This window comes from Psychrobacillus sp. NPDC096389 (assembly GCF_044762855.1).
GTDB lineage: Bacteria > Bacillota > Bacilli > Bacillales_A > Planococcaceae > Psychrobacillus.
In genome coordinates, this window is the sequence record NZ_JBIWFB010000006.1 from 115,343 (window position 1) to 230,685 (window position 115,343).

General features: G+C 37.4%; 112 protein-coding genes, 3 pseudogenes and 3 riboswitches (2 of these 118 running past the window's edge). Of the genes and pseudogenes, 75 read left to right on the forward strand and 40 right to left on the reverse strand.

Annotated features, from left to right (window positions below; genetic code table 11):
- Together ACIQ38_RS15480 and ACIQ38_RS15485 are read left to right on the forward strand one after the other, a co-directional pair.
- Nucleotides 1-160, forward strand: partial view of an FAD-dependent oxidoreductase gene (locus ACIQ38_RS15480; protein ID WP_402824815.1) — the 3' portion only. 938 nt of this gene lie to the left of the window's left edge; the window shows 160 of its 1,098 coding nt (coding positions 939-1,098); its start codon lies beyond the left edge, outside the window; its stop codon occupies nucleotides 158-160.
- A gap of 101 nt (nucleotides 161-261) precedes the next feature.
- Nucleotides 262-1,191 carry an alpha/beta hydrolase gene (locus ACIQ38_RS15485; RefSeq protein WP_402824818.1) on the forward strand — a complete coding sequence of 310 codons (930 nt, stop codon included), beginning with the start codon at nucleotides 262-264 and terminating at the stop codon, nucleotides 1,189-1,191.
- A gap of 148 nt (nucleotides 1,192-1,339) precedes the next feature.
- Here ACIQ38_RS15485 and ACIQ38_RS15490 read toward each other — a convergent pair whose 3' ends face one another.
- The 4 genes from ACIQ38_RS15490 to ACIQ38_RS15505 form a co-directional block, all read right to left on the reverse strand.
- Entirely contained in the window at nucleotides 1,340-2,335 is a 996-nt protein-coding gene (locus ACIQ38_RS15490) for an MBL fold metallo-hydrolase (RefSeq protein WP_402824821.1), read from the reverse strand.
- 95 nt (nucleotides 2,336-2,430) lie between these two features.
- A complete protein-coding gene (locus ACIQ38_RS15495) occupies nucleotides 2,431-3,690 on the reverse strand; it encodes an MFS transporter (RefSeq protein ID WP_402824823.1) in 1,260 nt (419 codons plus the stop codon).
- A 210-nt stretch (nucleotides 3,691-3,900) separates the two neighbouring features.
- Nucleotides 3,901-5,025: a cupin domain-containing protein gene (locus ACIQ38_RS15500; RefSeq protein WP_402824826.1), complete on the reverse strand. Its 1,125-nt coding sequence runs from the start codon at nucleotides 5,023-5,025 to the stop codon at nucleotides 3,901-3,903.
- A gap of 36 nt (nucleotides 5,026-5,061) precedes the next feature.
- Complete coding sequence (locus ACIQ38_RS15505) at nucleotides 5,062-6,015, reverse strand: fumarylacetoacetate hydrolase family protein (protein ID WP_402824829.1); 954 nt, start codon at nucleotides 6,013-6,015, stop codon at nucleotides 5,062-5,064.
- A 226-nt stretch (nucleotides 6,016-6,241) separates the two neighbouring features.
- Between ACIQ38_RS15505 and ACIQ38_RS15510 the strand changes: the two genes are divergently transcribed.
- Nucleotides 6,242-7,441 (forward strand): FAD-dependent monooxygenase, encoded by a 1,200-nt coding sequence (locus ACIQ38_RS15510; RefSeq protein ID WP_402824832.1) that lies wholly within the window; start codon nucleotides 6,242-6,244, stop codon nucleotides 7,439-7,441.
- 20 nt (nucleotides 7,442-7,461) lie between these two features.
- Here ACIQ38_RS15510 and ACIQ38_RS15515 read toward each other — a convergent pair whose 3' ends face one another.
- Nucleotides 7,462-8,223 carry an IclR family transcriptional regulator gene (locus tag ACIQ38_RS15515; protein ID WP_402824834.1) on the reverse strand — a complete coding sequence of 254 codons (762 nt, stop codon included), beginning with the start codon at nucleotides 8,221-8,223 and terminating at the stop codon, nucleotides 7,462-7,464.
- Nucleotides 8,224-8,305: 82 nt separating this feature from the next.
- Here ACIQ38_RS15515 and ACIQ38_RS15520 point away from each other — a divergent pair, with 82 nt between their 5' ends.
- Complete coding sequence (locus ACIQ38_RS15520) at nucleotides 8,306-8,812, forward strand: DinB family protein (RefSeq protein ID WP_402824837.1); 507 nt, start codon at nucleotides 8,306-8,308, stop codon at nucleotides 8,810-8,812.
- 120 nt (nucleotides 8,813-8,932) lie between these two features.
- Nucleotides 8,933-9,325 carry a PaaI family thioesterase gene (locus tag ACIQ38_RS15525; protein WP_402824840.1) on the forward strand — a complete coding sequence of 131 codons (393 nt, stop codon included), beginning with the start codon at nucleotides 8,933-8,935 and terminating at the stop codon, nucleotides 9,323-9,325.
- Between the two features lie 100 nt (nucleotides 9,326-9,425).
- Here the strand turns inward: ACIQ38_RS15525 and ACIQ38_RS15530 are convergent, their stop codons facing one another.
- From ACIQ38_RS15530 to ACIQ38_RS15540, 3 genes are all read right to left on the reverse strand, one after another.
- Complete coding sequence (locus tag ACIQ38_RS15530) at nucleotides 9,426-10,424, reverse strand: zinc-dependent alcohol dehydrogenase family protein (protein ID WP_402824843.1); 999 nt, start codon at nucleotides 10,422-10,424, stop codon at nucleotides 9,426-9,428.
- A gap of 172 nt (nucleotides 10,425-10,596) precedes the next feature.
- Entirely contained in the window at nucleotides 10,597-11,190 is a 594-nt protein-coding gene (locus ACIQ38_RS15535; protein ID WP_402824846.1) for a YdcF family protein, read from the reverse strand.
- Nucleotides 11,187-11,828, reverse strand: a complete 642-nt coding sequence (locus ACIQ38_RS15540) for a glycerol-3-phosphate acyltransferase (RefSeq protein ID WP_402824849.1) — start codon at nucleotides 11,826-11,828, stop codon at nucleotides 11,187-11,189. The genes ACIQ38_RS15535 and ACIQ38_RS15540 overlap by 4 nt, the downstream gene beginning before the upstream one ends.
- 140 nt (nucleotides 11,829-11,968) lie before the next feature.
- Nucleotides 11,969-12,085: riboswitch (SAM riboswitch) on the forward strand.
- A gap of 118 nt (nucleotides 12,086-12,203) precedes the next feature.
- Between ACIQ38_RS15540 and ACIQ38_RS15545 the strand changes: the two genes are divergently transcribed.
- Both ACIQ38_RS15545 and ACIQ38_RS15550 read left to right on the forward strand, forming a co-directional pair.
- Nucleotides 12,204-13,496: an O-acetylhomoserine aminocarboxypropyltransferase/cysteine synthase family protein gene (locus ACIQ38_RS15545; protein ID WP_402824852.1), complete on the forward strand. Its 1,293-nt coding sequence runs from the start codon at nucleotides 12,204-12,206 to the stop codon at nucleotides 13,494-13,496.
- Between the two features lie 101 nt (nucleotides 13,497-13,597).
- The gene (locus ACIQ38_RS15550) at nucleotides 13,598-14,584 is read left to right on the forward strand and encodes a homoserine dehydrogenase (RefSeq protein ID WP_402824855.1); all 987 of its coding nucleotides are present in this window, start codon (nucleotides 13,598-13,600) and stop codon (nucleotides 14,582-14,584) included.
- Between the two features lie 61 nt (nucleotides 14,585-14,645).
- Here the strand turns inward: ACIQ38_RS15550 and ACIQ38_RS15555 are convergent, their stop codons facing one another.
- Nucleotides 14,646-14,876 (reverse strand): excisionase family DNA-binding protein, encoded by a 231-nt coding sequence (locus ACIQ38_RS15555; RefSeq protein ID WP_402824858.1) that lies wholly within the window; start codon nucleotides 14,874-14,876, stop codon nucleotides 14,646-14,648.
- A 97-nt stretch (nucleotides 14,877-14,973) separates the two neighbouring features.
- Between ACIQ38_RS15555 and ACIQ38_RS15560 the strand changes: the two genes are divergently transcribed.
- The gene (locus tag ACIQ38_RS15560; RefSeq protein WP_402824861.1) at nucleotides 14,974-15,861 is read left to right on the forward strand and encodes a DMT family transporter; all 888 of its coding nucleotides are present in this window, start codon (nucleotides 14,974-14,976) and stop codon (nucleotides 15,859-15,861) included.
- A gap of 43 nt (nucleotides 15,862-15,904) precedes the next feature.
- On the opposite strand, the gene ACIQ38_RS15565 is transcribed toward ACIQ38_RS15560, so the two are convergent.
- Nucleotides 15,905-16,561: a LytR/AlgR family response regulator transcription factor gene (locus tag ACIQ38_RS15565; RefSeq protein WP_402824864.1), complete on the reverse strand. Its 657-nt coding sequence runs from the start codon at nucleotides 16,559-16,561 to the stop codon at nucleotides 15,905-15,907.
- Nucleotides 16,562-16,763: 202 nt separating this feature from the next.
- On the opposite strand from ACIQ38_RS15565, the gene aceA reads away from it, so the two are divergent.
- The 4 genes from aceA to ACIQ38_RS15585 all read left to right on the forward strand — a co-directional run bounded on the left by aceA (nucleotide 16,764) and on the right by ACIQ38_RS15585 (nucleotide 20,503).
- Nucleotides 16,764-18,047, forward strand: a complete 1,284-nt coding sequence (gene aceA / locus ACIQ38_RS15570; protein WP_402824867.1) for an isocitrate lyase — start codon at nucleotides 16,764-16,766, stop codon at nucleotides 18,045-18,047.
- 30 nt (nucleotides 18,048-18,077) lie between these two features.
- Nucleotides 18,078-19,670 (forward strand): malate synthase A, encoded by a 1,593-nt coding sequence (gene aceB, locus ACIQ38_RS15575; protein WP_402824870.1) that lies wholly within the window; start codon nucleotides 18,078-18,080, stop codon nucleotides 19,668-19,670.
- A 12-nt stretch (nucleotides 19,671-19,682) separates the two neighbouring features.
- On the forward strand, nucleotides 19,683-19,805 hold the full coding sequence (locus tag ACIQ38_RS15580) for a YhfH family protein (RefSeq protein ID WP_402824872.1): 123 nt from the start codon (nucleotides 19,683-19,685) through the stop codon (nucleotides 19,803-19,805).
- A gap of 347 nt (nucleotides 19,806-20,152) precedes the next feature.
- The gene (locus tag ACIQ38_RS15585; protein WP_402824875.1) at nucleotides 20,153-20,503 is read left to right on the forward strand and encodes a YolD-like family protein; all 351 of its coding nucleotides are present in this window, start codon (nucleotides 20,153-20,155) and stop codon (nucleotides 20,501-20,503) included.
- 59 nt (nucleotides 20,504-20,562) lie between these two features.
- Here ACIQ38_RS15585 and ACIQ38_RS15590 read toward each other — a convergent pair whose 3' ends face one another.
- Nucleotides 20,563-20,910, reverse strand: coding sequence for an ASCH domain-containing protein (locus ACIQ38_RS15590; RefSeq protein WP_402824878.1), 348 nt, complete (start codon nucleotides 20,908-20,910; stop codon nucleotides 20,563-20,565).
- Nucleotides 20,911-21,007: 97 nt separating this feature from the next.
- Entirely contained in the window at nucleotides 21,008-21,874 is an 867-nt protein-coding gene (locus ACIQ38_RS15595; RefSeq protein ID WP_402824880.1) for a BsuPI-related putative proteinase inhibitor, read from the reverse strand.
- A gap of 150 nt (nucleotides 21,875-22,024) precedes the next feature.
- On the opposite strand from ACIQ38_RS15595, the gene ACIQ38_RS15600 reads away from it, so the two are divergent.
- The 3 genes from ACIQ38_RS15600 to ACIQ38_RS15610 all read left to right on the forward strand — a co-directional run bounded on the left by ACIQ38_RS15600 (nucleotide 22,025) and on the right by ACIQ38_RS15610 (nucleotide 25,698).
- The gene (locus tag ACIQ38_RS15600) at nucleotides 22,025-22,717 is read left to right on the forward strand and encodes a response regulator transcription factor (RefSeq protein WP_402824884.1); all 693 of its coding nucleotides are present in this window, start codon (nucleotides 22,025-22,027) and stop codon (nucleotides 22,715-22,717) included.
- Nucleotides 22,718-22,858: 141 nt separating this feature from the next.
- On the forward strand, nucleotides 22,859-25,033 hold the full coding sequence (locus ACIQ38_RS15605; protein WP_402824887.1) for a histidine kinase dimerization/phospho-acceptor domain-containing protein: 2,175 nt from the start codon (nucleotides 22,859-22,861) through the stop codon (nucleotides 25,031-25,033).
- A 134-nt stretch (nucleotides 25,034-25,167) separates the two neighbouring features.
- Complete coding sequence (locus tag ACIQ38_RS15610) at nucleotides 25,168-25,698, forward strand: AAA family ATPase (RefSeq protein WP_402824890.1); 531 nt, start codon at nucleotides 25,168-25,170, stop codon at nucleotides 25,696-25,698.
- 1 nt (nucleotide 25,699) lies between these two features.
- Here ACIQ38_RS15610 and ACIQ38_RS15615 read toward each other — a convergent pair whose 3' ends face one another.
- The 6 genes from ACIQ38_RS15615 to ACIQ38_RS15640 all read right to left on the reverse strand — a co-directional run bounded on the left by ACIQ38_RS15615 (nucleotide 25,700) and on the right by ACIQ38_RS15640 (nucleotide 29,578).
- Entirely contained in the window at nucleotides 25,700-25,999 is a 300-nt protein-coding gene (locus ACIQ38_RS15615; protein WP_402824893.1) for a hypothetical protein, read from the reverse strand.
- Between the two features lie 47 nt (nucleotides 26,000-26,046).
- Nucleotides 26,047-26,688, reverse strand: a complete 642-nt coding sequence (locus ACIQ38_RS15620) for a response regulator (RefSeq protein WP_402824896.1) — start codon at nucleotides 26,686-26,688, stop codon at nucleotides 26,047-26,049.
- Nucleotides 26,663-27,751: a sensor histidine kinase gene (locus ACIQ38_RS15625; RefSeq protein WP_402824899.1), complete on the reverse strand. Its 1,089-nt coding sequence runs from the start codon at nucleotides 27,749-27,751 to the stop codon at nucleotides 26,663-26,665. The genes ACIQ38_RS15620 and ACIQ38_RS15625 overlap by 26 nt, the downstream gene beginning before the upstream one ends.
- On the reverse strand, nucleotides 27,748-28,449 hold the full coding sequence (liaF, locus tag ACIQ38_RS15630; protein ID WP_402824902.1) for a cell wall-active antibiotics response protein LiaF: 702 nt from the start codon (nucleotides 28,447-28,449) through the stop codon (nucleotides 27,748-27,750). Before liaF ends, ACIQ38_RS15625 begins: the two co-directional genes overlap by 4 nt.
- A 124-nt stretch (nucleotides 28,450-28,573) precedes the next feature.
- A complete protein-coding gene (locus tag ACIQ38_RS15635; protein ID WP_402824905.1) occupies nucleotides 28,574-29,212 on the reverse strand; it encodes a PspA/IM30 family protein in 639 nt (212 codons plus the stop codon).
- Nucleotides 29,213-29,224: 12 nt separating this feature from the next.
- Nucleotides 29,225-29,578 (reverse strand): lmo0954 family membrane protein, encoded by a 354-nt coding sequence (locus tag ACIQ38_RS15640; RefSeq protein WP_402824908.1) that lies wholly within the window; start codon nucleotides 29,576-29,578, stop codon nucleotides 29,225-29,227.
- Between the two features lie 157 nt (nucleotides 29,579-29,735).
- Here ACIQ38_RS15640 and ACIQ38_RS15645 point away from each other — a divergent pair, with 157 nt between their 5' ends.
- The 6 genes from ACIQ38_RS15645 to ACIQ38_RS15670 all read left to right on the forward strand — a co-directional run bounded on the left by ACIQ38_RS15645 (nucleotide 29,736) and on the right by ACIQ38_RS15670 (nucleotide 36,460).
- Nucleotides 29,736-30,824 (forward strand): metallophosphoesterase, encoded by a 1,089-nt coding sequence (locus tag ACIQ38_RS15645; RefSeq protein ID WP_402824911.1) that lies wholly within the window; start codon nucleotides 29,736-29,738, stop codon nucleotides 30,822-30,824.
- Entirely contained in the window at nucleotides 30,824-31,426 is a 603-nt protein-coding gene (locus tag ACIQ38_RS15650) for a DedA family protein (protein WP_402824914.1), read from the forward strand. Before ACIQ38_RS15645 ends, ACIQ38_RS15650 begins: the two co-directional genes overlap by 1 nt.
- A gap of 9 nt (nucleotides 31,427-31,435) precedes the next feature.
- Nucleotides 31,436-32,263, forward strand: coding sequence for an undecaprenyl-diphosphate phosphatase (locus ACIQ38_RS15655; RefSeq protein WP_402824917.1), 828 nt, complete (start codon nucleotides 31,436-31,438; stop codon nucleotides 32,261-32,263).
- Nucleotides 32,264-32,413: 150 nt separating this feature from the next.
- A riboswitch (cobalamin riboswitch) is annotated at nucleotides 32,414-32,591 on the forward strand.
- A 197-nt stretch (nucleotides 32,592-32,788) separates the two neighbouring features.
- Nucleotides 32,789-35,014, forward strand: a complete 2,226-nt coding sequence (locus tag ACIQ38_RS15660) for a ribonucleoside-diphosphate reductase subunit alpha (RefSeq protein ID WP_402824920.1) — start codon at nucleotides 32,789-32,791, stop codon at nucleotides 35,012-35,014.
- Nucleotides 35,014-35,457 carry a flavodoxin gene (locus tag ACIQ38_RS15665; RefSeq protein WP_402824923.1) on the forward strand — a complete coding sequence of 148 codons (444 nt, stop codon included), beginning with the start codon at nucleotides 35,014-35,016 and terminating at the stop codon, nucleotides 35,455-35,457. The genes ACIQ38_RS15660 and ACIQ38_RS15665 overlap by 1 nt, the downstream gene beginning before the upstream one ends.
- Nucleotides 35,429-36,460, forward strand: coding sequence for a ribonucleotide-diphosphate reductase subunit beta (locus ACIQ38_RS15670; RefSeq protein ID WP_402824926.1), 1,032 nt, complete (start codon nucleotides 35,429-35,431; stop codon nucleotides 36,458-36,460). Before ACIQ38_RS15665 ends, ACIQ38_RS15670 begins: the two co-directional genes overlap by 29 nt.
- A 281-nt stretch (nucleotides 36,461-36,741) precedes the next feature.
- Here ACIQ38_RS15670 and ACIQ38_RS15675 read toward each other — a convergent pair whose 3' ends face one another.
- Together ACIQ38_RS15675 and ACIQ38_RS15680 are read right to left on the reverse strand one after the other, a co-directional pair.
- Complete coding sequence (locus ACIQ38_RS15675; RefSeq protein WP_402824929.1) at nucleotides 36,742-37,647, reverse strand: ABC transporter ATP-binding protein; 906 nt, start codon at nucleotides 37,645-37,647, stop codon at nucleotides 36,742-36,744.
- Nucleotides 37,647-38,336, reverse strand: coding sequence for a hypothetical protein (locus ACIQ38_RS15680; protein ID WP_402824932.1), 690 nt, complete (start codon nucleotides 38,334-38,336; stop codon nucleotides 37,647-37,649). The genes ACIQ38_RS15675 and ACIQ38_RS15680 overlap by 1 nt, the downstream gene beginning before the upstream one ends.
- Before the next feature lie 92 nt (nucleotides 38,337-38,428).
- On the opposite strand from ACIQ38_RS15680, the gene ACIQ38_RS15685 reads away from it, so the two are divergent.
- Complete coding sequence (locus tag ACIQ38_RS15685) at nucleotides 38,429-38,569, forward strand: hypothetical protein (RefSeq protein ID WP_402824935.1); 141 nt, start codon at nucleotides 38,429-38,431, stop codon at nucleotides 38,567-38,569.
- A 153-nt stretch (nucleotides 38,570-38,722) separates the two neighbouring features.
- Entirely contained in the window at nucleotides 38,723-38,932 is a 210-nt protein-coding gene (locus tag ACIQ38_RS15690; protein ID WP_402824938.1) for a hypothetical protein, read from the forward strand.
- Nucleotides 38,933-39,170: 238 nt separating this feature from the next.
- Here the strand turns inward: ACIQ38_RS15690 and ACIQ38_RS15695 are convergent, their stop codons facing one another.
- Nucleotides 39,171-40,856, reverse strand: coding sequence for a sensor histidine kinase (locus ACIQ38_RS15695; protein WP_402824941.1), 1,686 nt, complete (start codon nucleotides 40,854-40,856; stop codon nucleotides 39,171-39,173).
- 1 nt (nucleotide 40,857) lies between these two features.
- Complete coding sequence (locus tag ACIQ38_RS15700; protein ID WP_402824944.1) at nucleotides 40,858-41,562, reverse strand: response regulator transcription factor; 705 nt, start codon at nucleotides 41,560-41,562, stop codon at nucleotides 40,858-40,860.
- A 114-nt stretch (nucleotides 41,563-41,676) separates the two neighbouring features.
- On the opposite strand from ACIQ38_RS15700, the gene ACIQ38_RS15705 reads away from it, so the two are divergent.
- A complete protein-coding gene (locus ACIQ38_RS15705) occupies nucleotides 41,677-42,879 on the forward strand; it encodes a DUF418 domain-containing protein (RefSeq protein ID WP_402824947.1) in 1,203 nt (400 codons plus the stop codon).
- 37 nt (nucleotides 42,880-42,916) lie between these two features.
- On the opposite strand, the gene ACIQ38_RS15710 is transcribed toward ACIQ38_RS15705, so the two are convergent.
- The 6 genes from ACIQ38_RS15710 to ACIQ38_RS15735 all read right to left on the reverse strand — a co-directional run bounded on the left by ACIQ38_RS15710 (nucleotide 42,917) and on the right by ACIQ38_RS15735 (nucleotide 47,386).
- Nucleotides 42,917-43,285 carry a VOC family protein gene (locus ACIQ38_RS15710; protein ID WP_402824950.1) on the reverse strand — a complete coding sequence of 123 codons (369 nt, stop codon included), beginning with the start codon at nucleotides 43,283-43,285 and terminating at the stop codon, nucleotides 42,917-42,919.
- A gap of 300 nt (nucleotides 43,286-43,585) precedes the next feature.
- Nucleotides 43,586-44,086, reverse strand: a complete 501-nt coding sequence (locus ACIQ38_RS15715; protein ID WP_402824953.1) for a DUF1697 domain-containing protein — start codon at nucleotides 44,084-44,086, stop codon at nucleotides 43,586-43,588.
- 36 nt (nucleotides 44,087-44,122) lie between these two features.
- Nucleotides 44,123-44,878: an energy-coupling factor transporter transmembrane component T family protein gene (locus tag ACIQ38_RS15720; protein ID WP_402824956.1), complete on the reverse strand. Its 756-nt coding sequence runs from the start codon at nucleotides 44,876-44,878 to the stop codon at nucleotides 44,123-44,125.
- Nucleotides 44,859-46,229 (reverse strand): ABC transporter ATP-binding protein, encoded by a 1,371-nt coding sequence (locus tag ACIQ38_RS15725; RefSeq protein WP_402824959.1) that lies wholly within the window; start codon nucleotides 46,227-46,229, stop codon nucleotides 44,859-44,861. Before ACIQ38_RS15725 ends, ACIQ38_RS15720 begins: the two co-directional genes overlap by 20 nt.
- Entirely contained in the window at nucleotides 46,222-46,800 is a 579-nt protein-coding gene (locus ACIQ38_RS15730; RefSeq protein WP_402825221.1) for an ECF transporter S component, read from the reverse strand. The genes ACIQ38_RS15725 and ACIQ38_RS15730 overlap by 8 nt, the downstream gene beginning before the upstream one ends.
- A 4-nt stretch (nucleotides 46,801-46,804) precedes the next feature.
- Nucleotides 46,805-47,386, reverse strand: coding sequence for a YkoF family thiamine/hydroxymethylpyrimidine-binding protein (locus ACIQ38_RS15735; protein WP_402824962.1), 582 nt, complete (start codon nucleotides 47,384-47,386; stop codon nucleotides 46,805-46,807).
- 81 nt (nucleotides 47,387-47,467) lie between these two features.
- Nucleotides 47,468-47,573, reverse strand: a riboswitch (TPP riboswitch).
- Nucleotides 47,574-47,660: 87 nt separating this feature from the next.
- On the opposite strand from ACIQ38_RS15735, the gene ACIQ38_RS15740 reads away from it, so the two are divergent.
- From ACIQ38_RS15740 to ACIQ38_RS15755, 4 genes are all read left to right on the forward strand, one after another.
- Entirely contained in the window at nucleotides 47,661-48,656 is a 996-nt protein-coding gene (locus ACIQ38_RS15740) for a 2-hydroxyacid dehydrogenase (RefSeq protein WP_402825224.1), read from the forward strand.
- 401 nt (nucleotides 48,657-49,057) lie between these two features.
- Entirely contained in the window at nucleotides 49,058-50,053 is a 996-nt protein-coding gene (locus tag ACIQ38_RS15745) for an ABC transporter substrate-binding protein (RefSeq protein ID WP_402824965.1), read from the forward strand.
- 75 nt (nucleotides 50,054-50,128) lie between these two features.
- Nucleotides 50,129-50,989 carry an ABC transporter permease gene (locus ACIQ38_RS15750; RefSeq protein WP_402824968.1) on the forward strand — a complete coding sequence of 287 codons (861 nt, stop codon included), beginning with the start codon at nucleotides 50,129-50,131 and terminating at the stop codon, nucleotides 50,987-50,989.
- On the forward strand, nucleotides 50,986-52,176 hold the full coding sequence (locus ACIQ38_RS15755; RefSeq protein ID WP_402824971.1) for a quaternary amine ABC transporter ATP-binding protein: 1,191 nt from the start codon (nucleotides 50,986-50,988) through the stop codon (nucleotides 52,174-52,176). The genes ACIQ38_RS15750 and ACIQ38_RS15755 overlap by 4 nt, the downstream gene beginning before the upstream one ends.
- A gap of 830 nt (nucleotides 52,177-53,006) precedes the next feature.
- Here the strand turns inward: ACIQ38_RS15755 and ACIQ38_RS15760 are convergent.
- Complete coding sequence (locus tag ACIQ38_RS15760; RefSeq protein ID WP_402824974.1) at nucleotides 53,007-53,609, reverse strand: TetR/AcrR family transcriptional regulator; 603 nt, start codon at nucleotides 53,607-53,609, stop codon at nucleotides 53,007-53,009.
- Between the two features lie 160 nt (nucleotides 53,610-53,769).
- On the opposite strand from ACIQ38_RS15760, the gene ACIQ38_RS15765 reads away from it, so the two are divergent.
- The 3 genes from ACIQ38_RS15765 (at nucleotide 53,770) to ACIQ38_RS15775 (ending at nucleotide 57,719) form a co-directional block, all read left to right on the forward strand.
- Complete coding sequence (locus ACIQ38_RS15765) at nucleotides 53,770-54,528, forward strand: SDR family oxidoreductase (protein ID WP_402824977.1); 759 nt, start codon at nucleotides 53,770-53,772, stop codon at nucleotides 54,526-54,528.
- Between the two features lie 238 nt (nucleotides 54,529-54,766).
- The gene (locus tag ACIQ38_RS15770; protein WP_402824980.1) at nucleotides 54,767-56,812 is read left to right on the forward strand and encodes a bifunctional diguanylate cyclase/phosphodiesterase; all 2,046 of its coding nucleotides are present in this window, start codon (nucleotides 54,767-54,769) and stop codon (nucleotides 56,810-56,812) included.
- Complete coding sequence (locus ACIQ38_RS15775; protein ID WP_402824983.1) at nucleotides 56,793-57,719, forward strand: DUF2971 domain-containing protein; 927 nt, start codon at nucleotides 56,793-56,795, stop codon at nucleotides 57,717-57,719. The genes ACIQ38_RS15770 and ACIQ38_RS15775 overlap by 20 nt, the downstream gene beginning before the upstream one ends.
- A 43-nt stretch (nucleotides 57,720-57,762) precedes the next feature.
- Here ACIQ38_RS15775 and ACIQ38_RS15780 read toward each other — a convergent pair whose 3' ends face one another.
- From ACIQ38_RS15780 to ACIQ38_RS15790, 3 genes are read right to left on the reverse strand one after another with little or no spacing between them, the layout of a single operon-like run.
- A complete protein-coding gene (locus ACIQ38_RS15780; RefSeq protein WP_402824986.1) occupies nucleotides 57,763-58,251 on the reverse strand; it encodes a methylated-DNA--[protein]-cysteine S-methyltransferase in 489 nt (162 codons plus the stop codon).
- The gene (locus ACIQ38_RS15785; RefSeq protein ID WP_402824989.1) at nucleotides 58,248-58,847 is read right to left on the reverse strand and encodes a bifunctional transcriptional activator/DNA repair enzyme AdaA; all 600 of its coding nucleotides are present in this window, start codon (nucleotides 58,845-58,847) and stop codon (nucleotides 58,248-58,250) included. The genes ACIQ38_RS15780 and ACIQ38_RS15785 overlap by 4 nt, the downstream gene beginning before the upstream one ends.
- The gene (locus ACIQ38_RS15790; protein WP_402824992.1) at nucleotides 58,837-59,607 is read right to left on the reverse strand and encodes an isocitrate lyase/PEP mutase family protein; all 771 of its coding nucleotides are present in this window, start codon (nucleotides 59,605-59,607) and stop codon (nucleotides 58,837-58,839) included. Before ACIQ38_RS15790 ends, ACIQ38_RS15785 begins: the two co-directional genes overlap by 11 nt.
- 191 nt (nucleotides 59,608-59,798) lie before the next feature.
- Here ACIQ38_RS15790 and ACIQ38_RS15795 point away from each other — a divergent pair, with 191 nt between their 5' ends.
- The 25 genes from ACIQ38_RS15795 to ACIQ38_RS15915 all read left to right on the forward strand — a co-directional run bounded on the left by ACIQ38_RS15795 (nucleotide 59,799) and on the right by ACIQ38_RS15915 (nucleotide 83,748).
- Complete coding sequence (locus tag ACIQ38_RS15795) at nucleotides 59,799-60,503, forward strand: hypothetical protein (RefSeq protein WP_402824995.1); 705 nt, start codon at nucleotides 59,799-59,801, stop codon at nucleotides 60,501-60,503.
- Nucleotide 60,504: 1 nt separating this feature from the next.
- Nucleotides 60,505-61,242: a hypothetical protein gene (locus tag ACIQ38_RS15800; protein ID WP_402824998.1), complete on the forward strand. Its 738-nt coding sequence runs from the start codon at nucleotides 60,505-60,507 to the stop codon at nucleotides 61,240-61,242.
- Nucleotides 61,243-61,437: 195 nt separating this feature from the next.
- Nucleotides 61,438-62,058, forward strand: a complete 621-nt coding sequence (locus ACIQ38_RS15805; protein WP_402825001.1) for a TetR/AcrR family transcriptional regulator — start codon at nucleotides 61,438-61,440, stop codon at nucleotides 62,056-62,058.
- Nucleotides 62,059-62,067: 9 nt separating this feature from the next.
- Nucleotides 62,068-62,745, forward strand: coding sequence for an MBL fold metallo-hydrolase (locus tag ACIQ38_RS15810; protein ID WP_402825004.1), 678 nt, complete (start codon nucleotides 62,068-62,070; stop codon nucleotides 62,743-62,745).
- A 2-nt stretch (nucleotides 62,746-62,747) separates the two neighbouring features.
- Nucleotides 62,748-63,086, forward strand: a complete 339-nt coding sequence (locus ACIQ38_RS15815; protein WP_402825007.1) for a YrdB family protein — start codon at nucleotides 62,748-62,750, stop codon at nucleotides 63,084-63,086.
- A 69-nt stretch (nucleotides 63,087-63,155) separates the two neighbouring features.
- Nucleotides 63,156-63,860: a GntR family transcriptional regulator gene (locus ACIQ38_RS15820; protein ID WP_402825009.1), complete on the forward strand. Its 705-nt coding sequence runs from the start codon at nucleotides 63,156-63,158 to the stop codon at nucleotides 63,858-63,860.
- Nucleotides 63,861-64,720: 860 nt separating this feature from the next.
- Nucleotides 64,721-65,143: a phosphonate C-P lyase system protein PhnG gene (gene phnG, locus ACIQ38_RS15825; protein ID WP_402825012.1), complete on the forward strand. Its 423-nt coding sequence runs from the start codon at nucleotides 64,721-64,723 to the stop codon at nucleotides 65,141-65,143.
- Nucleotides 65,144-65,162: 19 nt separating this feature from the next.
- Nucleotides 65,163-65,759 (forward strand): phosphonate C-P lyase system protein PhnH, encoded by a 597-nt coding sequence (phnH, locus tag ACIQ38_RS15830; RefSeq protein ID WP_402825015.1) that lies wholly within the window; start codon nucleotides 65,163-65,165, stop codon nucleotides 65,757-65,759.
- The gene (locus ACIQ38_RS15835; RefSeq protein ID WP_402825018.1) at nucleotides 65,759-66,862 is read left to right on the forward strand and encodes a carbon-phosphorus lyase complex subunit PhnI; all 1,104 of its coding nucleotides are present in this window, start codon (nucleotides 65,759-65,761) and stop codon (nucleotides 66,860-66,862) included. The genes phnH and ACIQ38_RS15835 overlap by 1 nt, the downstream gene beginning before the upstream one ends.
- Complete coding sequence (locus ACIQ38_RS15840; RefSeq protein ID WP_402825021.1) at nucleotides 66,852-67,718, forward strand: alpha-D-ribose 1-methylphosphonate 5-phosphate C-P-lyase PhnJ; 867 nt, start codon at nucleotides 66,852-66,854, stop codon at nucleotides 67,716-67,718. The genes ACIQ38_RS15835 and ACIQ38_RS15840 overlap by 11 nt, the downstream gene beginning before the upstream one ends.
- Nucleotides 67,711-68,550, forward strand: a complete 840-nt coding sequence (locus ACIQ38_RS15845) for an ATP-binding cassette domain-containing protein (protein WP_402825024.1) — start codon at nucleotides 67,711-67,713, stop codon at nucleotides 68,548-68,550. Before ACIQ38_RS15840 ends, ACIQ38_RS15845 begins: the two co-directional genes overlap by 8 nt.
- 14 nt (nucleotides 68,551-68,564) lie before the next feature.
- The gene (gene phnM, locus ACIQ38_RS15850; protein ID WP_402825027.1) at nucleotides 68,565-69,746 is read left to right on the forward strand and encodes a phosphonate metabolism protein PhnM; all 1,182 of its coding nucleotides are present in this window, start codon (nucleotides 68,565-68,567) and stop codon (nucleotides 69,744-69,746) included.
- 20 nt (nucleotides 69,747-69,766) lie between these two features.
- A complete protein-coding gene (phnL, locus tag ACIQ38_RS15855) occupies nucleotides 69,767-70,489 on the forward strand; it encodes a phosphonate C-P lyase system protein PhnL (RefSeq protein WP_402825030.1) in 723 nt (240 codons plus the stop codon).
- Complete coding sequence (locus tag ACIQ38_RS15860; RefSeq protein WP_402825033.1) at nucleotides 70,479-71,294, forward strand: PHP domain-containing protein; 816 nt, start codon at nucleotides 70,479-70,481, stop codon at nucleotides 71,292-71,294. The genes phnL and ACIQ38_RS15860 overlap by 11 nt, the downstream gene beginning before the upstream one ends.
- Before the next feature lie 134 nt (nucleotides 71,295-71,428).
- The gene (locus ACIQ38_RS15865; protein WP_402825036.1) at nucleotides 71,429-72,469 is read left to right on the forward strand and encodes a PhnD/SsuA/transferrin family substrate-binding protein; all 1,041 of its coding nucleotides are present in this window, start codon (nucleotides 71,429-71,431) and stop codon (nucleotides 72,467-72,469) included.
- Nucleotides 72,470-72,543: 74 nt separating this feature from the next.
- Nucleotides 72,544-73,317 carry a phosphonate ABC transporter ATP-binding protein gene (phnC, locus tag ACIQ38_RS15870; protein ID WP_402825039.1) on the forward strand — a complete coding sequence of 258 codons (774 nt, stop codon included), beginning with the start codon at nucleotides 72,544-72,546 and terminating at the stop codon, nucleotides 73,315-73,317.
- Between the two features lie 13 nt (nucleotides 73,318-73,330).
- A complete protein-coding gene (gene phnE, locus ACIQ38_RS15875) occupies nucleotides 73,331-74,119 on the forward strand; it encodes a phosphonate ABC transporter, permease protein PhnE (RefSeq protein WP_402825042.1) in 789 nt (262 codons plus the stop codon).
- Nucleotides 74,119-74,970 carry an ABC transporter permease subunit gene (locus ACIQ38_RS15880; RefSeq protein ID WP_402825045.1) on the forward strand — a complete coding sequence of 284 codons (852 nt, stop codon included), beginning with the start codon at nucleotides 74,119-74,121 and terminating at the stop codon, nucleotides 74,968-74,970. The genes phnE and ACIQ38_RS15880 overlap by 1 nt, the downstream gene beginning before the upstream one ends.
- Nucleotides 74,971-76,036: 1,066 nt before the next feature.
- Nucleotides 76,037-77,263 (forward strand): M20 family metallopeptidase, encoded by a 1,227-nt coding sequence (locus ACIQ38_RS15885; protein ID WP_402825048.1) that lies wholly within the window; start codon nucleotides 76,037-76,039, stop codon nucleotides 77,261-77,263.
- Nucleotides 77,264-77,325: 62 nt separating this feature from the next.
- The gene (locus tag ACIQ38_RS15890; protein ID WP_402825051.1) at nucleotides 77,326-78,354 is read left to right on the forward strand and encodes an ABC transporter ATP-binding protein; all 1,029 of its coding nucleotides are present in this window, start codon (nucleotides 77,326-77,328) and stop codon (nucleotides 78,352-78,354) included.
- 1 nt (nucleotide 78,355) lies between these two features.
- Nucleotides 78,356-79,390 carry an ABC transporter ATP-binding protein gene (locus ACIQ38_RS15895; RefSeq protein WP_402825054.1) on the forward strand — a complete coding sequence of 345 codons (1,035 nt, stop codon included), beginning with the start codon at nucleotides 78,356-78,358 and terminating at the stop codon, nucleotides 79,388-79,390.
- Nucleotides 79,391-79,424: 34 nt separating this feature from the next.
- Nucleotides 79,425-80,405 (forward strand): P1 family peptidase, encoded by a 981-nt coding sequence (locus ACIQ38_RS15900; RefSeq protein WP_402825057.1) that lies wholly within the window; start codon nucleotides 79,425-79,427, stop codon nucleotides 80,403-80,405.
- Between the two features lie 21 nt (nucleotides 80,406-80,426).
- The gene (locus ACIQ38_RS15905; protein ID WP_402825060.1) at nucleotides 80,427-81,956 is read left to right on the forward strand and encodes an ABC transporter substrate-binding protein; all 1,530 of its coding nucleotides are present in this window, start codon (nucleotides 80,427-80,429) and stop codon (nucleotides 81,954-81,956) included.
- A gap of 14 nt (nucleotides 81,957-81,970) precedes the next feature.
- Nucleotides 81,971-82,912 carry an ABC transporter permease gene (locus tag ACIQ38_RS15910; protein ID WP_402825063.1) on the forward strand — a complete coding sequence of 314 codons (942 nt, stop codon included), beginning with the start codon at nucleotides 81,971-81,973 and terminating at the stop codon, nucleotides 82,910-82,912.
- An 11-nt stretch (nucleotides 82,913-82,923) separates the two neighbouring features.
- Entirely contained in the window at nucleotides 82,924-83,748 is an 825-nt protein-coding gene (locus ACIQ38_RS15915; RefSeq protein WP_402825065.1) for an ABC transporter permease, read from the forward strand.
- Nucleotides 83,749-83,818: 70 nt separating this feature from the next.
- On the opposite strand, the gene ACIQ38_RS15920 is transcribed toward ACIQ38_RS15915, so the two are convergent.
- Nucleotides 83,819-84,478, reverse strand: a complete 660-nt coding sequence (locus ACIQ38_RS15920; RefSeq protein WP_402825067.1) for a Dph6-related ATP pyrophosphatase — start codon at nucleotides 84,476-84,478, stop codon at nucleotides 83,819-83,821.
- 238 nt (nucleotides 84,479-84,716) lie between these two features.
- On the opposite strand from ACIQ38_RS15920, the gene hpaB reads away from it, so the two are divergent.
- The gene (gene hpaB, locus ACIQ38_RS15925) at nucleotides 84,717-86,150 is read left to right on the forward strand and encodes a 4-hydroxyphenylacetate 3-monooxygenase, oxygenase component (protein ID WP_402825070.1); all 1,434 of its coding nucleotides are present in this window, start codon (nucleotides 84,717-84,719) and stop codon (nucleotides 86,148-86,150) included.
- Nucleotides 86,151-86,224: 74 nt separating this feature from the next.
- Here hpaB and ACIQ38_RS15930 read toward each other — a convergent pair whose 3' ends face one another.
- Complete coding sequence (locus ACIQ38_RS15930) at nucleotides 86,225-87,112, reverse strand: YsnF/AvaK domain-containing protein (protein ID WP_402825073.1); 888 nt, start codon at nucleotides 87,110-87,112, stop codon at nucleotides 86,225-86,227.
- A gap of 537 nt (nucleotides 87,113-87,649) precedes the next feature.
- Nucleotides 87,650-88,882: a mechanosensitive ion channel family protein gene (locus ACIQ38_RS15935; protein ID WP_402825076.1), complete on the reverse strand. Its 1,233-nt coding sequence runs from the start codon at nucleotides 88,880-88,882 to the stop codon at nucleotides 87,650-87,652.
- A gap of 161 nt (nucleotides 88,883-89,043) precedes the next feature.
- Between ACIQ38_RS15935 and ACIQ38_RS15940 the strand changes: the two genes are divergently transcribed.
- From ACIQ38_RS15940 to ACIQ38_RS15955, 4 genes are all read left to right on the forward strand, one after another.
- The gene (locus ACIQ38_RS15940) at nucleotides 89,044-92,193 is read left to right on the forward strand and encodes a DEAD/DEAH box helicase (protein WP_483880210.1); all 3,150 of its coding nucleotides are present in this window, start codon (nucleotides 89,044-89,046) and stop codon (nucleotides 92,191-92,193) included.
- Nucleotides 92,194-92,822: 629 nt separating this feature from the next.
- Nucleotides 92,823-94,001: an Alp7A family actin-like protein gene (locus tag ACIQ38_RS15945; RefSeq protein WP_402825079.1), complete on the forward strand. Its 1,179-nt coding sequence runs from the start codon at nucleotides 92,823-92,825 to the stop codon at nucleotides 93,999-94,001.
- Nucleotides 94,002-94,016: 15 nt separating this feature from the next.
- On the forward strand, nucleotides 94,017-94,634 hold the full coding sequence (locus ACIQ38_RS15950) for a hypothetical protein (protein ID WP_402825081.1): 618 nt from the start codon (nucleotides 94,017-94,019) through the stop codon (nucleotides 94,632-94,634).
- Nucleotides 94,635-94,760: 126 nt separating this feature from the next.
- Nucleotides 94,761-95,045 carry a hypothetical protein gene (locus ACIQ38_RS15955; RefSeq protein WP_402825084.1) on the forward strand — a complete coding sequence of 95 codons (285 nt, stop codon included), beginning with the start codon at nucleotides 94,761-94,763 and terminating at the stop codon, nucleotides 95,043-95,045.
- A gap of 18 nt (nucleotides 95,046-95,063) precedes the next feature.
- On the opposite strand, the gene ACIQ38_RS15960 is transcribed toward ACIQ38_RS15955, so the two are convergent.
- The gene (locus ACIQ38_RS15960) at nucleotides 95,064-96,365 is read right to left on the reverse strand and encodes an ATP-binding protein (RefSeq protein ID WP_402825087.1); all 1,302 of its coding nucleotides are present in this window, start codon (nucleotides 96,363-96,365) and stop codon (nucleotides 95,064-95,066) included.
- A 37-nt stretch (nucleotides 96,366-96,402) separates the two neighbouring features.
- Nucleotides 96,403-97,665, reverse strand: a complete 1,263-nt coding sequence (locus tag ACIQ38_RS15965) for an ATP-binding protein (RefSeq protein ID WP_402825090.1) — start codon at nucleotides 97,663-97,665, stop codon at nucleotides 96,403-96,405.
- A gap of 501 nt (nucleotides 97,666-98,166) precedes the next feature.
- Here ACIQ38_RS15965 and ACIQ38_RS15970 point away from each other — a divergent pair.
- From ACIQ38_RS15970 to ACIQ38_RS16015, 10 genes and pseudogenes are all read left to right on the forward strand, one after another.
- Nucleotides 98,167-98,509: pseudogene (locus ACIQ38_RS15970) on the forward strand (ankyrin repeat domain-containing protein).
- Between the two features lie 91 nt (nucleotides 98,510-98,600).
- A pseudogene (locus ACIQ38_RS15975) lies at nucleotides 98,601-98,765 on the forward strand (ankyrin repeat domain-containing protein); the annotation flags it as partial.
- 223 nt (nucleotides 98,766-98,988) lie between these two features.
- Nucleotides 98,989-99,393 carry a (deoxy)nucleoside triphosphate pyrophosphohydrolase gene (locus ACIQ38_RS15980; RefSeq protein ID WP_402825093.1) on the forward strand — a complete coding sequence of 135 codons (405 nt, stop codon included), beginning with the start codon at nucleotides 98,989-98,991 and terminating at the stop codon, nucleotides 99,391-99,393.
- A 118-nt stretch (nucleotides 99,394-99,511) separates the two neighbouring features.
- Complete coding sequence (locus tag ACIQ38_RS15985; protein WP_402825096.1) at nucleotides 99,512-102,658, forward strand: DEAD/DEAH box helicase; 3,147 nt, start codon at nucleotides 99,512-99,514, stop codon at nucleotides 102,656-102,658.
- 273 nt (nucleotides 102,659-102,931) lie between these two features.
- Nucleotides 102,932-103,552, forward strand: coding sequence for a restriction endonuclease (locus ACIQ38_RS15990; protein ID WP_402825098.1), 621 nt, complete (start codon nucleotides 102,932-102,934; stop codon nucleotides 103,550-103,552).
- A 42-nt stretch (nucleotides 103,553-103,594) separates the two neighbouring features.
- Nucleotides 103,595-103,795 (forward strand): hypothetical protein, encoded by a 201-nt coding sequence (locus ACIQ38_RS15995; protein WP_402825101.1) that lies wholly within the window; start codon nucleotides 103,595-103,597, stop codon nucleotides 103,793-103,795.
- Between the two features lie 22 nt (nucleotides 103,796-103,817).
- Nucleotides 103,818-104,540 (forward strand): alpha/beta fold hydrolase, encoded by a 723-nt coding sequence (locus ACIQ38_RS16000; RefSeq protein WP_402825104.1) that lies wholly within the window; start codon nucleotides 103,818-103,820, stop codon nucleotides 104,538-104,540.
- A 299-nt stretch (nucleotides 104,541-104,839) separates the two neighbouring features.
- Complete coding sequence (locus ACIQ38_RS16005) at nucleotides 104,840-106,579, forward strand: LytS/YhcK type 5TM receptor domain-containing protein (protein ID WP_402825106.1); 1,740 nt, start codon at nucleotides 104,840-104,842, stop codon at nucleotides 106,577-106,579.
- Complete coding sequence (locus ACIQ38_RS16010; protein ID WP_402825109.1) at nucleotides 106,579-107,307, forward strand: LytR/AlgR family response regulator transcription factor; 729 nt, start codon at nucleotides 106,579-106,581, stop codon at nucleotides 107,305-107,307. Before ACIQ38_RS16005 ends, ACIQ38_RS16010 begins: the two co-directional genes overlap by 1 nt.
- 147 nt (nucleotides 107,308-107,454) lie before the next feature.
- Nucleotides 107,455-108,915, forward strand: coding sequence for a carbon starvation CstA family protein (locus ACIQ38_RS16015; protein ID WP_402825112.1), 1,461 nt, complete (start codon nucleotides 107,455-107,457; stop codon nucleotides 108,913-108,915).
- A 58-nt stretch (nucleotides 108,916-108,973) separates the two neighbouring features.
- On the opposite strand, the pseudogene ACIQ38_RS16020 reads toward ACIQ38_RS16015, so the two are convergent.
- Nucleotides 108,974-109,072: pseudogene (locus tag ACIQ38_RS16020) on the reverse strand (hypothetical protein); the annotation flags it as partial.
- A gap of 227 nt (nucleotides 109,073-109,299) precedes the next feature.
- Here ACIQ38_RS16020 and ACIQ38_RS16025 point away from each other — a divergent pair.
- The 3 genes from ACIQ38_RS16025 to ACIQ38_RS16035 all read left to right on the forward strand — a co-directional run bounded on the left by ACIQ38_RS16025 (nucleotide 109,300) and on the right by ACIQ38_RS16035 (nucleotide 112,868).
- A complete protein-coding gene (locus ACIQ38_RS16025) occupies nucleotides 109,300-109,896 on the forward strand; it encodes a histidine phosphatase family protein (RefSeq protein ID WP_402825115.1) in 597 nt (198 codons plus the stop codon).
- A 240-nt stretch (nucleotides 109,897-110,136) separates the two neighbouring features.
- Nucleotides 110,137-111,321 (forward strand): M20 metallopeptidase family protein, encoded by a 1,185-nt coding sequence (locus ACIQ38_RS16030; RefSeq protein ID WP_402825118.1) that lies wholly within the window; start codon nucleotides 110,137-110,139, stop codon nucleotides 111,319-111,321.
- A gap of 20 nt (nucleotides 111,322-111,341) precedes the next feature.
- Nucleotides 111,342-112,868 (forward strand): AbgT family transporter, encoded by a 1,527-nt coding sequence (locus ACIQ38_RS16035; RefSeq protein ID WP_402825121.1) that lies wholly within the window; start codon nucleotides 111,342-111,344, stop codon nucleotides 112,866-112,868.
- Between the two features lie 86 nt (nucleotides 112,869-112,954).
- Here ACIQ38_RS16035 and ACIQ38_RS16040 read toward each other — a convergent pair whose 3' ends face one another.
- Both ACIQ38_RS16040 and ACIQ38_RS16045 read right to left on the reverse strand, forming a co-directional pair.
- A complete protein-coding gene (locus tag ACIQ38_RS16040) occupies nucleotides 112,955-113,902 on the reverse strand; it encodes an ATP-grasp domain-containing protein (protein ID WP_402825124.1) in 948 nt (315 codons plus the stop codon).
- 1 nt (nucleotide 113,903) lies between these two features.
- The gene (locus tag ACIQ38_RS16045) at nucleotides 113,904-114,962 is read right to left on the reverse strand and encodes an LLM class flavin-dependent oxidoreductase (protein WP_402825127.1); all 1,059 of its coding nucleotides are present in this window, start codon (nucleotides 114,960-114,962) and stop codon (nucleotides 113,904-113,906) included.
- A gap of 338 nt (nucleotides 114,963-115,300) precedes the next feature.
- Between ACIQ38_RS16045 and ACIQ38_RS16050 the strand changes: the two genes are divergently transcribed.
- Nucleotides 115,301-115,343: the 5' portion of a threonine aldolase family protein gene (locus ACIQ38_RS16050; protein WP_402825130.1), read on the forward strand. Its footprint extends 980 nt past the window's final position; the window shows 43 of its 1,023 coding nt (coding positions 1-43); it begins with the start codon at nucleotides 115,301-115,303; its stop codon lies off the right edge, out of view.

Genomic DNA, 115,343 nt, shown 5'->3' on the forward strand with positions numbered 1-115,343 from the left:
AGTATTAGCAAAAGCAATACTGGAAGCGGATACAATTGCTGAAGCACTACAAAACTATGAAGAGAAACGCAAACCAATTACGAAGCTTTACCAAGAACTATCTCGTCTATTTCCATCGGATCAAGCTGAAACTGCTTTCCCAGAAAAAGCGCACTTCTAAAAATTTACTTAAAATAACAAGTTCCTTACCTATTGAATAGGTAAGGAATTCCGTTCGTTTATAAATGAATCAGAAAGATAAAAAATAAGGAGGTTCTCATAGTGCCTGTACATCCAGAGATAAAAAAGATTCTAGAATTTATTCCAAAACCAGATACAAAACAAAAGGTGATACCAGAAGAACATCGTAAAATATTCGATGCACCATCTTTACCAGTTGAACAACGGGAACAAGTATATCATGTCGAAGACAAAACAGTGTCAACGCCTGATGCAGAGCTGACTGTTCGTATTTACACACCAAAAGAAGCAGACGCTTACCCAGTTTTAATGTATTTCCATGGCGGTGCCTTCTTCTCTGGAAACTTAGAAAGTCATGATGATGTAGCACGTTCCTTATGTGCAGCATCTGGCTATAAAGTCATTGCTGTTGATTTTCGTCTTGCTCCTGAACATCCTTTTCCTGCTGCGCTAGATGATAGCTATAATGTAACAAAATGGGTAACAGAACAGAAGGATGCATTAAAATGGGACGGTAATAACCTGGCCCTTGCGGGTGATAGCTCTGGTGGAAACTTAGTTGCTGCTGTTTCTTTAATGGCCCGTGACAAAAAGGAATTTACAATTACAAAGCAAGTGTTATTTTATCCATCATTAGACCTTGATTTTAGTGAATTCCGTTACCTATCATTAGTGGAAAATGGTACAGGGTATTTCGTGGAAAGTGATCAATTAGCGGAACTTAATAGTTTCTATTTGTTAGGTGACGTTAATACAGATAATCCGCTCGTTTCACCAATTCGTGAAGAAAATTTAGAAGATATTCCTGAATCTCTTATTATTACAGCAGAATATGACCCATTTAGAGATGAAGGGGAGCTATTTGGTGAGAATTTAAAGAAAGCTGGCGTACATGTAGAAGTGAAGCGATACGAAGGCGTTACGCATGGCTTTTTAGGGAAATGGACGCATCTTGATGAATATAAAGACGTTTACAAGTTTACAGGTGATTTTTTAAACTCGATGAAGTAAATTTTTAAGTTACTCCTAATGTGAACAACAAAAAAACTTAGCCTATTTCTTTCTAAAAGAGGTGGGCTAAGTTTTTATTTGCAAACTGAAACTATAGGAAACCGATACATAAAAATTAATGAAAAGTGATGCTGAGGTAATTATAGACTTATGGATTAATCACAAGGCCATCTTCAGCAGCTATAATTTCTCCTTTAAAACCTGCATCTGCAAATACTGCTGAAATATTTTTATTATCCACCTTACCAAGACCGATATGAGTTAGAACAACTTTTTTAACATCTGAATCTGCAGCCATTTTGGCAAGTTCTTCTGTAGTGGCATGAGATTTCTTTAAACCATTTTTTAAATTTTCCCGTGCTTGTTCAGGTACGTCTGTATAATCACTAGTTAGCATTCCATCAATAACTAGAATATCTGCATTCTTTGCAAATGAGGAGAAGTTTTCAGAATAAGTTAAATCACCTGAAATAACTATACTTTGTCCATTTGCATCAAAACGGTATGCATAGGTTGGAACAGTGTGTGGGACAGGAATAGATGTAATTTTCACACCATCAAGTTCAAAATTATATTTATCCTCTGTGAAATCTTTAATGTTCACATTTGTTAAAAGGCCATCTTTTGGCCAGCCTAAACTAGCGCGGTATTCTAAATCTTCCTTGAAAAAATTAACAGTAATATCATAAAGTTCTTGGACTTGAGGTCCTATAAGATTAAGAGAACGCCTTCCTGTAGGTCCTTGCCATCCATCAATAAAAAAGTTCCAAAAGTCACCATTATGGTCGACATGTTGATGTGTAAACAACATATTTGTAATTTTTTCCGCAGGTAGACCAATCTTTAATAGCGTGCTAGTTGTATTTGCGCCACTGTCGACTAAGAAAAATTTATCTTGAAATTGGACTAATGTACTTGGAGCTCCACGGTTAATCTCAGTTTTTGGATTGCCTGATCCAACTGTCACTACTCGAAAGCCATTAGGAACTGTTTCAAATACAGATTTCTTTTCTTCGCTAGAATTATTTTGGTGGCTGTTCATTTGATTTTGTTGAGTCTTCACACTACCGGCAGCTACTTGGTTACTACAGCCACTTATTACTACAAATATGCATAAAACAACAAATAGAAACTTTCTATTCATATATTCAACTCTCCTTCTATTATTAAAGTTTTTAAAATATAAGGTTAGCAAGAAGCCCACCTCATCAGGAAGAAGTGGGCTAAGTGTTTTGTGAATTAAGGTTGTACTGAAACACTAGTGTTCACTACTGATTCCTGTGTTTGATTGACTTTAGACGGTGCTGTTTCTTTAAAGAATAATGTAAATATAAATGCGACAAGACCAGCAGCAGCGGCAACATATAATGGTGTTTGAATACCGTACATATCTGCTAAAGCACCATTTATCATTGGATTTAAGAATCCACCGACTAACTCACCAATACCGATTGTTAAACCAATTGCAAGACCAGAGTATTGTAGTGGAACAGACTCCACTGGAATAACCGACATTGACATTCCGATAACACCAGAACCAGCAGAACCGATGAATAACAGAATCATCATTAATGGAATGGAATCTACAAATACGATACTTAGTGGTACGAGAATTAACAACAAACCAGAAACTGCAGAAGCAGGTTTACGACCCGTTCTTTCTGAAAGAGTTGGGATTAAGAAACCGAAGATTGCATAACCAACCCCGAAAGAAGCCATTACTAAACTCATTGTTGTACTAGATAAACCTTTTGCTTGTACTAAGTATGTTGGTGCGAAAATTTGGAATGCCATTAGTGTAGTCATAACTAAACTGAAAACAACAATGGATAACCAAATATTGCGATGTTTAAGAACATCTTTTACTTTCACTTTTTCAGTAGATTTTGTTGTATGCATAGAGTGAAATTTTGTTGGATCTGGATTTTTAACTCCTTTTAAAATTGCAAAGCTTAATAGAATCCCTGGAATAATCGTTAAATAGAATGCAGTATGCCAGTCGAACTTAGTTGCTAATGCAACGATTAATATAGGTGCTAAAATACTTCCGAATAATGCGTTGCTTGTATTCATCGTAAAACCTAAGTTAAACCCTTTACGACGCTCTGAAGATTCTATTGCTAAAATCGATTGTGTTTGCGGAATCAGCGGACCTTCTACAATACCCATTAATAGACGGAGTACAAATAACATAGCGAATGTTTGTGCTAAACCATGTAATAATGAAATTATAGAGAATGCCAGTACTAAAATTGCTAGCATCACTTTCTTGCTTTTCACTTTATCTGATATGAATCCACCTAATGGACCCGAAATCGACCAAGTTAATGCAAGTGCTGCTCCTAGTAAACCTAGTTGCGTGTAGTTTAGCCCTAAATCTACAGAAATCATTGGGAATAAGTAGTTAATCGATAAACGGTCAAAGAATACAAACCCTATTACAAAGAAGAAGATTAACGTTAATTTATTTTCATAGTTCCAAAATCTCTTTTTTTCCATTAAAAACACTCCTTTTATTAAAGATAGAATATTTTGAATATTTTAGGCGTTTTTCTCCCATTAAAAATAACAATACCTTCAAAGATATGTTAAATATCACCACCTTCGAATATCCATTTCCAACGGATAAAGCGCTTACATATATTTATAAAAATATCCCGTAAATGATAAGCTGTGGTCTTCATTTACGGGATTACTTCTATTCAGCCTTTAACGAAATGCTGCTTTAAATTCACTTATAATTTCTTGATGACCGTTATTTGAGTCATGTGCCTGCTCTTGTTCTAATTCAAAACGATCCATGATTGGGATATCGTTCACAGAGAATAGATAGGAATCTGTTGTCGCTTTATGCTCATACCAAGCCCAGTTAGGTACAACAAAGTAGTCACCAGCTTTCCAGTCAAAACGTACGCCGTTAATAACCGTGTAGCCCTCTCCTTTATGAGCGTGATAAACCGTTGAATGTGTATGGCGCAGTGCTTTTGTATGCATCCCTGCTGGCAAATGTTGCATGCGTGTTCCTAATGTTGGATTCGCAGATTTCCCTGTTGATGGGTTGATGTACTCGACAGCAAATCCATGATGTGGATCTGGGTCAAATGCCATTAAACCTTTAATACCATCAACCGTACGATCCCATTTATAGTTTGCTAAAGGTGCAACTGTAAATTTATCGTCTCCAACTGGACGAATCATACCACCACGGTAGCGTTGTTCGGAAAAGTTATCTGGTACTCCAGGTTGTTGTAGTCCATCTTCGTATGGTTCAAAGAATGTACCACCGATTGAATATAGAGTTGGAATATCTAAAGCATCCATCCATAGCATCGGCTCGGTACCTAAATGTTCATGACCATGCCAAAGATTTTTAGGTGTAGTTAAGAAATCTCCCTCTTCCATGAAAATACGTTCACCTTGGACGATCGTATAGGCACCAGTCCCTTTTGAGATGAAGCGTAAAGCTGACTGCGAGTGACGGTGAGATGGTGCTTTTTCTCCTGGGAGAAGCATTTGAACAGCTGCATAAATTGTTTGAGATGTAGATGCCCATCCCCAAGGTTTACGATAAGTTAAACCAGGATTTTGAAAATAAATAGCACGGCGTTCTCCGCCACGGTCTGGTGTGAAAATTTCTGCTGCTTCAGCCATCTTTTTATCGATTAATTCCTTTGACCATAAATAGGCTTCCGCGTGTGGTTTTGGTGTCTTATTCATAATTTCAGGTATTGCTTCCCAAAGTGGTCCAAGGTTATATTGAGCAATTTCTTTCGTAAAGTCTGTTACAATTTGACTCTTCATAAATTCTGCAACTTCTGGAGTTACTCCAGCCATAATTCCTCGACTCCCTTTCAAATAAGATGATAAGTATTAAGCATTCACTAAAGTACCTGCTACAGTAGCTACTTTATTTTCCAAAACACCTACTTGATCGATTTCAATACGAACTATATCGCCATCTTTTAAGAATGTAGGCGGTTCCATTGCTACCCCAACTCCACCTGGTGTACCTGTTAAGACAACATCTCCAGGTTCAAGCGTCATCAAATTAGATAAGAATGACACTAGTTTCTGAACTGAGAATACTAGATTAGCTGTATTTGTTTTTTGACGAACTTCCCCATTTACTGTTAACACAACATCTAAACCAGATGGGTTTGTCAATTCATCAGCTGTGACTAAATAAGGACCCATTGGTGCAGAACCGTCTACAGTTTTACCTTGGAGCCATTGTAATGTGCGACGTTGGATATCGCGATAAGTCACATCATTAGCAATCGTGTAACCAGCAACGTAATCTAGTGCGTCTTCTTCTGAAATATTGCGGGCTTGTTTTCCGACTACAAAAGTAAATTCTGCTTCATAATCTAATTGCTCCGAAATTGGATAAAATGGGATATCATCTTCAGGACCTAATATTGTGTTTGCAAATTTAGCGAAGACAACAGGATGTGAAGGTAATTCACGACCCATTTCTAAAATATGTTCACGGTAATTATGTCCCACACAAATAATTTTCCCGGGGTTAATAACGGGAGCTTCTACTTTTACCTCATCTAGTGAAAAAATAGCTTTTTGCGCAGAAGCAGTTGGATTAGCCAACAGGAAGTTTACGGCTTGTTGTGCTAGATCAATTGATTTTTTCCCCCCTTGATATAGTTCATCTGTTGTAGAAGGTACATATGCATGGGCAATTTCCTTGTAACGATATTCTCCAGCTGTTTTCAATTGTGTTTCGTAAGCATAATTTAGATCAATTACTTGTTCATCTACAATAGCTCCGGCACGTGTGGTTCCGTTGAAAGAATAGTTAATTAATTTCATTATAATCCTCCTTTTATCTAAATAGAATACAATGTTCTCTATTTATAGAAAATATAATATAAAATCTATTGGTATGTCAATGCATTTTATAGAATTTTTATTTTGTTTAGAAAATGCTAAACATTTAGATTAATCATTGACAAATACATGAAAATTAGGTTAGATTTCATTATAAGGGAACTTAGTTCACTATTTATATAATATTTATATTGGGGGGTTAATATTTATGACGAAAATCAGTGACATTATTGTGGTTGGTGGAGGAATTGGCGGTTTAGCGACAGCGCTTTCAATTGTACAAAGAACGGGCAAGTCTGTAGCGGTATTAGAGCAAGCGCCAGAATTTGGTGAAGTTGGTGCCGGAATTCAACTAGGAGCAAATGCGTTATTTGTTTTAGATCAACTAGGTGTAAAAGAACAGATTGCAAAAGTTTCTGTATTTCCAAAACGTCTTGTTTTAAAAGATGTTTATACAGCGAAAGAATTAGCTGTTTTAGATTTAACAGAAGGTTTCCAAGAACATTTCAAACAACCATATGTAGTACTTCATCGTTCAGATTTGCATCGTGTACTATTTGAAGCATGTCAAAAAAATGGTCGTATTAAATTTATGAATGACGAAATTATTCAAACCGTTGAACAAGCTAATGGGCAAGCTACCGTTACAAACCAAAAAGGGGAAACATATAGTGCCGAAGCAATTATTGGTGCAGATGGTTTAAAATCAAAGGTTCGTAAATTATTTTCAAATGATGAACCTATTTGTTCTGAATATGTTGCCTATCGCGGTACAATTCCGATTGAGGAAATCACTGCTAAAGGTGATGTAGCAATGGATGATGTAATTATGTGGATTGGTCCAAACTTACATTTAGTCCAATATCCTGTACGTCGTGGGGAACTGTATAACCAAGTGGTTGTATTTAAAACGTATGACTACAAACCAGAAGGAGACTGGGGTACACCAGAAGAAATGACGCAACGCTTTAAGGGAGCTCATCCATTAGTAGAGCGCGCATTAGAATTTATCTCTACGCAATTCCGTTCGCCAATGTTTGACCGTTTGCCTCTTGAAAACTGGACAGAAGGTAATGTGACATTGTTAGGGGATGCAGCCCATCCAATGCTACAATATTTAGCGCAAGGTGGTGCACAGGCACTAGAAGATGCCTATGTTATAGGTGAAGCATTGGAAACCGAAGCTACTTATAATGAAGCCTTTAAAAAATATCAAGCGGAAAGACAACCTCGTAGTGCAATGGTTCAAACGTCTGCACGTAAATGGGGAGAAATTATTCATGCGGAAGATGACATAACGGTTTTACTACGTAATACGATTTTTGGTAATCATAAAGCTACAAATTATGAAGTGGCGGATCATTTATACAATTACTTCAATGTTCGAAAAAACGAGGTAAAAGCTTAATAGAAAAAGAGAAAGAGGAGTTATTCCTCTTTCTCTTTATATCCATATATAGCAGACATTTCTTTACTCAATGAAATAATACGTTGAATAATTTCTGAATCGAAAGCATTAGGAACATCTTCAGAAAAACCGACGACAGAAAAAGAACCGACGAGCTCATGTTTGTAGTTAAGAATTGGAAAGCCGATCGACGATACATGACGTACAAGCGGCTCAAAGGAATAAGTAAAATGTTCCATCCTTATTTGCTTTAGCTCACGTTGAAATTTAGCAATGTTAAATTGATCAATGGATTGTTGTTCTTGTTCAATCCAATTGGTTATTTCCAATGAATTGGCATAAGCCGCAAATATTTTACCCGAAGCCGAGGATAATGGTAGTTTTGTGCCAATCTGTGCACCAATATTTAACCCGTAGTTGGTATTCCAAATATTCGTAATAACGGGTCCATCATTGATCCAAGTTGCTAGTAGAGTGGTCATATTGGTCAGTTTACTAACTTCTTTAAAATATGGGGTTAATCTTCCTATAAAATCAGCATTTTGCGATGCAGCTGTTCCGTATTCTAAAAATTTATAGCCTAATGAAAAATATCCACGTTTCTGATCACGATATAATAAGTCCATTTGCGTTAATGTATTTAAATACTTGTATAAATTACTTTTGGAAATACCTGTAATTTCTTGGATATCTGAAAATTTTAAAGGAATATCACTTTGCGCAACGGCGTCGATAATTTGGATTCCTAAAGTTAAAGAGCCGATGGTTGTATTGCTAGACATTACACTCATTCCCTTCTTCTTTTGCTTATTTGTAATGCGTCACAAATAACGGTATAAAACCGACACTAAGGAGTATTTTACTATGACATTAGAAAATTTGAAAGAAAGTTCAAAGATTATCAAATCAATTATTGAACAAATGGTTCGCCTAATAGAAACAACAGATACATCCCTATTATACAAAAAGCCATCTGAAGAAGAATGGTCCCTTATGCAAATTGCTTGTCATGTCAACGAAGCAGTAGAATTCTGGGTAGCCGATTTGGAAGCATTACTAATCGTTCCAGGGGCAAAATGGGGACGTAACCACGAGCATGTTCGACGCTTGGCTGCTGTGGAAGATAATTATGTTACTTCTGTTTCGAAAGAACAAGCTATTACACGCCTTGAATCGCTAATTTCTCTTACAGAGCAAGCTTTAGGTAAAGTCAAAGCGGAAGACTTAAGTAAAACTGCACCAAGCTATAACCCAAACTTTGATGGCAAACCACTGTCTTTTTTAATCGATCATTTAATTATAAAACATATAGAAGGTCATTTAGGTCAAATGGAGCGTCATTTAGAAAAAGTACAATATCAAAATAGTTAATAGTATGATAGAAAGCACAAGAGACGCATATGCGCGCTTTTGTGCTTTTATAGCGAATATGCGATAAAATCGATCAAACAATGATAAAATGGCAGTAATAGTGCTCAGGAGGTTTGTATGATGAACTTTTCTTCTTTGATACATGAGTTTGAACAATCTAACTTTTTTAAGTACATAGGATTTGAATGTGTAAGCGTGGAGTATGGGAAAGTGATCATTCAAATTCAAAAAAGGCCCGATATTTCTAATTTGAAGGACATGCTGCACGGGGGAGTTATCATGTCTGGTCTAGATATAGTAATGGGCATAACATCTAGAACATTAGGGGTGAAGGCGGCATCGACCATTCAAATGGAAGTGAAGTTTGTAAATAGTGTCTTCGAAGGAACAACTGAAATAATTGGTGAGCTTATACATCGCTCGGACCATACAGCAATTTTAAATGGCAAAGTAATCGACGAACAAGGAAATTTAATAGCCTATAGTACAGCTACCTTTAGGTTATATTCTTAACTGAAAATAACTCTGAAATAACGGGGGCTATTTCTAAAAAGGGGTACCATACGAAAAAAGCTTCCGAATAGGGGAAGCTTTTTTCAAGTTTACAATAATATTACCAACTATTTTTCAAAACAATTTTTCCAATTGCCTTACCTGACTCCAAATATTCGTGTGCTTTTGCGACTTCATCAAAGGTAAAAACTTTGGAATCTAAAAGCGGTCGCAGCTTCCCTTCCTCCACAACCTTAGCTACTTTCTTCAAAATTTCACCATTATGTTTATGCATATCTTTGTTTAATATTTTCAATAACATAAAAGTAATATGGAGAGAAAGCCCCTTCGAATGCATAGGAGAGAGGTCATGAGTCGAACGAGCAGCAATGGCCGCTACTGTTCCATGGAGTGCTGCTGCCTCGAAAGAGCGATCAAGGTTTTCACCTCCTACTGTGTCAAAGACGAGGTCAAATCCTATCCCGTTTGTATATTTTTGTACATAGTCACTAACGCTTTCTTCTCGATAATTAATCGTTACATCCGCGCCAAGGTCAGTACCGATTTCTAACTTCTCCTGCGAAGAGGCAGTTGTATAGACTGTCGCTCCCGCCCATTTAGCTAGTTGAATGGCGATGTGCCCTACTCCTCCGGTAGCTCCGTGAATTAAGATATCTTGTCCGGGTACAAGCTTTGCCCGATTAAATAGTGCTTCCCAAGCGGTAATAGAGACTAGTGGTAAAGCTGCAGCTTCTTCCATCGTCAAATTTTTTGGCTTATGAGCAAGTAAGTCAACATCTGCCAGCATAAACTCTGCAAGAGCACCGCCAGACGTCCCTTTAAATCCACCCGCGCATCCAAATACTTCGTCACCAATTTTAAACTCGGTCACACCTTCACCTACTGCACATACCAAACCTGCCACATCTCCATGTAAGACTGCTGGAAATTCAGGTGCAACGGCTGGAACTGCACCAGATCGGACTTTCGTATCAATGGGATTTACACTTGTAGCCTTAACTTGGATAAGTACATGTCCAGGTTGTAGCTCAGGTTTTGAAATCTCCTTATACTGAAATACAGATGGTTCACCGAAAGATTGGATAATTTGTGATTTCACACTTATCACTCCTTATTATTTGTTTTACCTGATAAGAGAGAGGTCAACTTCAAATTGTAAAAAAAGAAAAGTAAAAATTTTTAGTCTTTACCTTCAAAATCAATGATACTTTATATAATTTAAAATTAATAGTTTCGGAGATGACCAAAAAACTCCGTCTAGAAGCCCGGAGTCATTTTCCAAAAATATAAGTCTTCAAAAGCGCAGCCCTCTCACGCAATCGTACTTTTGTTTCTATCACTTTCGGCGTTTCCGCAGCCACGACATCCGTATTCCAACCGAGCTTACTAGCAAGCATTTTTGCACGATGTAGATGGTAATCGCTTGTAATGATCGTCACCGATTTCACATTTTCAGGCAATAATTCTTGCGAAAATAACAAGTTTTCGTAAGTGGAAGTTGACTGGTTTTCCACGATAATTCTATCCTCCGTGATTCCGTTTTCTATAAGAAAGTTTCTCATTACTATAGCTTCTTCAATATCTTCATCAAGTCCTTGTCCACCAGATACGACAAGCTTCACATGAGGGTTCTCTACCGCATAAGCAAGTGCAGCTTCCAACCGATATTGCAAAGAAAGTGAAGGGATATTCCCTTTTTTCACTTTAGCTCCGAGCACGATTGCGTATTCATTGGAACCATCTGCTTTCGGCTCCAGTCCGTCATCTAGCCATTTACTCGTGACCATCCACATACCAACTCCGCCTGAAATAACTACTAGTAAAGGAATAAGCACGATCCACCTCATTTTCTTCATTTTCATCATACGGACGGTTTCTTTTTCTTCAAGAACGCGGATATTCTTGGTTCTTCTTTACGGACTAGGCGACGAAAATTTTCGATATGTAAAACAACTGCCATCGCGAATAAAAAACCTGCGACTGCAATAGGGGCAACCCCTTCGGCAAACCAAATCGAAGCGACTATAAATACTGCATAAAATACAAACACACCAATCAATAAAAAATCTGTTAAAAAAGTCGTACCGATTAACAATAAAAGTCCAATAAGTCCAATTGGCCAATAAATAGCAAATAAAATACCAATAATCGAAGCTGTTCCTTTTCCACCTTTAAATCCAGTGTAGATCGGAAAATTATGTCCTAAAATAACAGCGGCTCCAGCTAAATAAAGTAATAAATCTTGTTCCATGGAAGTAAAAGAGCCATATTGTTGCACAAAGAAACGAACACCTATAATAACGAAAACACCTTTTAAAATATCAATTACAGCAACCAAAATTCCATACTTCATTCCAAGAACTATTGCAGCGTTTGAAGCACCCGAATTTTTAAGCCCTTCTTTTTTAATATTGACCCCACTTAAAGCCTGGGCAACTTTTGAGCCGTGCATTGCTCCAACAAAATAGCCAATTCCTAAAATTATCAAAATCCAAATGCTCATCATCTCACCTCTCTATCAATAACTACAATACATTTAACGTTCCACTAACAAAGAAGTTTCAGAATTTTTCACAAAAATGCTTGACGGATAGATTCATAAAATCATATACTGTGTATCAAGATGGAAAACTAAATCTAATACTCTTATCAAGAGTGGCGGAGGGACTAGGCCCTGCGATGCCCGGCAACCACTGAGTTTTAAACTCGGAAAGGTGCTAATTCCTACAAATTCGTTGACCCGAATTTGGAAGATAAGAGGAGGAACATGCGAAACTGCACCCCTCTTCTTAATCGAAGAGGGGTTTTTGTTTGTCCTAGAGATCCTCTCCCGTTTCCCGATATGTCCATCTAAATTATTTTCTAGGAGGAATTCAAAATGACAAATCTTCAAAAAGAAACAGTTCTTTTGCACGGTGGTCAGCAACCAGATCCAGTAACAGGTTCACGAGCAGTACCTATTCACAAAACAACTTCTTACGTATTTCGTGATACAGAGCATGCACAAAATCTTTTTGCATTAAAAGAAACAGGCAATATTTATTCTCGTATTATGAATCCGACTGTTGATGTTTTCGAGCAACGAGTGGCGCTTCTTGAAGGTGGAACAGCAGCGGTTGCGGTATCTTCTGGTATGGCGGCAATTGCGTTCTCCATTTTGAATATTGCGGGAGCGGGGGACGAAATAATTGCAGCAGAAAATTTATACGGAGGTACATTTAATTTATTCGCACATACATTGCCTCGTTACGGCATTACGGTAAAATTCGTTGACGCTACAAATCCGGAAAACTTCCGAGCTGCAGTGACAAACAAAACAAAAGGATTCTTCGCAGAAACAATTGGTAACCCAAGTTTAAATATATTGGATATAGAAAAAGTAGCAGCGGTTGCAAATGACGTAGGTGTACCGCTATTAATAGATAACACCTTCGCTACTCCGTACGGAACGAACCCAATTAAGTACGGAGCTCATGTGGTAATCCATTCCGCAACGAAGTGGATTGGTGGACATGGAACAACAATCGGTGGAATTGTGGTCGATGGAGGAAACTTTGACTGGAACTCAGATAAATTCCCAGGATTTACAGATCCAGATGTAACTTACCATGGTTTACGATATGGAATTGATGTACCAAGTGTTGCATTCGCGATTAAATTACGTGTACAGCTTTTACGTGATTTTGGTCCATCCTTAAGTCCAGAAGCTGCCTTTTCGTTTTTACAAGGATTAGAAACACTACATCTTCGAGTTCCTAAGCACAATGAAAACGCACAAAAAATTGCCGAATTCTTAGTAAACCATGAAGGCGTAGAATGGGTGAACTACTTAGGATTGGAAGACCATCCTTCCCATGAACTAGCGAAAAAGTATTTACAAAATGGATTTGGTTCGATCTTAAACTTCGGCGTAAAAGGTGGAAAAGAAGCTGGTCGCCACATTATTGATAATATTGAAATTTGGTCACATGTAGCAAACGTAGGGGATGCTAAATCACTAATCATTCACCCAGCGTCTACAACGCATCAACAGTTAACACCAGAAGACTTGGTGAAAACAGGTGTTACAGAGGATCTAATCCGCTTGTCTGTTGGGTTAGAAGCAGTAGAGGACTTACAAAATGCTCTAGATAAAGTACTTGTGGAAAAAACAAATGTCCTCTCTAGATAGAATTTTGTTGTTAATTGGGCGCAAATAGTCTACAATATATAAAATAATCAATCTTAAATACAAAAACGCTCAATTGTGCAGATTTAGTTGGAGGAGAAAGTATGGCGAAAATAAAAGCAGCAATCTTAGGTTTCGGAACAGTCGGCCAAGGGATTTATCATATTGTCAACGAAAAGAGAGAAGACTTGAAAAAGTCGTTAGGGTTGGACATCGAAATTAGCGCTATTCTTGTCAATAACCTGTCAAAAGAAAGAATAGCAACGCCTGGTGTACTAGTAACAGATGATTTTGAGGACATTATTAATATTCAAGGGCTTCAAGTAGTCTTTGAAGCAATTGTCAACGAAGAACCAGCGTATAGCTATTTATGTCGAGCAATCGATAAAGGATGTCACGTCATTACGGCAAATAAAGTGATGTTCTCCAAATATAGTATCCCATTACAAGAGCGTGCAAAATCACGCGGCGTATTTGTCGGGTATGAAGCAACTACAGCTGGTGGAGTTCCTGTCATTAAAACATTGAAAAATTTACTCCAAGTCAATTCAGTGAAGAAAATTCAAGGGATTTTAAACGGAACGTCCAATTATATTTTAACGCAAATGCGTGTAGATGAATGCCAGTTTGAAGATGCTTTAAAAGAAGCACAGCTTCTAGGATATGCGGAAGCAGATCCATATAATGACGTCTCTGGTCAAGATGCCTTCCGTAAATTAATGATTTTAAGTGCGCTCGCTTTTGGTAAACAGCCAAACTGGAACGATGTAAAAGTAGTAGGAATCGATGAAATTTCACTTGAGGATGTGAAAAAGGCGAAGCAAGAAGGTCTTCGTTACCGCCATGTTGCAGAAATTGAGCAAGATGAAAACGGGGAACTATTTGCATCAGTTGGACCACAACTTGTAGGTCCAGATCATCCTTTATACGCGATAGAAGGAGTAAATAACGCTGTTTCACTAGATACAAACTACATTGGCACATTAACATTAGTAGGACCGGGAGCCGGAATGTATCCAACTGCAAGTGTCATGGTAGAAGACTATGCAGAAATTATTGGAAAACGTGCAGGATTTTTTATTACGATTTAATACAAAAAATGACTTCGACAATTTGCGTCGAAGTCATTTATTTTTAATATGCATTTAAATATTAATCCTCATCTTTCACATCAATATCATCCGGAATGGGTGTGTTTCGCCATTCGTCAATTTGGCGTTTTAACTCTTCTACTTGCTCCAAATGTGTTTGGAATTGGGCACTATTAATGTAATAATCTTCTCCATCGAAGATTGCACGAATCTTTTTTTCAGCAATATAGCGTTTCACTTGTTCAATAGGCATCGATAAATAATTCGCAGTTTCTTCTACTGTCATATACACGGGGCATGCCTCCTATCTATATAAGTATAAGATACGATGGGCACTATCTCAATATGTGCTATATTGAAAGTAAAAAGAGAATTCTAAAGAAGGGGCGATGGGATTGTCTGTTATACCATACATATTTGTACTATTGGGCGCTATTTTATGGGGGACTACAGGGACAGCGCAAACGTTTTTACCGGAAAATGCGCATCCATTTGTGATTAGTGCAGGGCGTTCTGCGGTCGGTGGTTTTTCTTTATTAATTGCGATGATTCTGTTGAAGAAAATTAAGTTTAATAGTTGGCCATGGAAAGAGACGATTTATGCCGCGATTTGTATATCGCTTTTCCAACTATTGTTTTTTTCGTCTGTAAAATTAACAGGAGTGGCAATTGCCAGTGTAGTTGCAATCGGAAGTGCCCCTGTATTTTCAGGACTAATCGAGTGGATATTTCTAAAATTGAGGCCGTCAAAAATTTGGGTTATTTCTACAGCTTTCGCCTTATTAGGATGCGTTTTTTTGTTTATGAATAAAGGGGGAATTACGGTTAATCCGGTGGGGGTTATGTATTCGCTTATTGCAGGAATTGGATTTGCAATATATACGATGTCTAGTAAATCAATTTTACAAAAGGAAGAAGCGATTCCTGCTGTTGCTATGACTTTTTCGGCTAGCGCTGTTTTGTTATTACCGTTTTGGTTTTTGTATGATGTTAGCTGGTTACAGAACGGTGGAAATGTAGGGATTATCTTTTATTTAGGGCTTGCAACGACGAGTGTGGCATATGTGTTATATGGAAGAGGATTGAATAAGATTCCTTCTTCATCTGCTTTAACACTGTCGCTTGCTGAACCGACGACTGCAGCATTGTTGGGGGTCTTTATCGTAAGAGAAATACTAAGTGCGACTTCCTGGATTGGTATTTTGTTATTGCTTGGCAGTATCGTTGTACTGACAGTTGGTAGTAGATCGACGAAGCAAGTATCTGTTAATAGTTAAATACAATAAAGAGCTTTCTCCGCTTGAGGTAGCTCTTTCGCGTTTAAAACCCTAAAGCATTCCGAACATCTGTTGTATACGTTTGACTTATAGGAAGTTCCGTACCATCTTGGAGTAGCACTAATAAATTAGAAGAAAAGTCTCGGATGATTCGATCGATAAAAGCTACATTGACAATATAAGATCGGTGTATGCGTAAAAATGATTCTGGTAGGCGTTGTTGTAATTCTTTCAGCGGAATGCTCGTTTTATAAGGTTCTTTATTTGCATAAAACCATGTTTTTTTCTGAAGACTCTCCATGTATGCAATTTTCTCGATTGGTATTGGTCGCCATTCTTCTTCTAATTTCCCTGTTAGGAATCGATAAGGGGGGGGATTTATAATAGGGTGTTTTGGCGGCAGTATAACAATAAGAGCTCCAGTTTCCCCTAAAATGTTGATTGGATAGGCTATTCCGTAATAAGGTTCACTTACAAGGAAATCCTCTATGATACCCTCTGTTCTACAACAGGTCTGTATAGCTATTTCAGCGATACTTTCTTCTTTCACTTTTTGCCCAATCTTTAACTGTAGATTTTGCTTCTTTGCGTCGAAATAAACGTACTCATCCCTTGATGCAATAGCGATAGAAGCCTCTTTTGGGATCCAATCTTCCAACAAAGCGATATATTGTAGAAATTGTTCTTTCGATATTTCCATCCATTTCCCTCCAGTATGAAAATTCGTCGTTCATCCACCTTATTTGTATTTCATCCTCTTAAAACAGTCATTCGTCTAAAAGTCTATGCAAAATTCTGAATATTGTTATATAGTAGATTACAAGAAAACTAACTGTTATGGAACAGTATAAAAGTAATGTTTTTAACTGTTTCATACATTAAATGAAAAGAGGCGGATAAAAATGTTAACTAGACAACAACAAGTCGAACAATTACGTGCAGAGTGGGATCAAGAGAATCGCTGGAAGGGGATTGAACGTCCATATTCACCGGAAGAAGTGATTAAGCTTCGCGGCTCCTTACAAATCGAACATACGCTAGCTCGCAAAGGTGCGGAGCGTTTATGGAATTCTTTACACAAGGAAGATTTTATTAATGCGCTTGGAGCCCTCACAGGAAATCAGGCAGTGCAACAAGTAAAAGCGGGACTTCAAGCGATTTACTTAAGTGGTTGGCAAGTAGCGGCAGACGCTAATCTTTCAGGACAAATGTATCCAGACCAAAGCCTTTACCCCGCAAACAGTGTGCCAGCAGTTGTAAAACGTATTAATCAAGCATTACAACGTGCCGATCAAATTGATCAAGCAGAAGGCAGAGAAGATCATTTCGATTGGTTTGCACCAATCATCGCTGATGCAGAAGCTGGATTTGGTGGACCATTAAATGTGTTTGAGTTAATGAAAGGCATGATCGAAGCTGGGGCTGCAGGTGTTCACTTAGAAGATCAGTTAGCGTCTGAAAAGAAATGTGGTCATCTTGGAGGAAAAGTACTTCTTCCTACACAAAACGCAATTCGTAACTTAATTGCGGCTCGTTTAGCAGCGGATGTGTCTGGTGTACCAACTGTATTAATCGCACGCACAGATGCGGACGCAGCAGATATGGTAACCAGTGATATTGATCCAAGAGATGCAGAGTTTATTACTGGAGAAAGAACGCCAGAAGGATTTTTCCGCACGAAACCAGGTATTGAGCAAGCAATTACACGTGGCTTAGCATATGCGCCTTACGCAGATCTTATTTGGTGTGAAACGTCGCACCCGAGTTTAGAGGAAGCAAAACAGTTTGCTGATGCCATTCATGCACAATTTCCTGGGAAATTACTTGCATATAACTGTTCACCTTCCTTCAATTGGAAAGCAAACTTAGACGATGAGACGATTGCAAAATACCAAGTGGAGTTAGGAAAAATGGGTTACAAATTCCAGTTCGTAACACTTGCTGGATTCCATGCATTAAACAATAGCATGTTCGAACTAGCACATGACTATAAAACAAACGGAATGGCGGCATACTCGAAACTTCAACAAGCAGAATTTGCAAACGAGGTGAAAGGGTACACGGCTACGAAACATCAGCGTGAAGTAGGAACAGGCTATTTTGATGAAATTACGCAAGTCATTTCTGGAGGAACTTCTTCTACGACGGCAATGAGCGGTTCTACAGAAGTTGCACAATTTATATAATCAATCATGGGGATGGGAGGTTATTGATAAATGGAACAGACTACTGCTAAAAACATTCAAATAGTTGGAAAAGAAACGGAAGCAAGTAGAGAAATTCTAACATCAGAAGCACTTGACTTCATAGCATCGATTCACCACTTGTTTAATGAGAGAAGAAAAGAACTGCTAGAAACTAGACAAGAACGTCAAAAGCAGCTTGATAATGGAGGAACATTAGATTTTTTACAAGAAACAAAAGCCATTCGAGAAGGGGACTGGACAATTGCTCCACTTCCTAAAGACCTTCAGGACCGTCGAGTTGAAATTACAGGTCCTGTCAATCGCAAAATGGTCATCAATGCATTAAACTCTGGCGCTAAAGCATTTATGGCCTGCTTTGAAGATGCAACTTCCCCGACTTGGGAAAATATGATCGAAGGCCAAGTGAATATGCGAGATGCTATTCGAAAAACGATTTCTTTTAAACAAGACAATGGAAAAGAGTACAACTTAAAGGAAGATACGGCTGTTTTAATGGTTCGCCCTAGAGGTCTTCATTTGCTAGAAAAAAATGTGCTCATTGATGGAGAACAAATTGCCGGCAGTTTCTTCGATTTCGGATTATATTTTTTCCATAATGCAAAGGAATTATTAGCTCGTGGAACTGGTCCTTACTTTTATCTACCGAAGCTTGAGAGTCATTTAGAAGCAAGATTATGGAATGACATTTTCATCTTTGCCCAAAAGCAGCTAGGTGTTTCAAATGGCACGATAAAAGCAACTGTATTAATCGAAACGATTATGGCAGCTTTTGAAATGGATGAAATATTATATGAACTAAAAAGTCATTCGGCTGGATTGAACTGTGGACGTTGGGATTATATTTTTAGTTATATTAAACGACTTCGCAATCAACCAAATGTGATTTTACCAGATCGTAGTCAAGTGACGATGACCTCACCGTTTATGCGTGCGTATACGCAACTTTGCGTTCAAACTTGCCATCGTAGAAATGCCCCAGCAATTGGTGGGATGGCAGCGCAAATTCCGATTAAAGGCGATGAAGCGGCAAATGAAGCGGCATTTAACAAAGTGCGGGAAGATAAACGGAGAGAAGCGACTGATGGGCATGATGGAACATGGGTAGCACATCCTGGTCTAGTCCCTGTAGTATTAGGAGAATTTAATGAGCATATGCCTACGTCTAATCAGATTCATCGTAAACGAGAAGATGTGCAAGTGGTAGCTAAGGATTTATTGGAAGTTCCGCAAGGTTCTATTACAGAAGAAGGCTTGCGTTTAAATTGTAGTGTAGGAGTTCAATATATTGCATCATGGTTACGCGGAAACGGAGCAGCACCGATCAATCACTTAATGGAAGACGCCGCTACCGCAGAAATATCACGCACACAAGTATGGCAGTGGATTCGCCATCCAGAAGGGAAATTAGAAGACGGTCGTAAAGTTACGGAAATTTTAGTACGACAAACATTGCAAGAAGAACTAGGGAAGTTGGAAAAAGCATTTGGCAGCGAGAACTATGCAAATGGTCGTTATAACGAAGCAGCTGAGCTCTTCCTCTCTTTAATAAGTGAACAAGAATTTGTTGAATTTCTCACATTGCCAGGCTATGAAAAATTATAGGAGGTGATTTGCATGAAAACAACTACTCAAGAAGTAAGCACAAAACATTGTCGTGAATGCGGATGTGAGATTCATGAGAAAGTAGAATCATCCCTTTATGAATGTGAACGTTGCATCGGCATGAACGAGGAATAACTCTATGTACGAAAGTCCTATCCTTCTTTTACAAGAAAGGGTGGGGCTTTTTTAAATTTAGCAGGATTTTCTTGTTGTAAAAAGAACATACGTTTCATATACTAAATAAAAAGGAGGGAACGTTTGTGCGTGTTTTATTAGAGAAATATTTTAGTCGAGGACAGTATGTGGAATTAATATACCTGTCTAAATCGAATGAAATCAGTAGGAGAAGAGTCAAAATATTGAAGGTGCAGGACAACTCTTTTCAAGGATATTGCTTTAAAAGGAAGGCAAAACGCACATTTCTAATAACGAACGTATTAGCAATCGCTCCCGTTAGTCAAAAAGAAAGCAAGGTGATCTAGGTGGATAGACCAGATTTATCGAAATTACAGGATCGAGGAAGTAAAAAATGGGTCGCAATGATGCTGCCGGAACACGTCAAACTTCTGAGAGAATACATGGAAGAACAAAAGAAGACTCCTCGTCCCCAACTAGATGAATGGGATCTGGATATTATTCAAGAAAATATTCAACTAGCAATGAAACGAAATGTAGAAGTGGAAATAAAAACATGGAGAAACGGAGCATTTCATATTCACTTAGGAAAGGTAACTTGGGTGGATATAAATAAAAGAACAATAGAAATGGAAGACATTCTTACATCATTCATGTTGCAATTGGATGAAATTGTGGATGTAACAATATTAATATGAGCGAACAGATGTAAAACAAACCACCGACCGATATAATGGCAGGTGGTTTGTTTCCAAAACTAAGCCTTAACAGGGCTAAACTCGTGAACCCATACAGTCATGTGAGGTAGCCATGGCATACGAGGGTGGTAAGACAAAATAGATTGTTTGTAGTCTTCCACTGATTCAAAGCCTTCTTGTTTTGCATGTGCATCCGTCAACTCACCAAGCGTTTGAATATATACATTGTCAACAACAAAAGACTGCCCATTCAGTTCCATCATTTCCCCTACGTCTGCATAACGTCCATTGCGCCGAGTGGCCGTTTTCTTACCTTGCAATACTAGTTCAATATCAGATTCCTTTGTGATTAATCGTTCCACTGAACATGTTTTTGGAGGTAAATTTGTTTTTTCATCGTTTGTCATGTAAAGCCCACCTTGTTCAAATAATTTTACTTTGCTATTTCTACGTAAGTGTATACGTTAGAAGCATTTCGGGCTATGGTTATAAAAGAGTATTTTTTTAGTTAGACGAATTTGTATAGACTTGGTCTCGTGTAAATGGCTCCGACACTACTAGATGAGCGAGTGTTACAGGAGAATTACCTTCTTTTTCAAAATATATTTCCTCTAACTCGGGAAAGTTATCAAAATAGGAATGTACAATTGTCCCGATAAACATGTGCTCCCCGGCGCTTCCTTGGACATTACTTAATCCACTGTCCATATTTAATATGAGTTTCGTGTTATTATTCTCGAAACGGTAATCAATTAAACCCACTTCCAAAACCATTATTTCATCAAAAATTTGACGGACTTCATCACCTGAAGGATCAATAGTTATGTCATATGGTTCTACATATTCCGCATTCGCATCAGCCTGATAGACGGTAATCGTTTCCGTAGATACAGTGCTTTCAGGTTCATCCTTTCCATCCCACTTATAAGCTGTCTGTTCTTTTTGTTCACTTAATTCATTAGAAGTAGACCACGCAATGAGTGTATAAGAACCAGCCGGTACTTCTGCTAATTCTGTTTGAAGCTCAAGCGGAATGACTATTTCTTCACTTGGCTTTAATGTTTTTTCTTGAAGCATTAAGGTAAATGTTTTATTGGCTGAATACGTATAAACGACATTATTTTCATTGTCTAAAAGTTGATATTCAATTTCCTGTCCACTTGGATATGTTATGCTCTTTTCGACTTCTGTTTCATTTTTAATCGTAAAGGAAGCATTGCCATCCTCATTTACTACCAATTTAGTCAAAATAGTTTTGTCTTCCTGCGGTTGTGGGTCTCCACCTGTAGTAGGATCGGCATTACTTGTTCCACAGCTCGCTAGGAGCAAAATGATGAAAATCGAAAATGCGCCCCAAATAAGCTTTTTCATAGAATCACTCCTTTATAGGATTAGACTGTTTACCTCTTAGAAAGTTACATATAAATTTCTTAAGAAATTCTTCATAATTATCCTTCTGAAATGTTAAGAAATGAACGGTACAATAAGAACCATAAGAAAGAAAAGATTGGAGGTAAGCAAATGACACAGTTTACAGTGTTAGTGACGGATGATGATCAAGATATTCGAGACGGCATCGAAATTTACTTGAAAAATGAAGGATATAACGTATTGAAAGCTGCGGACGGACTAGAAGCATTGCAACTAATAGAAGAAAATGAAGTACATGTCATTGTACTAGACATTATGATGCCCAAAATGGACGGCATTGCAGCAACATTTAAAATACGAGAACAAAGAAATATCCCAATCATTATGCTTAGCGCGAAGGCAGAGGATTCGGATAAAATTCATGGATTGTCTGTTGGAGCAGATGATTACGTGACAAAGCCTTTTCATCCAATGGAGCTAGTGGCACGCGTGAAGTCGCAACTTCGGCGCTATACAAAGCTTGGTACGTATCAAGGACAGCAAGCAATCATTGAAGTCGATGGACTCGTGTTAAACAAAGAAGCAAAAGAACTGACGGTAGAAGGCGCACCAGTGAAACTAACACCGATTGAATTTAAAATCACCGAACTTTTAATGATGAACGCAGGGCGAGTGTTCTCTATCAATGAAATATACGAGCGTGTCTGGCATGAACCCGCCTACAACGCGGAGAACATCGTAGCAGTGCATATCCGAAAAATACGTGAAAAAATAGAAGCAGATCCGAAAAACCCAAGATATGTGAAGGTGGTGTGGGGAGTTGGCTATAAAATCGACAAGTAAATGGAGTTTACTACTGTCAATTTTAGCAATTGCGTGCGGCATCATTTGTCTAACCTACTGTCTAGCTAACTGGATGCCACTAATCGAAATTAAAGAGAGTTTTGTTCAAATTATTCAAAATATGAAAGGGGGCGTTGCGGGATGAAGCATGCAATCGGAAGAAACATATTACTTAGCGCTTTGGCGGTAATCACCGTATTAGGTCTGTTTACACTAATTGAGCAAGGACCAAACTTTATCGGTACAAGTTATTTCGATAGTGGTGACTTTGAGTGGCAGTTAGATGAATTTGAGGAATCCATTATTCCATTAGTGTTAGCACCGCCAGATAAAGAAGAAGTAAAGAAAAAAATTACAGTGACTCCAGAAGAAATAGAGGAATATCGCTATCGATATGGAGACCTAGAAAGTCAATTGAATTCCATCCGAAATCAATATCAAAGTGAGACAGGGGAAATCACAACAGAAACAGCGACAGACGGAGCATCAGAAGAAACAACTACCGTGGAAACACCGAACGATGCTTTACTTGCGGAGCGTGATAAAAAGCTAGCAGATATCACGAAAAACTTCACAGATGACAGCTATGTAGAAAAAAAGATTCGAGCAGAAAAAGAAGCGAAAGTAGATAGCTATTACAAAGCAGTCGAACATGCAAAAAATGATTTATTAAATCAAAAAGAAGATTTTATATACGACTTAAAAAATGTGGAAACGGGAGAACGTTTTACAAACGGAGAAATAAGTTCGAAAAATGCATTTAAAAAAGAATACTCCAGTAAATACGGTTATTTAAGAAAGCGCACTGTTTATCAACAAGTGGATGAAAGTTGGCTAGTCACTGACATAATGGGAAATCCATTTGCCCGTTTTGAAGGAACCATTGCTATTCCGGAAGGTAGTATTTTGAGCGGACATAGAGCTATTGAGTATAAATCCTTTTTAACAAACCAACGCACGTTTTATGGGGTAGTAGTAGCAGGAATTTTAGCGGCAGTTGCCTTTACTTTATTATGGAGAAAAAATAGCGAAACGTTTCGAGATAAGAGCAGGGAAGAAAAATATCGACAGTTGCCGATTGATGTAAAACTAGTATTGTTTCTCATTAGTATTTTGACGGACATAATTGCTATTGGGTTTTTGAAGGATTTCATCTTGTATAGAGACTATGACATGCAAATAATTACTTTTATTTTTGCAGTTATTTTTACAGCAATTACACTGTATCAATGGAAGTGGATGCGTGCAGGGTTTGGTCCAGTAGAGTGGAAAAATACCTTTACTTATAGCTGGGGAAAATCATTACAAGGGTTTTTCTTGAAGCAATCTATAGGGCTTCAAACATTAATCATGTTAATCGTCGTGTTTTTCTGGGGAGTAGGAACATTGCTTGTAATGATGGTACCGGTGGCATTAATCATTTGGATACCAGCAACGTTATTAATAGGAATACCAGTACTCATTGTTTTACTGTCTAGAATGGCATACTTAAATCGAATTTTCGTGAAAACAGAAGAAATGGCAAAAGGCATTATCGGAAATGAAATTGAAGTAAAAGGTAAATCTGAATTTGCAGGGCATGCCAAACATTTAAATGAAATACGCAGCCTAATCAAATCTTCTCATTCCGAGCAAGCAAAAAGTGAGCGATTAAAAACAGAGCTAATCACAAATGTGAGTCATGACCTTCGCACACCATTAACATCTATCATTACGTATACAGATTTGTTAAAAAATCCAGGCATTACAGATGAAGAGCGAGCATCTTATATTGCCATTTTGGATAAGAAATCGATGCGTTTAAAAACACTGATTGAGGACTTATTCGAAGTGTCGAAAATGGCATCCGGGAATATCGAGCTAGACAAACGGAAAGTCGATTTAACTCAATTGTTGCAACAAGCCATAGCCGAACACCAAGAAGACATTGATAAATCCGGTCTAGAATATCGGGTAGCTATCGGCACAAAACCAATCATGGCCTATGTCGATGGACAAAAATGGTGGCGAGTGCTGGATAATCTAATCATCAACACATTAAAATATGCTCTTCCGAATACTAGAGTATATATTAACTTGGACCAAGTGAACTTCGATGCTGTTTTCGTCATCAAAAATATTGCGAAATATGAACTAGGCAATGATGTGAATGAATTAACCGAACGGTTCAAACGAGCAGATACATCGCGACACACAGATGGTTCTGGTCTAGGGCTTGCAATCGCACAATCCATTGTAGATCTGCACGGCGGCAGCTTACGAATGGAAGTAGATGGAGATTTATTTAAAGTGACGGTGAAAATTGAAGTAATTTGATAAAAAGCGGGAAATCCTATGGTGGATTTCTCGCTTTTTGGTGTGAGTATGAAGATTAGTTGGAAAAAATGAGCGTTTAGTTGGAATCCCGGTACTGCCTATTTTGAGATACTTAGTAAAAAGGGGAGATGGAAATGAAAATCTATATTATCGGCTCGGTTGGTAGTGGCAAAACAACGTTGGCTCGTGAAGTGTCAAAAAAACTTCAGATTCCGCATTTTGAAACAGATAATTTTGTATGGACTAGACGTCCAGCGGGTGATATTCGCAATGAAATCGAAGTTCGTGACCAGTTGCTACGGGAAGCAATTGCCACAAATAATTGGGTTATAGAAGGCGTTCATATAGATTGGACAGACGTGGGGTTACAAGAGGCAGATCAAATTATCTTTTTAGATTTTCCTACAACAAAACGCGGAAGTCGAATTATAAAAAGATATATTCGGCAGTTGCTACAACTAGAGAAGGCGAATTATAAACCGACATTCTCTATATTTCGTCAAATGTTCAAGTGGAATAAATACTTCGAAGAACAGATGAAGCCAGAATTTCTAATAAAGTTTAGTGCCTATGAGTATAAAGTTCGTCGTTTTCAAACAGATAAAGAGGTAAAAGGGTGGTTTCACCAATTAAAAAACCAAAAAAGAGAACTCCCTATTCCTTAGGTCATCCTCTTTTATGTCGCGAACGATTTCTAGATTGATCTTGTTCTTTCTTCAACTCTTCCATTTGACCTAACAATTGATCGAGCTTATTTTGTATATCGGAAATTTGTTGTTGTTGATCTTGTGCGGCACGCGTTGCTTCTTTATAATCACGATTTGCTTCGTACAACGCAATGCCTGTTCCGATTGTATCCACAACATATCCAATCGAAAGAATGACAGACGCTATAAACCCGACAGTCAAGCCTAAGTTAGGTGGTAATTCGTCATTTGGATCGTCAGGTATCATATTTGCTAACATCCTTTACTTCTTCTTTTCATTAGCATATGATAAATATCCTTTATAGGTTATTTTTTCGGTTTAACAAGCTGATGTTCAAAAGCATAAATAACAGCTTGCGTTCGGTCGCTTACTTCCAGTTTCGATAAAATATTGCTGACATGTGTTTTGGCTGTTTTGAGGGCGATAAAGAGAGTGTCCGCAATATCTTGATTTGTTTTACCTTCCGCCATTAGCAGCAATACTTCGATTTCGCGGTCTGTTAAATCTTCATGTAATGCATGTTCAGAACCTTGGCGCATGCGTTTCATCATTTTGTTCGTTACTTCTGGTTCTAAAACGGCATCACCACTTAGTGTTTTTCGGATTGAATCCGCAATATGGGATGCTTTAGATGTCTTCAACAAATAGCTGATTGCGCCGGCTTCAAGAGCGGGATACACTTTGTCGTCATCGATAAAGCTTGTGACAATCATTACTTTTGCTTCTGGCCACTTTTGTACAATTTCACGTGTTGCTTCTGCACCATTCATGATGGGCATGACCATATCCATTAAAATAATATCCGGTTTATGCTGGAGTGCCATGTCGACCGCTTCTTGCCCATTTACAGCTTCTGCGACAACATCCATATCTGGTTGTGCTTGTAAATAAGCAGATACACCAATTCGAACCATTTCATGATCATCCGCTAATAATATTCGAATCATTTCCGATCTCCTTTTCTTGTTTTATTTCCATCCGTATTTCTTGCTTTTCAATCGGTAATTTAACTTCCACAATCGTCCCTTGAGAAGGAACGGATACTACTTTACATATGGCACCAATTTCTACCGCTCGCTCTTTTACATTTTCCAAGCCGTACGAGCCTGTTTTTGCGTCTGATATTTCAAAACCAACACCATTATCTTGAACTCGGAAAATAGCAAGACCGTCCCGTTCGACAAACAATATATCGACCTCTGTCGCTTTGGCATGGCGTAATGTGTTCGACAAAGTTTCTTGCGCAATGCGGAATAAATGATCTTCCGCCCCTTTTGGAAGCACCACTTCTTCTAAGCGGTAACGTATAGTGAAAAATACTTTTTGTTGGAGCTCGACTAATAGCTCTTCCATACCTTGTTTCAAAGATTTATCATGTAAAGCCGCTGGGCGAAGATGGAGAAGTAATGCTCGCATTTCAAGTTGGGCTTGCTGCACGATTTTTTCGGTTTGTGTTAACGTTTTGGAAGCTTTACCGTGCTGTGATTCCTCTATTTCTACCATTGTGGAAAGGAGCATCGATGCTGCAAACAATTGCTGAGAAACGGAATCATGCAATTCTCTAGCTAGTCTTTGTCTTTCTTGGACGATTCGTTCTTGAATAAGCTTATCTTGTGCCTCTGCTTTTTCATTTGTAATTCGTTGTAATGTTTTTCGTTGCGTTAAAATGAGTTGTTCCAATTGGGCAGTTGTAACGTTCAAACGCTTGGAATACACATACTTTTTCTTGCTCGGTACATAGTTTTCTGCCTCTAATAATGGTCGTAAGCCTGTTTCAATCTTCTTTTCTTGATCTCGTACCTTTTGGAGTGTGTTCAATGAAAAACTAAAACTCATAAATGCTAAAACAATAACTATCCACACACCAAAAGGAACTTCCGCATACGTATTCTCCAGTAAAGACCACCACATTAAATCATTTGGCCAACCCCAAACGGCATATAAAAGAAGGGTTGCAAGTACTAATAAAATAATAAAAATAGAAAATCCTTGCCCTAAAAATATCTTCATTTGCGAATCACCTCGATATCCCCGATCCAGGTAGATACAGTGATTACTAACTCTGAAGCGTATGTCACATCATCCAAATAACCATCCTTTAATACAATTGATTGGTTCCATAATCGCTGAGCACCGCGTCCGAAAATATTTGCTTCTCCAATAATCGTTGCATAATGGAGTCGTACAGGGATTTCATATGGAACATAAATGACTACTTTTCCGAGCGTTTGGCGAATAGATATAAAAGAAGTGCCTTTCGGTAAAACGGTTTCCGTCACATCAATTACATGCTCTCCGTAGAAACCTTGTACGTGGACATCTTGCCACTCATATGCTTGAAAAGGAGTCGTTTGGGAGGAAAATAACTTATTTTGAATAATACTATTTGGCGTCTCATCGTATACGTTACCGAATGGACGGACTACATTACGTATCGGTTCATTTTTCCAAAGCTTATAAAGGATATACAGCATAACAGCCATCAATAAAAGTCGTAAACTCCACATAGAAAAAACAGCCATCAGCAAAAAGACAACACCAGTCCAAAATAAAAAGCGACGTTGTTTGCGAAGGCTAAAGTAGATCATCCCAATACCGAGAAGGGCCAATACAATACTACCGTTTCCAAAAACTGTAGCTTCAATGAACATAAGAAAAACAAAACAGATGAGAATAAAGGCAAGCTTGTTTGTTTGGTTTTCCTTCATACCGTTTCCCTCCTTTTATACGAACAGTAAGATATAGACTTAACACGTTTTAAATACATAGCTTATTGTTCGTAAAGATGTGAATAGAGGAGAAATTGCTTCCCCTCTATTCATTATCTATAGTTTACACAATTTCCTGCTTTGTTTGTGCGTTTTTTTCTAACATTACTAAACGTTGCTCCATAGAAGTCACTTCATGTTCTTTTTCAATCTTTTGTCCTAGGCGTTCAATATAATGTTCCATCTCTTGAAATGTACCGAAGTTTTTCTCTTTTTGTTCCGGTTGTAGTACACGATCCATTTGGTGATGTGCACGTGTAACATTTTCTTTGCCCATTAATTGTAATTGGCGAACTTTCATATCTTTTATTTTGTGCTTCATCTCTTCGTACTTGCGTTCCAAACCGAAAAGTTCTTCCGTTGTTTGTAAAATACTATTTTTTAGTACAGCGGTTCTTTCGCTATAAGCATCTACTTCTGCTTGTGCAAATGCAACTAAATCTTCTTCCCCGCTAGCAGTAGCAAGTTCTACTTGACGCGTGCGTTTTTCTACCATTTCCGTAGTTTCTTCCAGTTCTTTTTCCAGTTGTTGTTTTAATTGGCCTTGGCGTTCTAACCATTTACCAGTTTGCTCTGTTTGTTTTTCTGCCTCACGAATGTATTGGTTTAACATTGCGATCGGGTTTTTTTCTTCCTTTTTGTCGAATAGCTTGTGTAAATCTGCCTCTACTGAATACTTGAATCGATTCCATAATGATGTCATGTTTTTTCCTCCTTATTTTGAAAGTTCGTTCCATTGTTTTTCGAAATTGACAAATGGATCATCTGATTTTACTGATGGTTTGGAAAAGCTTACAGATTCGTTATTCCATTTTTTAACTACATACCAGACACCTACGATTGCCAAAATTCCGAAGAAACCAGGTACGTTCACTACTGCTGAGATTAATCCTAGAATACCAACGCTTGCCCAAAAGATTTTCAAAAAGGTAGATTCACTTTTTAAGTAGAAGTGCATCCCCGCAAATACGATTAACGCCGACACTCCTAATCCTAATAGGGAACCTAAGTTAGCAAGAGCTACGATTCCTGCAGTAATACCAAGTACTAATAAACCAAATTTTTTCATGTGAGTGTTCCTCCTCTCGTTTGTAGTTATAGCTTACCAATTTCACGAACTTCTCCAAACGGGCTTTGAATTGATTTTCGTATCGGTCTAGAGGCTTAGTGATCGTAAGACGGAATCTGCTATACTAATGAAAAATACATAAAATGGAGAGCAGAAAATGAAGAAAATAGGCGCTATTGTACTAGCTATTGTTGTGTATACGGCTATTGTGTTTTATTTTGGTTGGTGTGTTTTCACATGGTTGGATGTATTTCTACCAGTGAATAAGGTATTTTTCTCGATTGTATGGACACTTGTTGGATATGCCTTATTTATCGCAAGAATCGACCATCGATTACGGTTATTTCATATAGTAGGCTCTTACTGGATGATTATTATGCAATATGGGATAATTCTTTTTCCAATAGCAACTATTTGTACGTGGATTTTCCCGTCACAACTAGCAGTTATTGGTGCAATCGTTTGTTTATTGTTTATCATCAGTATTACGGTCGGTTCTTACAATGCCTATACGCCAGTTATTCGGGAGTTAACGATTAGATTGCCAAAAAAGGATGCTAAACTAGATGAGTTAAAAGTAGTAGTTGCTTCTGATTTCCATCTTGGTTTATTATCCAATAAGGCGCATTTACAACGTTTTGTGAAAAAATCGAATGAACAACAACCAGATGTCGTATTATTAGTAGGGGACTTGGTGGATGACGATCCGATTTGGTTTGTAAAAAAAGGGATGTCCCAAGTGATGAAACAACTTACTTCTACGTATGGTAATTACGGAGTACTTGGAAATCACGAATACTATGGAAAGAAAATTCCCTTACTAGTAGAGGAGATGGAAGCGTCTAATGTGCAAATGCTATTAGATGAAACTATTTTAGTGGCGGATTCGTTCTATTTAACTGGTAGGGAAGACTTGACGAATAAAGGAAGAAAGCAGCTTTCAGAGCTAGTTCCACTTAAACGAGATCTTCCTTGGTTTGTGATGGATCATACGCCTTCGAATTTATTCATACCAGAAAAAGAAGGGGTGGATTTTCATGTGTCTGGACATACACATCGTGGACAAATGTGGCCAAACCATCTTTTTACACGGAAATTATTTGAACTCGATTATGGATATATGCAAAAAGGGAGTTTGCATGCACTTGTATCATCCGGTTTTGGTTTTTGGGGACCACCAATTCGATTAGGAAGTCAATCAGAATTTTGGATAGTAAACATTAAGTTAGAGGACGTGGGAGTATAATGGAAGCGTGGATTGCAGACTGGATGAACCAGTTTGGATACCTGGGTGTATTTTTACTAATATTAGTAGAAAATATTTTCCCACCAATTCCTTCAGAAGTAATTTTAACGCTTGGAGGATTTATGACGACAACAACATTGATGACCAAGTTTGGCATAATTGTTGCGTCGACTGCTGGTTCGGTTATTGGAGCAGCTATTTTATATTGGATCGGTACACTGTTAGATGTAGAGCGCTTAGAGAAAATAGTGCAGAAGTATGGGAAGATTTTACGACTAACGATTAAAGATATTCATAAGGCAGATGCTTGGTTCGACAAATACGGAGTGTGGGCGGTATTTTTCGGAAGATTAGTTCCGCTTGTTAGAAGTTTGATATCAATTCCCGCTGGTATGTCGAATATGAAGTTTAGCCTGTTTCTATTGTTCACGACGCTAGGAACACTTATATGGAATACGGTTTTAGTTTCAGTTGGAGCAGCTGTCGGGGAGAATTGGGATGAAATTGTTGGGTATATGGATATTTACTCTAATATTGTGTATGCAATTTTAGCAGTTGTAGGTATCGCATTTATTGTTTGGTATTTTAAAAAACGTGACTAAGGAGATCTTATGGAATTTCTAGAATTATTAAGAGCATTAATATTAGGGTTTGTTGAAGGTATGACAGAGTTTGCACCTGTTTCATCTACAGGTCATATGATTATTGTGGATGACATGTGGCTAAAAACAGAAGAGTTTTTAGGTATGTATTCAGCAAATACATTTAAGATCGTTGTACAATTGGGATCGATTTTAGCGGTAGTCGTAGTTATGTGGAAACGATTATTTAGTTTAGTAGGATTGTATAAAATAGATAGCGAGCAATCGAGTAAACAGTTCAATTTATTACATGTAATTGTTGGAATGCTCCCTGCTGTTATTTTAGGATTCGCACTTAAAGATTTTATTGATGATAATTTGTTTGGTGTAAAGACAGTTATTTTTAGCCTTATAGCTGGGTCTATTTTAATGATTGTTGCGGATAAGTTTGGACCGAAAAAACCGAAAATCGTTAGTTTGGACCAAATTACATATGCCCAAGCATTTAAAGTGGGATTGGTTCAATGTCTATCATTATGGCCAGGATTCTCTCGTTCAGGTGCAACGATTTCTGGTGGTGTATTGTTCGGAATGAGCCATAAAACCGCAGCAGATTTTACTTTCATCATGGCTGTGCCAATTATGGCCGGGGCAAGTTTAGTGTCTGTTATGAAGAATTGGGAACATATTAATATGAATGATATGGGCTTTTATGCAGTAGGTTTTATTAGTGCATTTGTATTTGCTTTAATTTCGATCAAATTTTTCTTAAAATTAATTTCGCGAATTAAATTAATGCCATTTGCTATATACCGTTTGGTGTTAGCGGCAGTGTTAGCAATTATCGTTTTTATGTAATGAAAAGAGGTGGACATTTTACGGATGTCCATCTTTTTATTTGGTCAAATAACTGTTAAAATGATTCTTTGGATGCAATTGATTCTTTCCACTGTACAAGTCTAAACACAATATGTTAGGCTATATTAGAAAATAAAACACAACATATAGTATTTTGACGATAATTAGGTACCTTTATGGTTTAAAAGGGAATTCGGTGCAATACCGAAGCTGTCCCCGCAACTGTAAGTGTCGACAACTGTTGAATTAACCACTGCGAGCGATCGTGGGAAGGACAGCAGAAGGATGAAACACGAGCCAGTAGACCTGCCTTTTTTATCGTATGAAGCAACACTTTCTTCGGGGGTTGAGAGGTGGAGGCGAAGGACCTTTTTAATCATTTTAAAGAATTGGTTCTATTGTTTCCTACTTTTAAATTTTGAGCGATGACTCAGCCGAAGAGGCTTGAGACATCGCTTTTTTGTGTCTCCAAAATTTGACGACTACATATCTACTCATTGACCAAATAACTAAGGAGGAATTTATATGACAACGATATCAAACACTACAAAACAAGAACTATTACACCAACTAATAAATGAATTTGGAGAAACGAACATTGCTCCATTAGTGAAAGTACATGAGAAATGGATAGCAAAACATCCAGAAGGAACGACATCTGCATGGGCGAAATCGATGTCGCTAGAAGCACTAAGCTTTCTAGACGAACAAGAGCCATACTGGACATTTGTTGCAGCCCGCATTCATTTAGCAGACGTATATGAAAAGGTAGCTCAAATAAGAGGCACTTCAGCAGATAGAGTTTACAGTAAGTTTGCAAGCAATGTACAATTGCTAGTTTCTAAGGGACTTTATGACAAACGCATTACAGAAGCTTATTCACCCGAAGAACTACAACAATTAGCCGAAATAATTGTTCCAAACCGCGATAATTTATTCACTTATATTGGCTTAAAAACATTGCTAGATCGCTATGTCGCAAAAGACTTCGATAATTCCATCGTGGAACTTCCGCAAGAGCGTTGGATGATGATTGCAATGACATTAATGAAAGATGAGCAAGAATCTCGTCTTGCGAAAATACAAGAATCATATTGGGCAATGAGCAATTTGTATATGACTGTAGCAACCCCAACACTTTCAAATGCAGGAAAGCCGCACGGACAACTTTCTAGTTGCTTCATCGACACAGTAGACGACAGTTTGCAAGGAATATATGACAGCAACACAGATGTGGCAACACTGTCCAAATTCGGTGGTGGGATTGGTGTGTATATGGGGAAAGTACGTAGCCGTGGTTCTTCGATTCGAGGATTTGTAGGGGCATCCAGTGGTGTACTTCCTTGGATTAAACAATTAAATAACACAGCAGTGAGTGTAGATCAGCTTGGTCAGCGTCAAGGAGCGGTTGCTGTTTACTTAGATGTTTGGCATAAAGATATTTTCACATTTTTAGATTTACGTTTAAACAATGGAGATGACCGTCTTCGTGCGCACGATATTTTCACAGGTGTTTGCTTACCGGATTTATTTATGGAAAAGGTAGATGCACGGGAAGAATGGCATTTATTTGACCCACATGAAGTACGTCAGTTAAAAGGTTATTCATTGGAAGACTTCTATGATGAAAAACGCGGGGAAGGTTCATTCCGCCAAAAGTACGAGGAATGCGTGAATGACAGTCGTCTATCTCGTGAAACGGTTCCTGCAATCGACTTGATGAAACGTATTATGCGCTCTCAACTAGAAACCGGTGTACCGTTCATGTTTTATCGTGATGAAGTGAATCGAAGCAATCCGAACAAGCATGCAGGTATGGTGTATAGCAGTAATTTATGTACGGAGATTTTCCAAAACCAAAGTGCTACTACATTTGAATCCATTCAATTAGAAGATGATATCATCGTAACTCGCCGGAAATCAGGAGATTTTGTCGTATGTAATTTATCTTCTATTAATCTAGGACGAGCTGTTCCTGCCAATGTTTTGGAACGCTTAATCAACATCCAAGTACGCATGCTCGATAATGTAATTGATTTGAATATGATTCCTGTTCCGCAAGCGGAGCGCACGAATGCTAGATATCGTGGAATTGGGCTTGGAACATTTGGTTGGCATCATTTATTAGCATTAAATAGCATTCGCTGGGAATCAGATGAAGCAGTGGAGTTTGCAGATAAATTATATGAAAGAATTGCCTTCTTAACGATTCAAGCTTCAGGTGAGCTGGCCAAAGAAAAAGGGGCTTATCCTTTGTTTGAAGGATCGGATTGGCAAACGGGAACTTATTTTGAAAAACGTGCTTACGAAAGTGAAGAGTGGAATGAACTACGCGAAGATATAGCTACTAATGGAATCCGTAACGGCTATTTAATGGCAGTTGCACCGAACTCATCGACATCTATTCTAGCTGGAAGCACAGCAAGTATTGATCCGATTTTCCAAAAATTCTATTCGGAAGAGAAAAAGGATTATAAAATTCCAGTAACAGTGCCAGATTTGAATTCAGAGACAACATGGTTTTATAAATCAGCTTATTTCATCGATCAACATTGGACATTAAAACAAAATGCTGCGCGTCAACGCCATATCGACCAAGGTGTTTCGCTAAACTTATACGTGCAAAATACGATTAAAGCAAAAGAACTACTAGATTTACACTTAGATGCTTGGAAAAGCGGCCTTAAAACAACCTATTATGTACGCTCGACTTCTGTTGAATTAGTCGATTGTGACTCTTGCTCAAGCTGATGAACGCAATTATATGCTATTTAAGCTATAGCGGAAACACGGAGGAAGTAGCGGAGTTAATAAAGGATCAGCTTGTGGCAAGTGGATATGTTGTGGATTTGTATATGATAGGTTTCGGCGTAGTGCCGGACCTATCCACATACGATCAGCTATTTTTTGGCACATTCACTTGGGATAAAGGTAGCACACCAGAAGAAATGAAAGATTTTGTCCGCGAAATTGGCTATAAACCGGAAAATGTATATGTATTTGGTTCTGGGGATACCCAATTTGGTGGAGATGAATTATTTTGCGGAGCTGTTGATAAGTTAAGAAAATTTTATAACAGTACATATGAAGGATTAAAAATAGAGCAATCTCCAAGAGGAAGCCAAGAGAAAATAGTAACTAACTGGATAGAAGGAGTTTTAGAACATGGAAAAAGCAAAAACATTAGACCCTAGAAATCCTAATAAATCTACAGGAATTTTTAACGGTAAATCGAGTGGGATATTAAATTGGAACGATATTGCTTATCCACATTGGTATAAAATATATAAGCGATTACTCGGAAATTACTGGCAAGCAGACGAAGTAAATATGTCGAGTGATGTAAAACAATTTCCAAATTTAACGAAGTCAGAGCAAGATGCATATTTAAAAGTTATCGGTTTACTTGCAACGCTTGACGCACCACAAACAAGGACGGCATTATTACTCTCGTTATATGCAACGGATCCTTCCGTTCAGTCTATTATGGCTGTAATCGCACAGCAAGAAGCGGTTCATAATGAAAGTTACTCATACGTTTTATCATCCGTTGTTTCACTAGACCAGCAAAATAAATCATTTGAATTTGGAAGAACAGATGAAATATTGTTGAAACGAAATGAAAATATTATTAAATACTATAATGAATTTGTGGAAAACCCTACAACTGAAAATATAGTCAAAACATTAACGTACACGACATTATTAGAAGGTTTGTTTTTCTATTCTGGTTTCGCATATTTCTATAACTTAGCTCGTTACAATAAGATGGTTGGTACATCAACCATGATTAGCTATATTAACCGCGATGAACTGGAGCATGGCCGCTTTATCTCCGAATTGTTCAGAGCTACACTATCGGAAAATCCAGAGCTTAATAACGAAGAACTAATTGGATGGGTTTATGACCAATTCAAAGAATCGGTCGAGCACGAAATCGAATGGTCTAATTATGTGTTAAAAGATATCGAAGGAATCGATTTAGATGATATGGAAGGTTACATCAAATATCGAGCAAATAAAATGCTGCGTCTACTAGGACTGAACGAAATTTACCCGGAATACGTAGAAAATCCAATGAAATGGATTCGTGCATACGCCGACAATATAGATGGCACGAAAACAGATTTCTTTGAACAAAAATCACGTCAATATGTTAAAGTAAATGCGATTGATAATGGTTTTGATGATTTGTAATACAAATAAGCGCTCGATCAGTTATGGAAATCTGATTGAGCGCTTATTTCAGTGTGTATTAATATTTCAATTAATGTCTCCATTATTGGTATTCGTTGAAGTTAAGAGCTTTATTATATTTACACTGAAGGTAACCACGACAATTATTCGAATGACAAACCAAAAATATTCTATCAACTCGACTGATGGTTGAAATAGTTTTGGTGTTTGAGTGTATAGTAAATAACACATGAAAATAATCATTATAAGGTAAATGAAAAAGCTTAGAATTTTTTTCACTTTTATAGTTCTCCTTTATGGGTTTTCAAAAATATATCTTCAAGTGATGGTTGGTTAATTGCAATGTGGTAAACTGTTAATCCATTATGGACTAAGAATCGAACGACATCTCCAATTCGTTGTTCATTATCCGTCCTAAATGTTAACTTTTGACCTTCGAGAACAATGGAACCTATAAGTTGTTCGATTGCATGTATTAAGATTGTTGCATCATCTGATACTTTCATTGTTACTTCCATTTGCGATGAATGTTTCTTTTGTAAAGAATGGAGTGTTCCTTCATCCTCGATGACTCCATTTTGCATAATGGCAATGGTCGAACAAATCTTTTCTACTTCTGTCAAGTTGTGTGACGTCATGAAAATTGTCACACCTTTGTTATTTAAGTTTTGTAGTAGTCGTTGAATTTGAATGGATGATTCAGCATCTATGCCGGAAGTTGGTTCGTCAAGAAATAATAGCTTTGGCTTATGAACAATAGCTTGTGCGATTCCAAGCTTCTTTTTCATACCAAATGAAAATTTGCCTACTTTGCCGTTCGCATGTTCAAGGAGTCCGACTTGTTCAAGAGCTAAATCAACATCGTCTTTTGCCAGCTTATATCCTATGATAGAAGAAAAATAAGATAGATGCTGACGTGCTGTCAAATAATCATAGAATGATGAGTAATCTGGAAGCACTCCAATTTGAGACAAAACTTCATCCTGATTGGAGGATCCGAGTAGCTCGACCTGACCTTCAGTAGGATGGATGATACCTGTCATCATATTAATGAAAGTTGACTTCCCCGCTCCGTTTCTCCCTAAAAATCCATAAAGCTCTCCCTCACCAACTGTTAAATCGATCCGTTTGACAACTTGTCGATTCCCATACTGTTTTGTTAAATTGATGGTTTTTATGGCATTCATCACAAATCCCTCCTTTTAAAGAGAAAAACTGAAACAATAAAAAGTAAAGCGGCCATTCCAAAGTTCACAAGGAAAAGATATGATTCTACGGAAATGTAATAATAAGGAGAAAAGAATTTAAACCATTTAATCGCCCAAAAAGAACTGAAGATTGACCAAACGCTAATGGCTGGATAAACAATCCCGATTAATACTCCTAAAAACATGGAAAGCATTGGTCTACTGATAAGTAGGGAAAGTACGAGTGCCATTCCAATGAAAACCGATACGACAGATAATGTTTCAAAAAACACTTTAGCGTCAAAAGACTGAGTAAATACAAAGATTAAACCAAACGAAGCTATAACAATGCTCAACCAAAACATTGAAACTCCAATGAATTTCCCAAGAACAATGTATGATCTTTTCGTTTTCGTCACAATGAAACGCATCATCCGTCCTGAAATCTCCCGATTAAAGACATCGTGAGATAGCGAAAATACAAATAATGGACCGAACGATAGGAGGGCAAAGGAAATTCCTACTGAATACATGGCATCTGTATCAGTAGGGACGTCGATAAGCAAACCTTGAAATTTTTCAGTTAGCTGGATTCCTCCATAAGTTACGCCAAGTAAAAAAAGAATAACTAAGATTGATTTGATACTTTTCAGCAGCTGTAAGTATTCGTGTTTACTAATTGATAGCATGTGATTCCACCTCTCTATTTAGTAGTATAGTAGAGAGAACTTATATCCAACTTAACCAAATCTTAAATGTATCTTAAATCTTGGAGATACATATGAAACAAGCACGTATTCCCGTTGTAGGCGATGAACAATCAATAGCAGACAAGGTTGAAATCATATTTAACAAAGAAGGATTTATGCATGTTGATGTTTGCTATTGTGCAACAGAAGCGAAAAATTATATTTCGCAGTGACTTTAAGTAAAGAGGAAACTTACTAAATATCTTCTTAACTATGGGTGCTTTAGTTAAAGTTCATTAGTTGCTTAGACAGCTCTCTTTTCTTCCTGGAATAACGGACCAGTATAGTATGACAATCAGAAAACAGTTTTTTATGGGGTGGAAATAGTGAATAAAAGACATTTTAAATCTTGGTTCTTATTTATGATCGTTATAATAATAACGGTACTTGCAAAAAGTGTATGGAAAAACAAAGTGGTTTATTGGGAAGAAATTGTTATTGTAATTATAGCTGGTTTATTAGGTGGAATTATAGGGCTAGCCGGGATAGCAATAATAAGGATTTCTAAGAAGTTATTGAAAAAACGGAGATTTTAGCAGAACAGAACTATTGGGAGTTAGTCTTAAGTTTTCTTTAACTAATGGAGTGCTAAACAGATATCAAAATACAATGAGCTTGGAGATACATTACCAAGCTCATTTTTATGGGCATTTTTTCACAAAAAATAAGTAATCTTGATAGTCATTTGAATTAACCCTTTTGTAATTTATACAGTCATCATATTACAAAAATGGTGAGTTATTTAAAACAACCATTAAATTTTACATAGCCTTATTAATTTGTATTTGCGTTATTGGACGGTAAAGTAATCGTCACATTCGTTCCATTTCCATCGGATTCTACAAAGATATTTCCATCATGCGCTTCCACAAGTTGTTTTGCTATAGCAAGTCCAAGCCCGGTACCCGAAGTTTCCGTAGTTGTATTGGTCCCACGATAGTAGCGATTAAACAGATTTTCCAGTTCCTCTTTTGGAATACCCTTTCCCTCATCCTGAATAGTTAACTGAACGATACCTTCTTTTTGTTGTACTTTTAAAATTACTTTTGTTCCTTCAGGTGTATGTTTAATTGCATTACCCACTAGATTATCAAGCACTCGTTCAAATAATTTCGGATCAATAGAGACTTGTGAACTTATACTTCCTTGAGGTTTTTGTAAATCCTTCCAAACGACAACGTTACTCACATACATTTCTACAAACTCTAATAGGTTCACATCTACTTTATTTAGGGTAATGGCATTGTTTTTTAATTGATAAGTATAAGTCAAATCTTCTATTAATGCATTCATATAGGTTGATTTTTCTTGCATTGTTTTTGCGAAGCCTTTTATTTCTGTATCCGACCAATCATATTCATCAGAAGCAATCATAGTTGAGTAGCCAAAAATCGAACTAAGTGGCGTTTTTAAATCATGGGATAAACCAGTGATCCAGTCCTCCCGTAACTTTTCGGTCTGTTTAATTTTTCGCTCGTTAGCTTCTAAAGTATGGGCTAATTCGGAGAGAGACTGATCGATATTTTCATATACACGGTATTTACGCTTAAGACGACCTGTTTTAAGATTTCGTAATTTCCGATCATCTAAAGGTTTATAGTCTTGCTTTGCTAACTTTTCAATTCGTTTAAGGAAGTATAATACGGGACGACCAAAGCGTGTTCCAATCCAAAAAGAAAATAATATAGTGAAGAAAAAAAGAATAAGATGAAATAAAAGAAGACCTATACCAAACTTTTTTAAGCCATCTATTAGTGCAGGTTCGAAAGGGTTGTAGTTTGAATTATTGACTCTGACAACAGCAACCGTTCCATTTTCTAATAACCCAGCAGCAACAACTTCTTTTCTTTCAGAGTAATTATGAGTACTAGCTAGTATTTCAATTCCACTAAGTGCTTTTTTGGATGGTCCAAAAACAATTTGTTCTCGCCTTCCTTCAGGCGAATAGATTTCAAAAGTAGCATCAGCTTCGTTTAGTTTCTTTTTTATGTCATCCGACAAATATTCGTAATTCCCTTGAACAATGAGAGAAAGTAACTGTGTTGCAGGATGTTTTTCAATAAACACAATAAACAAGCCCTTACCCTGGTCCCAAACGAATGCCTCTTTCGTTTTTGTCATGTTTACAAACTCAGCAATGGTGTAGCTTTGGCAACAATCACTGTTATTTTCTGAACTAGCAAGAACTTTGCCGTTTTTATTGACTAATTGAATAAGTCCGTTGTTTTCACGCGCCGAATCTATTAAATCTTGAGATAAATGATAAGTGCCATTCGAATCCTTTTTAAAATCTGACTCAAGCTCAAATGCATCTAATTTACGAATATCTGTATAGCTATTACTATCCATTGCATCATAAACAAAATACGCAATCAACCCAATCGAAACAACTAGTAATACAGTATAAAAGACAAAAAAATAAGCCAAAAAACGAGTGGTCATTTTTGTGGACAAGCCCATTTTATTGCTCCTCACTTATGAGTTTATAACCAATACCACGGATAGTTAACAGAAGTTGAGGATTCCCGGGGTGCACTTCTATTTTTTCACGAAGTTTTCGAATATGAACCATTATCGTGTTATCATCTATAAAATGCTCTTCGCCCCAAACATGAGCATAAATTTGTTCCTTTGATAGAACTTGTCCTGGATGTTCGCAAAAAAGTTGAAGTAAATGAAAAAGTTTTCCTGTTAAAATTGTTGTATTTCCAGCAACAGTTAGTTCGGCTGCAGAGATATCCAATTGGAAACGACCGAAGTCAAACACTTGCCTTAATATAGGGGGGCGAGAGGAAGATTTATATCGTTTCATCTGTACTTTCACTCGAGCAGCAAGTTCCATTGGATTAAAAGGTTTTGTAATATAATCATCTGCCCCATACATAAAACCACGAAGTTTATCGGCATCGTTAGCCTTAGCGGTTAAGAAGAAAATTGGAGCATCGGAATTGGTGCGTACATTTTTTGCCAAATCAAGACCAGTACCATCAGGTAGCATAATATCGAAAATAAAAAGATCATAGTTACTTTGCGCTATAAGTGTTTCAGCAGATTGATAATTGGTGCACACATCTATCTGGTTAAAGCCTTCTTTTCTTAAAATAATATCTACCATGTCTCCGATTGCTTGTTCGTCATCCACAACTAAAATTTTCGTATCTAACAACAATATCCACTCCAAAATTTAAGATTTATTTAAGGTATGTTTCATGCTGGTATAAGCTTCCTATTTTATACTAACAAATGAGCGATACGAAATTCTAGGAGGGTTTTAGTAAAAATGGAAAGAGTGAGATTAATAGATGGCTTAAGAGGCTTCAGTCTGTTCGGTATACTACTTGCGAACATGCTTATTTTTCAATATGGAATGTTTGGAAAAGATGAAATCTCTTACTTCTCTTTGTCCGATTTGGATACGGGTGCGAACAAATTTATAAAAGTAGTGGTAGAAGGTAGTTTTATGCCGATTTTTACATTTTTATTTGGATATTCACTTATCAAATTAGTGGAATCTTTAAGGAAAAAAGAAGTTAGGGTGAGATGGCATTTAGTTAGACGGTTTATCTTCCTTATAATCATTGGTATTTTACATGGAACGTTTTTGTGGGAAGGAGACATTTTAGCTTTTTATGGATTTATGGGATTCTTTTTATTAATGTTTATAAACAGAAAGAAAAAGACCTTGGTTATTTGGGGAATTGTTCTATTTGTATTAACAAGTGCAATGGGCTATGGCGTATTGGAAGAAACAAAGGAAGAAGTAGAGAATTTATCTTCTTATATCTTTAAGACAAATGACGTGTATACAAATGGCACGTATACAGAAATAATGGATCATCGTAATAATGAGATGCCTCCTATATATAGTGATGAACTCGTTCTATTTTTCATTTTAATTTTTTCTCCAATTCTAACTGCTCCACTATTTTTATTTGGAATGGCAGCGGCAAAAGCTAATTTGTTTACTAGACCTAGTTTGGAACAAAAAAGGTATAAAATAGGAACTATACTATTACCTATGGGACTTGTGTTAAAAGGTGTTAGTATTCTACTACAAGAAAATGCTTGGTCTGGGATTTTATTAAATGTTGGAGCCCAGTTCCTATCGATTGGATATATATCGCTATTTGCGCTTCTATTTGTTTCATTCGCCCATTCAAAGGTATTTCTTGCGTTCGAAAGTGTTGGAAAGCTTTCTCTTACGAACTATATCATGCAAAGTGTTGTATGTACGACCATTTTTTATGGCTATGGTTTAGGATTGTTCGGGAACCTTGGAATGTTAAACGGTATCATTTTAGGCCTTCTAATTTTTTTATTACAATGTATTTGTAGTTCACTATATTTGAAAAAAATACGACGAGGTCCACTGGAGTTATTATTGAGGATTGGTACAAATTTTTCTTGGAACGGTACAGTGAGAAAGAGAAAAACAAAATATAAAAAACTAAAGAAAATAGATTTTGAAAACACCTTGGGTTAATTTGGACCAAGGTGTTTTTCCAGCTGGATATTCCGATTTAAGTCCACTCTAATATCTCAATTCGATTACCAAATGGATCATTTAAATATATTCGATTTGCCCCCGGTAAATCGGTATCAACGATGTAACTAACTTCGTTTTCAGTTAAATGTGTTTTCAGCGCTTCTAAGTTTTCTATTTGAAAAGCTGGATGTGCTTTTTTAGCGGGTGCAAATGGTTCTTCAATGCCGATATGAATTTGATAATTTGCAAATGTGAACCAAACGCCGCCTTTTTTTCTTAATGTTTCTGGCTTTTCGATTTCTTGAAAACCTAGTATTTCACCAAAAAACTGTCTTGCAAGTGCCTCGGAACCTTTAGGAGCTGCTAATTGAACATGATCGATTGATTTAAAAATAAATGACATGATAAATCCCCCTTGTTTTGTTCTAGCTTAAGCGTAACCTAAAATGGGTCATTTGGAAATTTTATTATAATTATAGATTGGCATAAATAAAACTGATGGGCAGGTGCATTTCTAGTTTTATAATGCTTTTAATTTCCAGTACCTGTAGCTTTCTTTTACATTAAAAGGTAAAGGGCAACTAATGGTGCTGCAAGAGCAACCAATTAAGAAGCGTAAGCAACTAAATCTAGACTGAAAGCAACCAATTCAACATTGAAAGCAACTAAAAAAATCTCCACCTCTAAACAAGGTGGAAACCATCTACATTTTCAACACTATTTTATTCACCGTATTCCGATTCCGTGCAGTAGACGCCATACCAAGCTTTCTTTCAAAAAAAGCATTCGTAAACTTCGTCTGATGATAGTTTTTCGACAAGCTAATGATGACATTTCGACCATTCCAAACAACAAATTCATCATCTACTAAACTATCTAATAATGCTTGCTGCTCATCTGAAATGTCCTGTGCTAAAAACATGACATACACTTGATCCTTTAAAAAAATCGGATGCTGTTGAATCTCTTCTAATTCTTCTTTCGAACGAACGGTAACTGGAATGTCAAAGCCATATGTTTCGCGAAGCGTATGCTCAAGATGCAGAACATCATAAACAGCATTGTCAAAAACGACATTTCCAGTTTGTATATACGTTCGTACATTTTCATAACCTATCTCTTCAAACAGAGCCTTCAAAGATTTCATATCAACCTTATTTTTAGCACCCAGATTGATCCCACGAAGTAACGCAACAAAAGACATACTTCTCACCCCTTAGTTAATATATCTACTTCTATATTAACTAAGCCATAGTCTATTCGTACAGCTTAAAACTAACACGAACAAAAACAAAATTACCAACACGACATCTACTTTCCCGATGGAGATTATTCGAAAATAACTACTTCTCCGTTCGCCAGTAAAGCCCCTTGCTTCCATTGCAAAAGCAGCACGTTCGGCTTTCCTTACAGCACCTGCAAGCATAGGAATCAACACAAGCCTGACACCAAACAATCGCTGCAACACATTTTTTTCTTCGCCAGCTCCTCTTAGTCGATGGGCTTGCCCGATTTGTATGAATTCATCTTTCAATACGGGCAAAAACTGATAACCGACCATCACACCATATGCAATTTTAGGAGACAGCTTTAATTGCTGCATTAAACTTAAAATGAATGTTACAGGATTCGTTGTCAAAGCAAATAATAAAGATAAGCTAGAAAATGCTAAAACACGAAAACTCAACGAAAGCGCATATTCCAACTGTACTTCTGTAATATGCAAATTCCAGAGAGACCACACAATAGGTCCTGACCTGTCTTCCGCAAAAACAAGCGTCGTCCAAAAGTAACCGAAAGCCGTCACAAAAAATGGCAGCATAAACAATAACCATTTTTTCCAGCTAATTCGACTAAAGAAAACTTGCAACACTAACACACTAATCCAAAATACAAATGGCGTCCAAGGATCAAAGAAGAAAGCCATCGTAAACATACAAACGGTAATCGCCAAAAACTTCACAGAAGGATTCATTCTATGCAAAGCATTTTTCACGAAGCATCACCTCTTTAGGAGGGAGCAAATGATGGTCCGACAACAATTGTGCATCACTCCACACAATTTCCGCTTCAAATTTCCCAGTCAAATGTCCATCATTCATTAATAAAAGCGAATCCGCCAAACAGTAAGCAAATTCCATATCATGTGTAACAATTAAAAACGTTGTACCTTCCCGTGCTCGCTCATCAATCAATTGAAATAGCTCCGATAAAGCTTTTGCATCCTGCCCAGAAGTCGGCTCATCCATTAAAATAACTTCTCGACCGTCCGAAAGCATGGCAGCAATCGCCACTCGCCGCTTTTGTCCATGACTTACCGCAAAAGGATGGGAATCTGCAATAGGGAGTAGCTGCAATCTAGCAATCATTTCTTCTGTATTGTTTCCACCGCCAAATCCGACTTCATCGCGGACATTTTTAGTGAGGAATAAAAACTCAGGGGACTGAGGAACATATCCTAACAACTTAGGTTCTACAGTCCCACTAAAAGGAACTAGCTGGCATAATGCTTTCAACAAAGTCGATTTCCCACTACCATTTGGACCGGCAAGTATAGCAATCTCTCCCTGATTTATCGAAAAAGTAGTTTCTTGCAAAAAAGATTTAGTTTGCACTTTACTAGCAACTAACGATGTGTTTGAAAGTTTACTGCTTTTCCTTTTTTTAAAAGCAGGAGTTACTTCCTTTTTATTCAATGAAATACTTCTTTCAAAAAAATCTCCCCATAAATCGAGGCGATGCTCAATAGCAACTATTGTTATCACGCGTTTTTGTTGTAATTCATCTAACCACTCCACATATTTTTTAGCAGTAAATGGGTCTAAATGAGAGAGTGGTTCATCTAATAACAAAACTTCCGGTTCCATAATAAGTGCACATGCAGTAGCAATTTGCTGTTTTTGGCCGCCGGAAAGTTTTTGGATAACAGCATATCGAAACTCTGATAAATTAGTGAGGTCTAGCACTTCACGAATCCTTTTTTCCATTTCCTCTCGCTTCACATGTAAGTTTTCCAATGTAAAGGCAAGCTCTTCTTCGACAGTTTGCATACAAAACTGAGCATCGGGATCTTGAAAAACGGTTGCAACTCGATGATTTATTTCCCCGGGAATAAAAGATAGGCTATCTTTCCCAAAAAGTTTTATCGAGCCACTCATCACACCATCGCAATTATCTGGATACAATCGATTGCATAAATAGAGTAAAGTAGTTTTTCCGCACCCACTTGGACCAGTAATAACTACTCGTTCGCCGCGCTTCACGGTAAACGAAAGATCTTCCAATATCCAGTTTTCCTCATCTGGATAACGAAAACTCACTTTGTCAAAACGAATAACGTCATGCACGTGCCTCACCTTTTCTCGAACGGGCTATCGCATATCCACGGAGGGAACCAGTTGCTAATAATCCATCTGCCACTGCTTTTCCTCCTATACCAGCAATCATCGCACCACTTGCTATACGAATTCCTAGCATTAACGCTACATAGCCCGTGCTATATACAGCAAATCCACCTAAAAAGTATCCATACACAAAACTAAATACAGAAGATCCAACACCCGCTAACATCAATACCCATAGATCAAATCGTTTATAGCGAGTCGCTGCAAATACTGCTTCTGCTCCTAAACCCTGAATAACTCCTGAAAGTATAAGGCGTGGTCCAACTGCATTTCCTAGTAAAACTTCAATGGCAGCAGCAATTGTTTCTGAAACTACTGCAGCACCTGGCTTACGAATAATGTACATACAAATAATTGAAACGATAAACCAAATCCCAAAAATCCATTCATAGGCAATCGGACCGATAAATCCTGACCAAATATTGCCGACATGTACAAACAATAAATACACAATTCCAAACACGACTGCAAATAAAGACATCAATACAATCTCTTTTAACTTCCAAGATTTCAACATATTATTGACCTCCATGCGAAGGACTATTAATACTCATCGAAACTGTCATGACTAAATGTTTATGTTCTTCAGAACGAGCATGTGTAAATGTCTCCTCATAAAAAGCAAAGACATCATGAATATCTCCGTGAATCCCGCTTGCATAATGCATGGATTCATTGAAAACTCCACGCTCTTTAGCGCGATCAACTTCTCGGTAAATGACATCCATATAATTCGGATTATTCATCGGGTATAAAGCAAATTGAGAAGAGACGTATTGCTTGGTCGTATCCGTATTGGCAACGTCATCTCTTTTATCTAAATATGCATCTCCTGCAGTATCCCCAGGACAACCAGCAGAAAAAGTTCCTGATAAAGCAACATGTACACCAGTTTTAGCAGCGTGAAGCGTTAATGCTTTTGCAACATTAAATACATGCACTTGTTTCCCACGAATGACCGTCGACACATCATCTGTATGCATCCACACATTCGACGTGTCTGTTTCCTGAAGTGCTCCTTTAATCACTGAAATAAAATCGTTGGTCATCGGATGTAGCGAAAAACGAAATCCGACGATAGGGCTTAAACCGCATTGCATAATAAAAAAACCTCCCGATAAATTTTCATAAAAAAAGACCACATCCGTGAAGATGCAGCCACTTATCCAATATGAAAAATTCGGAAAGTCACCGCACTTCCCCACGCAGGTATTATCCTGATCGAGTTATAAGGGATCGGAGCAAATGCTCGCATCTCAGCCATAATGGGCACCCCTAGTGCGAAAAACGGTATGTAGTTTTTTAAATGTGCCCCCAGTATACCTTATGAAAATAGTAAAGTAAATATAGTTGAAAAATTTAACTAACTCGTCCATGCTTAAATTATTAAGATCTTTGGAGGTAAAAGGTTTGAAAAAATTATTTATAACTCGAAAATTACCAGATGAAATAGTAAATCCATTAAAAGAAAAATTCGACGTACAAATGTGGCATAGCGAAGAAATTCAAATGACATATGAGGAACTAAAAGCAGAAGCAAAAGATGCACACGCACTTTGGACAATGCTTTCAGATAAAGTAGACAGAGAACTGATGGAAAGTCTGCCAAATTTAAAAGTAGTTAGTAACTTAGCGGTTGGCTACAATAATATTGATGTGGAAGCGGCAAAAGAGCGTGGGATCGTCGTTACAAATACACCAGGAGTTCTAACCGAAACGACTGCGGATCTGACATTTGCATTACTTTTGGCAACTGCTCGACGCGTTACAGAAGCAGAGCGTGATCTTCGTGATGGAAAGTGGAAATCATGGACGCCAATGGGGCTCACGGGGATGGATGTTTTTGGTGCAACGATTGGAATTGTTGGCATGGGACGCATTGGTGAAGCAGTAGCAAGACGTGCTAATGGGTTTGACATGAAAGTTCTATACCATAATCGCACTCGCAAAATTGAGGCGGAAGAAGAATTTGGTTTTTCGTATGTAGAACTAGACACACTTCTACAAGAATCGGATTTTGTCGTTCTACTAACTCCATTAACACCTGAAACGAGAGGGTTGATTGGGGAACGCGAGCTAGGGCTGATGAAAGAAACTGCAGCAATTATTAACGTAGCTCGTGGTGGAATTATTGACGAGAAAGCACTTTACGAAGCGCTAACAACGGATAAAATCTGGGCTGCTGGACTTGATGTGTTCGAAGTAGAACCTGTGCCAATGGATCATCCATTACTTACCTTACCAAATGTAACAGTACTACCTCATATAGGAAGTGCAAGTATTCGTACGCGAATGGCTATGATGCAGTTGAATGCCCAAGCTATTGAAGCCGTATTAGAAGGACAAGAACCGGAAAATCGAGTAGTTTAATGAGTAGGCAGTTTGGAATCAACAAGAATTTGATTCCAGGCTGTCTATTTTATCGTTTATAGAAGCATTCTATATAATTTCTACTAAAGCATCTAAAGGCCTAAAGAAAATGAATGATATAGCATAATAAATCCCACTAAAAACGTTCTATATAACTAAAAAACTAATTCTAATTATTCATAATAATTAAATTTAATTTCACTTTTCAGGCTATTCAATTTGCAATGAGTCTTCAAGTCTAGTAACATAAACAGTTATAAATTAGACGTTCCAGTAAATTGGTAATATTGGAGGGTAATAATTTATAAGTTTTGTGTGTTTAAACTTATGTATTTAGGGTAATGAAAGGAGGATAGAGCAATGCGTCTAATTTAAAATAGAGAGAATAGGGGTAAAATTTTATGAGAAAATTGATGTTGTTCATTTCACTCTGCGCAATTTTAGTTCTAGCCGCGTGTAGTGAAGAAGTAAGTACAGATAGTATTAAGACGATTAAGTTTGCCGATGCAGGGTGGGATAGTATTCGTGTCCATAATAGCATTGCGCAGTTAATCGTAGAAGAAGGTTATGGCTATGAGACAGAGGTTACAAGTGGAACAACTGCTACTACAATGCAGGCACTTGAACAAGGAGACATTAATGTCTACATGGAAATCTGGTCAGATAATATTAAAGAAGTTTATGAAAAAGCAATAGATAGCGGGAATATCATTAAAGTAGCGACAAATTATAATGATAACTCACAAGGATTATATGTTCCAACTTACGTGATAGAAGGAGATGCAGAACGAGGTATTGAGCCTGTTGCACCAGATTTAAAAACGGTTCAAGACTTAGAGAAGTATCCAGAGATTTTCCAAGATCCCGAAGATAAAAGCAAAGGACGTATTGTCGGAGCACCATCTAGTTGGGTAGTAAGTGAACACTTGGAGACGAAACTTGAAACATATGGCCTTGACGAGCAATATAACTATTTAGCCCCCGGTTCTGACTCAGCGATCGTTGCAGATTTAGCTGGAGCCTACAAAAAAGGAGAACCATGGGTAGGATATTATTGGTCACCAACATGGGTTACAGCAAGCTATGATTTAACTTTACTTGAAGATAATCCTTATGACGAAGCAGTTTGGAAAGAGTCAAAAGGAACTGAATTCCCTCCGAACGACGTAGTCATTGCCGTTCATAAAAACTTACCAACACAAGCAAAAGATGTAGTTGATTTTTTAAGTAAATATTCCACAAGTAATGCATTAACAGAAGAAGCACTGGATTATATGAATGAAAATGAAGCAAATCCGGAAGAAGCCGCACAGTGGTGGATGAAAGAACATGAAGATATTTGGACAACTTGGGTGTCTGAAGAAGTTGCCGAAAAAGTAAAAGCAGCTTTGAAATAAAAATTCATGATCAAAGTAGTTTAACCAAGAAAAGTGAGGTGAATGCGGCTGTTCTATTGATACAGTTCGCTATTTATGACGGAATTTCCTAATGTTCGAATACCAATTGGAGATGGTGTAGAAAAGTTTATTGACTTTTTAGCATTACATTTAGATGCATTTTTTGATTTCATTTTTGTTATTTCCTCTACGTTAATCAAGGGGCTAGAGACAGGACTTCTAGCTATTCCTTGGTGGTTATTTATCCTTATCATCTTTTTATTAGGATGGTATTTTACTAACTTGTATGGGGGACTTCTTTTTTCCCTTTTCATTTTCCTAATCGGTACATTTGATCTGTGGCCGGAAACGATGACCACTATTTCGATTGTATTAATCTCCGTAGTATTATCTCTAGTAATCGGAATTCCTCTAGGTATTGGGATGGCATTTAGTAAAATAATGTCGACTATTATGCGACCGATACTCGATGCAATGCAGACGATGCCAAGTTTTGTTTATTTAATTCCTGTTATATTCTTCTTCCCATTAGGGAATGTGCCCGCAGTTATTGCGACAATTATTTACGCATTGCCTCCGGTTATCCGATTGACCGAACTAGGAATTCGTAATGTAGATGAGGAAGTAGTCGAATCTGCACAATCTTTCGGTTCATCAACGAGCCAAATGCTTATGAAAGTACAATTACCACAAGCATTGCCTACCATTATGGCCGGTATTAACCAAACAACAATGATGGCACTGGCTATGGCAGTTGTCGGGTCGATGGTTGGTGCGCAAGGTCTCGGAGAAAGAGTACTGTATGCGATAAATCGGATTGATATTTCCCTTGGTTTTGAAGCAGGCATAAGTATCGTTTTCTTAGCGATTATTATTGACCGAATTAGCGGAGGAATTGCAAAGCGCCTTCAGAAACATAGGAGGGAAGCAGCATGACGGTAAAGTTGAAACTAGAAAACGTATCAAAAATCTTCGGTCCGAGACCTAAAAAAATTATACCAATGGTTGAAAATGGCGTGGCTAAAGAAGAAATTCTCGCCAAAACGGGACATACAGTAGGTGTTTATAATGCTTCTATGGAAATTATGGAAGGCGAAACATTCGTTATTATGGGGCTTTCGGGAAGCGGAAAATCTACCTTAATACGCTGTTTAAATTTATTGAATCGTCCCACATCAGGTGCCATTTATGTCGATGGGGAAAATGTTGTAGATTACAATAAAAACCAACTGAAATATTATCGACAGAAAAAAATTGCGATGGTATTCCAACACTTCGGGCTGTTTAGCCATCGAACCGTTCTTGAAAATATCGAATATGGGCTTGAAGTACGAGGCATGTCTAAAGCAGAACGCCAAGCAATTGCACAAAAACATTTAGAAACGGTAGGTCTAAAAGGGTATGAAAACCAATATCCAGATGAGCTTTCAGGAGGGATGCGCCAGCGTGTAGGTATTGCCAGGGCGTTAGCAAATGATCCCGACATTTTGCTTATGGATGAACCTTTCAGTGCACTCGACCCGCTCATCCGACGAGAAATGCAGCTTGAGCTATTAGATATACAAAACCGATTGCAAAAAACAATTATTTTCATCACCCATGATGTCAACGAAGCATTTAAAATAGGAGATCGTGTAGCAGTGATGAAAAACGGGAAAGTAGAGCAAATCGGTACGCCCGAAGAAATTTTAGATAAACCAGCAAGTAACTATATTTCGGAGTTTATCCGGGATATTGATCGTTCTAAAATATTGCAAGCGGAACATATTATGACAAAACCTTATGGCCTAGTATCATTGAAAGATGGTTTAAATGTGGCTACTCAAGTAATGCGTGAGAACGGAATATCCAGTGCATTTGTAACCGATCGTAAACGCCAAATACAAGGAATTGTTACAATTGACCAAGCGATTGATGGGCTGAAACAAAAAAAGACGTTACAAGAAGTAATGTCAACAGAAGTAAAAACTGTTCGACCGGATGAATATGTGCAAGATATTATTCCTTATGTACTCGATTCCAAATATCCAATTGTCGTTACCGATGAAGAGTTAACGATTAAAGGAATAATATTACGAGTGCATGTATTAGCTAGTTTGATAAGCGATAATCTAGAAGAATAAAAAGAAACTCCCGAATCTCTCTTTTGAGCTATCAATTCGGGAGTTTTTCTATGCTTATGAAATTATCAAATTCTATACATGTGAATAACTTTTTTACTTGTAACACAATTATGTAATGTCGTTTTTTCGACAGAACGTAGTATAGGGCATAATGCGTAGTAGAGAGTTCTATTAGGTGACCGCTGTGATTTTCGCTGCAGGACGGACGCTTTCCGTGGGGTGAGTGATGAGCCTTCACCGCCGCGCCTAGGCGCGTACGTTGTGAAGTCTCATCTTACTCACTTAATCCCTTCGGAGTCGCCGCCCTGCAACGCAAATCAATGGAAAATACTCACTTAGCAGTGTCCGATATTAACAAAAAGTAGTTGAACGAGACAATATACACTGCGAACGCGACAATAAGACAGCTGAACACGACAAACTAGTATAGCAGATGCCGGCTAGGCGAGTTCAGGGGGCTTTTAGGCACATTATTCCTATAATTGCCTAAATCAACGTCGTCTCAATCCAAGTAAAGAGCTATTGTAAGAAATTAGTTGCTTTCAATGGCTTTTTAGTTGCTCTCATGCTGATTTTAATTGCTTTCATACTAAAATTAGTTGCTTTCAACAGCTATTTGATTGCCCTTAGCCATTCTTTGGAATTTTACTCAAAGGTGTGAGACCCTGCAAGCGTGTTAACGACGTAGCGGCTCGTCACTTGCCCAGCGGAAATATAGTGGCTTCCTTAATGAACTTGCTACGACGCATTTTCCCTATTATGTGTGACATCGCATTAATATTATTATCTTCATTTATTATATCTAGGGATGTGTAGGTGCTTTAGCGATTTTATTTGGTAATCCTATAGGTGTTGAGAGAAACATTTGAATGGAGAATAGCTAATAATTGCTCAGCCATATAAGTAGAAGAATAGATAAACTCACTTTGAATCCATTCACTAATCATTCCCCAAATCGCATGTGCTTGGTAACTAGCAATAAGATTGGCATTAATATTATTATGCAATGGATGATTGGTGATATCTTGTAGTACAAGTTTTTTTAATTCATCACAAATTCTTTTTTGTAATTCAAATAATACGTTTGATTTAACTAACAATGAATAAAAATTAGAATGCTTCTCCACATGATCAAATATTTTAATAGTAGAAGAGGACAATTTACTTACAATCAAAACCTCTACACCTTGATAAGGTTCTCTATAAGAATCAATTAAATCCTTAATTACATCATCGATAGCTTCTTCCAATAGCTCTTCTTTGTATTGATAATGCTTATAAAATGTACCCCGATTTAAATCAGCAGTTTGCACAATATCGGTTATGGAAATTTCTTTGAAGTCTTTTTCTTTCATTAAAGAAATAAGCGATTCTTTTAAAGCCGCCTTCGATTTTCTAATTCTTCTATCTTGATAAAAAGATTTAGTAGACATTTTTGACCTCCATTGTATGTTAAGGGACATTAACGGATCCCTTTGCTGATTGAATGGCTTAGTATACATTGATTATACTATACATTGAAAGAACTTATTGTACATCTGTTCAATAGAACTGATAAGTAAATAAGTACAAATAGAAAGGGTGTAGATGAATATGAAACTTCAAGACAAAGTAGCGGTCGTAACAGGAGCAGGGTCAGGGATGGGCAAAGAAATTGCTACCTTATACGGAAAAGAAGGGGCAAAAGTAGTCGTTTCCGATATAAATGAAGCATCTGCAAACTCAACAGTAGAAGAAATTAAAGCAAATGGCGGCGAAGCAATCGCAGTGGTAGCGAATGTTGCTAAAGAAGAGGATATTCAAAATCTTATTGATACGACAGTTAGCAAATATGGAACTGTTGATATTTTAGTAAATAACGCTGGTATAATGGATAATTTTGAAGCAGCTGGTGATATTGAAGACGATAAATGGGAACGAATTTTTGCTGTAAATACAACGAGTGTTATGCGTGCAACACGTAAAGTAATGCCGATTTTCCTAGAAAAACAACAAGGGGTTATTGTGAATGTTGCATCAGCTGGTGGCTTATATGGTGCACGTGCTGGGGCAACATATACAGCTTCTAAACATGCAGTAGTTGGCTTTACGAAAAACACTGGATTTATGTATGCCCCACAAGGAATCAGATGTAACGCGATTGCACCTGGTGGAGTTGAAACAAATATTGGTTCGTCGATGACAAATATTAATACATTTGGTATTGGACGCACACAAGCTGGGCTTGCACTTAATCCACGCACAGGAAAAGCAGAAGAGATTGCAAAAGTTGCATTATTCCTTGCCTCAGATGAGTCTAGTTTTGTAAATGGAACGGTCATAACAGCAGACGCTGGCTGGACAGCATATTAATAAATTGTCACGACCTTTCTGGAGAAAGGTCGTTTTTTTAGAAGGTATATAAAATCAGTGGTCTATAAACTTGTAGCCTTTTCTAGCTATTCTCTCTAATTGCTATAGCTATTTTATTCCCCATTCAAAAGTCCTCAATTAATTTGAGAATTTTGCCATATAAAGAAAATAATCGCCTTGCCGATACAAAGAGGGTAATTATTTAACAATATTGTTTATGAAGAAAAGAGTGACGAACATGTTCACGACTCCTCCAGGAGACAGCTTTATTGAATTATATGGACATTATTCCATTCCACTTGTCTTATTGTCGATTATTATAGCGGTAGTTTCATCTTACACAGCAATCTCTATGAATGATCGAGCACAAAGAAATGGTTTTATTCATCGAAATATTTGGTTACTATTAGCCTCTTTAGCGATGGGTTTTGGCATATGGTCAATGCACTTTATAGGAATGAGTGCTTATTCCTTGCCAGTTGAAATGCATTTTCAAAAATTATTAACAGTTGTATCCCTAATACCAGCAATGTTGGCATCTTTTTTTGCATTTTATATTGCCAGTCGTCCGAACAGAACTTATTGGACATATATATTAGCTGGAATTGTAATGGGAGTAGGTATATCTTCCATGCATTACATCGGAATGTATGCGATGGAGATGGATATTCTTTATGCATATGATAAAGGCCTTTTTATAGCATCTATCGCAATTGCAGTAATTGTTTCCGTTATTGCGGTGTATATATTTTCTGGTTTTCACCGTTTTATGGTAAATCGATTTATCCAGCTCGTAACTGCTATTGTTATGGGGCTAGCTGTTTCCAGTATGCATTACACTGGGATGGCAGCTATTACCTTTTACGTTCCGAGTGATTTTGCTTCGGATCATATGCAAATGCATATGATGGACATGAGTGGAGTCGCAGTAAGTGTAACTAGTGGAATGATTATTTTACTTGGAACTTTACTTTTTTCAAGTATGGTAGATCGATATGTAGAATATCGAGCTAATTATTTTGATGTATTAACGAAATTACCAAATCGACGTTTATTTGAGCAAAAGTTAGAAAAACCAGTGTTTCCGGAGCATTTAGCTATTTGGCATATTCATGATTTAGAACGAGTGAATAGAGAGTATGATTATCAGTTTGGAGACGAGCTTATCCAACAGGTGGCTACTTTATTAGAGTTATTTACTTCGAAGACGGTCGTTTTATATCGAATAGAAGGCAATCGTTTTGCTTTTTTGACAAGCAATATGTATGAGGAAAAACAAATGCAGGAAGAAATGGAGAAAGTAGCGGAATTACTTCGCCAACCATTTTTCATACACAACCAGCAAGTAACAATCGAATCGACATGTGCTATTTCAAAAGCATATTCTTATGATGAAGCATCGAGTATATATACAAATGCACTAAGTGTTTTAAATCATCCGTCCGTCCAGTACAAACATGAGGTAGTAATGTATGATCCAGCTATTCATACATACACATTTGAAAGAGAAATTGCAGACGATGTACTTAGCGCAATGCTCAAAGGAGAGCTATATTTAGTATTTCAGCCAAAAGTCAGTATGCCAACAAACGAAATAATGGGAGTCGAAACATTATTAAGGTGGAATCACCCCGTGTATGGAATGCTTTCCCCGGGTGTATTTATTCCTATTCTAGAAAACCATGATCGAATGATGGATGTGACGAATTGGATTATTAAGCTTGTCTGTCGGCAAATTTCCATTTGGAATACGGAAAAACTCCCTTTTGGTCAAGTGGCGATTAATATTCCTGGTCAATATGTTACCTCCCCCAGATTATTAGAAGTATTAAAGCATACATTAAAAGATTATGATATAAAACCAGCACAATTAGAGCTAGAAATTACAGAAACAACCTTTGTGAAAAATATTGCGGAAGCGATGCGTGCGGTTAGTGTTCTTCGCCAAGAAGGATTCTCTGTAGCATTGGACGACTTTGGAACAGGGGTTTCTTCTTTGTCCTATTTAAAGCAGATGCCAATATCTACGCTAAAAATAGATAAATCGTTTATCGATGAAATACCGCATTCGAAAAAGGATTCCTCGATTATTCAAGCAATTATAGGGCTTGGAGAGTCATTAGACTTAAGCATTGTATTTGAAGGGGTAGAAACGAAGGAACAAGTAGATTTTTTAGTTGCGACATGTAAAGATCCCATTATCCAAGGTTATTATTTTGCAAAGCCGATGAAATCGGAAGAATTACAACAATGGAGGAATAGAGATGTCGAAAGAACAGTTTGAATCATCAACGAATAATAACCAGGCCGATTCTAAATCACTTATTCCATTCATTAGTAAAGAGTTCAAAAAGCATTTTACGAAAGATATAAAAGCTTTGTATCATTATACGGATTTAGAGGGAGCCCAAGGGATTATTAGCAATAAAACGTTTTGGGCTTCTCATATAAAATTTATGAATGATTCCAAAGAATATAGCCATGGCTTGGAAATATGTGAAACGATTGTACAAAACTTAATACAGGAGTTTCCAAAAGAAAATCCAAGACGTGCTTATTTGGAAGAAGTATTTACAATTTTAGAGGAACAAGATACCGATATTTTTGTCGTGTCTTTTTGTGAAAATGAAGACCTACTTAGTCAGTGGAGAGGGTACAGTCGAAGCAAACATGGTGTATCCATTGGCTTTGACTATGCTGCTCTTTTTGACGTATCCTTTCATCTAAGTGAAGAAAACTTTTTCCCACGAAAAGTGATTTACAACCATCAATTGCAACAGCGAGTAATCCATCGCATTATTGAAATCGCATTAACTAGTACAGAATCGAATACCGCAAAACCAGCATATACCCCCAAAGAAGTTGCAAGAACTATCGGATACTTCTTGCCACTTTTTAAGCATTCCACTTTTTCAGAAGAAAAAGAATGGCGAATCATCGTAACAAACTCCAAGAGTATGCCTTATCAACACGAACTAAAATTCCGTGCCCGCGATAATATCATTTTGCCTTATATTGAATTGTTAACACATAATAAAGTGACGCAAAATGACAACAATCTTCCGATCAATCAACTTACAGTAGGACCTTCCGGGACAAATGAATTCACCGCAAGGAGCCTTAACTATTATTTAAAAAATGTAGGATACCCAACCGTCCCTATTAAAATATCGCATATTCCATATCGTTAAAGAGGAGACCTTAGCAACTGAATCAAAGAAAAAAGACCCCAAATCATATTGGAAGTCTAGTAATACCTTTCTCATGCTTAAGTAGCCATTCTTTTCTCCACAAGCCACCCGCATATCCAGTTAGTTTCCCATCAGAACCGATAATTCGATGACAGGGAACTACGATACTTAGCTTATTTTTGCCGTTTGCACTTCCTACTGCTCGAATGGCTTTTTCATTTCCAATGATCATCGCAATGTCTTTATAAGATCCAGTTTCTCCATAAGGAATGGTTGTTAACGCATTCCACACGCTTTTTTGAAATTCTGTACCAACACTAATAGAAGGAAATGAAAACTTGTGCCGCTCACCTTTAAAATACTCATCCATCTGAACGTAACATTCTTTAAGTGCCATAGGAGTTTCCTCCGTTAATGGGTGTACTACCACATCTTGCTCTGCAAATAGGATAGAATTGACAGCTTCATCAGTCCCAGTGATTTCCAAAACCCCAATTGGTGTTTGATAATCGACTTGAAAAAGTTTACTCATATAACGGTCTCCTTCTGTCGGTACTCACTTGGAGTACAATTTTTTAAACGAAAAAATACTTTGTAAAAGTTGGATGTACTTTGAAAGCCAACTTCATAACAAATTTCTAAATTCGTTTTATTTGTGCTTTTCAACAAGTGTGCTGCTTTATCAATTCTTACTTTTTCTAAATACATACGCGGTGTTTCAGAAGTCTCTTGTTTGAAAAGACGATCCAAATAATAAGTGCTTACTCCAACATAGTTTGCAATATCTTGCAGTAAAATTTTTTCAGTGGAATGGTTGATCAAGAACGTAGTAACATTTTGAACAAATTGCGTGTTGGGAGAGCGATCTACTTCTGGTTTGCACCTTTTACAAGCGCGAAATCCATCCCCTTCTACTTTTTCTTTATCGAAATAGAATTCTACATTTTGTTTCTTTGGTTTTCTAGAACGACAGGAAGGACGACAATAGATTCTAGTAGTTTTCACAGCGGTATAAAATAATCCATCATATGCCTGGTCACAAGCAATAATTTTTTCCCACTTTTCTTCAAATGTAAGATTGATCATGACTGGTATACACCTTCCTGTCCCTTCTAGTTTAATCTTCATACAAATGTACTGTATCCTTCAATACTAACAATTGTGCAGCATTCACTTCCATAAAAGCAATGACTTTGTCAGAGAATGCATTTCCAAAGCTAAATCGTTGCACTCCTAATGCCTTAAGCTTATTACAATTAGTGAGTCCAGGTAAAGACAATACATTTAGCGGGGCATTTATTTGCGCTGAAATTTCTTCAATATCCTTCTCTAGCATCACACCAGGAACAAAAATACCACTTGCTCCACTATCCACATATGTCTTTCCTCTTTCTATTGTTTCCAATAGAGGGTTTTCCTTTTGAAGATACGTATCTGTTCGAGCATTGATGAAGAAATCTTTGAAGCCGCTATGCTCTAAAGCATTTCTAATTTCAAATAACAGCTTTGCATGCAAAGAGATATCTCTTAAACCATCTTGCGTTTTGAATGAATCTTCTATGTTTATGCCCGCTACTCCAACGTCTGCTGTGTTTAAAACATTGTGTACAATTGTTTCTACAGTTTCCCCATAACCACTTTCAATATCAGCGGATACCGGAACATTGACATGCTCAGTGATCGTTTGAATGATCTGTAAATGCCGATCAAAATCAACAAGTTCTCCGTCTTTTAAACCAAGTGAATTAGCCACTCCCCAACTAGTCGTTCCGATTGCTTGGAAGCCAGCTTTTTCTAAAACTAAAGCTGACAGTAAATCCCACGCATTCCCTAAAAATAATGGCTCAGTAGATTGATGAAGCTTATTAAATCTTTGAATTTTATTCATCATTAAAACCTCCTTAGATTCATGTTAGCAAGTTAGAAAGGTTGTTTTCGTCCTTTTTCTTGCGCTTATGGTCTGAAAGGAATGAAAAGTGGTTTTCATTGGAGTATTTCTGGTAACGCTTTATTTGTATAAGCTTTGAAGGTAATACTGGAAGTTTTGTCGAATTTAAGGAAATGAGGGGGATGATATTCTTGTGGAATGGAAATATCATAGAAATAGCAACATCCATAATGGGCTGGATAGTCATTGGGATACTGGCATTTCGCATATATAAAACACAATTGGAAAAGCCAAAAGCTTGGAAAATTTTTGTAGTAATTTTAGTAGGTCTCTTTTCTTTTTCGATTAATTGGCAAGTATTTAATACACTAGTTCAGATATCCATTCTCCCACTTGGCGTATGGATTTTGTATGTATTTTTAAAAAGAAAAGACGGACGTTGGAAGAAATATCGACGTTTTGCTTGGCTAGGTTTTTGGGCTAATTTCATTCTATTAAGCATGGCATTAATGGCTATACCTATCAATCACCTAGTCTATCCAAAAGATCAGCCTTTAACATATCTAGCGAACGTGGAAAATGTATCAATCGTTGCTATTCATCCATCAGCAAAAGAACATATGCTAGTGAAAGAAAACTTGCAGAAGCAAATACATAATTTAAAACCAAAAACATTTTTTAGTGATGAATGGTATACCGAAACGTATATGGAAGCAGAGTCTAGTCCAAGAAAGGAACGATTTCCGTATCTACTTATAAATACATTGCCGAAATGGGGGAGTGGATTAGCTACAACTATTTATATCGAAAAAGATGGAAAAGGACTTTTAATAGTAACTCCGAGTAAACAGTATTATTTTCATTCCGACGAATTACTCATAGAGGAGGGAAAATAAAATGAAGCATAAAAGGTTATGGAGCTTTATAGGAGTTGCTGGAGTTTTACTATTGGTAGTTATCGTCTACTCGTTATCTTATTCGAAACCAAGGCCGTTTCCTTCTAATGAGCAAGCTTTAGCTGAGATAAACAATGTTTTTCCAAAAGCGGGTGCAGAAGTTTTCCAACATACTATTTTTCTAGACGAGTCTCATGTGTTTGTTCCGTTTATTTCAGATGCGAACGCTACTGGAATGAGCTTATGGAAATGGAAAAAACGAAATTGGAAATTAGTATATATTACTACAAGCGGACAGCCCTTAGTATGGAGGATAGACAAAAAAGATCCATCTTCTTATCAAATACTGTGGAACTTTTCAGAGCAGTCTAATATAGAATTCATGAAAGTTTACTTGATGAAGAGAAGAAACTATCTTGTAAGTAATAATGTGGAACATTACTTTCCCGGTGTACAAATGGAAGAAAAAATAATAATTTCAGAAAATCCTTATGGCAGTATACAAATGCCAAATGAATGGATTTCTGTCATTCAGTCAGAAAATAAACTTTCACCAAGCGAGTCGAGTTTGTTTCCTAACTTAATGAATTATCCACAATACTTCACTTTTCGTTGGTTGCCTTATGATAAATCCGATAAAGTAATGAATCCATTAGAACTTCCAAATGGATTTTCTAGTTGGAATGATGTGATCGACCTAGAAAATGTAATATGGATTGATGCATCAGAACTGGAATAACCCAGAATAAGAGGAAACCCCCAAAGTTTTGGGGGTTTTTCATATGGCAACAGGTTTAGTTGTAAAAAAATCATATTTAGTTGGAAAAACAAGTACTTTAGTTGTAAAACCTCCGAAATGAATGAATATTGACACAAAACTAACCAATGGTTATAATATAACCATTGGTTAGTTTTGTGGAGAGAGTGTGATTATATGAAAAGCAAGCAAGTGCAACGTTCAGAAGAAACAAAAAAACAGATTTTACAATCAGCAGGACTGTTATTTGCTAAAAAAGGATACGATGCTGTGACGATCCGAGAAATTGCAAAGGATGCGGGTTGTTCACATACAACTATTTATCTCTATTTTAAAGATAAGGAAGCATTGCTTCATGAGTTATCGATGCCATCCTTGCTGGATTTGCAACAACAATTACAACAAATTTCGACTATGAATATGTTAACAGCAGAAGAAAAACTAAAAAAAATTAGTATAGAGTATATTCACTTTTGCCTACAGAATCGCAATATGTACGACATTTTTTTCAACGCAAAATCTTCTAGGGTAGATGAAAAAGAGCCCGAACTGGCAATCAACAAACTTCGCTTGGAAATTTTTGCACTGATGAAAGTAGTTATTCAGCAATGTCTTTCCATTTTGAACGATGAACAATTATTGACCTTTTCTCGCATTTATTATTACCATTTAAATGGAATTTTAAGTACATATTCGTATCAGCATGAACCGCTTGACGTTTTAATGGAGCGATTGACGCCAACATTTGACCTTGCTATTGAAATTCTTTTATTAGGCTTCAAAGAAAAATTAAAATAAGGGGATAAGATGATGAAAGTGGAAAAGATTTCTGAACATATTTGGAGCTTAAAAACGTGGATGGTAATTCCTTTTCACGTGTGGGTAGTTGTGGAAGAAGACGGGGTCACATTAGTGGATGCAGGGATGCCGTTCATGGCAAAAGGAATAATAAACTTCATTAAACAGTTAAATGCCGGACCTTTGAAGCGAATTCTTTTAACACATGGTCATACCGATCATGTAGGAGCGGTAAAGGCAATCTTAGTTGAAAATGAAGTGCCGGTGTATGCACATCGAGTGGAAATTCCCTATTTGGAAGGGGAACTTCTATATCCGAAACGAAAAAAACTGGAACACAATTTACCTAAACAGCTTACAAAACCATTATCAGAAGAACTAGGAAACTTACAATCAATTGATGGACTGACACCGTATTTAACACCAGGGCATTCCCCGGGGCATGTTGTATATTATCACGAAAAGGATCAAGTACTATTAGCTGGTGACCTCTTTAATTCTAAAAAAGGAAAGCTGCATCCTCCTATGTTCACGCCTTTTTTGGATGAAGCGGTAAAAAGTGCAGCCATCGTAGAGAAGTTAAAACCAAAACGTTTAGAAGTATGCCATGGTAGCTCAGTGTTTAACGCAACCGAACAATTAGAAGACTATGTTCGAAAAGCAGAGAAAAAAACTGGGAGGATTTAATCATGCTAATTGTTCAATATATAGTATTTGGTTTGTTTTTCTTAATGGAATTATGTGCACTTGCAGCCTTTTCTTATTGGGGCTTTCATATGAACCGTGGGTGGCTTATAAATAGTTTACTAGGATTAGGTACACCGCTTCTAGTGGCAATTTTTTGGGGGACTTTTATTGCTCCAAAAGCTTCTATTCCAGTATCAATACCATTAAGAATCATACTTCAAACTATTATATTTGCTTTAGCAGTAGCTGCCTTGTATTTCTCAGATAAAAGCAAACTTGCAATTATTTTTGGAGTAGTTGTTTTGATTGAAATGATCTTGATGTATACGATTGAAGAATGATAAGACAGCATTTAGTATAGTAGAATAGAGGATATCATCCACAGGGAGGAGATCCTTATTTCAGTAGATATGGTAACACAAATTATCGATGACATCATGCATCAAATCGTTTCAAAGACAATGAAGCATGGAGAAAAACTGCCTTCTGAAAACGAACTCACGACCAAATATAAAGTGCCAAGAATGACGGTAAGAAATGCTTTAACAAAATTAGAAGAACGTGGCTATATTTACTCGGTGCAGGGAAAGGGCCGTTATCTAAAAGAAGCGTCCACTCAAATCCAATTGCATTTAACAGGAAAAACAAGTTTTACAGATAAAATGAAAGAAGCAGGATATGATTTAAAAACAGAGAATATCTACTGCGAAAAAATAGCGTATGATGAACAACTCTTTGAAAATATTAATGCAAATAAAGAGGATAATGTCTACAAAATAGCCAGAATCCGTTATATTAACGGGGAACCTATTGCCATCCACAATTCCTATGTGAGTGATAGTACGTTCCCGAAAATTTCAGCCGATGGACCAAAAATCGAGTCGATGTTTGCTTACTATCGAAAACTCGGTTACAACGATTTTGCCAGTAAAAAAAGCTTGTTAAGTATTACGTTTCCAACTTCCAATGAGCAACAACTACTCGCTTGTAAAAGCATGGTACCGCTCATCGTCGTGGAAAGCGATTGTATAGATGTAGCTTCAAACAAAGTACTCGAACATACGACAATACTGTATCGAAGTGATAAATTTAAATATGATATTACGATGGATTGACCAAAAGCAGGTAAAGGATGAAATTGTCCTTTACCTGTTTTTTTTATATCACTTTTTATATAAGAAACATAAAAGGGATAATGCGTCTTGGCAAGCTCAATAAAGAGACCGCTATATTTCCGCCGGGCGAGTGACGAGCTCCTATGTAGCTAACGCTCTTGCAGGGTCTCACACTGTCGTGGAAAATTCCAAAGAATGGCTAAGGGCAATCAAAAAGCTGTTGAAAGCAACTAAAATCAGCATGAAAGCAACTAAATAGCCCATGAGAGCAACTAATTTATTACAATATCAAGTTTACTTAGATTGAGACGACCATAATTTAGGCAGATTATAGGAATAATATGCCTAAAAGCCCGCTGTACTCGCCTAGCCAGCATCTGTTCGACTAGTTTGTCTAGTTCAAAGGCAAGATTATCTGGTTCACCGTTTATTGTTAATTTCGGAAACTGATAAGGTGAATATTTTCCATTGATTTTCGCTGCAGGGCGGCGACTCCGAAGGAGGTCAACAGGAGGTTGGTCACAAAGGCATTGCCACACGATGTGGCGTTCTTAGCCTTTGTTCCTCTGTCTGAGTAAGATGAGACTTCACAACGTACGCGCGTAGGCGCGGCGGTGAAGGCTCATCACTCACCCCACGGAAAGCGTCCGTCCTGCAGCGAAAATCACAGTGGTCACCTAATAGAATTCTCTACGACGCATTATCCCTATATTGTATCCAAACTCTTCATTAGGAGTTTTCAACAAGGGATACATCGTGCGAGTTCAATTATTAAGAAAATTTACAAACATTTACGATACCTTAAAACACAACAACTTGGCGACAAGTTAAGATGAACTTGCAAAGGAGGAGTCAATTAGATGAAAAGAAGAAGACGAACCGAAATTCTCATTCAAGAAAATGGCCACTTAGCACAAAAGCTAGCAGAAACAATTATAGATGTATATGAATGCAAAGAAATTCTTGCACCGCAATACGGATTAACGATGATCAAAATGAGGGAATCCGCTAAAAACTCCTTATTTTATATAGGAGAAGTCCTTATAACAGAAGCAAAAGTAGAAATAAATAACTGTATTGGAATAGGAATAGTCGTAGGAATGGAAGACGAACTTGCCAAACACCTCGCAATAATCGATGCAGCATATAAAGCAGAACTACCAGAAACAATTATTTGGCATACGCAACTAATCGAAGCCGAAAAACGAATCACAAAAGAGCTTGTGAAAAAACAAGCAGAGCTTTTCAAAACGAAAGTTAACTTTGAAACAATGGAAGTCTAACCAAATAAGGAGGGATAGTATGGCTATCGATCAAGTACATGATTTGCAACAAGTTTACAGAAAAATATTGCATAGTATGTCGCGACCTGGCACCATTTCTTCGCTGGCGGATAATGCGAGAAAAGTAGATTTCGACCTCTCATGCTTTCATTCAACGTTCTTATGTGCGATGACATTTTTAGATGCGGAAGTGACATTTCATATTCTCTCAACAGACCAACAAAGCTTAATAGATAAGATTTCAGCATATACATCTGCAAAATTTGCACCAATTGACGAAGCGGATTTTATCATTATTCTTCGAGAAGATAAAGAGGAGTCCATTCAACATGCTTTTGCAAATTGTAAAAATGGCACGCTCACGGATCCACAACAGTCTTCGATTTGGATAATGGAAAGTTCTAGCTTATCTAATTCGGGCGAACTAACTTTGACAGGCCCAGGCATACAACACGAATCTGAGCTACATACAAGTTTAAGCACAGCCATATGGCAGGCGAGAAATGAACGGACAAAAGAATATCCACTAGGCATCGATTTGATTATTACGGATGAAAATGCCCAAATTGTTTGTGTACCTCGTACAACTACAGTGGAAATGACGGGGGTGCGCTAATGGGTTACGTTCCAGTAAAAGGTGGGACAGAAGCAATTGATGCTTCTATCAAGCGTTTAAAATACGAGCGTCTAAAAGAAAATGAAATAATAGAAATCCAGACAATTATGTCCGCGATGCGTGGAATGATTGATCAAGTAATGTCCGAAAGCAGCTTATATTCCCCTTACTTAGCGGCGCTTGCGATTAAACAAGCAGAAGGAAGTATGGAGGAAGCCGTTTTCCTTATGCGTGCGCACCGATCCACATTGCCTCGCCCTTATTATAGTAAGGCGGTGGAACCAGAAACAATGCTAGTTGAGCGTCGTATTTCTGCAAGTTTTAAAGATATCCCAGGAGGACAGCTGTTAGGAGCAACTTATGATTATACGCATCGATTGTTAGATTTTGATTTGATAGAGGAAAGCTCGGAAAACATCCAGCAGTGGTTGCAAAACTATGAACTGGAGTTACAGCAGGTAGAAACTCTTGATGAAGTAAAATATTTTCCTAAGGTAGTGGATTATCTACGTGAGGAAGGGCTGTTTGAGAAATACGAAGAAAATAATACAGCTCCTAAAGATATTACGAAACAAAGTTTACAATTTCCTGCCACTAGAAGTGAACGGCTGCAAGTAATGACAAGAGGGCAGACAGGAGCTGTCACATCGTTAGGTTATGCCTCACTTAGAGGATACGGGCAAGTGCACCCGACAGTCGGAGAAGTGCGAGTAGGTGCTGTTCCTATCTATGTAGGGCATCCAGAAGACATAGAAGATGACTATTATATCGGTGATATTAAAGTAACCGAAGTGGAATCATTCGTCCCAACGCAAGTAAAAAATGCCAACAATGAATATGAACTACAATTTGAAATTGGCTATGGTATTTGCTATGGACAAAATGAAACGAAGGCGATTGCGATGAGTATTTTAGATCAATGTCTGGAGCATCCGGAAGCTAATTTTCCAACGCATGATGAAGAGTTTGTATTATTGCATATTGATTCAGTAGAGTCGACAGGATTCATTTCCCATTTGAAATTACCGCATTATGTGACGTTCCAATCGAAGCTAGACAGTGTTCGTCAAGTGAAGAAAGGGGTGCGAGAGATTGAAGCCTAATACACACTTTGCTTTTTTTGATGAAGGTTCTAAAAAAGAAATTCGCCGTGCAATTATAAAAGCTGTTGCGATTCCTGGCTATCAAGTGCCATTTGCTTCTAGAGAAATGCCAATTGCAAGAGGTTGGGGGACAGGTGGTTTGCAAATTACGCTTTCTATTATCGGTAAATCCGATGTGCTGAAAGTGATTGATCAAGGTGCAGATGAGTCGGTAAATGCAGTTAGCATAAAAAAACTAGTTCATGAAACAACTGGTGTGGAGCTAACTGAGGAAACGGAACAAGCTAGCATTATCCAATCGAGACACCGTATACCAGAAGTAGCGCTAACTGAAGACCAGATTCTCGTCTTGCAAGTGCCAACGCCTGAACCCCTTCGTCCAGTGGAAGCAAGCGAACTAAAGACAAAAAGAATGCATGCAGAAGATGATTACAGCGGCGTGTGGCTCATGTTATTCGAACAAATTATGAAGTACGGCAAGACAGCTACTGGAGCAGACCATCCCGTTTATGTAAATGATCGATATGTAATGGCTCCTAGTCCGATTCCGCGGTTTGATAACCCAAAAATGCATGAATCAGACGCACTAATTCTCCTTGGAGCAGGGCGTGAAAAGAAAATATACGCAGTGCCACCTTATACAAATGTAGAATCGCTTGCTTTTGAAGATTATCCATTTGCGGTTGAGACTTTTGACGGGAAACATTGTCACTTATGCGGTTCAACTGATGTCTTTTTTGATGAACTTATCGATCAGCAAACGGGAGAAACGATTTATCAATGCAATGATACAAGCTTCTGTATGGAACAATTGAATAAGAAAGAAGAAGTTGAGGTGCAAACGAGCTATGCATGAAGAACCAATATTACAAGTTAGAAATCTACAGAAGCAATTCGGTACGGGGTGTGTAGAATGTCGACAAATGGAAACTAGAAAACTAGTGAAAAACTTTTGCAAAAGTTGTGGCACTGTATATGCTTGTCAAGATATTTCATTCGACTTGTATCCAGGAGAAATATTAGGGATTGTCGGGGAAAGTGGAAGTGGAAAGTCAACGATGATGCAATGTTTATACTTTGATAGTGAAGTGTCGTCTGGAGAAGCTTATATTAATACACCAGAACTAATGAGCAATAATGTATTTGAAATGTCCGCTCAGCAAAAGCGCTCTATCCGAAATCACGTGTATGGCATGGTTTATCAAAATCCAGTGCAAGGTTTGAAAATGAACTTTTCTTCTGTCGGTAATATTGCGGAGAAACTAATTGCGGCTGGAAACCGAAATGTTGGTCAAATGGAAGAGACAAGTAAAAGGCTATTGGAAAACGTGCACATCCCATTGCATCGTATGAAAGAAGAACCGAGAAATTTCTCTGGTGGGATGCAACAGCGGGTTCAAATTGCCAAAGCATTATCGAATAATCCACCGATATTGTTTTTGGATGAAGTAACGACAGGACTTGATTTATCCGTGCAGGCAAATGTACTTGATTTGATCAAAGTGATCCAACGTGATTTAGGGATTAGTATGATTGTCGTATCTCATGACTTAGCTGTTATACGTATGCTTGCTGATCGCACCATTGTTTTATTGAACGGGAAAATTATCGAACAAGGTTTAACAGATCAAGTGTTAGAAGACCCACAACATGAGTACACCCAACAATTAGTCTACTCGTTACTATAGGAGGAACGACCACTTTGCATATTATTCATAATGGAAAAGTTATAACAGAAGAAGGAATTATCGATGGAAAAGCTATCGTAGTTGTGGGAGAAGTCATTGAAGCGATTATCCCTCAGGATCAAGTATCAGATTTTCCGAATGCAGAGCTAATTGATGCAAGGGGCGGATATATTTCACCAGGTTTTATCGATATTCATTCCGATTATATTGAAACGGTAGCATCGCCAAGACCGACAAGCATGATGGACTTCAATATTAGTTTAAGGGAAGCGGAGAAAATATTGATCAGCCACGGAATTACAACGATGTTCCATTCTCTTTCTTTCTATAAAGAGGATGTATTTACCCATAAACCGATGCGAAATCCAAAAAATATTCAAAGAATGGTAGATGCGATTGATGCAACGCATAATGAATTGCATTTAATACGTCACCGATTACATGCTCGTTTTGAAATAGACAATATCGACGAAGTGGATAGTCTTGTTCAAAACATTGAAGATGGTAAAGTGCATTTACTATCCTTTATGGATCACACTCCAGGCCAAGGACAATACCGTAACTTAGAAGTGTACCGTGAAACATTAAAAGGGTATCGAAACATTTCGGATGATGATGTAAATGTACTCATTGCCGAACGACAAAGCACAGAGTTTTTAACGATTGAAAAGATTAAGGAAGTTGCCGATATCGCTTTATCTAAAGGAATTGCAGTTGCCTCTCATGACGATGATGACACAAAAAAATTAGAGCTAGTGCAATCGTTTGGAACGACGATTAGCGAGTTTCCAATCACACTTGAAGTTGCAAAAAAAGCAAAAGAAATCGGCTTGCACACAATTGCTGGTGCACCAAATGTGCTACTCGGTGGATCACATTCTGGCAACCTATCCGCAGCAGAAGCCATTGCGAATGATTGTGTCGATATACTTTGCAGTGATTACTATCCTGCAGCTCTACTTCACGCTATCTTTGATTTGCATGAAAAGCATGGCAATGATCTACACAAAATGTTCATGATGGTCACGCTAAATCCTGCAAAAGCAGTGAGGATGGACGGGGAACTAGGCTCGATAAAAGTTGGAAAAAAAGCTGATATTCTTGTTATTGAAAGAATGGAAGATGGATACCCGATGCTGACTGCAACAATGGTCAACGGTGTTTTAATCACAACAACCAATTACCGGATTAAATAATGAAATGAGGAGATAGCCATATGGCAATGCTAGAAATAGTGGATTTTGGCAAACGTTTCACCATTCATCATTTAGGAAAAACGATGCCCGCTATCCAAAATATTAATCTCTCGTTGGAGGCAGGAGAATTCATCGGAATTGTCGGTAAGAGTGGTAGTGGAAAGTCTACCATACTAAAGAGTATTTATCGGACGTATTTGCCAGACAAAGGGAAAATTATGTACGACTCCGCACGTTACGGGGAAATTGATTTGGCACAGATTTCCGAACGACAAATGTTGTATTTAAGGAAGTACGAAATTGGGTATGTGTCACAGTTTTTAAGTGTGATGCCAAGAACGACATGCCGGCAGCTTGTCACAAATGCATTATTAGAAATGGGAGAGTCGGAAGCAGCTGCACTAGAAGAAGCCGAAAAAGCATTAGCTCATTTTGAATTGGACCCAAAGCTATGGGATAGCTATCCAAATACATTTTCAGGTGGGGAAAAGTTACGACTAAACATCGCCATGGCAACTGTGAAGAAGCCTAGATTATTACTACTGGATGAACCGACTGCGAGTCTAGACCAACAATCCAAAATAAAAGTTCGAGAAATCATCGAGAAACTTAAAAAACAAGGAACCACTTTAGTTGGGATATTCCACGATATCGAATTTATGGACGGTTTATGTGACAAAGTATATGACATGCATACGAGACAACTAACATCTACGAAAGAAGTAGTAAGCCTTGAAAGCTGATCTGCATGTGCATAGTAGTTATTCAGATGGATCTGAAAGTGCAGAAACCGTGATGAAGCTTGCAAAAGAACGTGGTGTTACTCAAATTAGTTTTGTCGACCACGATACGGTTAAAGGATTATCTGAAGTGCGTATGCTCGGTGAAAAATACGAGATAGAAGTTATACCAGGTATTGAAGTCTCCGCTTATGATTTTAAAAGAAATCGTAAAGTACATGTACTCGGCTATAACTATGATAGTGCAGCAATGCATATTCGAACTCTATGCGATGGTTTGCTTAAACGACGACAAACGCATTCTCTTTGGCAAATCGAGCAAATTAAAGCAGTTGGATATGAACTGGACGTGAGTACAATTGCAGAAACCGCTAAGCCATCAGAGACAATTTACAAACAGCATATTATGCATCATTTGACAGAAGCTGAATATACATCGCCTGCATACAAACAATTGTATAAAAGCTTGTTTAAAGGTGACGGTGTAGCAGCAGGGGATATTGTGTATATCGATGCAATGGATGCAGTGAAAGCAATTGTTGCAGACGGGGGACTTGCTGTCATAGCACACCCTGGTCAGCTAGATTCATATGATTTGATTTCGGAACTTGTGCCTTATGGTTTAGGCGGGATCGAGCGAAATCATCCCGATCATACAATCAAAGATCATCAAAAGGTAGAGGCTTTAGCAAAGCAATTTGGTCTCGTAATGACAGGTGGTACGGATTTCCACGGTGCATATGGAGCAACCAACGAACTTGGTGTGATTACTAGCCCTTCAAATCTTCTAAAAGATATAAAAAGTTGATGTAAATAAGGTTAATACTTTATAAAGTTACTGTAAATTCCCACAATTGTAAAAAATAATATGGTTCAATATAAAGGAAAGATGAGTTATCAAAATTGTACTGCCATTTCATTTAGCGAAAAGGAGAATTAGTAATGAAGAAAAGTTGGTTTGGAATCAGCCTGTTTTTAGTAGTTGCTCTATTATTATCAGCGTGCTCAGAAGGAACAGCTGGAGCTAAAGATGCAAAAGTGGATGACGTGATTAAAATTGCTTGGTACCCAAATGAGTCTGGCACAGACATGAAATCATCTCGTGATGAAATCGGTCGAGTAATCGAAGAAGCAACAGGCAAAACAGTAGAACATCAATTAACAACAGATTATGCGATTGCCATTGAAACACTGATCAATAATAATGCAGATCTTGCTTTCATGGGAGCGCAAGGATATATAGAAGCAAAAAGCGGAAATGATTCTATTCAACCATTAGTAGTGCCAACTGGCGCATCAGGTACGTTAGACGATGCATTGTACCATAGCTGGTTAGCGGTGAATGTAGATGCACAAGACGACTTTAAAGTTAACGGAGAGTTTTCATTAGATACAATCGAACAAAAAAGTGTGTCATTTGTTTCCAATAGTTCAACATCTGGATTTGTCGTTCCAACTTCATCGATTATCGGATATTACGCAAAAAAATCGGGCTTTGAAGATTTAGTTGCGGAAGATCTAATGGAAGGCGGACCGCTTTTTTCCCAAGTATTATTCGGAAATTCCCACCAAGGTTCAGCAGTTAACCTATTAAGCAACAACTCAGAAGTTGCAGCTTTCTGTGACACTTGCGTAGAAAACTACGTAGAGGTTATAGAAGGAGAAGAAAATAAAGTAGGATCTGTTTATAAAGTAAAAGACGATGCAGCAGAACCTTTTAACACTGTAACTGGAAAAGAATTCATCTTAATGTCGGTTACACCAGTACTAAACGCACCATTTGCAGCTAATTTAGAAGCGTTAGGTCAAGAAGACTATGATATTTTACAAAAGTTATTCGCATCAGATGAAGTTGCAAACAACAAGAAAATCTTTGTTCCTAAAGATTCTGGTGAACCTGGTTTATTCTTCAAAACAGATAAGGAAAGATTCGCAGAAGTTGAAGATGCATGGTTCAATCCAATTCGTGAACTTTCTAACTAATTGAACGATATTTATCGATATAGAGCATGCATGTTTAACGTGCATGCTCTAATTTACAAAAGGAGGTTAAATGCATGACTTTAGTTGAAGTGAAAAACTTAGGTAAATCCTATAATGCACAAACGAGAGTATTAAAGGATGTCAGTTTTGAAGTAGAAGCTGGAGAATTTGTTTCGATTATCGGTTTATCTGGAGCGGGCAAATCGACGTTGCTTCGATGCATTAATCGAATGGTTGAAATCGATGAAGGAAATATTATTTTTGATGGGCTTGATGTGGGAAGTTTAAACAAAAGAGAATTACGTAAAATGCGTACAAATATCGGCATGATTTTCCAACATTATAACCTCGTGCCGCGGCTTTCTGTTATAGAAAATGTATTACATGGTCGTCTAGGGTACAAAACAACGCTACAAGGTGTATTTAATCGATTTACCGAGCTAGAAAAAGAGCATGCATTTTTCCTCTTAGAAAAGCTAGGAATTGCAGATCATGCTTATAAAAGATGTGATCAGTTAAGTGGAGGGCAACAACAACGTGTTGGTATTGCTCGTTCGCTAATTCAAGAACCAAAAGTTGTGCTTTGCGATGAACCAATTGCTTCTCTAGACCCGAATTCCTCTGAAATTATTATGGATTACTTAAAATCAATTACAAAAGAACTAAATATTGCATGCATCGTGAATCTCCATCAAGTAGAAATTGCATGTAGCTATTCCGATCGAATTATTGGTTTAAGTAAAGGAAACGTCGTATTTGACGGTCCAAGCTTTATGCTTACTGCAGCCCATACAGATGAAATTTATGGGACAAAAACGGTAGAGACTAGAAAGTTAGTCACTGTGTAAGGGGTAACTAGACGTGAATGAGAAAGCAATGCGAAGCCAACGAAAATGGCAAACAATTATTTGGATAGCAATAATTATTGTATTTACGTACTTGGCATCTGATATTACAGATTTTAACATCATTCATGGAATTGCTACATTACCTAGTGCGGTTACATGGATATTTTCTAATCTATATATAACGCCAGAAACACTTGAAAGATTACCGAAGATATTAGAAAAATTAGCCGAGACGATTCTAATGTCTATTGCAGCTACAACAACAGCGACAGTCTTTTCTCTATTTTTAGGGTTAATGGGTTCTAAAACGACCGGTACTAGTAGTGTACTAGGAGCATTTGCTCGATTTGTTGCTTCTGTTGCACGAAATATCCCAGTGGTCGCTTGGGCACTGATTCTTCTATTATCTTTTGGTCAAAATTCGATGACAGGATATTTGGCATTATTTGTAGGTTCATTAGGCTTTTTAACGAGGGCATTTATTGAAACAATCGATGAAGCTAGTCATAGTGCGGTAGAGGCACTCCGAGCTACAGGATCTACTTACTTTCAGATTGTCTTCAAAGCGGTTATTCCTCAATGTCTACCTCAAATGATCAGTTGGATTTTGTTTATGATTGAAACGAACATCCGGAGTGCGACTCTAGTCGGCATATTAACCGGAACGGGAATTGGATATTCCTTTGATTTGTATTACAAAACGCTTAACTATAATGCAGTAGCATTAGTTACTTTCATGATTGTCATCTCCGTAATTATACTAGAACTTATGTCAAACAGAATACGGAAGGTGATATTATAATGGAAGCCACTACAACCTATGTAAAACGTAGAACAAATGGTCAAATTTCGATTAAATCGGGCAATAAAGTAGAACAAGTGATGACAGGAACGATTGTTATTTTAACGTTTCTCACCATATTAGCTTTTTTCTTTTTCAATTATGCAGGACTGGATATATCGAAGGCTATTCCCGAAACAGTATATAATTTGAAAACAATGTTCTTGGAGCCAGCTTTAAGCCATTTCACTTGGGGTGAAGCAATTTATCAAGTAGGGATTACACTGGGTTTAGCTTTTCTAGCAACAATTCTAGGTGCCATTATTGCATTTTTTCTGGCGCTAATGGCCGCAACCAATCTATCCAATCCATGGGTGTCTAGAGCGGTACGGATTGTCGTAGCATTCATACGCGCGGTGCCGACCGTTTTATGGGTACTAATTTTTGCAATTGCAGCTGGACTCGGAAGTGAAGCGGCTGTGCTAGGCATGCTTTTCCACTCCATTGCTTATTTGGTTAAAGCATTCTCAGAGTCTTTTGAGGAAGTTGACAAAGGAATTTTAGAAGCACTAACGGCGACCGGTGCAAACTGGTGGCATATCGTCACACATGCGGTTTTACCATCTACTTTTACTTATATGTTATCTTGGACATTCCTAAGGTTCGAGATCAACTTCTCCGTAGCTGTCGCAATGGGAGCAGCAGCTGGAGCAGGAGGCATTGGATTTGAGCTGTTCATGGCATCTGGTTTCTATTTTGATATGCGTGAAGTTGGCTTAATCACCTATATGATTCTATTGCTTGCGGTTTTTTTGGAGATTATGTCGACTCGATTAAAAAATCGCTATTTCCCAGCAAAAGCTAGTAGATAATAAGTAAAAGGACTTTCCGGCGGACGGAAAGTCCTTTTTGAATTACTAAAGAAAATATAAGATGTAAGAAAACCCGAACAATATAAGCTATGGCATTTTGCATGTTGTACTTGAAAGGGATAATTCGTCGTAGTGAGTTCTATTAGGTGACCACTGTATATGAGTCGGGCGAGTGACGGGCCCCTACGTCGCGGACGCTCTTGTAGGGTCTCACACCGTCGTGAAAAATTCCAAAGAATGGCTAAGAGCAATCAAAAAGCTATTGAAAGCAACTAGTTTCAGTACGAAAGCAATTAAAATCAGCATGAGAGCAACTAAATTGCCAATGAAAGCAACTAATTTCTTACAATAGCTCTTTACTTGGATTGAGACGAGCATGATTTAGGCAGAGTCTAAGAATAATATGCCTAAAAGCCCACCCAACTCTCCTTGCCGGCATCCGCTCGACAAGTTTGTAGTGTTCAGCTTCCAGCTTGTCGCGTTCACAGCCGATATTGTCTCATTCAACCATTTATTGTTAATTTCGGACACTGATAAGTCAGTGTTTTATCATTGGATTTTCGCAGCAGGGAGTCGACTCCAGTAGAGGCCAACAGGATGTTGGTCACGAAGGCGTTGCCACACGATGTGGCGTTCCTAGCCTTTGCTCCTCTGCCTGAGTAGAATGAGCCTTCACAACGTACGCGCGTAGGCGCGGCGGTGAAGGCTCATCGCTCACCCTACGGAAAGCGTCCGCCCTGCTGCGAAAATCCCTGCGGACACTTTATACAACTCACCACAACGCATTATATCTATAATGCGTCACTTCATTCATAGTCCTCATTTGCTGTATCTATGCCGGTACAGACGCTTACCCTTTTGTTCATTAGTGAAATAACACTCGATCGACAAACTTCTTATCCATCTTCTATAAGACAATCTGTCTAGTCCAACCTATGAAGTATTTACATATTGTCTAGTTAATTGAAAATATCATCAAAATATAATAAAGATAGAATATTGTAAAGATTCGTTAAATATTTGTAGGCTCACAGTTTTCAATAGGCTTGGGAAAAGGGGAGATTTTTTGAACACAAAAGTAGAAAATATTACGTATTTACGCGATAAAGAGGCTGTAATTAATTTAACAAGAGAGCTAGTCCGCATTCCAAGCGTGTACCGTGAAAATACCTTAGATGGAAATGAAACGAAAGTAGCACTATACGTAGCTCAATATTTAAAAAATCTCGGAATAGAAACACATGTAGAGGAAGTTGTACCTGGAAGACCAAATGTTATTGGAATTATTGACTCTGGGAAACCTGGAAAAACACTACTTTTTGAAGGGCATACAGATGTAGTGACAGAAGGTAATAGAGATGCATGGGAATATGACCCGTTCGGAGCGGAAATTGTAGATGGACGTATGTATGGAAGAGGAACGAATGATACGAAAGGAAATTTAGCATGCATGATTACTGCTATGAACTCTCTTTTGTTAGATAAAGAAGAATTCAAGGGAAAAATCATTCTTTGTATTCCTTGTGACGAAGAAGGCATGATGCTAGGGATTAAACACTTCATAAAACAAGGTTGGGCAGATGGAGTAGATGGGGCAATTATATGTGAACCGGAAGAGAATAACGTTTGTATTGCACAACGTGGAGCAATGCGTATACTAGTAGATATATATGGAAAGATGGCCCATGGTGCTATATCTTGGAGTGGCATTAATCCCAACTGGCGCATGGCGAGACTAATAGTGGAACTAGAAAAGCTAGAGAAAGAAGAGCAGGCAAGATTAGGAGAAGATCCTTATTTAAAATGGCCATCGATTACTCCTACTATATTGCGGTCACCTGTAAAAGGCGACGCACAAATTAATGTTATCCCGGATCACTGCATGATGACACTTGATATTCGAACCGTACCGGATCAAGATCATGATGAACTATTAAATAAAATCAACAAAATTATCACTAGATTAAAAGAAGCGGATCCGGATTTTAAAGTAGATTTAACGATTTTAGACAATCGTCCTTCTACATTAACTGGGAAGGATGATCCAGTAGTTAAAGCGGTATACGATGCCGTTCATTCTATAACAGGCGAAGATCCGATTTATAATGGTGTCCCAGGAGCAACGGATGGTACCTTCCTCCATATGCACGGTATTCCAATTGTAACGATAGGTGCAGGAGATCGAGAAATTCCTCATCAGGTTAATGAATATGTCGATATTGAAGAATTGGCAGTTACTACTGCTATTTTCAGAGAGGCTGCTTTACGATTCTTGAATAATGAGGAAGAGTAGAGGTTATAGGAATTTAAGATAACGGTAAAGTTTAATATTTGAATGAAAAAAGAGGTGAACTCATGAATACCCCACAAATTGAATCAGCATCCAATACTCTTCTACAAGAAGACTTGTTACTAGAGGTTAAAGGTTTAAAAACCTATTTTAAACTTGGTAAAGGAAAAATTGCTAAGGCGGTAGATAATGTAAGTTTTTCTATTAACAAAGGGGAAACTGTCGCATTAGTAGGGGAATCCGGAAGTGGGAAGAGTATAACATCATTGTCTATCATGAGACTTATCCCCAAGCCACCTGGTGAGATTGTGGATGGCTCTATTCGTTTAGAGGGAAAAGAATTACTAACCCTTTCGGAACGTGAGATGACCGAAGTTCGCGGAAACGAGATAGGAATGATCTTCCAAGAACCAATGACATCATTGGACCCAGTTTTTACTATTGGCAATCAAATAGTGGAATCTCTTATGAAACATCAAAAGATGAAAAAAAGTGAAGCATATGAGAGAGCAATTGAATTATTAAAAGTAGTCGGCTTTTCAAGAGCAGAAGTCATTGTTAATGAGTATCCCCACCAGTTGTCTGGGGGCATGAGACAAAGAGTGATGATAGCTATTGCAATGTCGAACAATCCCAAGCTTCTCATAGCAGATGAGCCAACGACAGCATTGGATGTAACGGTACAAGCCCAAATCCTAAATTTAATGGTAGATATGAAAGAACAATTTGGGTCGTCCATATTACTCATCACGCATGATATGGGAGTAGTTGCGGAAGTTGCGGATAGAGTGCTTGTCATGTATGGAGGACAAATCGTGGAAGAGGCTCCTGTCAAAGACCTTTTTCTGAAAACGAAACATCCATACACGAAAGCGTTGTTAAAAACTATTCCAAGTATTGACGTGGAATTAGAGCGATTGGATTCGATACCAGGTATGGTTCCACCTGCTCACTTGTTTCCAACAGGATGTAGGTTTGCAGATAGATGTGCACATGTAATGGCAAAATGTCGTGAAGAGAATCCTGAACTCGTCGAGAATTCTCCAAATCATAAAGTGAGATGTCATCTTTATGAACAAGTAGGAGGTGTTTAGAATGAATGAGAATGAGAAGCTTCTTACAATAAACAATCTAAAAAAGTATTTTCCTATTAAAGGTACACCTTTTAAGAAAAAAGCGGGACAAGTAAAAGCAGTTGATGATGTAAGTTTTCATATTTTCAAAGGAGAAACACTAGGAATTGTAGGGGAATCTGGATCAGGCAAATCCACTTTGGGAAGAACAATTCTTCGATTAACAGAACCTACCGATGGGGAAATAATTTTTGAAGGTACAAATCTTGAAAAACTTTCAATGAGTAAACTATTTGACTATCGGAAGCATATGCAAATGATTTTTCAGGATCCATTTGCCTCTCTAAATCCTAGAATGCGTGTCGGGCAACTAGTAGGAGAGCCTTTAGTCGTCCAAAAAGTATTAACAAAGGCGGAACGTACTGAAAAAGTGATCGACTTAATGGGGAAAGTTGGTTTACCGAAAGAAGCGATAACAAAATTTCCTCATGAGTTTTCAGGAGGACAACGACAGCGGATAGGAATTGCGAGGGCTTTATCGATGAACCCGAGCTTTATTATTGCGGACGAGCCCGTTTCTGCTTTAGACGTTTCGGTTCAATCGCAAGTTCTGAATTTGATGATGGATCTTCAAGATGAGTTCAACTTAACTTATCTTTTTATTTCCCATGATTTGAGTGTAGTAAAACATATTAGTGACCGTGTAGGTGTGATGTATCTCGGGCGTCTTGTTGAAATTGGGCCTAAAAAAGCTATTTATAGCAACCCATTACATCCTTACACACAGGCACTATTATCAGCCATTCCTGTTGCAAATTTTGATAGTAAAAAAGAAAAGATACAGTTAAAAGGAGAACCGCCTAATCCTTCGAATCCACCTGAAGGTTGCGCATTTCATACAAGATGTCCATTTGCATTCGACCGTTGTAAATTGGAACGCCCAAGTCTTGCTGAACAAGAGGATGGTCAATATGTGGCATGTCATTTGTATGAAGGAAATGCAAATGTAAATATCGAGTCAAGTAATGATGAAAAAGTGCTTGTTCTGCAAAATTAATTAAGTTTTCATGTCTATAGTAGGGGGGAAATAAATGATTCATGGCAATATAACGGATGTTCCCGGAGTAAAAGTTGGCAATTTAGAAAACAGAGAGGCACTGACAGGGTGTACAATTATTGTTGTAGAAGAAGGGGCTGTATGTGGCGTAGATGTCCGTGGATCAGCCCCAGGAACAAGGGAAACAGATTTACTTGATCCAATCAATAAAATAGAGAAAGTTCATGCAATCTCATTGTCTGGAGGTAGTGCGTTTGGTTTAGATGCTGCATCAGGTGTTATGCAATACTTGGAAGAGCAAGAAATAGGGTTGGACGTAGGGGTAGCAAAAGTACCAATTGTACCAAGTGCGGTATTATTCGACTTACCTATTGGAAAATCGAACGTTCGACCGGATAGACAAATGGGATATGAAGCGACTAAAAAAGCAAGTGCAGGGCCATTTCCTTTTGGGAATATAGGAGCCGGGTGCGGAGCGACAGTTGGTAAAATAACTGGTATTGAAAATTGCATGAAAGGCGGCTTAGGTAGTGCATCGTTAACTTTTGAAAATGGTCTTGTAATCGGTGCAATAGTTGCAGTGAATGCGGTAGGTGACGTAAGAGATCCACTAACAAGGGAAATACTTGCTGGACCGATTGACCCTACAACCGAAGAGTTAATCGATAGCATCGCATATTTACAACAAAATGCATCTACCAGTCATGTATTACCAGGGACGAATACGACGATTGGTGCAGTAGCGATGAATGCAAAGCTAACAAAAGCGGAAGCAAAAAAGATTGCTCAAATAACCCAAAATGCATTAGCTAGAACTATTTTCCCGGTGCATACGACTATGGATGGCGATACCATCTTCACACTTGCAACTGGGGAAGAGGTATACCCGGTTGATTTCCTGGGAAATATAGCGGCGCAAGTAATGGAAGAAGCAATTATTGCTGCTATAAAAGCTGCTGAGGCTGTGGAAGGTGTACCGAGCTACAACAGCATAAAACACAAAATTATATCGTAACGATAAAGAGGGGGATGCAAGATGAAGAAAAATAAAAATTGGTTCATGCTGATCGCAATAATGTTTTGTGTTTTGCTAATAGGCGCATGTTCTGGCGAAGAAGGTAGCGAATCGAATGGGGAAAAAGCGCAAGCAATTAAAGTAAGAGTGAATGATGATCCAGATTTCCTTGATCCACATTTAGCAACTGCGTCGATTTCTTATCAAATGATTTTAAATATGTTTGAAGGTTTATTTGCCCCTGAAACGGACGGTTCTTTAACTCCAGCCTTAGCTGAAAGTTATGAGCTATCTGAGGATGGTTTAACTTATACGTTCAATATTAGAGATAATGTGAAATTCCATGACGGCAATGCACTTACCGTAGAAGATATCACCTACACTTTTAATCGATTAATGGGAACTGATAATGGAGAACCTCTTTCTTCTAATTTCAACAATGTTGCATCAATAGAAGCGCCAGATGCAGATACGTTTGTGATCAAACTGAAAGAACCGAATTCGAACTTCCTATACTCACTAACTGCATTGCAGTCAGCCATTATCCCTGCAAGCAATGACGGTAAGCAAAATGATAATCCTATTGGAACAGGACCATTTAAATTCGTAAAATACACGCCAGGTGCTAATTTAGAACTAGCTAAAAACGAAGAATATTGGGACGAGAAACTACCGTATTTAGATAAAGTAACATTCGTATTTCAATCAGATGATCAATCAGCACTAATGGCATTGAAGGCAAAAGAAGTAGATTTAACGGGAGTACCAGCAAACCGATTAGCAGAAGTAGAAAATGACTTCACAATTAGTAAACAAAATAACAACTCATCACTAATCGTTACCTTTAACCACGAAAAAGAACCCTTTAATGATGTAAAAGTACGTCAGGCTATTAACTATGCAATCAATAAAAATGACATTATAGACGCTGTTTTTTCAGGATATGCTACACCAATCGGTTCTAATATGAGTCCAGCAATGGGTGATTACTATAAGGATGGGTTGCAAGATGTCTATGCTAGAAATATTGAAAAAGCAAAAGAACTACTTGCAGAAGCAGGCTATCCAGATGGCTTTAGCACGAAAATAACTGTATCATCCCACAATGATATGTATTCCAATATCGCGCAAGTTGTAGTAGAAAACTTGAGAGAGATTGGCATTAATGTAGAAATTGAAGTGGTCGAATGGGGTATTTGGTTAGAAAGAGTTTACTTCGGTAGAGATTATGAAATGACAACAATAGATTTAACTGGAAGACCATCTGCATATGAAATTTTAAATGATTATATTTCTACGAACGATAGCGAAAACTTCTTTAGATTCAAAAATGCTGAATTCGATCAATTAATGGCAAATGTATTAAAAGAATCAGACCTAGATAAACGAATTGAAATGTATCAACGTGCACAAGAAATATTAACGGAAGAGTCCGCATCTGTCTATATTGCAGACTACCAAGTGCTTTGGGCATCTGCTAAAGGAATTGAAGGACTAAAAAGTTACCCATTCTGGTTCCATGACATGTCTGAGGTAAGATTTACTGAATAGAAGGGAAGAGAAATATGGCATATATCATTCGCAGAATTATACTATTTGTCGTCACGATGGTGCTTGTATCTCTAATCACTTTTTCAGTTTTCCAAGTAATGCCGGGCGATCCTATACGCATTATGTTAGGAACAGAAGCGGATGAAACACAAGTAGAAACACTAAAGAAGCAACTTGGATTAGATCAGCCGCTTTACGTTCAATATATGGACTGGGTAAAAGGTTTAGTAACTGGAGATTTAGGAGATTCTATTCGTTTTTCAAGACCTGTAACAGAATTGCTCGCGGACCGGTTGCCGGTCACTATTTCCCTAGCTATAATTACCTTACTTATAGTCGTCATTATTGCAATTCCTCTTGGCATATTCGTTGCTAAAAGACAAAACAAGCTAAGCGATGTTGTTTTGTCTTCCGCAACACAGCTAGGTATGGCAATTCCATCCTTCTGGTTAGGGATGTTATTAATCTTATACTTAGGGATGAATTTTAGCTTCTTCACTATAAGTGGCTACGTTCCTTGGACACAAAGTGTAGTAGGTGCGCTCGGTGCTTTACTGTTACCAGCACTCACGATAGCAATCCCGCAAATAGCCGTTAAATTTCGCTACGTGAGAAATGCAATACTAGAACAACTGCGATTAGATTATGTTCGAACGATTCGAAGTAAAGGTATCACAGAAAAGTTCGTGATGTATAAGCATGTGTTAAGAAATTCAATGATTCCTATATTGACGATTTTCGGTTTAATAACCGCAGAGGTTGTAGCGGGAACCATCATTGTGGAACAAGTATTTTCTTTACCTGGAATCGGTCAGTTACTTATTACTTCCATCAGTTATCGGGATTTCCCACTAGTACAAGGAATCGTTATGTATATCACATTTATTGTTGTTTTAATTAATTTCTTAGTGGATGTTTTATACTCAGTACTAGATCCTCGAATACGGTTAAATTAAGGAGGACTTGAATGAAAACATTAATGAGTCATGCCAAAAATATAAATTTAGTCTTGGGCCTCCTCATATTACTAACTTTTTTTGTTTTAATGGTTTTGAGTTTTTTCTATACACCTTATGATATTAACGTTATGAATGTTGCCAATAAGTTAAAAGGTCCAAGTAGTGAACATTGGTTTGGTACGGATGAATTCGGAAGAGATATTTTTAGTCGAATTATGAAAGGAACCCAAACTGCCTTTTTTGTTGGAACTTTAACTGTTAGCATCGGTGTCATTTTTGGCACGTTAATTGGAGGAGTAGCTGGTTATGTAGGTGGTTGGGTCGATGAGGTATTCATGCGAATTATGGATGCATTAATGGCTTTTCCAGGTATCATCTTGGCACTTATGTTAGTTGCTGTATTTGGACCGGGAATTGTCAATACATCGATTGCTCTCGGCATTATAGCAATTCCTAGCATAGCGAGAATCGCTAGAAGTGGTTTTATCCAGCACAAAGAATTTGAATATGTCTTATCAGCAAAGTTGATAGGTGTGAAGCCTTTTAAAATTATGTTTAGACATATTTTACCGAATGTTTCATCGCCACTAATTGTAGCTGCATCGGTAAGTTTTGGAGTTGCTATGCTAGCCGAAGCGGCACTAAGTTATCTAGGACTAGGTGTTCAGCCTCCTAACCCGAGCTGGGGACGTATGTTAAAAGACTCACAAGCTTATTTAACAAGTTCACCTTGGTACACATATGCTCCAGGTATTTCGATTACTTTTATGGTTTTAGGATTTTATATGCTGAGCAACGCCATAAGAGATATTATGGATCCTCGCTCCAACTAACTAGACAGGACAAACCAGTTTTTAATGATTAAAAACCGGTTTGTCCTGTTCTACATATATCATCAATTAATTAAACTTCCAAAGTCACTGGTGTAAATACATAATTTCCTTTTTCAACTGGTTCCCCAATCGCAACCGGAACACGCGAAGAAAAAATCGGTCCATTCACAACGACCGTATGAAACTCCCCATTCTCTCCACAAGCATCTATGCCAGCGAGTTCGAGTTCCTCTACAATCTCCTTCGTTAATCTTTTTCCAACGTATTTAGCAGGCATCATCGATGTATTTACGACAACAATCCAGGCTTCAAACCCCTCGGCTAGTAACTCGTCCACAACTGATTTTCGTGTCATCTGCCAAAGGGGATGTACAGCTTCAATATTTGACTTCGCGCACGTCTTTTGCACCCACTCCAAGTGTCCTTCTAGATCAATATCGCCAAACACCCCGTGTGTAATGCCTTCTTTCCGGCAAGCATCCATTGCGTTTGTAAACTGATTTTCATATGTACCCCAACTAGCTGCTTTTGTTAATAAAGGTACTCCCAGTCTGTCTACTTGGGCTTGTACCACTTCTAAAGGAAGCGCATGTGACTTAGAAATTTCCCCATCTTCTTCAAACATTGTCAGCACTTTTTTCGGCACCATTCCTAATTGCAATGCCCGGTAGTAAGCAAGAGCTGAATCCTTTCCACCACTCCATGAAGCTACAAAACTTGCATTCTGCATATCCCATTCCCCCTTTACTACTAAGTTACATGATTAATTGATTTATTCCAACCTACAAAGATTTGTGGTGGAACCAAATGGTTGAAATCAATCAGCAATGGAGAGCAACCATAAAAATCCCTTATATGAACTGATTATACATTCTACTCCAACCTGTGTAACAATCATAAGCAACGATTAATAATATACATCTAAAGAAGTACAGAACGATTAGCTTGTACAATCGAGGAGTGGATGTATGTCAGCGATTACGGGAAAGCAATATATAGAAAGGATTGATAAGTTAAAAACGGAAGTATGGATTAATGGGGAACCTGTTAATGGAAATATTTCGGAGCATCCTGCATTCCAAGGGATTATAAAGAGTCAAGCAAATTTGTACGATTTACAACATGATACGTCGTTAAAAGAGACAATGACTTATCCGTCTCCATCTACAGGGGAACTAGTAGGTATGTCTTATTTCCAACCTAAAACGAAAGAAGATTTAGTTAAAAGACGAAATATGATCCAACAGTGGGCGAGAACAAATAATGGGCTGATGGGAAGAAGCCCGGACTATATGAACACAACATTAATGGCGTTCGCATCCTCTTCTGGGCTGTTGAAAGGGAAGAAGAACTGTTTTCCTGAACATTTGCAATCGTTCTATGAATATGCACGTGAACATGATCTATCGATGACACATACTTTTATAGATCCACAAGTGAATAGGACACAATATTATTTTGAGAAAAACAGTGAGCCTATTGTTGCAAATATTGTTGATCGAAACGCAGAAGGGATTATTATAAAAGGGGCTAAATTACTTGCAACCCAAGGGGGAATTACAGACGAAATTTTGGTTCTTTCACCAGGGGGAATGTTGGACGAGGAGGGTGGATTTGCGTTTGCCATCCCAAGTAATAGTAAAGGCTTAAAATTTATTTGTAGGGAATCATTTGTAGGTGGAGAATCCGTGTTTAATTGTCCATTAAGTTCACGTTTTGAGGAAACGGACAGTATCGTTGTGTTTGATGATGTGTTAGTACCGTGGGAACGTATATTTTATTATAATAATTCAGCGGTTGCGAACAGCTTTCAAATAACTAGCTCTTTTCAAGCGTTTGCACTACATCAAGTGATTTCGAGACAAATTATAAAAACAGAATTTATATTAGGTATCGCCCAGTCCATCGTCAATACGATAAATATATCAGAATACAAGCATGTACAAGAAAAGATATCCGAGATTATAGTGGGACTTGAAACGATGAAAGCATTAGTCATTAAATCAGAAGTCGAGGCAAAATTGGATGAATGGGGTTTTATGCGACCAGATAGTACAACATTGCTCGTAGGCATAAATATTTTTCCACGCATCTATCCAAGATTCACTGAAATCATTCAGCTTTTAGGCGCAAGTGGTTTGATGACTATTCCAACCGAACAGGATTTTCAGTCACCTATCCGAAAAGATTTAGACCAATATTTACAATCTAAAGGAGAAAATGCGAGAGAACGTGTCAAACTCTTTCGTCTAGCATGGGATTTAACGATGAGCCCTTTCGGCACACGCCAAACGCTATACGAGCGCTTTTTCTTTGGGGATCCTATAAGACTTTCTGGTCAATTATATCAATCGTACAATAAAGTACCGTACGTCGAGAGGGTGAAGGGAATATTAGAGTGATTCCATTCAAACTAAAAATCCCAACCATTCATAATGGTTGGGACACTTATCACAGGTTGGTCTGCTGATATCAATTACAGCTTATCACGTTTATCTAATGTATCATGACCTAATATATTTTCCTCTAAAGGGTCATTATCCAAAGCTCTATTCTCTAGATTGGGATCCGAAACATTAGTCATTCCATCTGTTCGGTGAATATCTGCTTGTTCGCGACGAACCGTCTCGCTAACTGTTTCTGTATCTTTTACTTTTTTCTTACCTACCACAATTTCCTCATTTACGACAGGGCGTTTGGTCACTTCCACTCGTTCTTCCATGATAGGGATATGAATATTCTCACCATCATCGAACACTTCTCCAGCGGCAGTTTCTGCATCGACAGCGCGTCTTTCAATATACACTTCCTCGCGTTCAACGGGAACCTCAACAGTCTCTTCCTCTTCTACAACGTATTTATCAACGTTTACTTCACCTGATTGGTGGCGTTCTTTGTCAATCGATAAACGCTCTTCATGAAGTTGCAAACGTTCTTCTTGGGCGTTATCCCCAACAAAAGCTGTATCGGTAGACTCGATATTGGTACCCGTATAACCTGATCCCAAGTCGATATGTTGGCGATCGTAAATGGTCCCGTAATCCTTGTCTACGTAAAGAAGAATTGACCCGTCTTTAATCTGACTGTAGTAGCGTTGCGACTCTTCTTCTGTAAAGCCCATGTCGTAAAATGCAGCACGGACAGGTTCATCACCGCTCATAAAGGCAATAAACTTGTCTAACCAGTTTCCATCAGCGGACACGAGATCTACATCCGTCTGACCGCGAACAATTGATAAGGAATCTTTATCGTTAGTCACTACATAAATATCATTTTCGACATAACCTTCGCTTTTTAACTCTTTAATTTTATTCAATACTTCCTGTTCCGTTCTGAATGATCCAACATATTTTTTATCTGCCATTATAGTTTTCCTCCAATGATTTATAGATTTGATATCTTGCTTGTTTTATAGAGTACCCAGCAGCATCTAGGATTAAACAAAAAGGGAAGGGAGTATAGGAAAATTAGGAATATGGATATAACACAGGATATTGAGAAGAATGGGGAAAGGAAGAATTTAAAAGGGAATATAACTTTTCGAAAATTAGGTATGTATTAAAATGAATAAGTAGATATTTCTACTCCAACAAGTAGAAATATCTACTTTTCTATGTTTCCAAATAATATTTATAATCTAAATCTCTCCTATGCGACAACTGTTTGTAAAAGCAACATTAACAATTCTTCCAATGTTTCTGGTAATTGTTCTGGTAATTCAAATGGGTTCATCATTTTCGACCTCCTTCTAAATCTTGTAATCTACTAACAATATAGTCAATCTATTTAACTTTTATACTTGAATTTAGAAAAAAGTTTTAAAAAGTTTCTAATCTCTTAAAACAGAGTCTATTAATACAAAAAACGAGCTAGTACTGAGTTTTTCAGTACTAGCCCGTCTTCATTTATCTGCAAATACTTTTAAATCATTACCAGATGGACTCTGGAATAGTTGAACTCCGAACTCGGGTGCTATGGCAAAAAGATGGTCAAATATATCGGCTTGTACCGTTTCGTACACTGTCCATTGCACACTATTTGTAAAAGCGTATATTTCCAATGGTAGCCCGTGTTCGCTAGGTGCTAACTGTCTTACCATCAAAGTCATTTCCTGATTGATACCAGGGTGATGTTGAATGTAATTGCTAATATACGCTCTAAACACGCCAATATTCGTAAGTGCCCTTCCATTTACCGGACTGCTCTTACTAATTTTGTTCTTTGTATTGAATTCCTCAATTTCACGCTCTTTAGAGACGATATAATCCGAAAGATAATGGATATCTTTAAAGTTATTTATCATCTCCTCTGTACAAAACGTAATACTGTTTGTATCGATAAATAAGGACCGTTTGATCCGTCGTCCTCCAGATTTTTGCATGCCTCGCCAATTGATAAAAGAATCGGATATTAGCGCATAGCTTGGAATCATCGTCACCGTTTTATCGAAATTTTGCACCTTGACTGTAACTAAAGAGATATCAATAATATCCCCGTTTGCCCCGTACTTAGGCATTTCAATCCAGTCTCCAACTTGAACCATATCATTGGTCGATAACTGAATTCCTGCAACAAGTCCTAATAATGAGTCTCTAAAAACTAACATGAATACAGCAGAGAGCGCACCAATTCCACTTAGAAGAATAAGTGGGCTTTTGCCGACTAAGTTTGCGATTATTAAAATAACGCCTATTATTATAACGATAATTTTAACTACTTGAATATATCCTTTAATAGGCTTCGTTTTAGAGATTTCATACGTTTGATAAGTATCATTCATTGCATTTAAAGAGGCACTAATAAGTACCAATCCCATAATGATTAAATATGCCATCGCACCCTTTTCTATCAAATCTTGATAGGATGAAAAAGTGGAGGCAAAGCGGTAAATAATAATTGCAGGAACTATATGGGATAGCTTATGAAAAACTTTTCTTTCCAAAAGCATATTATCCCATTGGAATTTCGTATTATTTACAATTTTAGAGATTATCCTGATTACTACTTTTTTAGTGATAAAATTAGCTACAATACATAAAATTATGATGAAAAGAAGCATGATAACAATGGAAAGATACCCCGCTAAGGTAGGATCCATATTATATTTTAAAAGTTGGTTATTAATGAAAGCCATCTATTTCACTCCACCCGAATGACATAAAAACAAGTATATCAGAATTGACTGTTCTTCACCTTGTTCCATACTCCCAGTCGAAACATGCTAAAATATAGTCAATCAGAACGAGAAAAGATACGTAACAATAATCGAGAAAGGAATACATGATGAACTTTTCGATGAATGAAACAAAAATTAAAAAACTATGCGGCGTTACCGCTTTTAAAAAGGGTAAGGCTTATTTTCAGGCGGATAAAGTTAAACTTCATTCCTTTCCAAAAGACAGCTCGGTAATCGATGCAAGTGTGAAAGCGGGGGACAACTTCGCTGTCATGGTAAAGGCTGCCCCTGGTGGCAAAATAGTAGCTACTTGTACATGCCCACAGGTGAGCTTTGTGCAGACATACTGCCAACATATTGCAGCGGTCATGATCGCTATTGAAGAGAAGCAGCAAGTAGAGGATCATTTGGCAGCCAAAATGCTGGATTTATTCGAAGGTCGAACTTCCACACCTACAGGTAAGCAACTACATTTTGATAAAAGAAAGCCATTTCATGTGGAATTTACATGCCGCCCTGTTTATCAAAGTGAAGGGGAGTATGCATTAGGAATACAGATAAGAATGGGCAGCCACTCTTTGTATTCGGTTTCGCATATAACAAAGTTTTTGAGTGCATTAGAAACTCGAGAACCGTTTGAATATGCTAAGGGTTTGATGTATGTGCCAGAGCTCTACAGTTTTCCAAGAGAAACGGATGAAGTGCTTCAATTTCTTATGAAAAGCCAGCGAATAAAAAGTAAAGCTGCTTTGCAAGATGGACTAATGCTTATTTCTGCTTCCGATTGGGAGCAGCTCCTTCTTTTATTGAAAAAGGCACCGGCCGTTAAATTTATCCACGGTGGACAGATTTATGAAGGGGTCCATATAGGAAAAGAGCTTTCTTTAAGTTTTGCATTTGAGGAAGGAAATAAGTCCGACTATCTGTTAAATGTTAAAGGGCTTGATCAAATCACTGTTTTAAAGGCTTATGGCTATGTGCTTTCAGATGGAGAGCTATATAAGTTTCCTAAAGAAGAATGTGATCGCTTGGCAGAATTGAAAACGATGCTGGATAAGTCAGGAAAACACCAACTCGTCATCTCGGAAAATCAGATAGATCATTTTATGGAGAAAGTAATACCAGGTTTAATGAAGCTCGGGACCGTGGATATGGCGGATTCGATTTCCAAACGATTAGGGGAGACACCCCTTCGTATTAAGATGTTTCTTGACCGAGTGAAGCACCGGTTACTAGTAGGATTGGAGTTTCATTATGGACATTTAATCATTAATCCTTGTGAAGAAACGGAAGGAACATTTTCACATTATCCGGGAATAAGACGTCAGCGTAACAAGGAGCTTCAAATCCTTCGTTTACTGGAGGAAAACTCCTTTACGCAAACAGAAGGTGGATTTTTTTTATATGAAGAGGAAGCAGAGTACCATTTTTTGTATCATGTACTTGGAAGTATGGAAAAATGGGTACAAATTTATGCTTCGACTGCCGTGAAAATGCGTGTCCAAAAAGGATATATTGGTCCGCGGATAAGAGTGGAAGTAAAAGAGCGAACGGATTGGTTGGAGTTTAAGTTTGATCTAAAAGAAATTTCGGAAAAGGAAATCCAGCGACTGATGGCTTCCATAGAAGAAAAACGGAAATTTTACCGCATACCGGGTGGCAACTTAGTTTCACTGGAGACGCCAGAATACCAAGCCTTAGCTAGCTTTATCATTGATATGGGAATTACAGCGGACACGATGGAAGATGAAATTCGAGTTCCGTTAATAAAAGGTATGCAAATGATCGACTCTTTGGACCAAAATGACTTGGTGGAGCCAGGTGAAAAATTTGCAAAGCTGATGAAAAACTTACATGATCCTGAAAACTTAGAATTGGCTGGTCCAATCCCTTTGGAAGAGATCCTTCGAGATTATCAAAAAGTAGGATTCAGGTGGTTCCAACTACTAGCAAAATACAAATTCGGCGGTATCCTTGCCGATGACATGGGACTTGGTAAAACACTGCAAAGTATAGCTTTCATAGAATCTGTGCTTCCTGACATACGTAAGCGCAATTTACCTGTGTTAATCGTATGCCCAGCCTCGCTAATATACAACTGGAGAAATGAGCTAGAAAAGTTCACACCGCATATTCAAGTGCAAGTGATAGATGGCAATAAAACAAAGAGAAGTGAATTGTGGAAACAGGCATATCATGCCGATGTAATAATTACCTCGTATCCAACGCTTAGAATGGATACGGAGCTATACCGAAATCGTCTTTTTCATACGCTGTTTGTAGACGAAGCACAAGCGTTTAAAAACCCTCTAACTAAAACAGCAAAAGCAGTAAAGATGATTCAAGCAGAATATCGCTTTGCCCTTACAGGGACGCCTATAGAGAACGAATTAGACGAGCTCTGGTCTATATTCCACGTTGTGTTTCCTGAGCTATTGCCTGGCAGAAGACCATTTAGCGAATTAAGACGTGAAGATATAGCAAAACGTGTACGCCCATTTATATTACGTAGGATGAAACAAGATGTACTAAAGGAATTACCAAAGAAGACAGAAACGATGCTATATTCCGAATTACAAATGGAGCAAAAAACCTTATACGCAGCTTATTTAGCCGAACTTAAACAGGATGCATTGAAGCATTTGAAAAAAGGCGAACTCCAAAGAAATCGTATACGAATATTGGCCGGGTTAACAAGACTTCGCCAATTATGCTGTCATCCAACTCTTTTTGTAGAAGGTTATAAGGGAAGCTCAGCTAAATTTGAACAATTGATGGAGCTCTTAGAGGAATGCCGCATATCGGGTAGACGTGTGCTCATCTTTTCTCAGTTTACAGAGATGCTAGGAATTATTAGAAGGCAACTCATACGTGAAGGAAAACCTTATTTCTACTTAGATGGACAAACATTATCTGAGGAACGAGTAGAATTATGTGAGCGTTTTAATAAGGGAGAAGGGGATCTATTTCTAATTTCGCTAAAAGCAGGAGGGACTGGACTGAATCTGACAGGAGCAGACACAGTTATTCTTTATGACCTGTGGTGGAATCCCGCAGTGGAGCAACAGGCTGCGGACCGTGCTCACCGAATGGGGCAAGAAAACGAAGTGCATATCATTCGTTTAATAGCAAAGGGCACAATTGAAGAGAAAATCACGCAACTACAACACAAAAAGAAAAGCCTCATTGATGAAGTTATTCACTCGGGACATGATGCACTGACTTCTATGACGGAAGAGGATATTAAAGAGATATTGATGATTGAATAAAAATTTTTAATAGAAGAGTGATCCAAGTTAAGCATTAATCGCTTATCTTGGATTTTTTATATTTAAACAATAAATTTTTGAATGGAATTGGTAGTTTTCTCGAAGTGCCAGTTCCATTTCAACTTTAAATTATCCTTTCTATGGTCTTTAAAATTAAAACTCCATATAAAAGGTTATAAACTATTCCAAAGCCTATAAACACCCTTAAAAAGCGTAATAAGAGTGAAAAGTAATTATACCCAAACGGTCGTTCTGCTGATTTCTTTAATAACTCATAATTTATCTTCTGATTCTATGGATAAATTGTTTCAGAAGTGGGAGTAGGGTGGGGGACTAATTTTCTAATTGAAAATCTTTTTTGTTAATTTAATTTAAAGTATGCAAAACGTATACAAGTATACAAAAAGAAAACATTTTGAATACAATAATGTATACTTGTAAACAAACGCGTGTACATGCCGTTATATAGCTTGTTTACAATATAGTTTACAAGTGTACAAAGTTAGGTTGTTTGTATACAAAAATAGTCTGAATGTTTACAATTCGAATACACCTTTTGTTGGATTGACGGAGCTATGCCAGTACGATAACCTTTAAATGGTAGAACCTATAAATGAAGGGATGATTTGATGAACAGTTCAAGAGTTTGTGCAATCGATGTAGGAAATGATTCAGTTAAAGCTTTATTTGGAAAACTAGATTATGAACTAAACATTCCCAATGTAATTGCAGTATCAACAGAAGACAGACCAGTTATAGGTATTGAGGAATTGAATGATAAGGATCCAATTGAAGGAATTCATATTAAAGTACACTCCCCTGCCTTAAAAGAAAATAATATAATTTATCGTGTTGGTAGCTTAGCAACAAAAAGTGATAATGCAACTGAATTAGACCCTGGTAGCAACAAATCAGAGGAAGATCAAACATTAGTTATGCTATTTGCAACTTTAGCTTTAGATGCAGTTAGAGAAGAAAATTCAACAGTTTTTAAAAAGAATAATAATGTAATTGATGCGAACTATACGCTAGGTACTGGTCTACCACTTCGTGAAGTAAAAGAAGGAAAAGACGTAGGTTATCGTTCGCAGTTGTTAGGATCTGTTCACCAAGTTGAATTTTTAGTAACGCCTAAATACCAAGGGTTAAAAGTAAATATTAAATTTGAAGAAGTTAAAATATATCCAGAAGGATTTGCAGCATATATTAATCTAGTAATGGATAATAATTTAAACATTATTAATAGAGAATTAGTAGACAAAAGTATCCTTATTCAAGATATTGGTGGCCTATCAACTGATGTGGCAGTCATTAAGAATCGTAATGTGGACGACGATAAAGCACAGGGATTCAATCTAGGTGTATCTGAAGCACTAGAATCTATTCGAGAAGAAATTAGATTAAAACATGGTGTGGAATTAGACAGTCGTAGAGATGTTGTAGATATTATCACTAGAAAAAATGATCGAAATCATATTATGGTGAATGGTAGTCGTACAAGTGTTCACGATATTACAGATCGAATTCTTTTAGATTTAGCGAAAAAAGAATATCGTCATTTGCGTAATGTTTGGCAAAAAAATTCCCAAACAGAGATCTGCTATTTCGTAGGTGGCGGGTCCATCGTATTAAAAGATTATATTAAAACGCTAAATAACAACTTAAATGGCTATAATATAGAATTCTTTGAAGACGAAAAAGAGAGTATTTGGATGATGGCAAACGCTTATCATAAATTAATCTCTGATTTTGTCAGAAAGAATACGAAAGAGACAAAAAAAGCTGAGGCAACGGCACAAAAAGTATAAAAATAGGGTGATTTCATGGAAAAGTCGGGGAATCCAAGTATTCAGAGAGGACAGGCTATTACGTTCCGTCTTCCTTCTGATACTCCTGATCACATTTTAAAGCAAATGCAAAAGTTAAAAGAAACAGAGAGAAGAAACTTTTCTAGCAAAATAGCCGAGTTTGTTATGGATGGTGTGAGTAATTCCATATCCAAGGATAGAGAAACAATCACCATTCCAATGCCAAAACAGCTAACGAAAGAACAGCGAAATTGGCTAAAACACGCACATTCAGAAGCAATGCTAGGAAATATAGTCTATCATTTGTTGTCAGATCCTGTTCGGGCAATGTCTATTCTTGCCTCTCTTAACAGCAATGCTTTAGATATCGACCAAGCCCTGTATTTACAAACCGAGCCAACGGAAACTGTAAAAAATGATCTAGATACAAGTCCTTACGCAAATAATTCGACAGAACCAGAAGAGAATCAACAAGAAATTCTTGCTGACGAACTAGAAGATGATTTGATGAATTTTGACTGGGAACAAGTAAAACATGAGCATGCGTCTACTGAAGAAGATTCAGAAGAAAATGTCGAAACCGAAAGCTTAGATGATTTACTTGGGGACTTTCTGTCGAGGATGAATAAGTGACAATACAGTTTATTAAAGAGTAGAATTCGCCTTAAATCAGTAAGAGCTGGTTTAAGGCGAATTTTTTATTGATACTGTTTTGATAATATCTATGATTAGCAAGTGTTTGAAGTAGAGGAAGACAAGTTGGCAGTAGATACTAGTTTAGAAGTAGTGGATGGAAAGTTGATATCCATGGCTAGTGTGGCGAGTGGAGTTAAGGGTAAGGAAAAAGTTGTAAAAGAGTATGATGTAGTTTCTTATCGTCCTGCAAATGGAAAGCACGGTCTCGAAAATCATCATGGAGTAATAAATGAGTGGACAAAGCAAAATATTCCAGAATATAAAGAGAAAGTTGGTAAGTCACCGACAGTTACTCTCTCAGATAGATGGCAGAGTGCCAGGTTCTCAAACAATTTTAAATTGTATTAGAACCTGTACTACAAACTATCAACTCACAACAAGTTCTTTCTCAGTTTCCTCTGTTTCTGCCGGTTCTAGATAAGTAGGGGATAAGGAAGGGAATGTGAATATAAATGTCGTTCCTTCTCCAATTTCACTTTCTACATGAATTGTACCATTCATAGCACGTACGATACTATACACTACCATAATTCCGAGACCTGTTCCCTTACTTCCCTTTGTTGAATAATAGGGCTCACCTAAACGGGTCACTTGTTCAAGTGTCATGCCTGTACCAGTATCTTTAATGAGAATACTTACAGTTGTTGGTGTGCTCTCCGTTTCAACCGTTAATGTGCCCCCATTCGGCATTGCTTCTATTGCATTTTTCATAATATTTACAAGGCACTGATGAAATTTTTGTTTGTCTCCTTCAATCTCCTCTCCCTGTGAAAAAATAGAAACTATTTTGACTGAATTTTGTTTTGCCATTGGTTGTAGCAATTGAACTACCACTTTTAGTTCTTCTTGAACAACTAGGGGTTCCATTGATTTAATTTCTGGATTAGAGAAATTCAAATACTCTTGGATGACTCTTTCAGCAGATTTCAGTTCATTTTTAATAATGGAGAGGTAATGACTATGGTTTTCTTTTGAAATAGCATCATTTTGTAAAAGTTGAACAAAACCAATTGCTACTGTCAACGGATTACGAATTTCATGACTAATAGCTGCACCCATTCGTTCAACAGCCTCCAACCGTTTGGATTTCATCGTGCGTTGGCGCAATTGAATAGACATAATAATTTCTTCAACAATATAAGAAATAATTCCCACTCCAATTGGTTGAATGACTAAAAATATAAACAAAACTTTGATGCTACTATGAGGCAAGTTCCAGATTCCCAGCGTAAAAGTTTGGACAAAACTGAATAGAAATGTTACGCCTACGGAAAAAAGAATCCGCTGCTTGGGAGAGCGTTTTAAAAACCATGGAGAGATTCGCCAAAAGAGAATAGCAAACCCTCCATAATAAAGGACGGTACTCCAAAAACCATAGTCAATTCCCAAAAAACCTCTTACAAGCATAATGAATGCAGCCAAAAAAGGACCTAATCCCATATATAAACTACCGACAATGAACGGAACCTTTCGTAAACCAAAAAGGACATTAATGCCTTCTATTTGATAAGTAAAAATAAAACAGAGTGTTAAACTAATTAGTAAATAGATGATAAAAAGTGTTCGGTAAGACCAAAATTTTTTTGACTTTTCTGCCCATAGAAATCCTGAAAATAGTAATACGATTAACAAGGATAAGTTGAAAAAGAAATATACTGTTAATTCCAAGGTTCAATTCCTCCGATATTATGTATGCAAAAAAGATTCATCTTCTATTTACCTTAGTTTTCTGCCGCTTAAAATGAAACTGGGAGATGGTGCCTTTGCCAATCTCACTTTGAACATCAATTGTTCCCCTCATAGCACGTAAAATACTGTAAGCAACCATCATGCTGAGGCCAGTGCCTTTGGGTCCCTTAGTAGAATAATGTGGTTCTCCTATACGTTTAATCTGTTCTTTACTCAATCCGATTCCTGTATCTTGTATAGAAATAATTATCTTGTTCTGAGTAGCAATCGTCTTTATCGTTAATGCACCACCATAAGGCATGGATTCGATCGAACTTCTAATAATATTAACAAAGCATTGATGGAATTTTGATTTATCTCCTTGGATAGTTTCAGAGGTAGAAAAATCAGTAGAAACCTTTACTGAATGATAATTAGCCAGAGGAAGTAGTAATTTTAATATATGCGTTAGTTCTTTCTGAATATCTAATTCTTCTATTGATTCAATAATTGGTTTAGAAAAGGTCAAGTAATCTTGTATGATACCTTCTGCAGAATCTAATTCATCTTTGATAATGGTGAGATACTTTTTACTATTATTACGATCAAAAGAAAATTGATCGAGGAGCTCGATATATCCAATTGCTGTAGTTAATGGATTTCTAATTTCATGAGATATTGCAGCCCCCATTTGTTCGAGTGCAGCCAACTTCTCTTCGATGACTAGCTGTTGTTGCAACTGTTGATTTTTTTCTCTTATTTCAAAGAAGGCCGAAATCATGGCAACCCCAAGCGGTGGAACTATTGAATAGGCGATGAATATGTCTAGCAATTGATCAGGAGATACTTTATTTAGTGCTATGGTGAATGTGCCAATACTTATCAGTAAAGTAATACCGGTGGAAAAAAGTATTCGTATATTAGAAGTGAGTTTTAAAAACCAAGGAGAAATATACCATATAAAAAGACTAAATACGGTATAAAATGCAACTCCTATAAAGAATCCAATATCTATTCCATGGAATGCTCGAAAGAATATAACCAAAAGTCCTAATATAGGACTGAACCTCAAATAGAGGCCACCCAATAAAAAAGGAATTATCCTTAAATCTAGAACATACCCACTTTGTATGGGGTAAGAAAATAGAGAACATAGTATTAACGAAACAACAAAATAAAATAAGCTTGCTCGTTTATGTAAATGGATACTACCGACCCTCTTATTTAATAGAAAAAAAATAAAAAATAAAATCATTAATAAGGAAAGATTAAATAGAAAATGCATTGTTATAATCCCCAAAATATACATCTCCTGATAATTTTTATAAATTAATAGTAACGGAAGAATGTGGAATATACAATGTTTATCAACGAATATTCAGAAGATTTAAAGAGGATAAACTAATCACATAATCAGAAGGTATTGTTGAACGATTATATAATTTAGATTTAGTATCCCAGCATGAAGAATTATATGACTTTTTTAATGATCACTACAATTACATGAATGAATTTCTCTCTTTTGATTATATTGATATTCAGGAATAAGTTGAGGGGGAACTTACGATGTATTCTTTAAATCGATTAGTTAATGGGAAATCAGATAACTTGTATGAAAAATCTTTGAAGTTTAAAAACAAAGATGTTGGCCTTGTGGGTGGGAAGTGACATACCTAATGGTGAAATTATTGTGTATGTGCCTTATAGCTGTAGCTAATACAAGATAGTAGAATACAGGAGTGAATGTTATGGGGGAAAAAGTCTGAACAAAACTATAAGAAATGCTATTAAGCTTGGAGATATGAAAGAAGTAAAGCGTTTAATAGGCGATAATCCAGAGTCCTTACATACAATGACATCATTTGGAACCTGGCTACATATAGCAGCAAAGAAAGGGCATTTTGAAATAGTAGAATATCTAGTCCATAAAGGATTTGGTTAACGCAAAAGGGAAACTATTATTTGGGGCAAATTATGGCGGACATAAAGAAGTAGTTAAGTTTCTAGTTAAAAAAGGAATAGATATCTCAACTAGATATACTGGCGAAAATATTAAGGATATGAATGCCTATGAATATGCTAGAGAGTTTAGGCAAACAGAAATTGCTGAGTACCTAAAGCAAAGATTGGATGAAAAGGAATAAAATATTTCCCCGGGAATAAGTCTAAAAGTTACGAGTTGAACAGGTTGAATGAAGCAGCATTCACAAAATAAAGATATGTTCGGAGGATTATATGGATAAAAAAGAAAAAGCCATAAAAATCTATGATCTAATTAAAAGTGACGATATAGAACGGGTGAAAGAGATAATTATTTTAGATATAAGCCTGCTTGATTTTGTAACACCTTTTGGAACCTGGCTACATGTTGCGGCTAGAACTGGTAAGCTGGATATGATGACATCCAACATGCTGCCTACTATATTAACAATCATCTCTTGTTTAATAAAAACGGCCAAACATGTTTCAATCCATGGAAAGATGTACAATGGGAGGAATTAAAGGAAGAGTGGCAAAAATTTAAGCCGATAGTTTATAGAAAATCTATACGATAAGTGTTTAGTTCCAGCTGGTTTAATGAATTTATTACACAGGATCATAATTAGAGTGAAAAGGTGACAAAATGAAAAAAAGTGTACATGTTGTTGGAGCGATTATTGAAAATAATCATGGTGAAATCTTATGTGCTTTACGCAGCTCAGAAATGACACTTCCTAACTATTGGGAGTTTCCAGGGGGAAAGATTGAAGTTGGTGAGGCAAAGCAAGAAGCTCTAAAGAGAGAAATTAGAGAAGAGTTGAAGTGTACGATTGAAGTATTTGATAAAATAGAAGATACCTTACATGAATATGAAGAAGTTATTGTAAGGTTAGAAACGTATATGGCAAAAGTTATTTTCGGTAATCCTATCGCAACAGAACATGCTGAAATAAAATGGCTCTCTAGAAATAAATTATTAACGCTTAAGTGGGCACCAGCTGATATACCAGCAGTTGAAAAGCTTGTGGAAACATCTAGTACAAACTAACTTGAACGTAAGTTACAAGGAGTTATTCATTTCTAAACTTGAATGGCTTTTATTGGTTGGAAAATACACATAATTTTCAAGTAAATATTACATATAATTCTTTAAGAGGGTGCTAAATTTGAAAGAAGGAATATACGAGCAACTAATTAATGGGAATATTAACTCTGAACTGAAGAAGCTTTCTTCTGATACATATGCAGTTGATAAAGAAAACTTGGATGTAGAAGAAGCAAAGGTATATCTTGCTTCCTATATTTCGGAAGTGACTAGAAAAGCACTCTCGTATATAAGACAAGATGCAAATACTGACGAAGAAGCACTTTTATTGCAGATCCACACTTGTAATGAGATTATCCAGTTACTTAGTAACAAACTCAAAGATAGTGAGATAGTTAACCTTCAACTAGAAGAGCGTGGAGAAGTGCTTACTTCTGTGTATAAAAAACTTAATAGCGTTAGGGCACTTCGCAGTGTGAAGCCGATACGTCCCATTACTTCAATTTCTCATAGCTCTCTTTTTACAGGTTCTCATTATGAGCCAAATATGCTCGAGGAATTAAAGAAAGAAATTGCTTCCTCGGATGAAATCGAATGGCTTGTTTCCTTTATTAAATGGTCAGGTCTTCGAATTATTCTAAATGATCTTCGTGAATTTACTGAGGAACGAGGTGGGAAACTTCGAATTATTACAACTTCTTATATGGAAGCGACCGACTATAAGGCGCTACAGGAGTTAAGTAAATTACCTAACACTGAAATAAGAGTGTCGTTAGATAAAAAAAGAACTCGTCTTCATGCAAAGGCTTATTTATTTAAAAGAAATACAGGATTTAGCACTGCTTATATCGGCTCTTCAAACTTATCAAATCCAGCTTTAACTTCCGGTTTGGAATGGAACCTAAAAGTCACTGAAAAAGATTCCTTTGATATTCTCCGCAAATTTGAAGCAACCTTCGAAAGCTATTGGAATGATGAGGAATTTAAGTCCTTATCTAACGGAGAAACGAAAAATTGGGAAATGCTATTACATTCATTAACAAAGGACGTAGTGGCAGAAGAAAATGAATCTTATTTCTTCGATATTCAACCGTATCATTATCAAAGAGAAATATTAGATGAGCTTGAAGCGGAGAGAGTAGTTCATGGGTACATGAAAAACCTTGTAGTTGCAGCCACAGGTGTAGGTAAGACCGTTATTTCTGCATTTGACTTTAAGCGTTTTTTGCGTCAGAAACCAGATGCAAAATTATTGTTTATTGCTCACCGAGAAGAAATTTTACGCCAAAGTATGATGACGTTCCGTACGATACTAAAAGATGCAAACTTTGGGGAGATGTTTGTTGGAAAGTATGAACCTAGTTCATTTAATCAATTATTCATGAGTATTCAAAGTTGGAATAGCAAAAAAATGAAAGAGAATACAAAAGAAAACTTTTATGATTTTATTATTGTGGACGAGTTTCATCATGCTACAGCCCCATCCTATCGGATTTTATTGGAATACTATAACCCAACTATTTTACTTGGCTTAACAGCTACACCAGAACGGATGGATAAAGAGAATGTATTTAGCTACTTTGAGGATCGTATTGCTTCTGAAATGAGATTAACAGAAGCAATCGATAGAAAATTACTGAGCCCATTTCATTATTTTTGCGTGACAGACAATGTGGATTTAACAGGCATTAAATGGTCTAGAAAGGGCTATGATATTGGAGAACTAACCAACGTTTACACAGCTAATCATCATAGGAGTGACCTCGTCATTCAAAGCATAAAAAAATATGTTACTTCTCTTAACGAAGTAAAGGGATTAGGTTTCTGCGTGTCAGTAGAGCATGCACTATACATGGCTGATTATTTTAATCAGAAAAACATTCCATCCATTGCACTTCATGGAGAGTCATTGCCCGAAGAAAGACAAACTGCTCAAAGAAAATTGTTGAAGGGTGAAGTGAAGTTTATTTTTGTTGTCGATTTATACAATGAAGGAATCGATATTCCAGAAGTAAATACTGTTTTATTCTTAAGACCAACAGAAAGCTTAACAATTTTTTTACAACAACTTGGACGGGGCTTACGAATTGCTGATGAAAAAGAGTGTTTAACTGTATTGGATTTTGTCGGACAAGCTCATAAAGACTATCCATTTGAAGAAAAATTTCGCGCACTTGTCGGAAGAACCAAGCATTCGATCCAACATTATGTGGAGAATGGATTTTTCCATTTACCTAAAGGCTCTGTTATTCAGATGGAGAAACAGGCAAAAGATTATATATTGAGAAATATTAAAGCAACAAAGATAAACAAGCAAAGAATAATAGAAAAAATGAAGTATTTTGAAAAGGATTCCGGTGAGCCCTTAACATTACAAAACTTTTTACGTTTTCATCAATATACATTGGCCGATTTTTATGGCAATGGTAGAAATCGAACTTTTGAAAGAATGAAAGTGGACGCTGGATTAACAAAAGATTTTACCGCAGAGTATGAAGATCTTGTCATGAAAAGAATTCAAACATTATTTCATCTAGATTCATTAGAATTACTGGAGTTTTATCAAAATTATTTAGAAAGTGGAACGATAGAAACGGAAGAGCAACAACGAATGATCGCTATGCTTTATTATTCATTCTTTAGTGGACCACCGATGAACTTTGGCTTTGGATCTATGCATGAAGGAATACAGACAATTATCGCGAACGATCAACTCAAGAATGAAATTCAACAAGTCCTAGATGTGTGTTTTGAAAACTTACGATTACTTGAGAAAAAATCACCATTTAGTTATGTTTCACCTCTAAGAGTACATGCACACTATACTACGGATCAAGTACTTGCGGCTTTTGGGTATTATAACGAGGAGCGCAACCCAGCATTTCGTGAGGGGGTTAAATATTTTGGAGACGAAAAAACGGACATATTTTTTATTACGTTAAACAAATCAGACAAAGACTTTTCGCCTTCTACACTGTATGAAGACTATGCCATCAATGATCGATTATTTCATTGGCAATCGCAAAGTAGAACCGCTGATACAAGTCCGACAGCTATAAGGTATATACACCATCGCGATACAGGTAATAAAATTGCACTTTTTGTTCGAGAATATAAAGTAGAATCGGGATATACTTCACCATTTATTTTCTTAGGTACAGCTGATTATGTAAGCCACTCAGGAAGTAAGCCAGTGAGTATTATCTGGAAACTTCATGAACCAATGCCAGCATATCTAGTGTCACGTGCTAATAAGAATATTTTATAGATAATTAAAGTAAGACTCTAAAACAACTCCATTGTTTTAGAGTCTTTTATCATTTATAGGAAAATAAAGCGTAACATTAACAAGTATTGGAATATAAGTAGAGATGACATATAATTGAATTATAAAATATTTGAATTTTAAGAATTTAAAAATAGAATAGTTTAATGCCACTTCAAAAATAAAAATCAATATATTTCTTAACTTTTTAGAAGAATTAATATGTACCAAGTCTAGCGAAAGCTAAAACTATTTAGAAAAAGGAAGTTGTTATCATTGCGTAATCGAACTAAGAAAGAACAGAAAAGGATAGATGAATTGGCTCGTTTTATTCTTATTGTAGCTGCATTAATAGGTTGGTACACTACCAAGACTCTAATAGGAACTGGGATTGCAATTGGTATTGGGCTAGCTGTAATGATTTTGCTGGCGGGATGGAGGGCAGCTAGTTTTAGAAAAAGGATGCAACAATCCGGTATAGCTGAGATTGACCAGATGAGTGGAATGCAATTTGAGGAATATGTTGGTTCTCTATTTCAACATCAAGGCTACAAGGTTTCCTATACATCTACGACTGGTGATTTTGGAGCAGATTTAATTTTGAATAAAGGAAAAGAAACGATTGTAGTTCAGGCTAAACGCTATAAAAATTCGGTTGGTGTTAAGGCGGTTCAAGAGGTTATTCCATCTATGAATATGTATAACGCATCAGCAGCGTGGGTTATTACAAATAGTGTCTACACAAAACAGGCACTGATACTAGCTAAGAAAAACAAAGTCAGAATGATCGATCGGGACGAATTAATACAAATGAGCTTAGAAATGCAAAACACATTAAAGAAGGAGAATAAAAATGTCTCAACGATGGAAGGAGGATCAACAATTTCTAATAATTAATAAGAATGTTTACCGCAAAATAATTGAGACCAGAGAAGTAAAATGGTTAGAAAAATAACAAAGGCTTTTGCAGAGACAGTATACAAAAACACTCCAGAATTGCATCTTAGAAGTGTAAATTCAATTGTTGAACGGTTACCTTATTTAGATAATTTGTTAGCTTGGACTTTGGAGATTCAAAATTATTATTTAAAAGATCAGCCGCTTTTTGAGTTAAGTCTTAGCGAGAGTATGGATAAATAAGAAGCTTAAAAGAGGTGTTGATTTGTTATTGCATACGAACATCATAGGTGAGGGTGAACCAATCGTATTTTTACATACGGGTCTACAAACCGGGATGACAGATTTTGAATTTCAAAGAGAATACTTTAGGAAAAGCTATAAAATTGTCCTGCCTGATCTAAGGGGGCATGGGCAATCATTTTCAAATGATATTCAAAACTTCTTTGAAGACTCGGCCAAGGATTTGCTGGAAACAATTAATCACCATAATTTAAAAACTATTCATTTGGTAGGCTGTTCTTTAGGGGCACTGGTTGCGGTGAAGTTCTCAAAATTATATCCTGAGCGAATTAATACATTATCTATTTCAGGAATTACACTGGTGAAACCGGATAGTTGGTTAGAACTACATAAACAGGATGTTGAATTCCAAGCGAATATGTTGAATAACAATGAAACTACAAATTATTTCGATCAATTACATACTTCAGATTGGAGGCAGTTCCTTTACTACGGAAAAGATGAAAACTGGTATCCATTTGAGGATTTAGAAGCCATAGCTGGATTCAATTTTCCTGTACTTTATATAGTTGGTGAAGAAAAGCCCCATGAAACAATTGGGGCAACCATTTATCCTAAAGGAAACAAAAATGTACATGTTGCCATTGTGCCATTTGCCGGGCATTTGGTTTATGCAGATCAGCCAAGAATATATAACGATATATTAGAAGCATTTATTGAAAGGGAGAAGCCCACTAAAAAGTAACATTCATTTCTTTACCATTTAAAGATATTTTATATTCATTGTAGCTCCATTAATGAATAGCAGCACTTTTGTGGATGAAATGAAGAAGTTGAAGTAATAGTTTTGAAGTTCTTCCTCTTTATATGAAATATATATATTTTAAGCTAAATACCATTTTCGAAGCGTTTCTAAAATAGAAGAATAACACGAACATAAACATTAAACGCACTTTTTCCAAATAACTGAAAATAAAGATATATATCCCCTTGCCTTTACAGTATAATTTAACCAATCCATTTAAAGATTGAGGGGGGATTCCGTTGCTGGACTTGCTTGTTATAATGCTTGAAAGGGTTGGCATGATTGTTGCGGTTGCCTTCATTTTGACTCGTTTTCAGTTTTTTAAAAACTTAGTGTATCGTGATAAATTGAATCGCAAGCAGGAGATTGCAGCGGTTTTGTTTTTTGGGTTTTTTGGTATTGTGGGAACGTATTTTGGAGTCGCGCTTGATACAAATACACTGCATTTTAATAGTGTCTCAGCAGTATTGAGTTCAGAGGAGGCAATCGCCAATTCACGTGTCATCGGTGTAGTTATTGCAGGTCTGTTAGGTGGCTACCGTGTGGGGATTGGTGCAGGGCTGATTGCAGGTATTCATCGTATGACATTGGGTGGCTTTACGGCTGTCTCTTGTGGGCTTTCCACCATCATTGCTGGAGCAGTTGCAAGCATTTTTTATCGAAAAGGAAGAGCACTTAAACCGCTTACTGTATTTGGTATCGGAGCACTTGCAGAATCGATGCAAATGTCGATGATTTTGTTAATATCCAAACCATTTGAGCAAGCGCTTACACTCGTTAAAGTCATTGGTATACCGATGATTTTAGCAAATGGAGTTGGAACTGCATTATTTCTGCTGATCGTCCATAATGTGATTAGCCAACAAGAGAAAGTAATGGCACTGCAGGCACAGAAGATGTTGCGTATTGCGAATCAGACACTAAGTTACTTGCGCACGGGCATGAATACTGTAACGGCACAAGCCGTATGCAATATTCTATTCCGTGAATTACAGCCGAGTGCTGTTGCCATGACCAATCAAACGGATATCCTTGCGCATATTGGGCTAGCTGATGATCATCATAAGGTAGGTAGCTCGATACGGACGGATGAAACCAAGGATGTCATACAACATGGAGAGCTAGTTGTTGTCAATGATGGCACCATTCACTGCGATTATCCCGGCTGTCAATTAGGAGCAGCGGTCATTGTCCCACTCATTCAGCGGGGCGAAACGATTGGCACACTTAAACTCTACTATCCGTCTGAAAAAGTCATTACAGATGATAATATTGAACTAATCGTCGGATTGAGCTCGCTATTAAGTAACCAACTAGAAATTGCCGAAACTGATCATGCATATCAGTTGGCAAAAGAGGCCGAAATTAAAGCATTGCAAGCGCAAATCAATCCTCACTTTTTATTTAATTCGATGAATATTATTGTGTCGTTGATACGCACAGATCCTGATCGAGCACGGAAACTGCTGACGTCATTATCCTATTTCTTGCGGCAAAATGTCACAGGAACAACTGCATCTCAAATAACACTTGAGCAAGAGTTATTGCATGTTAAAGCTTATTTGGAAATTATAGAAGCTAGATTTATAGATAGACTGACTATTTTATATGAAGTGGATGATCATTTATTATTTGAAAAGATTCCACCTTTCACATTACAACCCATTGTTGAAAATGCTATCCACCACGGTATTAAGGATATGGAAAATAATAGTGTGGTACAAATGACAGTGCGTGATCTTGGTGAGGAAATTGAAATTAAGGTAGAAGACAATGGTAAGGGAATAATGCCTGAACGACTCGCTGTTTTGGGCAAAATGCAGCTTGAGTCTGAGTCGGGAACTGGTGTAGGATTATTCAATATTAATAGTCGTCTATTAATGATGTTCGGAGACCAAGCAACTTTAAGGATTTCAAGCAAAGAGAATGAAGGAACTGTGATTTCCTTTAGAATTCCTAAATTGGGGGTTAAAGTCTAATGGGACCAATCAATGCTTTGATTGTAGATGATGAACGCTATGCACGTGAGGAATTAGCGTATTTACTAGGCAAGTTTCCTGGTGTTCAGGTGTTTGGGGAGGCTGAAAGCGGAGAGGCTGCTATATTAAAGGCATTACAGCTCCAACCCGATGTTGTTTTTCTGGACGTCGAGATGCCTAAAATGAATGGAATAGAAGTAGCCAAAACTTTAGCAGAGATAAAAAAAGTGCCATTAATCATTTTCGCGACCGCGTATCCACAATTTGCGGTGGAGGCTTTTCGAATTAATGCCGTAGATTATTTATTGAAACCGTATGATGAAAGGCAGCTACAGCAAACGATAGAGCGAATTGAAAAGACATTATATCCTGCACAATCAGTCGACAATACCGAGAAACTTGGTAAATTAGCGATAGAAACAGGCGGTGATATCGATTACATTCTACCGCAGGATATTTTATATATTTATCGAGATGACAAAGTAACGAAAATCATTACGCAAACCGACGACTATGAAGTAAGAACGACACTGAAAGAGCTTGAAAGTCGCTTGGTGCCATTTTCGTTTTTTCGAATTCATAAAGGGTATCTCGTTAACTTGAAATACGTCAGCCGATTAACGCCATGGTTTAACGGTGCATATCAGCTTGAATTGGAAGGGGTGGATCAGAAGCTTTCTGTCAGTAGAAATTACGTGAAAGATTTACGACAGCGCTTGGAATTGTGATAACCTTTTATCCTCCTCTATTTGCATGTTAAACACTTAAACTTGCATGATAAACCGAAAAACTCCTATTTTTGAATATTTGCCATAAACTAAATATATGGTGAGGAAAGAAAGATAGACAAATAGGGGAAACTAGGGGGGATTCACATGATTACATTTATTAGCGCAATTGTACTGTTAATAATCGCATACTTCACTTATGGAAAATTCATTGAAAAGACTTTTGGTCCTACAGATGCTCGAAAAACACCAGCGTATGCAAATGCAGATGGTGTCGATTACGTGCCAATGCATAAACAAAAAAATGCACTCATTCAGCTGTTAAATATAGCTGGAACAGGTCCAATTTTCGGACCAATTATGGGTGCTCTATTCGGACCAGTCGCTTTCTTATGGATTGTTTTAGGAGCTATTTTTGCAGGGGCTGTACATGACTATTTAACGGGTATGATCTCTATTCGTAACAAGGGTGCACATATCCCAGAGCTTGCTGGCAAGTTCTTAGGGAATGTTTCGAAACATATTGTAAACGTTTTCGCATTATTACTTCTTTTATTAGTTGGAACAGTATTTGTGACGACTCCGGCATCATTATTAGCGATATTAATGGATGGTAAAGTAGCGTTATGGATATTGATTACAGTTATTTTTATTTATTATTTCTTATCTACGATTCTACCAATTGATAAAATTATCGGGAGACTGTACCCATACTTTGGAGCGGTATTATTGATCGGTACTGTTGGGGTTGGAGGTGCTTTGTTGTTCTCTGACTATACAATTCCGGAATTGACGTTAACGAACATGCACCCAGATAATGTACCGATTATTCCAATTCTATTCTTTACGATTACATGTGGTGCACTATCTGGCTTCCATGCGACGCAATCACCAATTATTTCAAGAACTACCGAAAAAGAATCACAAGGTCGTTATGTATTCTATGGCATGATGATTACGGAAGCAGTTATAGCGATGATTTGGGCTGCTGCGGCAATGAGTATGTTGGATGGACAAACATTAAGTGAGTTTATCAAAACAGGCACACCTTCTGCAGTTGTCAATGAAGTATCTATGACCTTATTAGGGGCCATCGGAGGAACAATCGCAGTACTAGGAGCTGTTGTACTGCCAATTACATCAGGCGATACAGCATTCCGTGCTGCTCGTTCTATCATTGCAGACTATTTGAAAATTGACCAGAAAAAAGTGGCGAAACGTTTGATGATTGCTGTTCCATTGTTTGCAGTATCTGCAATGTTAACGCAAATCGATTTCAACATTTTGTGGAGATACTTCTCTTGGGCAAACCAAGCAACTGCAGCAATAGCACTATGGATTGCGACGATGTATTTATTCATTAAAGGTAAGAACTACTTTGTATCGCTAGTGCCGGCACTGTTTATTACTTATATGGTCTTTGTCTACATCTTAAACGCCAAGATTGGATTTAGTTTAAACTTGGAGCTATCCTTCTACGTTGGAATCGTATTAACGGTTATTTTGACAATCATGTTCTTTATTAAAGCAAAAAACAATAGAGTGAATAAGATTGAAACGGATGTTGTGGTAGATAATGTAGACGTAAATAGCAGTAAAATGGCTTAAATGGTCTCACGGAGAAATGAAATAGTTTCTCTGTGAGTTTTTTTGCGATGATTTAACTTTATCGGAAATGGATGATGATTCTTTCACTAATTATGGTTAATGTTTCGACTCTAACCGATATTTCTCTTTTAGAGCCGGCAGGACTAATTCTATTTACTCTACAAAATGATTGTAATTCTTCCTTTAACCAGTAGAATTCTTTAAAACCTCTACACTAATTTGTTTTGTTAGATTGGGTCTCATCCACTATACCTCCGTATCTTACTGTTTTTATTTTAGAACGCTTGCTTGTTATCGTTAGTTCAAGTGGTTATTACAATTAATAAAGTTATAAAGTAATATGACGATCAAGTTCAACTATTAACCCTTAGAGGAGTGAATCAATTGGAGATACTAGTTATACGGCATGGGCAATCAGAAGCCGATTTACTAGGAGTACATGAAGGTAGGGCTGATTTTTCGTTAACAGTGCTTGGCGAACAGCAGGCAAAGAAGATGGCTGCATATGTAGCCTCCCATTTTCCACCAGATATAATTTTTACAAGTCCGTTAAAAAGAGCGAGGAATACGGCTTCTATGCTACAAGAAGTAGTTGGATGTGATCTACAGGTCGAAAATGATTTGATGGAGTTTAATAACGGTGTATTAGCAGGACTTTCAAGAAAGGAAGCTGCTATTAAATATCCATTAACTTCGAGTGGGAGACCGATACATATTCCAATCGAAAATGGTGAATCGGAGTTGGAGTTTCGTTTTCGTGCGGAAAACGTTTTTAATAAAATTGTTCATGATTATCAAGATTATCAAAGAGTGGCACTCGTCTCTCATGGTGGATTGATTTCCCGTCTATTACAGACATTTCTTCAATTACCGAATACGAGTGGATGTATGTTCGCGACAGGTGATACCGGCATTCATTTATTGGAAATAAAAAAGGGTTCAAGGTTGATAAAGTTTCTAAATAAGCAAGAACACTTATAATTTCTAGATTGCATGCCCTACAAGCGATCTAAAGATCAAACTATAACATAGCAAAAGAGGTCGAATTTTAGTTCGACCTCTTTTGCTATGTTATTCACAGATTAAAGCCTGACTATTAGTACTTTTCCAAGAAAATGTATTGAAAATTTGCGTCATTTATTATATATTATAACGTATTATCACACTAAAGTGTTAGAACGTTAAGTTAAAATTTCTTAAATAAAAGGGTGGTTTATATATATGGCATTAAATAAGGTTCTTCAACAAATAGAGGAAGTTTACCAAGAGGTAATTGGGTGGCGGAGACATTTACATCAGCATCCAGAACTTTCATTTCAAGAATATAATACATCTCAGTATGTGTATGATCTACTAGAAAGCTTTGGCGGTTTTGAATTATCAAGACCAACTAAAACGAGCGTAGTAGCACGTTTAAAAGGGAGTAATCCTGGAAAAGTAATTGCGCTACGTGCGGATATGGATGCCCTTCCTATAAAAGAGGAAACAGCGTTGCCATTTGCATCGACAAATGATGGTGTGATGCATGCATGTGGACATGACGGTCATACCGCAATGCTTTTAGGAGCAGCGAAAGTGTTAAAAGATAACCAGGACAATTTAAGTGGTGAAGTGGTTTTCATTTTCCAACACGCAGAAGAATTACCACCGGGTGGTGCACAGGAAATGGTTGCTGCAGGTGTGCTTGATGGGGTAGAGCAAGTGGTTGGCATTCATTTATTTTCAACTGTTCCAACTGGCACCACTCATATTCGTTATGGTGCTGTTACGGCAGCAAGTGATGTGTTTGAGATAACGGTTCAAGGGAAAGGCGGACATGCATCCACACCTGAATTAACGATAGATCCTCTTGCTACAGGTGCTCAAATTGTTACTGGATTGAATCATATCATCTCTCGTTCAGTAGCCCCTTTAGAGGCGGGAGTAGTGTCCGTCACAAAATTTAAAGCAGGCGGGGAAGCATTGAATGTTATTCCGGATACAGTGGAAATTGGTGGGTCTGTTCGAACACTTAGCGCGGATGTCCGTGAGCTTGTGAAAAATCGAATTATTGATGTTGCGAAAGGAATCGCAAAAGCAAATGGTGCTGAAGTAAAGGTTAATTATATGTATGGGTATGGATCTGTTATGAATGATAAGAAAGTAACGGACCAAGTGGTTGGTGTGTTGGAAGAGTATTTATCAGAGAACAAGCTAGAGTGGGTTGACCCAATACTTGGAGGAGAAGACTTTTCTGCTTTTAGTGAAGAGTTACCAGCTTGTTTCGTTATTATAGGTGCTAAAAATGAAGAAAAAGGTATCGCATATCCACATCATCATCCGAAGTTTGATATTGATGAAAATGCTTTAAAGGACGGTCTAAAGTTTCATGTTTTTACTGCCCTAACTTTAACTCAAAATAAATAAATATCTTAGAAGGAGAAACTATGGTTCAAAATACAGAGAAAAAGAAAAGGTCGTTTTTTGACCGAATGCTCGATTCCATAGAGTTTGCGGGTAACAAATTACCGGATCCGATTGTATTATTTATCATTCTTTGCGGAATCGCTTTAGTGGCGTCTTTTGTTACTTCGTTATTTAATGTATCTGCTGTTCATCCGGTTACGGGTGAAACAGTAAAAGCAACTAATCTTTTGACCGGTGAAGGTCTAGTTAATATTTTGACGAATTCCGTTTCGAACTTCAGTTCATTTGCGCCTCTTGGAATGGTGCTTGTCATGATGATTGGAATCGGTCTCGCAGAGCAAAGTGGTTTCTTTGCGGTACTTATGAAGCGCGCAGTAACATCGACACCTAAAAAGCTAATCATTCCAAGCATTATTCTTATTGCCATTATTGGGAATGCTGCAGGAGATGCAGGTCCAATTGTTTTACCTCCACTTGCTGCCGCAGTTTTGATGGCATTTGGTTATCATCCTTTAGTTGGATTAGTTGTTGCGTATGCTTCGACGTTAGGGGCATTTGCAGCAAACCTAATAATTGGTATGTCGGATACATTAGTTGCTGGATTTACAGGTCCTGCAGCGCAAACAGTAGATCCAAGTTATGTAGCAAATCCTGCTATGAATTATTATTTTATCGCAGTATCAACCGTTGTCCTTTTATTTGTTTCGCTATGGGTGACACATAAGTTTACGATTCCTCGTTTTGGTACTTATACAGGAGAAATAGAAGAAATGGAAGTTGTTTCTTCTGAGGAAAAGCGAGGCCTTCGATGGGCAGGCATTTCTGCACTTGTTTTTGTGCTTATTCTATTAGCGGTGATCATTCCTGAAAATGGACTTTTACGTAATCCTGAAACAGGTTCAATTATTGAGGATTCGCCTTTAATTAACGGGGTAGTACCACTACTAACTATATTTTTCTTTATACCAGGATTGTTTTATGGAATTGGTTCTAAGTCTATTAAAAGTTCAAAAGACTTTGGGAATATGTTAGGGAAGTCTATGAGTACGATGGGACCGTATATTGTATTGGTATTCTTTGCTGCTCAATTACTCTCATTCTTTGCGGCTAGTAATCTTGGTCCGATTATCGCAATCAAAGGGGCAAACATTCTAGACAGTGCTGGTTTTACGGGTATACCTTTAATCGTCCTATTCATCATTTTTGTTGCATTTGTGAACTTATTGATCGGAAGTGCATCAGCGAAATGGGCAATATTAGCGCCAATATTCGTTCCGATGTTCATGTATTTGGATTATGATCCAGCATTTACGCAAGCTATTTATCGAGTTGGGGATTCCATTACAAATCCAATTACTCCGATGCTTCCATACTTAGTTTTATTACTGTCATTTGCCAAGAAGTATGATAAAAATATTGGTTTAGGAACATTGATATCAGCTTTATTCCCGTACACTATCTTCTTTGGTATAGTATGGATAATAGTTGTTATTGTTTGGTACTTATTGGGGTTTCCAGTTGGACCAGCGGGACCTATACATTTATAAACCTTGTTCCTGTGTTACGAATGCAGGATAGGAATAAAAAGCCGTTTCGAAATGCTCTAATAGGAGATTTTGAAACGGCTTTTTTCTTATACGGTTAGTTTTTGTGCTTCCAAAGCTTTTTCGAGGAACTTGGCTAGCTCAAGCATGCCGTATTTGCCTTCCTTCGCCTCTGCATCGCTATTATAATTGGTGTTTGTATTAATGTCGTATGTGTACACCATGCCGTTCTCATCCGAAATAAATTCAATCCCTGCTACTGCTATTTTATTGGTCTGTAAAAAGTCCTCATATTGTGCGATTTGTTCCGGATTAACCTCATGAATGATTTCGAATTTCGGTTTCTCTTCTACTTGTTCGCCGACAGGGCAGAATAGATCATCGATTTGGCAAGCATCTGCCGGGCAAAGTTCAAAGCCATTAGATGTATCTACTTTGACTGCGTATACAAATTTTCCACCTACAAATTCAGCACGGGTAATAAATGATTCTGGTGCTTTAATATATTCCTGAATTAACGTGATGCCGTCGACTGGTTCGTCATATTGCCCGCTGTTTAAGTAAGATTTTAGCACATTGATAGAGTTGAATAATTGTACACCCAATCCTTTTCCAGCACGATTATGTTTTGTAATAAAGGAAGCCTTTCCTAATTTTTCGGCAGCTTTTATGACTTGCTCTTTCCCAACTGCACCAATTGTTTTCGGGGTGCGAATCCCGGCTTTTTCTAATGCGAGATATTGATTGATCTTACTTAATTCTAACGACAGTGCATTTGTGCCATTAAATACTATACGTCCGTGAAATTCCAACCATGCAAGCACCCCAGCTGTTAGTTCGGGGGCATAGCGGTGATTTCGTGTATGGGCTGAAGCGCTCATGCGACTATAGAAAACACCTTCTGGAGGTGCTTCCGTTAGGTCAACAATACCCTCATCTAGATGCCATAATTCGTAAGGGACTTTTAGTTCCTCTAATCGTTTTGTTAAATGAATTGTCCATTCATCGTTTTCATGGATAACATAAACTTTTGACATATTATCGGGCTCCTAACTTTTCAGATCTAAGTTGATCAACAATTGGCATTACTTTTTCAGAGAAGCGTTGCATTTCTTCCAGTTGCGGAGAAAATTGAAGAATAAGTAGATTCACGCCCACCTCTTCATACGCTAATATTGTTTTGGCGATTTGCTCTGGAGTTCCAATTAAGTTCGGGCGTAAACCGCGATTTGAAACAGAATAATCTTCTAAACTAACTTTGACATTTAGATGAGATTTACTAATGAAGTCTTGATAGCCTGCATAACCTGCACTATTCTCTTGAACATTTTGAATGCGTGCTAGTTCCGCCTGCACCTCTTCCTCTGTATCACGGCAAACAATGTAGGCAGACATTCCGAATGTGTCAAATGCTTCTTTTCCAAGTTGTAAGCGGCGGTTTTTCATATCTTCAATCTTTTCTTGGGCCTCTTCAATCGTGCCACCATGCATAACGTATGAATCACAGTTTTTAACTATTGCTTGTTTTCCTGCTTCACTTTCTCCTCCTGCATATAGGGGGATATGTTGGTTGCGAACTGGTTTAGGTGATAAGTACGTATTTTCATATTCGTAAAATTTCCCTTTGAATGAGTAAGGTGTTTGTGTCCATAAGCCTTTTAATACCTCAAGAAATTCCTCTGTACGTGCATAACGCTCATCGTGGGCAGTGAAAACTCCACCGTATTGACGTGCTTCTTCTTCCCACCAAGCAGACACAACATTTAAAGAAACTCTACCTCCACTAATATGATCGATATTAGCCGCTGTTTTTGCAAACAATGCTGGATTATAAAATCCTGGGCGAATGGCAGTTAATATTTCTAATTTCTTCGTAACTGCTGCAATTGCTGCTGTTGTCGACCATGCATCTAAGGTAGGGGCTTCCATTCCTTTAATATCATTTAAGTTTAACTCCGCAATAAGAGTCATATCAAAGCCTAAGTTTTCCGCATTTTGCGCCACTTTTTTAACATAATCAAATGTAGCTGGCATATTTTCATCCTCTATATTCCGTAGCCAACCTCCGAAAACAGGCAACCAAAAACCATATTTCATTCATAAATCCCCCTTAAGTCATCTGTTTGAATTATTAGATTTTTAAATATAAACTAATCCTACCATATTACTCGAAATTCAACAATGTAACCCGTTAAAATAGAGCGATTTAGTTGGTATTGTAGGATGGGGCTATTAAGATATTTAAAGTGTTAAATATCTTAATAGTTTAGGGATAAACCTCTTCTAATGATTGTTCAATTATTAACAATTATCTAGAAAAAGATTGAAATTTTAAATTAAATATTATACATTATAACGTATTAAAAGACGTCCCTGTGCAAGAAACGATTCAGAATCGTTTCTTGCACAGGGACGTAAAAGGCGGAGGAATTAATATGTATAGCTTCAAGAATGATTATGCAGAAGGAGCACACCCGA

Coding starts and splice junctions, on each gene's coding strand:
- ACIQ38_RS15490 (WP_402824821.1), bottom strand. CDS start 2,335: ATGAATAGAAAGTTTCTATTTGTTGTTTTATGCATATTTGTAGTAATA.
- ACIQ38_RS15495 (WP_402824823.1), bottom strand. CDS start 3,690: ATGGAAAAAAAGAGATTTTGGAACTATGAAAATAAATTAACGTTAATC.
- ACIQ38_RS15500 (WP_402824826.1), bottom strand. CDS start 5,025: ATGGCTGGAGTAACTCCAGAAGTTGCAGAATTTATGAAGAGTCAAATT.
- ACIQ38_RS15505 (WP_402824829.1), bottom strand. CDS start 6,015: ATGAAATTAATTAACTATTCTTTCAACGGAACCACACGTGCCGGAGCT.
- ACIQ38_RS15510 (WP_402824832.1), top strand. CDS start 6,242: ATGACGAAAATCAGTGACATTATTGTGGTTGGTGGAGGAATTGGCGGT.
- ACIQ38_RS15515 (WP_402824834.1), bottom strand. CDS start 8,223: ATGTCTAGCAATACAACCATCGGCTCTTTAACTTTAGGAATCCAAATT.
- ACIQ38_RS15520 (WP_402824837.1), top strand. CDS start 8,306: ATGACATTAGAAAATTTGAAAGAAAGTTCAAAGATTATCAAATCAATT.
- ACIQ38_RS15525 (WP_402824840.1), top strand. CDS start 8,933: ATGAACTTTTCTTCTTTGATACATGAGTTTGAACAATCTAACTTTTTT.
- ACIQ38_RS15535 (WP_402824846.1), bottom strand. CDS start 11,190: ATGATGAAAATGAAGAAAATGAGGTGGATCGTGCTTATTCCTTTACTA.
- ACIQ38_RS15540 (WP_402824849.1), bottom strand. CDS start 11,828: ATGAGCATTTGGATTTTGATAATTTTAGGAATTGGCTATTTTGTTGGA.
- ACIQ38_RS15545 (WP_402824852.1), top strand. CDS start 12,204: ATGACAAATCTTCAAAAAGAAACAGTTCTTTTGCACGGTGGTCAGCAA.
- ACIQ38_RS15550 (WP_402824855.1), top strand. CDS start 13,598: ATGGCGAAAATAAAAGCAGCAATCTTAGGTTTCGGAACAGTCGGCCAA.
- ACIQ38_RS15560 (WP_402824861.1), top strand. CDS start 14,974: ATGGGATTGTCTGTTATACCATACATATTTGTACTATTGGGCGCTATT.
- ACIQ38_RS15565 (WP_402824864.1), bottom strand. CDS start 16,561: ATGGAAATATCGAAAGAACAATTTCTACAATATATCGCTTTGTTGGAA.
- aceA (WP_402824867.1), top strand. CDS start 16,764: ATGTTAACTAGACAACAACAAGTCGAACAATTACGTGCAGAGTGGGAT.
- aceB (WP_402824870.1), top strand. CDS start 18,078: ATGGAACAGACTACTGCTAAAAACATTCAAATAGTTGGAAAAGAAACG.
- ACIQ38_RS15580 (WP_402824872.1), top strand. CDS start 19,683: ATGAAAACAACTACTCAAGAAGTAAGCACAAAACATTGTCGTGAATGC.
- ACIQ38_RS15590 (WP_402824878.1), bottom strand. CDS start 20,910: ATGACAAACGATGAAAAAACAAATTTACCTCCAAAAACATGTTCAGTG.
- ACIQ38_RS15595 (WP_402824880.1), bottom strand. CDS start 21,874: ATGAAAAAGCTTATTTGGGGCGCATTTTCGATTTTCATCATTTTGCTC.
- ACIQ38_RS15600 (WP_402824884.1), top strand. CDS start 22,025: ATGACACAGTTTACAGTGTTAGTGACGGATGATGATCAAGATATTCGA.
- ACIQ38_RS15605 (WP_402824887.1), top strand. CDS start 22,859: ATGAAGCATGCAATCGGAAGAAACATATTACTTAGCGCTTTGGCGGTA.
- ACIQ38_RS15610 (WP_402824890.1), top strand. CDS start 25,168: ATGAAAATCTATATTATCGGCTCGGTTGGTAGTGGCAAAACAACGTTG.
- ACIQ38_RS15615 (WP_402824893.1), bottom strand. CDS start 25,999: ATGTTAGCAAATATGATACCTGACGATCCAAATGACGAATTACCACCT.
- ACIQ38_RS15620 (WP_402824896.1), bottom strand. CDS start 26,688: ATGATTCGAATATTATTAGCGGATGATCATGAAATGGTTCGAATTGGT.
- ACIQ38_RS15625 (WP_402824899.1), bottom strand. CDS start 27,751: ATGAAGATATTTTTAGGGCAAGGATTTTCTATTTTTATTATTTTATTA.
- liaF (WP_402824902.1), bottom strand. CDS start 28,449: ATGAAGGAAAACCAAACAAACAAGCTTGCCTTTATTCTCATCTGTTTT.
- ACIQ38_RS15635 (WP_402824905.1), bottom strand. CDS start 29,212: ATGACATCATTATGGAATCGATTCAAGTATTCAGTAGAGGCAGATTTA.
- ACIQ38_RS15640 (WP_402824908.1), bottom strand. CDS start 29,578: ATGAAAAAATTTGGTTTATTAGTACTTGGTATTACTGCAGGAATCGTA.
- ACIQ38_RS15645 (WP_402824911.1), top strand. CDS start 29,736: ATGAAGAAAATAGGCGCTATTGTACTAGCTATTGTTGTGTATACGGCT.
- ACIQ38_RS15650 (WP_402824914.1), top strand. CDS start 30,824: ATGGAAGCGTGGATTGCAGACTGGATGAACCAGTTTGGATACCTGGGT.
- ACIQ38_RS15655 (WP_402824917.1), top strand. CDS start 31,436: ATGGAATTTCTAGAATTATTAAGAGCATTAATATTAGGGTTTGTTGAA.
- ACIQ38_RS15660 (WP_402824920.1), top strand. CDS start 32,789: ATGACAACGATATCAAACACTACAAAACAAGAACTATTACACCAACTA.
- ACIQ38_RS15665 (WP_402824923.1), top strand. CDS start 35,014: ATGAACGCAATTATATGCTATTTAAGCTATAGCGGAAACACGGAGGAA.
- ACIQ38_RS15670 (WP_402824926.1), top strand. CDS start 35,429: ATGGAAAAAGCAAAAACATTAGACCCTAGAAATCCTAATAAATCTACA.
- ACIQ38_RS15675 (WP_402824929.1), bottom strand. CDS start 37,647: ATGAATGCCATAAAAACCATCAATTTAACAAAACAGTATGGGAATCGA.
- ACIQ38_RS15680 (WP_402824932.1), bottom strand. CDS start 38,336: ATGCTATCAATTAGTAAACACGAATACTTACAGCTGCTGAAAAGTATC.
- ACIQ38_RS15685 (WP_402824935.1), top strand. CDS start 38,429: ATGAAACAAGCACGTATTCCCGTTGTAGGCGATGAACAATCAATAGCA.
- ACIQ38_RS15695 (WP_402824941.1), bottom strand. CDS start 40,856: ATGGGCTTGTCCACAAAAATGACCACTCGTTTTTTGGCTTATTTTTTT.
- ACIQ38_RS15705 (WP_402824947.1), top strand. CDS start 41,677: ATGGAAAGAGTGAGATTAATAGATGGCTTAAGAGGCTTCAGTCTGTTC.
- ACIQ38_RS15710 (WP_402824950.1), bottom strand. CDS start 43,285: ATGTCATTTATTTTTAAATCAATCGATCATGTTCAATTAGCAGCTCCT.
- ACIQ38_RS15715 (WP_402824953.1), bottom strand. CDS start 44,086: ATGTCTTTTGTTGCGTTACTTCGTGGGATCAATCTGGGTGCTAAAAAT.
- ACIQ38_RS15735 (WP_402824962.1), bottom strand. CDS start 47,386: ATGCAATGCGGTTTAAGCCCTATCGTCGGATTTCGTTTTTCGCTACAT.
- ACIQ38_RS15740 (WP_402825224.1), top strand. CDS start 47,661: ATGCTTAAATTATTAAGATCTTTGGAGGTAAAAGGTTTGAAAAAATTA.
- ACIQ38_RS15745 (WP_402824965.1), top strand. CDS start 49,058: ATGAGAAAATTGATGTTGTTCATTTCACTCTGCGCAATTTTAGTTCTA.
- ACIQ38_RS15750 (WP_402824968.1), top strand. CDS start 50,129: ATGACGGAATTTCCTAATGTTCGAATACCAATTGGAGATGGTGTAGAA.
- ACIQ38_RS15755 (WP_402824971.1), top strand. CDS start 50,986: ATGACGGTAAAGTTGAAACTAGAAAACGTATCAAAAATCTTCGGTCCG.
- ACIQ38_RS15760 (WP_402824974.1), bottom strand. CDS start 53,609: ATGTCTACTAAATCTTTTTATCAAGATAGAAGAATTAGAAAATCGAAG.
- ACIQ38_RS15765 (WP_402824977.1), top strand. CDS start 53,770: ATGAAACTTCAAGACAAAGTAGCGGTCGTAACAGGAGCAGGGTCAGGG.
- ACIQ38_RS15770 (WP_402824980.1), top strand. CDS start 54,767: ATGTTCACGACTCCTCCAGGAGACAGCTTTATTGAATTATATGGACAT.
- ACIQ38_RS15775 (WP_402824983.1), top strand. CDS start 56,793: ATGTCGAAAGAACAGTTTGAATCATCAACGAATAATAACCAGGCCGAT.
- ACIQ38_RS15780 (WP_402824986.1), bottom strand. CDS start 58,251: ATGAGTAAACTTTTTCAAGTCGATTATCAAACACCAATTGGGGTTTTG.
- ACIQ38_RS15785 (WP_402824989.1), bottom strand. CDS start 58,847: ATGAAGATTAAACTAGAAGGGACAGGAAGGTGTATACCAGTCATGATC.
- ACIQ38_RS15790 (WP_402824992.1), bottom strand. CDS start 59,607: ATGAATAAAATTCAAAGATTTAATAAGCTTCATCAATCTACTGAGCCA.
- ACIQ38_RS15800 (WP_402824998.1), top strand. CDS start 60,505: ATGAAGCATAAAAGGTTATGGAGCTTTATAGGAGTTGCTGGAGTTTTA.
- ACIQ38_RS15805 (WP_402825001.1), top strand. CDS start 61,438: ATGAAAAGCAAGCAAGTGCAACGTTCAGAAGAAACAAAAAAACAGATT.
- ACIQ38_RS15810 (WP_402825004.1), top strand. CDS start 62,068: ATGATGAAAGTGGAAAAGATTTCTGAACATATTTGGAGCTTAAAAACG.
- ACIQ38_RS15815 (WP_402825007.1), top strand. CDS start 62,748: ATGCTAATTGTTCAATATATAGTATTTGGTTTGTTTTTCTTAATGGAA.
- ACIQ38_RS15820 (WP_402825009.1), top strand. CDS start 63,156: ATGGTAACACAAATTATCGATGACATCATGCATCAAATCGTTTCAAAG.
- phnG (WP_402825012.1), top strand. CDS start 64,721: ATGAAAAGAAGAAGACGAACCGAAATTCTCATTCAAGAAAATGGCCAC.
- phnH (WP_402825015.1), top strand. CDS start 65,163: ATGGCTATCGATCAAGTACATGATTTGCAACAAGTTTACAGAAAAATA.
- ACIQ38_RS15835 (WP_402825018.1), top strand. CDS start 65,759: ATGGGTTACGTTCCAGTAAAAGGTGGGACAGAAGCAATTGATGCTTCT.
- ACIQ38_RS15845 (WP_402825024.1), top strand. CDS start 67,711: ATGCATGAAGAACCAATATTACAAGTTAGAAATCTACAGAAGCAATTC.
- phnL (WP_402825030.1), top strand. CDS start 69,767: ATGGCAATGCTAGAAATAGTGGATTTTGGCAAACGTTTCACCATTCAT.
- ACIQ38_RS15865 (WP_402825036.1), top strand. CDS start 71,429: ATGAAGAAAAGTTGGTTTGGAATCAGCCTGTTTTTAGTAGTTGCTCTA.
- phnC (WP_402825039.1), top strand. CDS start 72,544: ATGACTTTAGTTGAAGTGAAAAACTTAGGTAAATCCTATAATGCACAA.
- ACIQ38_RS15880 (WP_402825045.1), top strand. CDS start 74,119: ATGGAAGCCACTACAACCTATGTAAAACGTAGAACAAATGGTCAAATT.
- ACIQ38_RS15890 (WP_402825051.1), top strand. CDS start 77,326: ATGAATACCCCACAAATTGAATCAGCATCCAATACTCTTCTACAAGAA.
- ACIQ38_RS15895 (WP_402825054.1), top strand. CDS start 78,356: ATGAATGAGAATGAGAAGCTTCTTACAATAAACAATCTAAAAAAGTAT.
- ACIQ38_RS15900 (WP_402825057.1), top strand. CDS start 79,425: ATGATTCATGGCAATATAACGGATGTTCCCGGAGTAAAAGTTGGCAAT.
- ACIQ38_RS15905 (WP_402825060.1), top strand. CDS start 80,427: ATGAAGAAAAATAAAAATTGGTTCATGCTGATCGCAATAATGTTTTGT.
- ACIQ38_RS15910 (WP_402825063.1), top strand. CDS start 81,971: ATGGCATATATCATTCGCAGAATTATACTATTTGTCGTCACGATGGTG.
- ACIQ38_RS15915 (WP_402825065.1), top strand. CDS start 82,924: ATGAAAACATTAATGAGTCATGCCAAAAATATAAATTTAGTCTTGGGC.
- ACIQ38_RS15920 (WP_402825067.1), bottom strand. CDS start 84,478: ATGCAGAATGCAAGTTTTGTAGCTTCATGGAGTGGTGGAAAGGATTCA.
- hpaB (WP_402825070.1), top strand. CDS start 84,717: ATGTCAGCGATTACGGGAAAGCAATATATAGAAAGGATTGATAAGTTA.
- ACIQ38_RS15930 (WP_402825073.1), bottom strand. CDS start 87,112: ATGGCAGATAAAAAATATGTTGGATCATTCAGAACGGAACAGGAAGTA.
- ACIQ38_RS15935 (WP_402825076.1), bottom strand. CDS start 88,882: ATGGCTTTCATTAATAACCAACTTTTAAAATATAATATGGATCCTACC.
- ACIQ38_RS15940 (WP_483880210.1), top strand. CDS start 89,044: ATGAATGAAACAAAAATTAAAAAACTATGCGGCGTTACCGCTTTTAAA.
- ACIQ38_RS15945 (WP_402825079.1), top strand. CDS start 92,823: ATGAACAGTTCAAGAGTTTGTGCAATCGATGTAGGAAATGATTCAGTT.
- ACIQ38_RS15950 (WP_402825081.1), top strand. CDS start 94,017: ATGGAAAAGTCGGGGAATCCAAGTATTCAGAGAGGACAGGCTATTACG.
- ACIQ38_RS15980 (WP_402825093.1), top strand. CDS start 98,989: ATGAAAAAAAGTGTACATGTTGTTGGAGCGATTATTGAAAATAATCAT.
- ACIQ38_RS15995 (WP_402825101.1), top strand. CDS start 103,595: ATGGTTAGAAAAATAACAAAGGCTTTTGCAGAGACAGTATACAAAAAC.
- ACIQ38_RS16010 (WP_402825109.1), top strand. CDS start 106,579: ATGGGACCAATCAATGCTTTGATTGTAGATGATGAACGCTATGCACGT.
- ACIQ38_RS16015 (WP_402825112.1), top strand. CDS start 107,455: ATGATTACATTTATTAGCGCAATTGTACTGTTAATAATCGCATACTTC.
- ACIQ38_RS16030 (WP_402825118.1), top strand. CDS start 110,137: ATGGCATTAAATAAGGTTCTTCAACAAATAGAGGAAGTTTACCAAGAG.
- ACIQ38_RS16035 (WP_402825121.1), top strand. CDS start 111,342: ATGGTTCAAAATACAGAGAAAAAGAAAAGGTCGTTTTTTGACCGAATG.
- ACIQ38_RS16040 (WP_402825124.1), bottom strand. CDS start 113,902: ATGTCAAAAGTTTATGTTATCCATGAAAACGATGAATGGACAATTCAT.
- ACIQ38_RS16045 (WP_402825127.1), bottom strand. CDS start 114,962: ATGAAATATGGTTTTTGGTTGCCTGTTTTCGGAGGTTGGCTACGGAAT.